The organism is Streptomyces sp. NPDC020845 (assembly GCF_044334165.1).
Classification (GTDB): Bacteria; Actinomycetota; Actinomycetes; order Streptomycetales; family Streptomycetaceae; genus Streptomyces.
The window spans coordinates 288,358-401,972 of sequence record NZ_JBIRSJ010000008.1; the positions used below are offsets into that span (position 1 = coordinate 288,358).

At 70.1% G+C, this 113,615-nt stretch carries 100 protein-coding genes and 12 pseudogenes (1 of these 112 running past the window's edge); 39 read left to right on the top strand and 73 right to left on the bottom strand.

The window, feature by feature from the left end; translation table 11 throughout:
* A protein-coding gene (locus tag ACH4U7_RS22310) for a BTAD domain-containing putative transcriptional regulator (RefSeq protein WP_398529601.1) crosses the window boundary here: on the top strand, nt 1-87 show its 3' portion. Its footprint begins 726 nt before the window's first position; 87 of the gene's 813 nt are visible here — the last part of the coding sequence; its start codon lies off the left edge, out of view; its stop codon occupies nt 85-87.
* A 45-nt stretch (nt 88-132) separates the two neighbouring features.
* Here ACH4U7_RS22310 and ACH4U7_RS22315 read toward each other — a convergent pair whose 3' ends face one another.
* The 19 genes from ACH4U7_RS22315 to ACH4U7_RS22405 form a co-directional block, all read right to left on the bottom strand.
* Complete coding sequence (locus ACH4U7_RS22315; RefSeq protein WP_398529602.1) at nt 133-1,428, bottom strand: UDP-glucose dehydrogenase family protein; 1,296 nt, start codon at nt 1,426-1,428, stop codon at nt 133-135.
* A 73-nt stretch (nt 1,429-1,501) separates the two neighbouring features.
* Nucleotides 1,502-2,746: an ATP-grasp domain-containing protein gene (locus ACH4U7_RS22320; RefSeq protein WP_398529603.1), complete on the bottom strand. Its 1,245-nt coding sequence runs from the start codon at nt 2,744-2,746 to the stop codon at nt 1,502-1,504.
* Between the two features lie 11 nt (nt 2,747-2,757).
* Nucleotides 2,758-4,005: an MFS transporter gene (locus tag ACH4U7_RS22325; RefSeq protein WP_398529604.1), complete on the bottom strand. Its 1,248-nt coding sequence runs from the start codon at nt 4,003-4,005 to the stop codon at nt 2,758-2,760.
* Entirely contained in the window at nt 4,002-4,604 is a 603-nt protein-coding gene (locus ACH4U7_RS22330; RefSeq protein ID WP_385612681.1) for a TIGR00730 family Rossman fold protein, read from the bottom strand. The genes ACH4U7_RS22325 and ACH4U7_RS22330 overlap by 4 nt, the downstream gene beginning before the upstream one ends.
* Nucleotides 4,591-5,325, bottom strand: coding sequence for an SDR family NAD(P)-dependent oxidoreductase (locus ACH4U7_RS22335; RefSeq protein ID WP_398529605.1), 735 nt, complete (start codon nt 5,323-5,325; stop codon nt 4,591-4,593). The genes ACH4U7_RS22330 and ACH4U7_RS22335 overlap by 14 nt, the downstream gene beginning before the upstream one ends.
* A complete protein-coding gene (locus ACH4U7_RS22340; RefSeq protein WP_398529606.1) occupies nt 5,325-5,948 on the bottom strand; it encodes a class I SAM-dependent methyltransferase in 624 nt (207 codons plus the stop codon). The genes ACH4U7_RS22335 and ACH4U7_RS22340 overlap by 1 nt, the downstream gene beginning before the upstream one ends.
* Nucleotides 5,945-7,027 carry an HAD-IIIC family phosphatase gene (locus tag ACH4U7_RS22345; RefSeq protein ID WP_398529607.1) on the bottom strand — a complete coding sequence of 361 codons (1,083 nt, stop codon included), beginning with the start codon at nt 7,025-7,027 and terminating at the stop codon, nt 5,945-5,947. The genes ACH4U7_RS22340 and ACH4U7_RS22345 overlap by 4 nt, the downstream gene beginning before the upstream one ends.
* A complete protein-coding gene (locus tag ACH4U7_RS22350) occupies nt 7,024-8,163 on the bottom strand; it encodes an acyl-CoA dehydrogenase family protein (RefSeq protein WP_398529608.1) in 1,140 nt (379 codons plus the stop codon). The genes ACH4U7_RS22345 and ACH4U7_RS22350 overlap by 4 nt, the downstream gene beginning before the upstream one ends.
* A complete protein-coding gene (locus tag ACH4U7_RS22355) occupies nt 8,160-8,423 on the bottom strand; it encodes an acyl carrier protein (RefSeq protein ID WP_398529609.1) in 264 nt (87 codons plus the stop codon). Before ACH4U7_RS22355 ends, ACH4U7_RS22350 begins: the two co-directional genes overlap by 4 nt.
* 3 nt (nt 8,424-8,426) lie before the next feature.
* Nucleotides 8,427-9,269, bottom strand: coding sequence for a 3-hydroxyacyl-CoA dehydrogenase family protein (locus tag ACH4U7_RS22360; protein ID WP_398529610.1), 843 nt, complete (start codon nt 9,267-9,269; stop codon nt 8,427-8,429).
* On the bottom strand, nt 9,266-12,262 hold the full coding sequence (locus tag ACH4U7_RS22365) for a type I polyketide synthase (protein WP_398529611.1): 2,997 nt from the start codon (nt 12,260-12,262) through the stop codon (nt 9,266-9,268). The genes ACH4U7_RS22360 and ACH4U7_RS22365 overlap by 4 nt, the downstream gene beginning before the upstream one ends.
* The gene (locus ACH4U7_RS22370) at nt 12,259-14,661 is read right to left on the bottom strand and encodes an amino acid adenylation domain-containing protein (RefSeq protein ID WP_398529612.1); all 2,403 of its coding nucleotides are present in this window, start codon (nt 14,659-14,661) and stop codon (nt 12,259-12,261) included. Before ACH4U7_RS22370 ends, ACH4U7_RS22365 begins: the two co-directional genes overlap by 4 nt.
* Nucleotides 14,661-16,145: an FAD-binding protein gene (locus ACH4U7_RS22375; RefSeq protein ID WP_398529613.1), complete on the bottom strand. Its 1,485-nt coding sequence runs from the start codon at nt 16,143-16,145 to the stop codon at nt 14,661-14,663. The genes ACH4U7_RS22370 and ACH4U7_RS22375 overlap by 1 nt, the downstream gene beginning before the upstream one ends.
* A complete protein-coding gene (locus ACH4U7_RS22380; protein ID WP_398529614.1) occupies nt 16,138-17,127 on the bottom strand; it encodes a phosphotransferase in 990 nt (329 codons plus the stop codon). The genes ACH4U7_RS22375 and ACH4U7_RS22380 overlap by 8 nt, the downstream gene beginning before the upstream one ends.
* Nucleotides 17,124-18,380, bottom strand: coding sequence for a hypothetical protein (locus ACH4U7_RS22385; RefSeq protein ID WP_398529615.1), 1,257 nt, complete (start codon nt 18,378-18,380; stop codon nt 17,124-17,126). The genes ACH4U7_RS22380 and ACH4U7_RS22385 overlap by 4 nt, the downstream gene beginning before the upstream one ends.
* Before the next feature lie 2 nt (nt 18,381-18,382).
* A complete protein-coding gene (locus ACH4U7_RS22390) occupies nt 18,383-19,360 on the bottom strand; it encodes a transketolase family protein (protein ID WP_398529616.1) in 978 nt (325 codons plus the stop codon).
* Nucleotides 19,361-19,370: 10 nt separating this feature from the next.
* On the bottom strand, nt 19,371-20,150 hold the full coding sequence (locus ACH4U7_RS22395; protein WP_398529617.1) for a transketolase: 780 nt from the start codon (nt 20,148-20,150) through the stop codon (nt 19,371-19,373).
* Nucleotides 20,151-20,218: 68 nt separating this feature from the next.
* Nucleotides 20,219-20,962 carry an ArpA protein gene (locus tag ACH4U7_RS22400; RefSeq protein ID WP_398529618.1) on the bottom strand — a complete coding sequence of 248 codons (744 nt, stop codon included), beginning with the start codon at nt 20,960-20,962 and terminating at the stop codon, nt 20,219-20,221.
* Between the two features lie 108 nt (nt 20,963-21,070).
* A complete protein-coding gene (locus tag ACH4U7_RS22405; RefSeq protein WP_398529619.1) occupies nt 21,071-21,565 on the bottom strand; it encodes an aconitase family protein in 495 nt (164 codons plus the stop codon).
* A gap of 480 nt (nt 21,566-22,045) precedes the next feature.
* Here ACH4U7_RS22405 and ACH4U7_RS22410 point away from each other — a divergent pair, with 480 nt between their 5' ends.
* The 5 genes from ACH4U7_RS22410 to ACH4U7_RS22430 all read left to right on the top strand — a co-directional run bounded on the left by ACH4U7_RS22410 (nt 22,046) and on the right by ACH4U7_RS22430 (nt 26,870).
* Complete coding sequence (locus ACH4U7_RS22410; RefSeq protein ID WP_398529620.1) at nt 22,046-23,050, top strand: aminotransferase class IV; 1,005 nt, start codon at nt 22,046-22,048, stop codon at nt 23,048-23,050.
* Nucleotides 23,047-24,108, top strand: coding sequence for a Gfo/Idh/MocA family protein (locus ACH4U7_RS22415; RefSeq protein WP_398529621.1), 1,062 nt, complete (start codon nt 23,047-23,049; stop codon nt 24,106-24,108). The genes ACH4U7_RS22410 and ACH4U7_RS22415 overlap by 4 nt, the downstream gene beginning before the upstream one ends.
* A gap of 605 nt (nt 24,109-24,713) precedes the next feature.
* Nucleotides 24,714-25,679: a DUF3500 domain-containing protein gene (locus ACH4U7_RS22420; RefSeq protein ID WP_398529622.1), complete on the top strand. Its 966-nt coding sequence runs from the start codon at nt 24,714-24,716 to the stop codon at nt 25,677-25,679.
* Complete coding sequence (locus ACH4U7_RS22425; RefSeq protein ID WP_398529623.1) at nt 25,657-25,830, top strand: hypothetical protein; 174 nt, start codon at nt 25,657-25,659, stop codon at nt 25,828-25,830. Before ACH4U7_RS22420 ends, ACH4U7_RS22425 begins: the two co-directional genes overlap by 23 nt.
* On the top strand, nt 25,827-26,870 hold the full coding sequence (locus tag ACH4U7_RS22430) for an endonuclease V (RefSeq protein WP_398529624.1): 1,044 nt from the start codon (nt 25,827-25,829) through the stop codon (nt 26,868-26,870). Before ACH4U7_RS22425 ends, ACH4U7_RS22430 begins: the two co-directional genes overlap by 4 nt.
* A 25-nt stretch (nt 26,871-26,895) precedes the next feature.
* On the opposite strand, the gene ACH4U7_RS22435 is transcribed toward ACH4U7_RS22430, so the two are convergent.
* The 3 genes from ACH4U7_RS22435 to ACH4U7_RS22445 form a co-directional block, all read right to left on the bottom strand.
* Nucleotides 26,896-27,291 carry a hypothetical protein gene (locus ACH4U7_RS22435; RefSeq protein WP_398529625.1) on the bottom strand — a complete coding sequence of 132 codons (396 nt, stop codon included), beginning with the start codon at nt 27,289-27,291 and terminating at the stop codon, nt 26,896-26,898.
* Between the two features lie 163 nt (nt 27,292-27,454).
* Complete coding sequence (locus tag ACH4U7_RS22440; protein WP_398529626.1) at nt 27,455-27,703, bottom strand: hypothetical protein; 249 nt, start codon at nt 27,701-27,703, stop codon at nt 27,455-27,457.
* Between the two features lie 165 nt (nt 27,704-27,868).
* Entirely contained in the window at nt 27,869-29,026 is a 1,158-nt protein-coding gene (locus ACH4U7_RS22445; protein WP_398529627.1) for a hypothetical protein, read from the bottom strand.
* 553 nt (nt 29,027-29,579) lie between these two features.
* Between ACH4U7_RS22445 and ACH4U7_RS22450 the strand changes: the two genes are divergently transcribed.
* The gene (locus ACH4U7_RS22450) at nt 29,580-29,717 is read left to right on the top strand and encodes a hypothetical protein (RefSeq protein WP_398529628.1); all 138 of its coding nucleotides are present in this window, start codon (nt 29,580-29,582) and stop codon (nt 29,715-29,717) included.
* Between the two features lie 79 nt (nt 29,718-29,796).
* Here the strand turns inward: ACH4U7_RS22450 and ACH4U7_RS22455 are convergent, their stop codons facing one another.
* The 6 genes and pseudogenes from ACH4U7_RS22455 to ACH4U7_RS22480 form a co-directional block, all read right to left on the bottom strand.
* Nucleotides 29,797-31,185, bottom strand: coding sequence for a helix-turn-helix domain-containing protein (locus ACH4U7_RS22455; RefSeq protein WP_398529629.1), 1,389 nt, complete (start codon nt 31,183-31,185; stop codon nt 29,797-29,799).
* Between the two features lie 46 nt (nt 31,186-31,231).
* A pseudogene (locus tag ACH4U7_RS22460) lies at nt 31,232-31,606 on the bottom strand (beta-ketoacyl synthase N-terminal-like domain-containing protein); the annotation flags it as partial.
* An 81-nt stretch (nt 31,607-31,687) separates the two neighbouring features.
* A pseudogene (locus ACH4U7_RS22465) lies at nt 31,688-32,095 on the bottom strand (DUF1275 family protein); the annotation flags it as partial.
* Nucleotides 32,087-32,385 (bottom strand): annotated as a pseudogene (locus ACH4U7_RS22470) (transposase); the annotation flags it as partial. The pseudogenes ACH4U7_RS22465 and ACH4U7_RS22470, both read right to left, overlap by 9 nt.
* A gap of 90 nt (nt 32,386-32,475) precedes the next feature.
* The gene (locus ACH4U7_RS22475) at nt 32,476-33,168 is read right to left on the bottom strand and encodes an SDR family NAD(P)-dependent oxidoreductase (RefSeq protein WP_398529630.1); all 693 of its coding nucleotides are present in this window, start codon (nt 33,166-33,168) and stop codon (nt 32,476-32,478) included.
* 152 nt (nt 33,169-33,320) lie between these two features.
* The gene (locus tag ACH4U7_RS22480) at nt 33,321-34,154 is read right to left on the bottom strand and encodes a helix-turn-helix domain-containing protein (RefSeq protein ID WP_398529631.1); all 834 of its coding nucleotides are present in this window, start codon (nt 34,152-34,154) and stop codon (nt 33,321-33,323) included.
* A gap of 147 nt (nt 34,155-34,301) precedes the next feature.
* On the opposite strand from ACH4U7_RS22480, the gene ACH4U7_RS22485 reads away from it, so the two are divergent.
* On the top strand, nt 34,302-34,625 hold the full coding sequence (locus ACH4U7_RS22485; protein WP_398529632.1) for a putative quinol monooxygenase: 324 nt from the start codon (nt 34,302-34,304) through the stop codon (nt 34,623-34,625).
* 696 nt (nt 34,626-35,321) lie between these two features.
* Here the strand turns inward: ACH4U7_RS22485 and ACH4U7_RS22490 are convergent.
* The 6 genes and pseudogenes from ACH4U7_RS22490 to ACH4U7_RS22515 all read right to left on the bottom strand — a co-directional run.
* A complete protein-coding gene (locus ACH4U7_RS22490) occupies nt 35,322-36,623 on the bottom strand; it encodes an ArsB/NhaD family transporter (protein WP_398529633.1) in 1,302 nt (433 codons plus the stop codon).
* Complete coding sequence (locus ACH4U7_RS22495) at nt 36,620-36,748, bottom strand: hypothetical protein (protein ID WP_398529634.1); 129 nt, start codon at nt 36,746-36,748, stop codon at nt 36,620-36,622. Before ACH4U7_RS22495 ends, ACH4U7_RS22490 begins: the two co-directional genes overlap by 4 nt.
* Before the next feature lie 201 nt (nt 36,749-36,949).
* Nucleotides 36,950-37,714, bottom strand: a complete 765-nt coding sequence (gene madM / locus ACH4U7_RS22500; protein ID WP_398529635.1) for a malonate transporter subunit MadM — start codon at nt 37,712-37,714, stop codon at nt 36,950-36,952.
* 1 nt (nt 37,715) lies between these two features.
* Complete coding sequence (gene madL, locus ACH4U7_RS22505) at nt 37,716-38,135, bottom strand: malonate transporter subunit MadL (protein ID WP_398529636.1); 420 nt, start codon at nt 38,133-38,135, stop codon at nt 37,716-37,718.
* A 110-nt stretch (nt 38,136-38,245) separates the two neighbouring features.
* Nucleotides 38,246-39,823 (bottom strand): AMP-binding protein, encoded by a 1,578-nt coding sequence (locus ACH4U7_RS22510; protein ID WP_398529812.1) that lies wholly within the window; start codon nt 39,821-39,823, stop codon nt 38,246-38,248.
* Nucleotides 39,824-39,988: 165 nt separating this feature from the next.
* Nucleotides 39,989-41,263: pseudogene (locus tag ACH4U7_RS22515) on the bottom strand (malonyl-CoA decarboxylase domain-containing protein); the annotation flags it as partial.
* A 90-nt stretch (nt 41,264-41,353) separates the two neighbouring features.
* Between ACH4U7_RS22515 and ACH4U7_RS22520 the strand changes: the two are divergent.
* Complete coding sequence (locus ACH4U7_RS22520) at nt 41,354-42,031, top strand: GntR family transcriptional regulator (protein WP_398529637.1); 678 nt, start codon at nt 41,354-41,356, stop codon at nt 42,029-42,031.
* Nucleotides 42,032-42,067: 36 nt separating this feature from the next.
* Here ACH4U7_RS22520 and ACH4U7_RS22525 read toward each other — a convergent pair whose 3' ends face one another.
* The gene (locus ACH4U7_RS22525; protein WP_398529638.1) at nt 42,068-42,313 is read right to left on the bottom strand and encodes a hypothetical protein; all 246 of its coding nucleotides are present in this window, start codon (nt 42,311-42,313) and stop codon (nt 42,068-42,070) included.
* 617 nt (nt 42,314-42,930) lie between these two features.
* Here ACH4U7_RS22525 and ACH4U7_RS22530 point away from each other — a divergent pair.
* Nucleotides 42,931-43,083, top strand: a complete 153-nt coding sequence (locus ACH4U7_RS22530; RefSeq protein ID WP_398529639.1) for a hypothetical protein — start codon at nt 42,931-42,933, stop codon at nt 43,081-43,083.
* Between the two features lie 61 nt (nt 43,084-43,144).
* On the opposite strand, the gene ACH4U7_RS22535 is transcribed toward ACH4U7_RS22530, so the two are convergent.
* Together ACH4U7_RS22535 and ACH4U7_RS22540 are read right to left on the bottom strand one after the other, a co-directional pair.
* The gene (locus ACH4U7_RS22535) at nt 43,145-43,780 is read right to left on the bottom strand and encodes a response regulator (RefSeq protein ID WP_398529640.1); all 636 of its coding nucleotides are present in this window, start codon (nt 43,778-43,780) and stop codon (nt 43,145-43,147) included.
* On the bottom strand, nt 43,777-44,997 hold the full coding sequence (locus ACH4U7_RS22540) for a sensor histidine kinase (RefSeq protein ID WP_398529641.1): 1,221 nt from the start codon (nt 44,995-44,997) through the stop codon (nt 43,777-43,779). The genes ACH4U7_RS22535 and ACH4U7_RS22540 overlap by 4 nt, the downstream gene beginning before the upstream one ends.
* A gap of 171 nt (nt 44,998-45,168) precedes the next feature.
* On the opposite strand from ACH4U7_RS22540, the gene ACH4U7_RS22545 reads away from it, so the two are divergent.
* Nucleotides 45,169-46,257 carry an ABC transporter permease gene (locus tag ACH4U7_RS22545; RefSeq protein WP_398529813.1) on the top strand — a complete coding sequence of 363 codons (1,089 nt, stop codon included), beginning with the start codon at nt 45,169-45,171 and terminating at the stop codon, nt 46,255-46,257.
* A complete protein-coding gene (locus ACH4U7_RS22550) occupies nt 46,254-46,937 on the top strand; it encodes an ABC transporter ATP-binding protein (protein ID WP_398529642.1) in 684 nt (227 codons plus the stop codon). The genes ACH4U7_RS22545 and ACH4U7_RS22550 overlap by 4 nt, the downstream gene beginning before the upstream one ends.
* Before the next feature lie 97 nt (nt 46,938-47,034).
* Here ACH4U7_RS22550 and ACH4U7_RS22555 read toward each other — a convergent pair whose 3' ends face one another.
* On the bottom strand, nt 47,035-47,598 hold the full coding sequence (locus tag ACH4U7_RS22555; protein WP_398529643.1) for a cyclase family protein: 564 nt from the start codon (nt 47,596-47,598) through the stop codon (nt 47,035-47,037).
* A 210-nt stretch (nt 47,599-47,808) separates the two neighbouring features.
* Here ACH4U7_RS22555 and ACH4U7_RS22560 point away from each other — a divergent pair.
* Nucleotides 47,809-48,215, top strand: a pseudogene (locus ACH4U7_RS22560) (hypothetical protein); the annotation flags it as partial.
* Between the two features lie 100 nt (nt 48,216-48,315).
* Here the strand turns inward: ACH4U7_RS22560 and ACH4U7_RS22565 are convergent.
* Nucleotides 48,316-48,603 (bottom strand): hypothetical protein, encoded by a 288-nt coding sequence (locus ACH4U7_RS22565; RefSeq protein WP_398529644.1) that lies wholly within the window; start codon nt 48,601-48,603, stop codon nt 48,316-48,318.
* A 404-nt stretch (nt 48,604-49,007) separates the two neighbouring features.
* Here ACH4U7_RS22565 and ACH4U7_RS22570 point away from each other — a divergent pair, with 404 nt between their 5' ends.
* A complete protein-coding gene (locus ACH4U7_RS22570) occupies nt 49,008-49,415 on the top strand; it encodes a hypothetical protein (RefSeq protein WP_398529645.1) in 408 nt (135 codons plus the stop codon).
* Nucleotides 49,416-49,670: 255 nt separating this feature from the next.
* Here ACH4U7_RS22570 and ACH4U7_RS22575 read toward each other — a convergent pair whose 3' ends face one another.
* A complete protein-coding gene (locus ACH4U7_RS22575) occupies nt 49,671-51,116 on the bottom strand; it encodes a tannase/feruloyl esterase family alpha/beta hydrolase (RefSeq protein ID WP_398529646.1) in 1,446 nt (481 codons plus the stop codon).
* Between the two features lie 321 nt (nt 51,117-51,437).
* On the opposite strand from ACH4U7_RS22575, the pseudogene ACH4U7_RS22580 reads away from it, so the two are divergent.
* Nucleotides 51,438-52,493: pseudogene (locus tag ACH4U7_RS22580) on the top strand (alpha/beta hydrolase family esterase); the annotation flags it as partial.
* A gap of 66 nt (nt 52,494-52,559) precedes the next feature.
* Here the strand turns inward: ACH4U7_RS22580 and ACH4U7_RS22585 are convergent.
* Together ACH4U7_RS22585 and ACH4U7_RS22590 are read right to left on the bottom strand one after the other, a co-directional pair.
* On the bottom strand, nt 52,560-52,982 hold the full coding sequence (locus ACH4U7_RS22585) for a glycosyltransferase (RefSeq protein WP_398529647.1): 423 nt from the start codon (nt 52,980-52,982) through the stop codon (nt 52,560-52,562).
* Between the two features lie 26 nt (nt 52,983-53,008).
* Nucleotides 53,009-53,575 carry a hypothetical protein gene (locus ACH4U7_RS22590; protein ID WP_398529648.1) on the bottom strand — a complete coding sequence of 189 codons (567 nt, stop codon included), beginning with the start codon at nt 53,573-53,575 and terminating at the stop codon, nt 53,009-53,011.
* A 117-nt stretch (nt 53,576-53,692) separates the two neighbouring features.
* On the opposite strand from ACH4U7_RS22590, the gene ACH4U7_RS22595 reads away from it, so the two are divergent.
* Nucleotides 53,693-57,118, top strand: a complete 3,426-nt coding sequence (locus ACH4U7_RS22595; protein WP_398529649.1) for a protein kinase — start codon at nt 53,693-53,695, stop codon at nt 57,116-57,118.
* Nucleotides 57,119-57,213: 95 nt separating this feature from the next.
* Nucleotides 57,214-58,581, top strand: coding sequence for a protein kinase (locus ACH4U7_RS22600; RefSeq protein ID WP_398529650.1), 1,368 nt, complete (start codon nt 57,214-57,216; stop codon nt 58,579-58,581).
* Between the two features lie 16 nt (nt 58,582-58,597).
* On the opposite strand, the gene ACH4U7_RS22605 is transcribed toward ACH4U7_RS22600, so the two are convergent.
* From ACH4U7_RS22605 to ACH4U7_RS22630, 6 genes and pseudogenes are all read right to left on the bottom strand, one after another.
* Nucleotides 58,598-58,912 carry an integrase core domain-containing protein gene (locus tag ACH4U7_RS22605; RefSeq protein WP_398529814.1) on the bottom strand — a complete coding sequence of 105 codons (315 nt, stop codon included), beginning with the start codon at nt 58,910-58,912 and terminating at the stop codon, nt 58,598-58,600.
* Between the two features lie 231 nt (nt 58,913-59,143).
* A pseudogene (locus tag ACH4U7_RS22610) lies at nt 59,144-59,494 on the bottom strand (Fe-S oxidoreductase); the annotation flags it as partial.
* 16 nt (nt 59,495-59,510) lie between these two features.
* Nucleotides 59,511-60,473 (bottom strand): electron transfer flavoprotein subunit alpha/FixB family protein, encoded by a 963-nt coding sequence (locus tag ACH4U7_RS22615; RefSeq protein WP_398529651.1) that lies wholly within the window; start codon nt 60,471-60,473, stop codon nt 59,511-59,513.
* Nucleotides 60,474-60,522: 49 nt separating this feature from the next.
* Nucleotides 60,523-61,314, bottom strand: coding sequence for an electron transfer flavoprotein subunit beta/FixA family protein (locus ACH4U7_RS22620; protein ID WP_398529652.1), 792 nt, complete (start codon nt 61,312-61,314; stop codon nt 60,523-60,525).
* Nucleotides 61,311-62,477: an acyl-CoA dehydrogenase family protein gene (locus ACH4U7_RS22625; protein ID WP_398529653.1), complete on the bottom strand. Its 1,167-nt coding sequence runs from the start codon at nt 62,475-62,477 to the stop codon at nt 61,311-61,313. Before ACH4U7_RS22625 ends, ACH4U7_RS22620 begins: the two co-directional genes overlap by 4 nt.
* A 50-nt stretch (nt 62,478-62,527) precedes the next feature.
* Entirely contained in the window at nt 62,528-63,727 is a 1,200-nt protein-coding gene (locus tag ACH4U7_RS22630) for a CaiB/BaiF CoA transferase family protein (RefSeq protein WP_398529654.1), read from the bottom strand.
* 121 nt (nt 63,728-63,848) lie between these two features.
* Here ACH4U7_RS22630 and ACH4U7_RS22635 point away from each other — a divergent pair, with 121 nt between their 5' ends.
* The 9 genes from ACH4U7_RS22635 (at nt 63,849) to ACH4U7_RS22675 (ending at nt 71,791) form a co-directional block, all read left to right on the top strand.
* Nucleotides 63,849-64,796 (top strand): LysR family transcriptional regulator, encoded by a 948-nt coding sequence (locus tag ACH4U7_RS22635; protein ID WP_398529655.1) that lies wholly within the window; start codon nt 63,849-63,851, stop codon nt 64,794-64,796.
* A gap of 452 nt (nt 64,797-65,248) precedes the next feature.
* Nucleotides 65,249-65,413, top strand: a complete 165-nt coding sequence (locus ACH4U7_RS22640; protein ID WP_398529656.1) for a hypothetical protein — start codon at nt 65,249-65,251, stop codon at nt 65,411-65,413.
* 75 nt (nt 65,414-65,488) lie between these two features.
* Complete coding sequence (locus tag ACH4U7_RS22645; RefSeq protein WP_398529657.1) at nt 65,489-66,031, top strand: phosphonopyruvate decarboxylase; 543 nt, start codon at nt 65,489-65,491, stop codon at nt 66,029-66,031.
* Complete coding sequence (locus ACH4U7_RS22650; RefSeq protein WP_398529658.1) at nt 66,031-66,630, top strand: thiamine pyrophosphate-dependent enzyme; 600 nt, start codon at nt 66,031-66,033, stop codon at nt 66,628-66,630. The genes ACH4U7_RS22645 and ACH4U7_RS22650 overlap by 1 nt, the downstream gene beginning before the upstream one ends.
* Before the next feature lie 16 nt (nt 66,631-66,646).
* Nucleotides 66,647-68,113 (top strand): aldehyde dehydrogenase, encoded by a 1,467-nt coding sequence (locus tag ACH4U7_RS22655; RefSeq protein WP_398529659.1) that lies wholly within the window; start codon nt 66,647-66,649, stop codon nt 68,111-68,113.
* Nucleotides 68,114-68,164: 51 nt separating this feature from the next.
* Nucleotides 68,165-69,523: an MFS transporter gene (locus ACH4U7_RS22660; RefSeq protein WP_398529660.1), complete on the top strand. Its 1,359-nt coding sequence runs from the start codon at nt 68,165-68,167 to the stop codon at nt 69,521-69,523.
* A gap of 30 nt (nt 69,524-69,553) precedes the next feature.
* The gene (locus ACH4U7_RS22665; RefSeq protein WP_398529661.1) at nt 69,554-70,417 is read left to right on the top strand and encodes a hypothetical protein; all 864 of its coding nucleotides are present in this window, start codon (nt 69,554-69,556) and stop codon (nt 70,415-70,417) included.
* Nucleotides 70,414-71,244, top strand: a complete 831-nt coding sequence (locus tag ACH4U7_RS22670; protein WP_398529662.1) for an HpcH/HpaI aldolase/citrate lyase family protein — start codon at nt 70,414-70,416, stop codon at nt 71,242-71,244. Before ACH4U7_RS22665 ends, ACH4U7_RS22670 begins: the two co-directional genes overlap by 4 nt.
* Nucleotides 71,245-71,407: 163 nt before the next feature.
* Nucleotides 71,408-71,791: a VOC family protein gene (locus tag ACH4U7_RS22675; RefSeq protein WP_398529663.1), complete on the top strand. Its 384-nt coding sequence runs from the start codon at nt 71,408-71,410 to the stop codon at nt 71,789-71,791.
* 223 nt (nt 71,792-72,014) lie between these two features.
* On the opposite strand, the gene ilvA is transcribed toward ACH4U7_RS22675, so the two are convergent.
* Complete coding sequence (gene ilvA / locus ACH4U7_RS22680) at nt 72,015-73,280, bottom strand: threonine ammonia-lyase IlvA (RefSeq protein ID WP_398529664.1); 1,266 nt, start codon at nt 73,278-73,280, stop codon at nt 72,015-72,017.
* Nucleotides 73,281-73,308: 28 nt separating this feature from the next.
* Between ilvA and ACH4U7_RS22685 the strand changes: the two genes are divergently transcribed.
* A complete protein-coding gene (locus tag ACH4U7_RS22685; RefSeq protein ID WP_398529665.1) occupies nt 73,309-74,109 on the top strand; it encodes an IclR family transcriptional regulator in 801 nt (266 codons plus the stop codon).
* On the opposite strand, the gene ACH4U7_RS22690 is transcribed toward ACH4U7_RS22685, so the two are convergent.
* From ACH4U7_RS22690 to ACH4U7_RS22715, 6 genes are all read right to left on the bottom strand, one after another.
* Nucleotides 74,075-74,362 carry a glycerate kinase gene (locus tag ACH4U7_RS22690; RefSeq protein WP_398529666.1) on the bottom strand — a complete coding sequence of 96 codons (288 nt, stop codon included), beginning with the start codon at nt 74,360-74,362 and terminating at the stop codon, nt 74,075-74,077. The two genes, ACH4U7_RS22685 and ACH4U7_RS22690, sit on opposite strands and share 35 nt — an antisense overlap.
* The gene (locus ACH4U7_RS22695; protein WP_398529667.1) at nt 74,359-75,333 is read right to left on the bottom strand and encodes a 2-hydroxyacid dehydrogenase; all 975 of its coding nucleotides are present in this window, start codon (nt 75,331-75,333) and stop codon (nt 74,359-74,361) included. Before ACH4U7_RS22695 ends, ACH4U7_RS22690 begins: the two co-directional genes overlap by 4 nt.
* On the bottom strand, nt 75,330-76,271 hold the full coding sequence (locus tag ACH4U7_RS22700) for a hypothetical protein (RefSeq protein WP_398529668.1): 942 nt from the start codon (nt 76,269-76,271) through the stop codon (nt 75,330-75,332). Before ACH4U7_RS22700 ends, ACH4U7_RS22695 begins: the two co-directional genes overlap by 4 nt.
* Nucleotides 76,271-77,506, bottom strand: coding sequence for a CaiB/BaiF CoA transferase family protein (locus ACH4U7_RS22705; protein ID WP_398529669.1), 1,236 nt, complete (start codon nt 77,504-77,506; stop codon nt 76,271-76,273). The genes ACH4U7_RS22700 and ACH4U7_RS22705 overlap by 1 nt, the downstream gene beginning before the upstream one ends.
* A 36-nt stretch (nt 77,507-77,542) precedes the next feature.
* Nucleotides 77,543-78,958, bottom strand: coding sequence for a GntP family permease (locus ACH4U7_RS22710; RefSeq protein ID WP_398529670.1), 1,416 nt, complete (start codon nt 78,956-78,958; stop codon nt 77,543-77,545).
* A 179-nt stretch (nt 78,959-79,137) separates the two neighbouring features.
* The gene (locus ACH4U7_RS22715) at nt 79,138-79,551 is read right to left on the bottom strand and encodes a hypothetical protein (RefSeq protein ID WP_398529671.1); all 414 of its coding nucleotides are present in this window, start codon (nt 79,549-79,551) and stop codon (nt 79,138-79,140) included.
* Between the two features lie 551 nt (nt 79,552-80,102).
* Between ACH4U7_RS22715 and ACH4U7_RS22720 the strand changes: the two genes are divergently transcribed.
* Both ACH4U7_RS22720 and ACH4U7_RS22725 read left to right on the top strand, forming a co-directional pair.
* Complete coding sequence (locus ACH4U7_RS22720) at nt 80,103-80,567, top strand: RidA family protein (protein WP_398529672.1); 465 nt, start codon at nt 80,103-80,105, stop codon at nt 80,565-80,567.
* Complete coding sequence (locus ACH4U7_RS22725; protein WP_398529673.1) at nt 80,564-81,553, top strand: threonine/serine dehydratase; 990 nt, start codon at nt 80,564-80,566, stop codon at nt 81,551-81,553. The genes ACH4U7_RS22720 and ACH4U7_RS22725 overlap by 4 nt, the downstream gene beginning before the upstream one ends.
* A 184-nt stretch (nt 81,554-81,737) precedes the next feature.
* Here the strand turns inward: ACH4U7_RS22725 and ACH4U7_RS22730 are convergent, their stop codons facing one another.
* Both ACH4U7_RS22730 and ACH4U7_RS22735 read right to left on the bottom strand, forming a co-directional pair.
* Entirely contained in the window at nt 81,738-81,890 is a 153-nt protein-coding gene (locus tag ACH4U7_RS22730) for a hypothetical protein (RefSeq protein WP_398529674.1), read from the bottom strand.
* Between the two features lie 43 nt (nt 81,891-81,933).
* The gene (locus ACH4U7_RS22735) at nt 81,934-82,416 is read right to left on the bottom strand and encodes an RraA family protein (protein ID WP_398529675.1); all 483 of its coding nucleotides are present in this window, start codon (nt 82,414-82,416) and stop codon (nt 81,934-81,936) included.
* Between the two features lie 23 nt (nt 82,417-82,439).
* On the opposite strand from ACH4U7_RS22735, the gene ACH4U7_RS22740 reads away from it, so the two are divergent.
* Complete coding sequence (locus ACH4U7_RS22740) at nt 82,440-83,339, top strand: LysR family transcriptional regulator (protein ID WP_398529676.1); 900 nt, start codon at nt 82,440-82,442, stop codon at nt 83,337-83,339.
* A 106-nt stretch (nt 83,340-83,445) separates the two neighbouring features.
* On the opposite strand, the gene ACH4U7_RS22745 is transcribed toward ACH4U7_RS22740, so the two are convergent.
* Entirely contained in the window at nt 83,446-83,601 is a 156-nt protein-coding gene (locus ACH4U7_RS22745) for a DUF6131 family protein (RefSeq protein ID WP_398529815.1), read from the bottom strand.
* 198 nt (nt 83,602-83,799) lie between these two features.
* Between ACH4U7_RS22745 and ACH4U7_RS22750 the strand changes: the two genes are divergently transcribed.
* Nucleotides 83,800-83,973: a CsbD family protein gene (locus ACH4U7_RS22750; RefSeq protein WP_398529677.1), complete on the top strand. Its 174-nt coding sequence runs from the start codon at nt 83,800-83,802 to the stop codon at nt 83,971-83,973.
* Between the two features lie 167 nt (nt 83,974-84,140).
* Here the strand turns inward: ACH4U7_RS22750 and ACH4U7_RS22755 are convergent, their stop codons facing one another.
* Together ACH4U7_RS22755 and ACH4U7_RS22760 are read right to left on the bottom strand one after the other, a co-directional pair.
* Complete coding sequence (locus tag ACH4U7_RS22755; protein ID WP_398529678.1) at nt 84,141-84,536, bottom strand: hypothetical protein; 396 nt, start codon at nt 84,534-84,536, stop codon at nt 84,141-84,143.
* Between the two features lie 171 nt (nt 84,537-84,707).
* Nucleotides 84,708-84,960: pseudogene (locus tag ACH4U7_RS22760) on the bottom strand (maturase); the annotation flags it as partial.
* 797 nt (nt 84,961-85,757) lie between these two features.
* On the opposite strand from ACH4U7_RS22760, the gene ACH4U7_RS22765 reads away from it, so the two are divergent.
* From ACH4U7_RS22765 to ACH4U7_RS22785, 5 genes and pseudogenes are all read left to right on the top strand, one after another.
* Entirely contained in the window at nt 85,758-90,785 is a 5,028-nt protein-coding gene (locus ACH4U7_RS22765) for an amino acid adenylation domain-containing protein (protein WP_398529679.1), read from the top strand.
* Nucleotides 90,782-92,077, top strand: coding sequence for a condensation domain-containing protein (locus ACH4U7_RS22770; protein ID WP_398529680.1), 1,296 nt, complete (start codon nt 90,782-90,784; stop codon nt 92,075-92,077). Before ACH4U7_RS22765 ends, ACH4U7_RS22770 begins: the two co-directional genes overlap by 4 nt.
* A complete protein-coding gene (locus tag ACH4U7_RS22775) occupies nt 92,070-93,323 on the top strand; it encodes a cytochrome P450 (protein WP_398529681.1) in 1,254 nt (417 codons plus the stop codon). The genes ACH4U7_RS22770 and ACH4U7_RS22775 overlap by 8 nt, the downstream gene beginning before the upstream one ends.
* A 473-nt stretch (nt 93,324-93,796) precedes the next feature.
* A complete protein-coding gene (locus ACH4U7_RS22780; RefSeq protein WP_398529682.1) occupies nt 93,797-94,414 on the top strand; it encodes a DUF6891 domain-containing protein in 618 nt (205 codons plus the stop codon).
* A gap of 142 nt (nt 94,415-94,556) precedes the next feature.
* Nucleotides 94,557-95,178 (top strand): annotated as a pseudogene (locus tag ACH4U7_RS22785) (IS701 family transposase); the annotation flags it as partial.
* A gap of 411 nt (nt 95,179-95,589) precedes the next feature.
* Here ACH4U7_RS22785 and ACH4U7_RS22790 read toward each other — a convergent pair.
* Both ACH4U7_RS22790 and ligA read right to left on the bottom strand, forming a co-directional pair.
* Nucleotides 95,590-97,101 (bottom strand): carotenoid oxygenase family protein, encoded by a 1,512-nt coding sequence (locus tag ACH4U7_RS22790; protein ID WP_398529816.1) that lies wholly within the window; start codon nt 97,099-97,101, stop codon nt 95,590-95,592.
* Nucleotides 97,102-97,586: 485 nt separating this feature from the next.
* Nucleotides 97,587-99,665, bottom strand: a complete 2,079-nt coding sequence (ligA, locus tag ACH4U7_RS22795) for an NAD-dependent DNA ligase LigA (protein ID WP_398529683.1) — start codon at nt 99,663-99,665, stop codon at nt 97,587-97,589.
* On the opposite strand from ligA, the gene ACH4U7_RS22800 reads away from it, so the two are divergent.
* A complete protein-coding gene (locus tag ACH4U7_RS22800; RefSeq protein ID WP_398529684.1) occupies nt 99,655-99,792 on the top strand; it encodes a hypothetical protein in 138 nt (45 codons plus the stop codon). The two genes, ligA and ACH4U7_RS22800, sit on opposite strands and share 11 nt — an antisense overlap.
* Before the next feature lie 80 nt (nt 99,793-99,872).
* Here ACH4U7_RS22800 and ACH4U7_RS22805 read toward each other — a convergent pair whose 3' ends face one another.
* Nucleotides 99,873-100,415: an SDR family oxidoreductase gene (locus tag ACH4U7_RS22805; RefSeq protein WP_398529685.1), complete on the bottom strand. Its 543-nt coding sequence runs from the start codon at nt 100,413-100,415 to the stop codon at nt 99,873-99,875.
* 23 nt (nt 100,416-100,438) lie between these two features.
* On the opposite strand from ACH4U7_RS22805, the pseudogene ACH4U7_RS22810 reads away from it, so the two are divergent.
* Nucleotides 100,439-100,576, top strand: a pseudogene (locus tag ACH4U7_RS22810) (TetR family transcriptional regulator); the annotation flags it as partial.
* Between the two features lie 547 nt (nt 100,577-101,123).
* Here the strand turns inward: ACH4U7_RS22810 and ACH4U7_RS22815 are convergent.
* From ACH4U7_RS22815 to ACH4U7_RS22845, 7 genes and pseudogenes are all read right to left on the bottom strand, one after another.
* On the bottom strand, nt 101,124-101,645 hold the full coding sequence (locus ACH4U7_RS22815; protein ID WP_398529830.1) for a hypothetical protein: 522 nt from the start codon (nt 101,643-101,645) through the stop codon (nt 101,124-101,126).
* Between the two features lie 196 nt (nt 101,646-101,841).
* Nucleotides 101,842-103,029 carry an XdhC family protein gene (locus tag ACH4U7_RS22820; protein WP_398529686.1) on the bottom strand — a complete coding sequence of 396 codons (1,188 nt, stop codon included), beginning with the start codon at nt 103,027-103,029 and terminating at the stop codon, nt 101,842-101,844.
* Nucleotides 103,030-103,085: 56 nt separating this feature from the next.
* Complete coding sequence (locus ACH4U7_RS22825; protein WP_398529687.1) at nt 103,086-104,075, bottom strand: amidohydrolase family protein; 990 nt, start codon at nt 104,073-104,075, stop codon at nt 103,086-103,088.
* A 55-nt stretch (nt 104,076-104,130) separates the two neighbouring features.
* Nucleotides 104,131-104,613, bottom strand: a complete 483-nt coding sequence (locus ACH4U7_RS22830) for a (2Fe-2S)-binding protein (RefSeq protein ID WP_398529688.1) — start codon at nt 104,611-104,613, stop codon at nt 104,131-104,133.
* Nucleotides 104,610-105,542, bottom strand: a complete 933-nt coding sequence (locus ACH4U7_RS22835; RefSeq protein WP_398529689.1) for an FAD binding domain-containing protein — start codon at nt 105,540-105,542, stop codon at nt 104,610-104,612. Before ACH4U7_RS22835 ends, ACH4U7_RS22830 begins: the two co-directional genes overlap by 4 nt.
* The gene (locus tag ACH4U7_RS22840; RefSeq protein ID WP_398529690.1) at nt 105,539-107,815 is read right to left on the bottom strand and encodes a xanthine dehydrogenase family protein molybdopterin-binding subunit; all 2,277 of its coding nucleotides are present in this window, start codon (nt 107,813-107,815) and stop codon (nt 105,539-105,541) included. The genes ACH4U7_RS22835 and ACH4U7_RS22840 overlap by 4 nt, the downstream gene beginning before the upstream one ends.
* Nucleotides 107,816-108,342: 527 nt before the next feature.
* A pseudogene (locus ACH4U7_RS22845) lies at nt 108,343-109,210 on the bottom strand (integrase core domain-containing protein).
* Nucleotides 109,211-109,388: 178 nt separating this feature from the next.
* On the opposite strand from ACH4U7_RS22845, the gene ACH4U7_RS22850 reads away from it, so the two are divergent.
* Nucleotides 109,389-110,102, top strand: coding sequence for a hypothetical protein (locus ACH4U7_RS22850; RefSeq protein WP_398529691.1), 714 nt, complete (start codon nt 109,389-109,391; stop codon nt 110,100-110,102).
* A gap of 24 nt (nt 110,103-110,126) precedes the next feature.
* Here the strand turns inward: ACH4U7_RS22850 and ACH4U7_RS22855 are convergent.
* The 3 genes and pseudogenes from ACH4U7_RS22855 to ACH4U7_RS22865 form a co-directional block, all read right to left on the bottom strand.
* Nucleotides 110,127-110,666: pseudogene (locus ACH4U7_RS22855) on the bottom strand (thioredoxin family protein).
* A gap of 161 nt (nt 110,667-110,827) precedes the next feature.
* On the bottom strand, nt 110,828-112,420 hold the full coding sequence (locus tag ACH4U7_RS22860) for an MFS transporter (RefSeq protein WP_398529692.1): 1,593 nt from the start codon (nt 112,418-112,420) through the stop codon (nt 110,828-110,830).
* 132 nt (nt 112,421-112,552) lie between these two features.
* Complete coding sequence (locus ACH4U7_RS22865; RefSeq protein WP_398529693.1) at nt 112,553-113,566, bottom strand: NAD(P)/FAD-dependent oxidoreductase; 1,014 nt, start codon at nt 113,564-113,566, stop codon at nt 112,553-112,555.
* Between the last annotated feature and the right edge of the window lie 49 nt (nt 113,567-113,615).

Consider the following 113,615-nt stretch of genomic DNA (forward strand, 5'->3'; position numbering starts at 1 on the left):
TCCGACGACGTCGGCCGGGCCAAGCGGGCCATCTCGAGCGCCGTCGCCTCGCGACTGAGCTCGCACCGGTCGCCGGTGGAGTCCTGACACCGGACGTGCGGGGAGCACAGATGGGCTCCCCGCACCGCCTGGCTAATCCGGTCGGACGGTGAGGCGGCCGACGCTCATATACGTAAACCCGTGCCGCACCTGTTCCGCCGGATCGAGCAGGTTGCGCCCGTCGAACAGAAGCGGATCGCCCATCACCTCGGCGGCCTTGCCCCAGTCCACGTCCTTGAGCTCCGGCCACTCCGTGACGAGCACAGCGGCGTCGCAGTCGGCGACCGCCGCCAGGACGCTGTCCTTGCGTTCCACGAGGTTCCAGGGGCTGTCGGTCAGCTGGGGAGCCATCGGATCCCATCCGGTGACCGTGGCTCCCTCGGACAACAGCCGGGCCGCGATGACCGCGCTGGGCGCCTGCCGCATGTCATCGGTGCCCGGCTTGAACGTCAGCCCGAGCAGCGCGACCCGACGTCCACGCAGACCGCCGAGCTGGGACTTCAGCCGCGCGACGGCCCGCCGGGCCTGGAGGTCGTTGATCTCGATGACGGCGCCGAGCAGCGGTAGCGGCAGCCCGTAGTTGGAGGCGGTCGCTCGCAGCGCTCGAGCGTCCTTGGGGAAACAGGATCCGCCGTAGCCGACGCCGGCCCGCAGGAAGTGCGGGCCCAGCCGGTGGTCCAGGCCGACGACCACCGCCACTTCCTCCACGTCGGCACCTGTCGCCTCGCATACAGCGGCGATCTCGTTGATGAACGTGATCTTGGTGGCGAGCAGGGCGTTCGACGCCATCTTGGCCATTTCCGCGGAAGCCACCGACACTGTCTGCACCGGACCGTCGATGCCCCGGTGCAGTTCGGCGACCAGATCGGACACCGCCGGGTCGGCCGCACCGACGACAATGCGGTCCGGTTTCAGGAAGTCCCGGACAGCCGTGCCCTCGGCTGTGAACTCGGGATTGGACGCGTACCCGACGTGTGCCATGCCTGCGGCGTCCAGAGCGCTTCGCACCTGGTCGCCGGTCCCCACCGGCACGGTCGACTTCATGACCAAGGTGGTGAGGCGCGGTGCTCCTCGCAAGTCCTCGACGACGGACCAGATCCGGGACAGGTCGGCGTCGCCGGACGACGTGGGCGGCGTGTCCACGCAGATGAAGGCCACCTCGGCCGCCCGCAGCGCCTCATGGGCATCGAGGGTGAACCAGAGCCGCTCCCGGTTCTCGGCGATCAACTCCCCCAGGCCCGGCTCATAGATCGGCACCTCGCCGCGGCGCAGGGCGTCGACGCGCCGCGGCTGGATGTCCCGCACGGTGACCCGGTGTCCCAGCTGCGCCAGGCAGGCCCCGGTGACCAGGCCGATATAGCCGGCCCCGAATACCGCGATGTTGTGCATGCGTCCCTCTCCTTCCTTCCAGTGCGTCCCCAGGCGCGGGCGCCCACCAGCCGTGGCGAGGAGCACCGCGGGCTCAGACGTACGGTCCCTCGACGGTGAGCCGGCGGCCCGCCTCGGCCAGCCGCTCGCGGGCTTCGTCGGCGTGCTCTCCGACGACAATCACCCAGCCGGCCCGGCCCCAGAAGTCGATCGGCGGGGGCGCGATCACCGTGCCCTTGGGCCGTAGCTCCCCGACCTGGTGGACCCACGGCTGGGCACGGAGCTCAGGAGCCTCGGCCAGCCCCTCGAACAATTGAGGGCGCTCGGGGTAGATGAACTTCAAACCGGCGGCCCGATTGGGCACGATCTCCGCCTTCAGCGGCTCGCCGAGGGCAGCGGACACCAGCAGCGAACCCATGCTCAGGCCGAAGGCCAGGTGGACCATCTTGGACAGCATGTCTCCACCAGGGCGGCCGTTGAGCTCGATGATGCGAGGTCCCTTGGGCGTCATCTTGACCTCGACGTGGGCCAGCGTCCGATCGATCCCGGCGGCCAGCACGGCGGCGCAGGCCAGGGCGAAGCCCTCGGCGAGCGGCTCGATGTCGAGCGCGCCCTCGCCGCACACGTAGCCCACCTCGATCGGGTGCGGGTCGTAATCGAACGTCTTGGGGCACCAGTAGAGGACCTCAGCCCGCCCGCCGCTGCTCCACACGTCGACGTCGAACTCCAAACCGCTCAGGTATTCCTCGACGAGCAGTCCATCGCTGGCCATGCCCTTCTTGTCGATGTCGGCTGCAACCTGGAAGTACTGGGCGAAGTCTTCGGCGTTGTCGATCCGGCAGACGCCCGCGCTGCCGGACAGCCCGCGTGGCTTGACGATCACCGGGTAGCCGATCTGTGCGGCGACCCGCAGCCCCTCCTCGACCTCGTGCACGAGCACGGACGTGGTCGGCGAGAGGTCGGCGAGCAGCTCGCGCTGGCGCTTCTTGTCCCGGCTGATCTCCGCCGCCTCGACCGGGAGGCCTGGAAGCCCCAGGGCCTCGGCGAGTTGGGCAGCCAGCAGGACGTCCGGTTCGTTGTAGGTGATGACGGCCCGCACGTCGTGGCGCTCGGCCAGGCGCCGCGCCTGCTCCAGCGGGAACGGGTTCTCGTCCCGGTCGTAGGTCTCGAAGTCCTTCAGCCACGGCTTCTGCCAGGTCGGCTCCGCGGCGTCCAGCAGGATCACATCGGCCGCGGTGCCCAGATGGGACAGCAGGTGTTCGTGGCCGATCCGGTAGCCGGAGCCGACCAGCAGCAGGGTGGAAGGTGAGGCCGGGCGCGCCGGCAGCGGCAGATCCATATGCATACTCCTCAGAGGGAAGCAGGGGTGGGTTCCCGGCGGCGCGCCGTGCGGCGCCGGAAGGAGAGCAGGGCGTACAGGGCCAGGCCGAAACCGCCGAGTTGGAGCACGAAGTACGCCCCGGTGCCGGCTATCTCGAGGACCGGCAGGAGGACCAGCGGGGCCAGGAACGCGCCGAGGCCGTGCGCCAGGGACGTGGCCGCGGCGTAGGACTCCAGCGAGTCCGGCGGTGCCGTTCTGGTGACGAGCGGCTGGACGCTGGGGGCGATCAGGCACTCGCCCGCGGCGAACAGGACGCCGAACACGGCTCCCAGCACCACTTTCGGCAGCGTGCCGGACGTCAGCAGGGCGCAGCCGAGCACGGCCAGCGCGGCCGTCCACGACGCGATCGCGGCGACCAGCGCTCCGACGTAGCCGATCCGCTCGACCACGCGCAGGGCCCGTCCCTGCAGAACGATGACGCCGCCGGTGTTGCAGGCCATGACGACGCTGATCGCCGTCACCGACAGCTGGGCGTTGCCGAGGATCGCCGGCACGACCGAGTCGAACTGGCCGAGGCCGAAGATCACGAGGGAGAACTGGAACACGAGCAGGCACAGGAACACCGGATCGCGCAGGGCCCTGCCGCGCACCCGCCGTGGCGCGCCGGCGCCTTGCGGCCGGATCGCGGGCGCCCCTCCGTACTTGGGCACCAGGCTGACCAGGATCGCGCCGTGGACCAGGTAGCTCAGGGCGTTGGCGGTCAGGCAGGCGGTGTAGCCGTCGGCGCCGAAGCGGTGGACGGCCTGGCCGCCCAGCAGGGTGCCCACGGTCATCGTCAGCGCCGTGGTCCGGTTCTGTCCGGAAAGGACTCTGCTGAGCGCGCCGTCGCCGAAGACGCGGGTGAGCAACGGGGTCTGCACCGCGTAGTACATGCCCGTTCCCGCGCCGGACAGCGCGGCGGCCACCACGACGAGCGGCATCGAGTCCGCCATGGTGAACAGGCCCCAGCCCGAGGCCTGGAGGACCGCGGCCGCCGCCACCGAGGTACCCGGCCCGTGCGCCCGGCCGATCCGGATGGCCAGCGGGTTCACCACCAGGCCCGACAACGCGTACAGGGCGAAGTAGAGCGAGACGCCCGACAGCGGCAACCGCAGGACCTCCCGCAGGTAGGTCACCGTGATCGGGAGCATCAGGCCGCTGCCGAACGTGGTGGCTCCCCAGCCGGTCAGGAAAGCCCCGTAACCGGGCAGGGGTGCTCGGGGCGCCGCGAAGGTCACGGAGCCGCCTGCCCGCCCAGCGGAGCTCCCGCCCCCGCGAGGGCACCGGCCGGTGCGACCATGTCGAGAGCCTGCTCCGGGGTCGCGGCCACGCGCAGGATGCCCGCGTCGCGCACGAAACCCCGTCGCTCCAACCCGTCCACGTAATCGAGCAGGGACCGCCAGTCGTCGTCCACGTCGAGGAGCACGATGGGACCGACGTCCTGCCCGAGCGCGGCCATGGACACCACCTCCAGCACCTCGTCGAGCGTGCCGTAGCCGCCGGGCAGCGCGATGAAGGCGTCCGAGCGGTCGATCATGACGCGCTTGCGTTCCAGGAGGTCGCCCGTGAGCACGATCTCCTGGGGTGGCAGGTCGTCGCCCATCTCCTTGGCCCGCAGGAACTCCGGGATGACGCCGAGGATCGGCGCACCTCCTCCGGAGGCGCCGCGTGCCACCGCGCCCATCAGCCCGACGCCGCCCGCACCGTAGACCAGCCGGTGACCGCGGGCGGCCAGGCCGGCGCCGAGCGCGGTGGCGACCTCGGCGTAGCGGGCCGACGGTCCCGGTGAGAAGCCGCAGAAGACCCCGAGCGACAGGGAGCTTTCAGAGGTATCCATAGCTGAGCCAGCCTCCGTCGACGACCAGGGTCTGGCCGTTGATGTAGTCGGCCTCCGGGGAGGCCAGGAACAGGACAGGTCCGACGATGTCGGCCGGTCGGCCGCGCCGGCGGGAGGGGATGCGCCCGACGATGGCGTCCTCGTCGAGCGCGGCCGGGTGCGGGGTCTCGATGCGGATCATGCCGGGGGCGACCGCGTTGACGTTGACGTTGTGCGGCGCCCACTCCACCCCGAGGCTGCGGGTCAGCTGGAGCACGCCGCCCTTGCTCGCCGCGTAAAGCGCCCGTTCCGGAAAAGCGGTGTAGGACAACAGCGAGCAGAAGTTGACGACCTTGCCGTGACCCTGCTCGAGCAGGTGCCGGCCGAAGATCTTGCAGGCCAGGAAGGTGCCCACAACGTTGGTGTCCAACAGGGTCCGGGCGGAGTCGACCGGGAAACCGATCGTGGGGCCGAGGTCGAAGACGCCGGCGGCGTTGACGAGGACGTCCAAGCCGCCGAACCGGTCGACCACTTGCTCGGCCGCCTCGCCCATCGCCGCCTCGTCCGCCACGTCGACGGCCACGGCCACGCTCTCGGTCCCGAGCTCCTCGATCTCGCCGGCCACCGACTTCACCTGGGACTCGGTGCGGGCCAGCACCGCGACCCGCGCGCCGCGGGCGGCGAAGCCGAGAGCGACGGCTCGCCCGATCCCCCGGCCTCCCCCGGTGACGACGACCCGCATCAGCGGGCCCGGAACTCGCCGAACCAGTGCAGCTGGTCCGGCTTGGCGCGGGTGGGAACGTTGCGGTAGACGTACAGCGCCACGCACTCGAAGCGGTCGGCGGTGAACGTGGTGAGGATGTCGTCGCTCGTGATGCGGCGCGGGCCGGTGCCGGGAACCATCTTGTCCGAGAACGAGTTCAGCAGGAACAGGCCGCCGGGCTTGAGCAGGCGGTGCACCTCGTCGGCGTAGCGCGCCCTGGCCTCGTCGCGCATGTTGTGGAACACGAAGGAATCGGTGACGACGTCGGCCGACGAGTCCGGCAGCGGGACGTCGAGCACGTCGCCCTGGATGAACTCGGCGTCAGCACCGGCCAGTTCGGCCCAGCGGCTCGCCCTCGCGACGGCGTCCGGCGACAGGTCGACGCCGGTGACGTCCAGGCCCTGCACGGAGAGGAACACGGCGTCGACGCCGGGGCCGCTGCCGAGATCGATCAGCCGCTGGCCCGGCTTGAGCGTGCCGTCGATCACTCGCTTGATCAGTTCGAGGCCGGGGGACGCGTTGAACCAGGAGAGCTTGGCCAGCGACTCCTTCGCGTAGACGGTGGAAAAGGTGTCGGTCCAGCTCTGCGTGAACGCCGTCATCGGGTGATCTCCTGAGTCGTGCCGCTGACCGCGGCGGTGGTGTTATCGGTGAGAAGGCGGACATAGCCGGGAACAGCCGGGATCCGGTCGTCCGGCAGCGTGAGGACGACGTGGTCCTCGGAGCGGGATTCGACGACGAACCCCGCGAAGCGGTAGGTGACGAGCATCTGCCGGTTCCGGTCCGTGGGCCGGAAGTGGGCGACGGTGCGGGCACCGTGCGCGGCGGCCGTGCGGGCCAGCGCCGCGATGAGCGCGGTGCCGACGTTGCGGCCCATGACCCGGCAGGACATGAGCAGCAGCCGGATCGTCCACTCAGGACCGGTGGACAGCACGGCCAGCCCGATGGTGCCGTAGGTGCCGAAGCAGTCGTCGAGCTCGGCGACGAGCACCCGGTGGCCGGGATCCCGCACGAGGGCGGCGAGCTCCTCCTGGTCGAAGGTGATGCCGGTGGTGTTGAGCTGGTGGGTGCGCTGGGTCAGCTCCGCCGCGCGGTCGAGGTCGGCCGTGGTCGCGTGGCGCACCCGCAGCGTCATGTCCAGCGAGGCCAGGAACTCCTCGTTCGGCCCCTGGAACGTCTCCTGGTGCGAGCGACGGCGGTCCTCGGCCTGGTACATCTCCCGGCGCCGGGCGGCGTCGGCGGTCACGTGCCGCGGCAGGACCCGGCCGGCCGCGACCAGTTCGTGCAGCTCCTGCCGGGTCATGCACCTGACCTCGGGCAGTTCCCTGGCCACCTCGGCGCGTTCGAAGTCCGAGTCGTCGACGAACAGCACGCTGTCGGCACCGATGTTGAGCACCTGGATCAGGGTCCGCAGCGACGCGGACTTGGCCGACCAGCCGACCTGCGGGTGCAGGAAGTACTCGTCGAGCCCGAAGGCGCGGAGCCGGTCGTCGACGGGGCCGGGCTCGTTGCGGCTGGCGACGGACTGGAGGATGCCGTGCTCGTCGAGGACGCGCACGAGCTCGCGGTTGGCGTCGGGGACGTGGAGTTCGTCGCCCTCCAGGAGCGTGCCGTCCCAGAGGGTGTCGTCCAGGTCCCAGACCACGCACTTGACTGTCTTCTCGGCGGTGGCCGGGGTCATCGCTGCCGTCCTTTCCACGCGGCGCCCGGATCGCGCAGCAGCGCGGTGGCCACGACGTCCTGGAGCACCTCGGTGGGGCCCTCGATCACCTCGTGCACACGGGCCGCGGCGACCAGCCGGGCAAGGGCGTGGTCCTCGGTCTGTCCCTCGGCGCCCAGCAGGCGCGAGGCGGTGGCGGTCACGCCGCCGGCCGCGCGGGAGGCCAGCAGCTTGGCGCGAGCGGCGGTCACCGCCGCCGTCGGCGCGCGGTCCTCGACCTCCCGCGCCGCCGCCCGCACGTAATGGGTCGCGGACTCGGTGGCGAGAGCGGCATCGGCGAGCAGTCCGCGCACGAGCTGGTGGTCCCCGAGCAGCCGGTCACCCGTGGAGCGGGTGGCGGCGTGGCCGACGGCCAGGTCCAGCGCGGCCTGTGCGATGCCCGCCGCCCCCGCGGCGACGAAGAGCCGCCCCAGGGTGAGGCAGGACGTCGCGACGAACGGGATGCCGGTTCCCGGTCGCCCCACCGCTCGGACGGCGGGGGCGGTCGCCCCGTCGAAGGTGACGCGGGCCAGCCGCGCGGCGCGCAGCCCCGCGGTGCGGGGTTCGGGCTCGACCCGCACACCGCTGCCCGCGTCCACGAGCGCGCAGCTGTCCAGGCCGTCCGTGAGACCGAAGACGAGGTAGGCGTCGGCGATCTGGCCGAACGACAGCCAGCGCTTCACACCGGTGACGCGCAGGGTGTCGCCGTCGCGGTCGATCCTGGTGGCCAGTGCCCCGGCATCGGCGCCGCCCTCGGTCTCGGTGAGGGCGAAGGCGGCGATGACCCGGCCGGTGGCCAGCTCGGGCAGGACGGCGTCGCGGACCTCCGGGGCGGCCCAGCGGCGCAGGGCGTGGCAGACCATGGCGTGGACCACGAGCAGGCTGTGCAGGCTGGGCGAGGCGGCGGCCACGAGCCTGTGCACGTCGACGACGTCCACCAGCGGGAGATCGCTGCCGTTGTGCGCGGTGTCGACGGTGATGCCGAGCAGTCCGAGGCCGGCCAGGTGGTCGACGTCCTCCCGGGGGACGGCACCCGCGCGCTCCCACACCGTGGCGCGGTCGGCGAACTGCTCGCCCCGCAGCACGTCGAGGACCGGTTCCGGCGCTGTGGTGCTCACGCCGCCACCCTGCGGGCGACCAGGGCGGCCAGTCCCCGCACGGAGTCGAAGTTGACCAGTTCCAGGTCCTCGTCGGTCACCTCGACGTGGAAGGTGCGCTCGACGAAGTCGACCATCTGGACAGCGGCGATCGAGTCCAGCACGCCGCCGGAGATGAGCGGCCGGTCGTCCTCGATGCCGGGACGGCCGCTGAGCCGGGTGATGAACCCCCGCACCACGGCGGTGACCTCGTCGGTCGTGGGCGTGCTCTGAGCAGTCATCGTTCAGTTCCCGTCGTAGGAGTAGAAGCCGCGGCCGCTCTTGGCCCCGGTCCGGCCCTCGTCGACCATCCGGCGCAGGTGCGGGTGGGTGACGAACTCGTCGGTCCCGTAGTGCTCGTGCAGGACCTCGAGAGTGCGCACGACCGTGTCGATGCCGATCAGGTCGGCGGTGCGCAGCGGCCCGGAGGTGTGGCCGAGGCAGCCCCTGAACAGCTCGTCGACCTGGCTGGGTGTGGCGACACCGTCCGCGACGACGGCGGCGGCGAGGTTGACCACCGGCATCAGGACGCGGTTGATCACGAAGCCGGGGGCGTCGTTGACGACGACGGACCTCTTGCCCATGCGGCCCAGCAGTTCGTCCACCGCGGCCAGTGCGGTGTCCGAAGTGGACGGAGCCCGCACGACCTCCACCATGTCGATGCGGTCGACCGGGTTCATGAAGTGCACGCCGACGACGCGTCCTGGGTCGGTCAGGCACTCCGCCAGCCGCGCGATGGGGACGGCGGAGGTGTTGGCGGCGATGGTGACGCCGGGCGCCAGCACCTTGTCCAGCAACGGGTACAGCTCGCGCTTGCCCTGCTCCGACTCGGTGGTGTTCTCCACCACGAACCCGGCGTCGGCCACGTCGGCCAGGTCGGTGGTGGGACGGATGTCCAGGTGCCGCGGTCCTCGGCCGCCGAGCAGCGCGGCCAGCCTCTCGTGCCGCCGGACGGCCGCGCGGGCCGTGTCCAGGGCTGCGGGGTCGGTGTCGACGAGGGTGACGGCGTAGCCCGCCGCGGCGGCGGCGTGCGCGACGCTGGAGCCGATGACGCCGGCTCCGATCACTCCGAGCGTGGATGTGCTCATGACGCTGGGCTCCCGTGGTCGATGGGCTCCGGTTCGTACTCGGTGGCGGTGAGCCAGGCCTCCACCTCGCGCGTCATGCCGCCGAGGGTCGCGGAGGCGAAGACGACGGAGGAGGGCACTGCCCGTCCGGTGAGCTCCTTGAGGCCCGCGATCAGGTGCACACCCATCAGGGAGTCGCCACCGAGGTGGAAGAAGTGGTCGTCGGGGTGCACTTCGCGCAGGCCGAGCAGGATGCGGAAGCGGTGGGCCAGGAACTGCCCGACCGCGGAGCCGGGTGCCTCGCCCGGCTGCGGCGGTGCGGGCGTCTCGGGCACCGTCTCGGTGTGCCGCGCCGCGACCGGCGCCGACCAGGGGTCGGCAGGCGGCTCGGTGTCGGGCAGGTACCGGCGGCGCAGCAGGGCGCGCGGGGGCAGGGTGGTCCGGCGCCGCGGGCCCTGATGCAGGCGCGGCCAGTCGGCCTCGACGCCGTGGGTCCACAGTTCGCCCAACGCCTCCAACAGGATCTGCCGGTCACCGGCGTTCTCGTAGGACTGCCGCACGGTGCGCACGCATACGGCGTCCGGGTCGACCTGGGCGATCCAGGGACGGGCGGTGCCGGGACCCACCTCGACCAGGACGCGGTGGCGGGCCAGGACGAGCTCGGTCGCCGTGCGGAAGCGCACCCGGCTGACCATGTGGTCGCGCCAGTAGTCCGGCTCGGGCGTCGTCCCGTCCAGCCACCCGCCGAGCACGCTCGAGGCGATGGGGATCCGGGCAGGCTTCAGGTCCACGTGGCGCAGGTCCTCGCCGAGCTTCGCGGCGGCACCGGCGAGCTGCGGGGTGTGGAACGGGTGCGCGGCGTCCACGGGCAGCGTGCTGAACCCCTCGGCGCGCAGCCGGTCCGCCAGCGCCGACACCGCCTCCGGGCGGCCGGAGAACACGCAGTGGCCCGGCCCGTTCTCGGCCGCGATCCAGGTGTCCTCGACGGCGTGCTTCTCCACCTCCTCGGCGGCGGCGAGCACGCTGAGCATGGCTCCGGGCCCGGCCGTCTTGACCAGGTCGGCCCGACGGGCGATGGCGGCCATGGCGTCTTCGGGTCCGATGACGCCGGCCAGCACGGCCGCCACCCACTCCCCCAGGCTGTGGCCCAGCAACGCGGCCGGGCGCACACCGAGGTCCATCAGCGTGCGGGCCATGGCGTGTTCCATGCAGAACAGCGACAGGTGCACCTCACGCAGTTCACGGGGGACCGGGGGTGCGTCTTTGCGGCGCAGCAGGGCGCGCAGGTCCACGCGGTCGCCCCCACGCTCCGGGCGGGTCGGCTCGGTGGCGAACGACCGGCCGACGGCACCGTCGGTCAGCGTGTCCGCCACAGCCACGACGGCCCGGAGGTTGCGGGCGAACAGAGGGTCCGTGCGGGCCAGTTCGGAGCCCATTCCCGGGTAGTGGCTGCCGATGCCCGGCAGCACGAACACGACCTCGGGGGCGTCGGTCGTGGTGTGGCCGCGCTGGATCCGCAGCCGGTCGGCCGCGAAGGCGTCGGCCACCTCTGCCTGCGAACGGACCACCGCGTAGGCGCGGTGCGGGTGCCGGTGGCGGGCGGTCTGGGTCGTCCAGGCCGCGTCCGCGACACGCGAAGGGCTCTCGGCCAGGTGGTCGCGCAGGGCGGCCAGGTCGGCGTTCAGGGCGTCCGGGTGGTGGCTCGACAGCAGCAGCAACTCGGCGTCGTCGGACGACGGCGTCGCCGATGCGACGGGCGCCTCCTCCAGGACGACGTGACAGTTCGTGCCGCCCAGGCCGAAGGCGCTCACCCCGGCCCGCCGGAGCCGACCGGGCACGGCGGGCCAGTCCAGGGCCTCGCCCAGCGGCCGCAGCGGGCCGGACCGGGCGGCCAGGTCGGACGGCAGCCGCTCGAAGTGCGGCGTGGCGACGAGACGCCGGTGGCGCAGGGACAGCACCGCCTTGGCGAAGCCGGCCAGGCCGGCCGCTTCCCTCAGGTGCCCGAGGCCGCCCTTGGCCGCCCCGACGTGGACGGGGTGGCCGACGCCGGCGAACACCTCGGCCAGCGCCGACCACTCGGTGGAGTCGCCGATGCGGGTTCCGCTGCCGTGCGCCTCCACGTAGTCGATGTCCTCCGGGTCGAGCCCGGCCACGTCCAGCGCGGCCCGGACCACCTCGACCTGGGCGGCGGCGTCGACGCCCGCGAAACCCGACTTGCCGGAGCCGTCGTTGTTCATGGCGGTGCCGCGCACCACCGCCCAGATCTCGTCGCCGTCGCGCAGCGCGTCGGCCAGCCGCTTGAAGACGACCGCTCCGGCACCGTCACCGGGGACGGACCCGCCGGCCGCCGCGTCGAACGGGCGGCACACGCCGTCCGGGGAGCCGATGCCTCCGAGCGGGGCGTCGTAGCCGCCGGGGGCGGGGACGCGGACCGACGACACGGCGGCCACGGCCAGGTCGCTGCCGTGACCGAGCAGGTCCTGCACGGCCAGGTGGACGGCGGTCAGCGCGGTGGAGCAGGCGGACTGCACGGTGACGGCGGCGCCCTGGAGGCCGAGCCGGTAGGCGATCCGGGTGGCGGCGTAGTCGCCGCGGTTGGTCACCTCCAGGGACTGGGCGTCGACGCCGGGGCGGCCGGCCAGCGCGCTGCCGACCCACCGCTCGTAGTCGCTGTGACCGACCCCGGCGTAGACGCTGACGGCCATCGTGCGGGCCCGGTCGACGTTGGCCGTGGTCAGCGCCTCGTCCGCCGCCTCCAGCAGGAGTCGTTGCTGCGGGTCGGTCAGCAGGGCCTCGGACGGGGCGATCCCGAAGCGGCCGGGGTCGAAGTGACCGGGGCTCGGCACGGATCCGTAGGCCGGCACGAACGTGGCACCCGCGGCGGCCTCCCGCCGGGTGATGCTGTCCTCGCCGGCGTCGAGGATCGACCAGTACCGTTCCACGCTGTCGCAGCCGGGCAGCCGCACGGACAGGCCGACGACGGCGACGGCGTCGTCGTGGTTGAGCTCGTTCACCTCGGGTCACCTCCTTCGACGTGGGTGGCGGTCCGCGAGCGGACGCGCCGGCGGCGGTCGGACGGCCGCCGGGCGGGCGTGCGGGTGGGCTCCTCGATGTCCAGCAGGCGGGCGCAGCCGCGCGGGGTGCCGGCGGCGAACACCTCGGACAGCGCCAACTGCCTGCCGGCCGCGGCCTCCAGCGCGCCCCGCAGCAACATCAGGCGCAGCGAGTCGCCGCCGAGAGCGAAGAAGTCGTCGTCGACGCCGACCTCGTCCAGTCCCAGGACGCGGGCCACGAGCTCGGTGGCCCTGCGCTGCCCGGGAGTGGCCGGTTCGACGTACGGAACGTCGATCTCAGGGCGGCCGCGGGACACGACCCGCAGCGCCTTGCGGTCGACCTTGCCGCTGCCCAGCAGCGGCAGAGCGGGCACCGAGGCGAGCCGCGCCGGCACCATGAAGTCCGGCAACCGCTCGGCCAGGTACTCGCGCAGCCGCTGGACGGGCACCTCCTCTCCCTCGGGCACGACGTAGGCGACGAGAACCGCGCCCTGGTCGGGATCCGGTGCGCTGACCACGGCGGCGTTGGCCACACCCGGATGGCCCCGCAGCACGGTCTCGACCTCCGCCGGCTCCACGCGCTGCCCACGCACCTTGACCTGGTCGTCGGCCCGGCCGAGGTACTCCATCTCGCCACCGGGCAGGTACCGGGCGATGTCCCCGGTCCGGAACACGACTGGCGGGTGGCCGGGGTCGTGCCGGTTGGGCAGGAACCGCTCGGCGGTCAGGTCGGGCCGCCCGAGGTAGCCGTCGGACAGCCCTGGCCCGCCGGTGTGGATCTCGCCGGGGATGCCGGGCGGCACCAGGCGGCCCGCCGGGTCGCACAGGTACACGCGCATGTCGAGCGGGACGCCGACGTTGGTGCCGGGGCCGCCGGTCCTGGGCGAGGCCGGGGCCGCGGTGCGGTGGCAGACGTAGTCCGCCTCGCTCAGGGTGTAGGTGTTGTGGACCTCGAAGCCCAGCGAGCGCAGTTCGTCCTCCAGGTCCTGGCTCAGCGCCTCGCCCCCGACGAACACGTGCCGCAACGCGGGCGCCGTGCGGAACGCGGGCTGGGTCAGCAGCAGCCGCAGCATCGACGGCACGAAGCTGACGGTGGTGACGCGCTCGTCGTGGATGAGCTGGGCGAGGTAGCGGTCATCCCGGTCACGGCCGGGCTCGGCCAGCACCGCGGTGCCGCCACCGGCCAGCGGCCAGACGAACTCCCGGAAGCTGATGGGCGACTTGAGCAGGTGCCGGTCCGCCGGCCCGAGGGCGTAGATGCCCTGTTCCAGCCGGATGCGGGAGGTGTGCATGCGGTGCGGGCGCACCACTCCCTTGGGCGCGCCGCTGCTGCCAGAGGTGAACAGGACGTAGGCCGTGGTGTCGGGCCGTGCCACGTCCGGCGGCGGTCCGGTCGGCTGGTCGAGGGCGAGCAGGGCGTCGACCTTCAGCGCCCGGTCGCCGACGGCGGTGTGCCCGCTCGACGTGGTGAGCACGGCCACCGGGTCGGCGAGACCGAGGACGTCCGCGGCCCGCGGCCCTGGCAGGGCCGGGTCGAGGTAGACGAAGCCACCGCCCGCCTTCCAGATGCCCAGGATCGCGGTGAACAGGTCGATGTCCCGCTCGCCGGTCAGCACCACGAGGTCACCGGGGACACCGATGTGCGGGAGCAGGGCGTGGGCGAACCGGTCGGAGGCGGCGTCCAGCTGTCCGTACGTGATGTCGGTGTCGCCGTGCCGCAGGGCCACCGCCTCGGGGGTGCGGGCGCTCTGCTCGCGGAAGAGCTGGTGCAGGGTGACGTCGGCGTGCGGTGTGTGCGGGGCGTTCCAGGCCTTCAGCAGGAGCGTGCGCTCCTCCGGCAGCAGCAGTTCGACGTCACCGGCGGCCTTGTCCGGGTGCTCGGCGATCTCGTGGGCGAGCAGCGCCAGGTGTTCCGCGACCCGGTCCGCGCTGCCGGCGTCGAGCACGGTGGTGTCGTGCAGCAGGTCCAGTGCGTCGCCGTCGACGGAGAGCGTCCACGCGGGCCGGCCGAGCACGGCCGACGGCTCCTCGACGCGGGCAGAGAGCACGGCGGCGTAGGGCTCTCCGTCGGCCGGCAGCGCGGCGGACCGCGGCCGGACGGCACCGGCGAGCGCGCCCAGCGGGGTGGTCTCCTGGTCGGCATCGCTGTCGTGGTGCACGAGGGCGTGGCCGTCGTCGGAGACTCCGACGACGGTCCAGCCCGCGTCGTAGCGGTGCAGCAGCAGCCGGCTCAGGGCGGCCAGTCGCACCGAGGCGTCGGGCCCCCTCAGCCGGGCGGCCGCCGGCGCGGTCAACGGTGCGGTGGCGTGCCGGAGCCTCGGCTCGCCGCGATCGGGGATGCGCTGCGGGAGGTTGATCATCACCGGCCCCCGCCCGCCACGGTCGCCAGGCCGGCCCGGCGGCGCAGCACGGACCGGGCCGCCGCCATGCCGGTCGCGGCGCCGTAGGTGATGCCGATGATCTTCGAGGAGCTGTCGCCGACGAAGTACAGGCCCGGGATCGACGACTCCAGGTCGTCGGAGAGGTCGAGGTCGGGGAAGAGCCGCTCGACGACGGGGGCGGCGACGGTGGCCGTGCCGGGCACGAGTCCGGGGTGCAGGGCGTTGAGCCGGTCGGCCATCGCCAGCACGTCGCGGACCAGCGACGCGGGAAGGCACTCGCGCAGGTCGCCGTGGTGGTAGTTGATCAGGCTGGTGGTCAGCGGGCCCTCCGGGGCGGGCCGCCCCGCCAGTTCGTCCACAGTGGACACGACCGGGAGCCCTCCGCCGTAGGCCGCGACCCTGGCCGCGAACGCGGCGGCGTGCTCGGTGCCGTCGATCCCCTCCGGCAGGTCGACCGTGGTGAGCACACCCAGGTTGGACTTGCTGGTGGGCTGGTTGAGGCAGTGCTGCCCATCCAGGGCGACGGCGTCCAGGAAGCCGTACTGCATGACCCGGCCACCCCCGCAGACGCAGAACGTCCGCACGGAGTGGCCCTCCTCGTTGAGGAAGGACAGCTTCGGGTTGTGGCAGCCGTCCAGCAGCCGGTCGAGGTCCTCCCGCCGCGCCTCCAAACGCACGCCGAGATCGACACGCCTGCTGGGCCGGTGGCGCACGCCGATCCTGCCGATGAGCTCGCGCACCCACGGCAGGCCGAGCTTGCCCACGCCCACCACGACGTCGTCGGCGTGGAACACGGCCGGCCCGTCGGGAGTCGCCGCGCGCACCTCGAACCCGCCGCCGGTGAGCGGCTCGACGTCCTCGGCCCGGTGGTACAGCAGCACGCGGCCGCCGTTCTCCTCCAGCTCGGCCTTGAGACGGGCGATGACGACCAGGGAGTCGTCCACGGTGACGCTCTGCGAGAACGCGGTGTCGACGTGCTGGAACATCGAGCCGAAGGCGTCGTCGTGATCGGCTTCGGCGGGCTCGGCGGGCGGCAGCCCCAGTTCGTAGAAGATCCGGTACGCCTCGGAGATCAGCTCCTGGGCGCGGCCGAACGAACCGAGGGCGCGCTCCAGCCCGCTGTAGGAGCGGACGGTGCCGTCCGGCGCCGACTCGATCTTGGAGCGGGTGAGCGAGGAGATGTAGCCGAGGTTGGTGTCGAAGTGGAAGGCGGCACCGCCGAGCCCCGTCAGGCAGGTGCAGCGGGGGCACTGCAGCCGGAACTTCTCCGCGTCCCGCACGGAACGCCCGTCCATGCGGGCCACCAGGCGGGAGCACAGGCTCTCCCGCATGTCGCCGCCGGCCTCCAGCAGGGCGACGCGGCGGCCGGCCCGCACCAGGGTCAGGGCCGCGAACAGTCCCGCGGGCCCACCGCCGATGACCACGGCGTCGGTCCGGACTGGCGTGGCGTTGGTGTCAGACATGGTTGCTCCCGTGGGCCGTTGGGCGCCGTTCGAGGTAGCGCTCGAGGAAGGGGCGGTAGAAGAGCCGGCTGGTGTCGCGGCCTTCGGCCTCGATGCGCTCGATCAGCCACTGGCAGGTGAACGGCAGCAGGTCGAGCACGCGGTCAGGCCGCTGACCGGTGTGGGTGCCGTAGTGGTCGAGGCCGCGGGCCAGCACGGAACCGAACCAGTGCTCGCCGGCGAAGACCTGGTCGTAGAGCCAGTCGAAGCCGCGCTCCTGGTAGTCGGGGAAGACCGCGAGCGCCGTCGTGACGAGCAGGTTGACGACGTCCATGGCGGCGATGCCGGTGGCGCGGTAGTCCTCGAAGTCCAGCACCCTGGCGGTGCCGTCACGCGGGTCGCAGCGGACGTTCCACGGGCCGAGGTCGCCGTGGGTCGGCGCCAGCAGTGCCGTGCGCAGCGCCTCGTCGGCGTGCTGGACGCCGAACTCCGGCGTACGGACGTAGTGGGCGGCCGTCTCCAGCGCGAGCTCGGGCGTGCTGGTGACGACGGGACCCGAGCGGTGCAGTTCGACGACGCGGTCCACGGCCGGGCGCAGCACCTGCCACAGGCCGTCGGGTGTGTCCGCGCCCGTGACGGCGGTGGGCAGGTCGACGCCGGGCAGGTAGCTCATGGTGAACCCGCCGCCCAGCGAGTCGAGCGGAGCAGGGCAGCCCAGTGGCGACGGAGGGCGGAACGAGCGGAGGACCTCGAACTCCTTCGCGAGCTTCGGATCGCTCTGGGACAGCGGGATCTTGGCCACCGCCACGGGCTCGTCGTCGACGTCGAGGCGGACGAAGGTGCGACGGCGGACCTTGCGGGCACTGGCCGGCGTCCAGGTGCTGGTGCTCACGCGCTCCGGGGACACCTCGCCCTGCCCGGTGCGTGCGCGGTGAGCGGCCAGCATGAGCTGGGCGATCTCGTCGGTGTCGACGGTGCGCTCCGCGAGGTCGGCGGCGGTCACGAGGTCCTCCCGGCGAGGGTGAGGCGGCCACCGACGTCGGCCAGCAGGTCGGCCAGGGCGGGGCCGCCGAGCAGGCCTGTGAGCTCGTCGACGGCGGCGTCGCGCTCCTGGGCCGTCAGCTGCCGGTAGTCGGCCAGCCGTTTGTTCAGGTAGTCGGCGAAGGAGCGGTACTCGGCCTCGTCCGAGAGGAGTTCGCGGGTGAGCCGGTCCAGCGCCCGCGTGCCCTCCAGGTCGTCCTCCGGTACCTCGAACCGGGTGCCGAGGTCGATGAGGCTGGCCGCGTTGTCACCGATCGCGGTACCGCGCAGGGCCCGCAGGTTGGTGACGTGCCCGTAGTGCTGTTCGGGCAGCAGCAGCGGGAGCTTGCGCAGGATGACCGCCTCGTGCAGCGAGGTGAGGCTGGGCGGCACCGCGTACAACGGGGCGTGGGCCAGGTGCCGCAGGAAGTCCTTGTGCGGCAACATCGTGTACTCGATCTCGACGCCGCCGTGGGTCTCGGTCACCGGCTCGCGGAACGCGCCGCCGCACACCAGGACGCGGCGCAGCTCCGGCTGCGCGGCCGCGAGTTCGGCGACCCACCGGCGCAGCAGGTCGAGATAGGCGTTGTGGGACTCGTAGTCCAGGAAGAAGTTCTGGAAACCACCCAGGTTGATCAGGAGGTCGGGGTTGCGTTCCGGCGCGGGGGCCGAGAGAGCGGCCTCCAGCGCGCCGCGGTCCACGATGGGGCCGCACAGTTCGATGTGGCTCGCACCCGCCTTGGTCAGCGACTCGATGCGCTCCGCGACGCCGGGGAAGTTCTGCGCGTACGAGCGGGTGGCCAGCAGGTGGGCCAGCAGGATGCGCTCGTGCGGCGTCAGCGTGTCGAAGACGAACCGCGCGGTCTCGTCGTCGGACCAGCGCACGAGCTGAGCGCGGGCGGCCAGTTCCTCGATGCTGCGCTCGGTGAGCCAGAAGCTCAGCAGGCTGTCGAAGAACAGCACCGGCACGTCGGCGCGGACCGCCCAGAACACGAGTTCCGCGTCCATCACGCTCACCACGAAGTCGGCCTCGGCCAGGCCGGCCGCGACGTCCTCGTACCGCTGGGTGTCGCCCTCGTTGATGTTGGTGAAGCGGTGCACGTGGCGCCGCGCGAAGTCCAGCGCGACGTCGCGACCCGTGAAGTCGATCGTGGCGCCCTGGAACAGCGGCGATATGGCGGTCAGTTTGGAGATGGGTCCGAAGCCGCAGGCCTGGGCGCTGGAGAAGATCCTCATCGTCACGCTTCCCTCGTCTTCCGGTTGCGGTAGCTCAGTACGGCGGACCGGATGCTCTGGCCGTCGACGCCGTAGAAACGGAGAAGTTCCTGGTGGGCGGCGACCGGCGGGTACCGGTGGTCGGTGTGCAGGCTGATCACCGCCGGACCGCGGCGCCCGAGTGCCTCCGCGGTGGACTGGCCGAGACCGCCGGGCGCCAGGGATTCCGCCGCGGTCACGACGAGCGGCCGGCGGCCGGCGAGCTCTCGGATCGCGGTGGCGGGAAAGGGGTGCAGGGTGGTCACTGAGGCGACGGCCGCCGCCACCCCGTCCGCGGCCAGCCCGTCCGCGGCGTCGAGCGCCTCGGCCACACATCGCCCTGTGGCCAGGACCAGGACGTCGTCGCCATCGCGCAGCAGCCGGGGAGCGCTGGGATCACCGGCGGAAGCGGCAGGCGGCAGCACGGGATCAGGGCGCGCGGACAGCCGCACATAGGCCGGTCCCGCGGTGTCGGCCAGCACGGCCCGCACCACGGAGACGGCGTCGGCGGCGTCGGCCGGGCAGTACACCCTCATGCCGGGCATGGCCGACATCAGGGTGATGTCGTCCGTGGCGTGATGGGTGGGGCCGAGCGGGCCGTAGCCGAGGCCACCACCCACGCCGAGCAGCACGACCGGAAGGCCGGGCACGCACACGTCCAGCCGGATCTGTTCGTACGCCCGGCGGACCAGGAACGGCGCCATGGCGGCGGCCACCGGGCGCAGGCCGCTGCGCGCCAGTCCCGCGGCGACGCCGACCAGGTTGGCCTCGGCGATGCCCGCGTCCACGTAGCGACGCGGATCCCGCTCGAGGACCTGCTGGAACAAGGCCCGTCCGTCCGCGCCCAGGGCGATCAGCCCGGGATCGGCGTCGACGGCGTCGGCCAGCACGGGGGCGAGTGCGGCCCGCATGCTCTGCGGCGCAACGGATGGGCGGTGCGGTGTGATGGATGTGGTGGTCAAGGTGTTCTCCTCACGCCGTCGCGGTGAGCGCCGCGACGGCGATCCGGCGTTGGACGGCGTCCAGCTCTCCCATGTGCCAGGCGGGATCGCCCTCGGCGAAGGGGACTCCCTTGCCCTTGGTGGTGTGGGCGATCAGCACCGCCGGGCCGTCACCGGCTTTCAGGGCGATGAGGGCGTCACCGATGGCCGTGATGTCGTGGCCGTCGGTCTCGCCGACCCGCCAGCCGAAGGCGCGCCACTTGTCCGCCAGGGGTTCCAGCGCGCAGACGTCCTCCGTGTCACCCTCCTGCTGGAGGCGGTTGCGGTCGACGACGGCCACGAGGTTGCCGAGCCGGTGGTGGGCGGCGAACTGCGCCGCCTCCCAGTTGCTCCCTTCGTCGAGCTCGCCGTCGCCCGTGAGCACGTAGACCCGGCGGTCCTCGCCGGCGAGCCGTGCGCCCAGCGCCAGGCCACTTGCGAGGGACAGTCCGTGGCCCAGCGCACCGGTGGCCGCCTCGATCCCGGGAATGCCGTCCGACGGGTGCCCTGGCAGCTCGTTCAGGTCCGTGGTCAGCACGCCCAACTCGGCGAGCACGGCGTACAGGCCGTAGACGCCGTGGCCCTTGCTGAGGACGAGCAGATCGCGGTCCGGCCAGTCGGGGCGGGCTGGGTCGCGACGCAGGATCCTGGTGTAGAGCGCGGCCAGCACGTCGATCAGCGAAAGCGCGGGGCCCAAGTGGATGGCCTTGCGCGCCGCTAGTTCGACGACGCGGAGTCGGGCCCGCCTGGCCAGTTCGTCCGCGTTCGACATAAGGAACACTCCTCGCGAGAACGGGGTTGGAATGAGCCGGATAAGCGCGGGGTAAAGCCGTCTGGCTTTTAGATGCGGAAAAGGTCTTCCATGGTTTCGTGCGAAATTTCCTTGCTCAGATCCCGTTCGGCCGCGTAAGCCATGTTGATGATCGTGCGCGTGGCGCCTTCCTCAACGGGGTGTACGCGGTGCAACGTGGTGTCGGTACGCAGCAGGTAGATATCACCGGGCTGCAGCTCGTACGAATAGATGGGGTGGTTCACGAGCTGCTTGAACACCTGCGGGTTCTTTTTGTCCCATGTCGTGTTCGGCACCGTCTGGACGAATCCTCCGAACTCGACGTCCGGGCAGTCGACCACGAAGATCACGCCGAAGCTGTAGTCGTCCCAGTGCCAGCCATGCGTGTCACCAGGCCGTTCGAGGTGCGTGATGATGTAGTGCTCGGGCTCGTACGGGCACTCCAACACCTGTTCACCCGCGATGCTGCTCAACGCCCTGATGAAGGCAGGGCTGTTGTACAGAGCGACGGCCGCGCCCGCGTGAGCGCGGATGTCGGCAGCGGTGATGTTGCGCATGTACCGCGGGCTGTTGCTGGTCTCCGCGAGGTGCAGATCGCGCCGGACGGACTGTCCAGCCAGCAGCTCGTTCACCTCTGCCGAGACCACGGCTTTCACGTCGTCCGGCAGAAGGTACGACACGAGCGCGAAGCCCGTTTCGTAGAACGACTTGCGCGAAACCCACAGCTGCTCGTTGCCCACCTCACGGTGAACGTGCTCCTCGATGGACGAATCCAGTGAAGTTGCAATGGACAATTCCGTCTCCCTAGTCGGTCTTTTGCAGCGAAAGAATCCCCCACTGAATTCGGCTCCGAATCTGACGCCCCGACAGCTGCAGGTTTGTTCAGTCGGTGTCACCGACAGTTAGCCGGGGTCGCTCGCCTTGGCCAACATGTTGGGCGCGAGCGTGCCCTGGATGTTCATCCCGATGGTTTCCAGCACGCGCAGCCAGTGGTCGCCGGCACAGATGATGCCGACCATGTCGATCACGCGGACGCCGGAGCCGAAGACAGTGAACGCGCCGCAGATCTCCGAATGCGAGTTCACGTTCGGCACGACCGTGCCCGGGCGGACCAGACCCTCCTCGCACATGAACACGTCGCAGATACGGTAGCTCTGACCGTATGGGCAATGATGCTCAACGCCCTGCCCGGACGCGACCAGGGCAATGCCGGCGACCAGCCGTCTGGATTCGGTGCCCTTGGTCAGCACCAGGTGGTCGTCGAATAGCGCGATTCGATCCGGGTCCCAGACCTCGACATCCGCACCGAAGGAGTTGCTGTCGTCCTCGATCACGACGTGGTCGAGGCCACCGGAGTCCGGATTCCGCCTGAACAACTTCTCGCCAGTCTCAGACATCTCTCCACCTCCTGATCGCGACCGGGCAGATGCCCACCTGTGGTCGAGAACGGTCGTCTCTGCCGCTCCCGGTGGACCCGAAAGGAACGTGCCGCATTTTTGTATCAGCCTGGTTCGCCCGGTTGCCAGTGATGTAAATGCCACCTAAACGCCCGTCTATACCTCGTCTAAATGAAGTATTGTCGGCGCCTTGAAAACTTGGACAGCTGCTGGCTGCCGTGTTGTGATTGGAGCCACGGCGCCCGTGATCACCACAGGTCGGCTGCGAATCGAGCTGCACGTACCAGCAATTCACTTCGAGGGAGCACCATGATTTCTGGCACGGCACGAACGACAGGGTGCGGATGTCAATCGGCGTGCAGCTCAGGCACATCGACGCCTCGTTCGACCGGCCCCGACAGCTGACCCTGCCAGCCAATACGGCTTTGCGCGCATAGACATCCCCGTTCTCTGTCCCATCCTTTCCGGAAAGGAACATTCATGTCTGCTGGCTACGGGCGGCTGATCTGGCGCAACGGCGTCCTCATGCCGTGGGAGGAGGCCACCGTCCACATCAGCTCAGTGGGCCACGCCTCGGTCTCAGCCGCGTTCGAAGGCGTGCACTCGTACTGGAGCAGCACGCGGGAGACGCTCCACGGCTTTCGGTTGCGCGACCACATGCAACGCCTGCTCGAATCGCTGCGGATGAGCTGGATGGAGCCCGAGTTCGACGCGGACGCGCTCGTCACCGCGACGGTCGAACTCCTCACGTCCTGGCAGACCACGGGCAAGGACCTGCACATCCGCCCGTGGGGCTTCGCCGCCGGAACGCATCGCCAACAGATGGTGCCGCGCGGCACCCCGGCCGAGATCGCCATCGAGACCTGGGAGTTCGAGAGCAAGCTGGGCCAGGGCCGCACCTGCACGCTCGCGGTCAGCTCGTGGCCGCGGTTCAACCACGGTGCCTCACCGGCGTCGATGAAGGTGTTCTCCAACTACCACAACGGCCGACTGGGCAACATCGACGCCAGAGCACGCGGGGCCGACTGGCCGATCTTCCTCAACACCAACGGCCACGTCACCGAGTCGTCGGGGTCGTGCATCGCCCTGGTCAAACGCGGCCGGCTGGTCACCCCGACCCTGTCCGACGGTGTGCTGGACAGCATCACCCGACGCACGCTCATCCAGCTGGCCCAGGAGGAGCTCGGCCTCGACGTGGAGACCAGGCCGGTGGAGCGCACCGAGCTGTACCTCGCCGACGAGATCTTCCTCATGGGCACCTCGGCCGAGGTGCTGCCCGCCGTCGAGGTGGACGGCTTCCCGATCGGCGACGGCAAGACCGCGGGCGAGATCACGCAGGCGATCGAGGCCTGCTACCACGACACCGTGCGAGCCGTGACCGGCAAGCACGACGAATGGCTGACCCCGGTGCACCTCGACCGAGCTCCTGGCGCGCCGTCGTTCCTCTCCCCCACTGGTTCGAGCGAAGCCGGGAGTTCGAAGTGAAGCGTCTCGTCCATGCCGTCGTGGGCTGCGGCCGTGTCGCCCCCAACCACGTCGACGGCTTCTCCGTCCTGCCCGACGTGGAGGTGCGCTGGGCCTGCGACCGCGATCTCACGACCGCGGAGTCGCTGGCTCGTGCGCACGGCCTGCCGCGCGTCACGACGGACGTGCACGAGGTGCTGGCCGACCCGGAGGTGGACAGCGTCTCCGTCGCGACCGGGCACGCCACGCACCACGGGCTGGTCGCGGCGGCGCTCGAAGCGGGCAAGCACGTGCTCGTGGAGAAGCCGCTCGCCCTCGGCGTCGAGGACGGCGCGGCCCTGACGTCCCTCGCCGAGCGCGCCGGACGGGTGCTGTCGGTCGTCTCCCAGCACCGCTACGACCGCGTCGTCACCGCCGTTCGGGACTGGATCGGGGCCGGCCTGCTGGGCAGCCTCGTCTCGGGCGTGGTCAGCCTGCAGTGCGGCCGCGACGACGCGTACTACGCGGGCAGTGACTGGCGCGGCACCTACGCGGGTGAGGGCGGCTCGGCCCTGGTCAACCAGGGCTACCACGCGCTCGACGTGACCCGCTGGCTGACCGGCGGGCTCGCGGTGGTCGGCGCGGCCGCCGGGCACACCGCGCCGCGGGGCGGCATGGAGACCGAGGACACCCTCGCGGCTCTGCTGCGCGGCCCGCAGGGCGCGCTCGTGACCTACCAGGTCACCGTGGCCAGCAGCATCGCCTGGCGCACCCGCGTCGAGATCATCGGCAGCGGAGGGTCGGTCCTGTTCGACCTCGACCACCCCGGGACCCTGCACGTGGCGGAAGGCAACGAGGAACTGCGCGCGGCGGCGGCAGAGCTCGCCTCAGCGGAGGTGGAGCAGGCTCCGCCGGGGATCGGCTACTACGGCATCTCCCACCGCCGGCAGATCGCGGATTTCGCGGCGGCCGTGCGGGACGGGCACAAGATGATCGCCGACGACCGGGCCGGGCTGGACACCCTGATCCTGCTCCAGGACATCTATCGTGTGGCCCGGCACGAGGTGGCGGCACCCGTCCTGTCAACGCTGGGGAGCTGAGTCACCGGTGGCGGAGATCGTGGCTGCAGTCGGCGTCCCGCACACCTCGGTGTCGCCCCTGCGAGCGGCAGCTTCTCACTGGAGGTCGGCGGCCCGCGCACACTGCCCGGCGAGTCATACGGCATTCCGCGGCCGGACTGGGCCGGTGCGGTCGCCGGCCGGCTGCGCCGCGGGGAGCTGAACAGCCCGGTCGGCGCGGCCACCGCGAGCCGGATCGAGGAGGCCCGGACCGGCGACGGCGGAGGCCCTGCGCACGGATCCACGACCGAAACTCGCCGCCAGCTGTCCGCGGAAGCCGCCCGCTGTCCGCGGATGAGGTGGACGAACTACTGCGGGGCGACGTGGCCGCCCTGCACCGGCGCGGGGCGCATCCGGTGCTGCTCGTACGCCTGGCCCAAGCCCGACTCTTCGGCCTCGATCCCCACCTCTACGCGGCCCGCATCAAGACCGCCGAGCCCCCAGGAGCGCAGTCCCGCGCCTACTGCTGTGCTGTTCCTGTTTCGGTCGCGGGGCAGGTATCGAGTTCGGAATGGCCTGGGAATGGACTGGGCCAGAATTCAATTCGTCAAGCAGTTTCTGGAAGCGAGTGAATGGGAGTTCGAAACATGCTGCACGACGTCACCGACGCCACGCGCCGGTTTATTGGTTTGCTGGACGCTGACCAACGCGAACACGCGATTCGCGCGGTCACCGACGACGATCTCAGGCACCGCTGGGGGTATGCACCCGGCACACGACCTGGCCTGGTGCTCGGCGATCTCCGGCGAGACCAGCGGAAGGCGGTGCACGGCATGCTCGCGACAGTGCTCAGCCCTCACGCCTACACGCAGGCCGCGGCGGTCATGGCGCTGGAAGACGTCCTCGACCACCGAGAGGGCGGGCACCGCGACCGTCACAGCGGCGACTACTGGACAATCCTCTTCGGCACCCCGGACGGCGACGAACCGTGGGGATGGCGAATCGAAGGCCACCACCTGTCGGTGAACGTCGTCGTCGCCGACGGCCGCGTCTCGGCGACACCGTTCTTCCTCGGCGCGAACCCGGCCCGCGTCACCTACCGCGGCCGCGTCGTCGGCCAACCGTTGCAGCTCGAAGAAGAACTCGCCCGCGAACTCCTCGACCGCATGGGCCCGACCGCCCGCCGCCTCGCCGTCGTGTCGGACCTCACGCCACACGACATCCGCAGCAGCAACTCCCCGCGCATCAACCCATCAGAACCGGTCGGCGTGACACCGGCGCAACTCGACAAGCCCGCCGGCGAGCTGCTGGTCGACATCATCCGCTTCTACCTCGACCGGCTCAGGCACGAACTCGCTGACAAGGAGTTCGCGCAGATCGACCAGGAACGCCTGCACTTCTCGTGGGAGGGCTCGCTGCGTCGCGGCGAAGGCCACTACTACCGCGTCCAGGGCCCGGAACTGCTCATCGAGTACGACAACACATTCAACGAGGCCAACCACATCCACACCGTCTGGCGTCGCCATTCGGGTGACTTCGGCGACGACCTCCTTGCCGCCCACTGCGACGCGTCACGGCACACTGTCGCCCTTGGAGTGGCCCAGAACGGTTGACGACGCCGTCGCCCTGCAAGAACGCCTGCGCACCCAGGTGATCACCACCAGCGCTCCTGACCTGCGCAGACACACTGTCGCGGGCCTGGACGTCGGCTACCGCACCAAGGACACAGTTGCGGGCGTCTGCGTGGTGCTCTCGATCGAGTGACCGTCGTGCCGGACCTGTTGGTTGCGGACGGTCAAGGCCTCGCGCACCCAGGCCGGTTCGGCCTGGCGTGCCATCGCGGCGTGCACACCGGCATCCCGAGCATCGGCGTCGCCAAGAACGCCATGGGCACGTTCGAGCAACCCGGCGAGGAACGCGGGCCGACGAGCGACCTCGTCATGGACGACGAGGTCGTCGGCAGACGGCGTTTCCCTGCCTCTCCCACACTGACCACGCCACCACGGCACGAGAGGAAACCGATGGAAGTCCGTCTGGACGGCCGCAGCGCCATCATCACAGGTGCCAGCAAGGGTCTTGGGCTCGCGATGGCCAAGGAATTTGCTGCCTCCGGCGCCAACGTGGCGATCCTGGCCCGCAATCCCGATACGCTGGCCGAAGCCAAGGCTGTTGCATCGGCCGGCGCCCAGGGACGGGTCGAAACCTTCAGCTGCGACGTTTCCAAGGCGGCTGACATCCAGAAAGCCTATGATGCGGTCGTCGGCGCGTTCGGGCAGGTCGATATCCTGATCAACAATGCCGGCCAGACCCGGTCCATGCCGTCGGACCAGATTACCGATGACATCTGGCAGGAAGACCTGGATCTGAAGCTTTTCGCGGCGATCCGCCTTACCCGGCTTGTCTGGCCGGGCATGAAGCAACGCACATGGGGCCGGATCATCAACGTGCTCAACACCGGGGCCAAGACACCGCAGGCCAATGGTGCCCCCACGGTGGTGTCGCGTGCGGCCGGCATGGCGCTGATGAAGGTCCTCGCCGGTGAGGGCGCCCCGCATGGCATCCTGGTCAACGGCATGCTTGTCGGCCGGATCGTGTCGGATCAGATCGCGCGTCGTTACAGGGCCGAGGGAACGAACGTTTCATTCGAGGACTATGTTGCCAAGGCCGGCGCCAATATCCCGGTCGGCCGCATGGGCAAGGCCGAGGAGTTCGCCGCCATGGCCTGCTTCCTCTGCTCGGATCATGCGGGCTTCACTACCGGGACGGCGATCAATATGGACGGCGGCGCCTCGCCCGTGGTTTGACGCCGCCGGGTCGCGGTCCGGGCCTTTACTCGTTGCCGTCGGTGGGCGGGCAGGAGGTCGCCCAGGGCAGCGTGGCCGATCGTGCCGACCAGTCGATGGGGGTGCGAGGGGAGATTCCTTGGCCGGCGGTGACGGTGTCGGCTGCGGCGGCCGGGAACCGGACGGGGCCCAGCAGATTGGTGATCAGCCTCCACTGCTCAGTGCGGACGGTGCTATCGGCCAGGGTGACAGTGCGGGTCGCCTCGATCACGCGCTTCGGCAGCGTCACGCGCAGGACGCCGTAGCCCATGCGGGCGGTGTAGGAGCCGTCATCGCGGAGGCCGGGACCGTCACGGGCGAGCTCCTGCCGTGGATCGCTGCCGCCGAGATGGCCGCGGACCTGCCCCTGTCCCTGATGGACCACCGCGACGGCGAGGGGCACGCGTTCACCGCCTGGGGACCCGGCTGAGACAGCAGGACGGCACACGGACGAACAGCGGCCCCGGAACGCGGCAAACGGCGTTCCGGGGCCTGGGGAGAGCACGGGAAACGATGGAACGACGGAGGGACGGGACGATGAGCGTCCATGCGATCGACCGGCTGTGTTACTTGCCGGGAGCCTCCCACGACGCGGGCAGCCCCACGGTCGCCGCCACGAACTCGTCCGCGTCGAACCGCGGCTCCAGCCAGCTCAACCGGAGCGAGTCCAGCAGGCGTTGCATATGCTCGTGGGACCGGAAGCCGTGGAGCGTGTCACGTGTGGCGCTCTCGTACGAGTGCACCCCCTCGAAGGCGGCGGACACCGAGGCGTGACCGACCGAACTGACATGGACCGTGACCTCCTCCCATCGCATGAGTGTTCCATCGCGCCACACCAAACGCCCGTATTCGGCAGATATGTTCATTCCTCTCTGCCCACTTCAAGCCACCGCTCGTTCCGACGCACCGCTAGCACATGAGAAATTGACGAGTCTTCACGTGCAGCCGAGTTGTCAAGTCAGTCATAATCACAGTCAAGTTCATCCGTCTTTGCGCGTCCGCAGATCCTCGAACGCCACGGACGCCAGCGGCGGCTCCACGCCCGCCTCACGGCACCAGCGCAGGGAGAGCCCCAGCGGCACCCCCAGCTCCGCACGGATTCGGACCAGGTTCCGCGCCAGCTCGTTCGGCCCCCCGGACAGCAGACCCGAACTCATGACGTACTCGCGGCCCCGGTTCACGACCCGTTCGAACGCCGCGCATTCGTCCCTGACGTGTCCCCGCGACCGCACGGACAGCGGGGAGAACCCGGCCGGTATCCGGTACGTGGCGTCGGCAGCGTCGATGACCTGGGACAGCAGGGGTACCGGGATGCCGTGGACGGCCAACTCGCCGCCGATCGTCCGGATGAGCCTGCGAAGGACGTGGTGGCGGCCCCGGGGACCGGGGGCGATCCCCTCTCCGAGCAGCAGGACGGCGGCACTCGACACATCGGCGAGAAAGACGGAGCTGGGGCCGGGTTCCGTCGGCGCGCCGGCCGTCACCGCCGAGATGTCGGCCGCCAGCCGTGCCAGTAGCGAGGACACGCCGCCCCCTGGCGCCGACGGGCCGATGCCGTCGGGGCGCGTGAGCCCGTGCTCGGAGGCCACCATCTCGAAGAGAGGCTGTCGCGCGGCGGTCAGCCGCCCGGCCTTGGCCCGGCGCTCGACGAACTGGATGTGAGCGACGGAGGCGTGGCAGCCGCAGACGCAACCGGGGCCACAGTGGGCGAATGAAGGTGCCCCCGAAGGCCGCCGCAGCGTCAGGCACGGCCCCAGCGCCGGGTCCATTCTCGACGGGACCCCGGGAAGACGGTCACTGTGCACGACCCTGTCCCGGGCGACTTCGAGGGCCAGCAGGCCCCGCCGTACCCGCGTCGCGTCCTCGGGCTCCGCGGAGAGCAGGAAGGTGAGTTCCTCAATCTCCGTACCGGACCGGCCCAGTGCCTCCATGACGTCCCGCAGGGCCGCCGCGTACGGGCGCGCCCCGACCCAGACGGCCCCGACCGTGCGTCCGGCGCTGGGCGGGGAGGCCGGCGGGAGAGCCGCCAGCCGACTGGTGTTGAGGATCCACTGCAACACCACGGCACCCCCCGCGTCCGGCTTCGAGGAGCTCGCCAGGGATCTTCGCCACTCCGCGTCCGCGACAGAGGTGAACAACGTGGATCCCCCCTCGCCCGCGAGCAGAGGTCGCGGCGGCCGTCTGCGATAACCGGCCCGCACCAGACTCTCCGCGCATGTCAGCGCCGCATCGGCCCCGGGTCCATCCGCCCGGGACTCCGCGATGCCACTACCCACTCGGGCCCCTCCCCCTCGCGCCTCGCATCACCTGTCAAAGCAAACTTTACCGTTGTCATAAATTCGATCATGGGGAGTCACTATAAGAGTCACTAAATTTTGGGGCAGGGTGCCAGTCATGCGATATATGGACAAACAATGCGTTGTCACCCTAAAGGGTCCGACGCCAAAAGGTGCATTCACCTCTTTTCAGGGCGAACCTCTGACCGTGGTCGCGTGTTGACTGGCCAAGTCAAGGCGTGTCAACATTCCTGACCGTGCGGTAAGGCGGCCACAAAGCACATAACGGCTTGTTTTATCCGCGCTCCTCCACCCCCCGTTGAAGTGCCCAGGAGAGGACGGAAAAATGACGCACTCGCGTCCGAAGCGGATTTCGTTAGTCGCCGCACTGCTGATATGCGGACTGAGCCTGCAGATGACGGCGACACAGACGAAGGCCGGGGTGATCCCTCGGGTGGACACGGCGGCCGCCCAGGCGACCTTCGGCATCCCCACCGTTGCCCGAGAGGTCCTCTCGATGCTCAACGACCCCGACATCCCTGTCTGCTGCTGACAGGCTCACCGGACGGCTGTGGGGGGCCGACTGGAGAAAGCCGGCCCCCCACAGCATGTGACGCCCTCCGGTGTCCGCGTCAGGTGCTCGACGCCACCGACTGTCCCGTGAAGGTCTCCCGGTGCCCCATGCATCGCAGGCTCTGCCGGTACGCCCACACGGCGCGCTCGTCATCGCCGCACAGCTGGAGAATCTCGGCCAGTTCGGCCCAGGCGAAGGAGGCCTGTCGGCTGGCCTCCGACGCCTCGAGCATCAGGGCGCCCCGTTCATATGACTCCTGGGCGGCCGCTCGCTCGCCCTGTACCAGCCGGGCGGCTGCCAGGACCAGGTGGTTTCGCGCGCTCTGCAGACGATGGTCGGGTCCCAGAAGGGACAGTGCCCGTTCCGCGTGCTGGATGGCGCCGGGCGCGTTCCCCAGGCGGAGCTCGGCATGGGCCAGCGCGGAGAGGCAGTACGCGACATCCACACTGCTGCCGACGTCGCGCAGGGTCGCCAGGCTCTGTTCGAGCACCTGGCGCGCGGTCTCCGGCTGCGGTGTCTCCGACTGCAGCAGCACCATGGCATAGGCGTTGCGCAGCCGGGCGAACGCCCGCTCGTCCTCGCCCTCGGCGTAAATGGCCAGGGCCTTTTCGATCAGCACCAGCGCATCGGCGGTCTGGCCATTGCGGTGCATGACCACGCTGGCGTTCCAGTACGCGGCGCCCAGAGCCCGGGAGTCCATGATCGTATCGGCCTGGTCGATCGCCTTGGTGGCCAGGTAGCGGGCGCGGTTCAGATCGCCACGCTCCATGTAGACCCCGACGAGCGTGGACAGCAGCTCGACGCCGATCACGGTCGGGGCGAGCTGGAGCTCCTCTAGTTCCCGCAGCGTGGACTCGGCCAGTTCGATGGCGTGCGAGAGATCTCCCAGCTCCCGGTAGCACCGGCACAGAGCGATCACCAGGCTGAGCCGCGACACCAGATCCGGCCGCCGCACGGAGTGCGAGCGCAGCGCCTCCAGCCGGGTCACGGCCTCTTCGAGTCGCCCCGCGTGCTCGAGCGCACGGGCTATGCCGTGCTCCGCCTTGTACCAGATCTCGGGCTGGGAGTCGGCCGTCACGGAGCCCTGAACGGATTGGTACGCCTCCAGCGCCGCCTGGGGGTCACCGTTGTTCAGGGCCATCTCGGCATAGTTGAGCTCGACCTGCAGTTCATTGACGGAGGCCTCCACCGTGGCACCAGTCAATTCGGACGCGTCACAGCCGAGTCGTTTCGCCAGCGCGACCAGAACCTCCACCGACGGCGTGCGCTTTCCCGCCTCAAGCAAAGAGATGTAGCTCGGCGACAAACCATCCCCAGCCAGATCGGCCTGGGACAAGCCAGCAGCCCGGCGTAGTCGTCGTATGCGTGCACCCACGTCATGCGAGACGCTCATATTTACTCCACGACCGTATTGACAGGGCTTGACTAGAGAGTCAAGTTTACCCATGCGGTCAACTATAGATGCGAAAACCTCGCTCCATGGTCTGTGACCTGCGGGTCCTTGCGACGATCCACCCGAGGCTCGTTCGTAATGGCTTGTCCGATTTGGGCAGCACGTACGGCGCCCGGGTCATCGACTCCACACCACCGGCTATGGCGACGTGGGCGTCCGCGGCGGCGATGGCGCGGGCCGCCTGGATGACCGCCTCAAGGCCGGAGGCGCACAGCCGGTTGACCCCGACGCCGGGCACGGAGGTTGGCAGGCCGGCCAGCAGCGCGGCCATCCGACCGACAACGTGGTTCTCCTCGCCCGTGCCGTTGGCGTTGGCGTTGGCGTTGGCGTTGGCGTTGGCGAAGTAGACATCCTGGATCCGTTCCGGATCCAACTCCGAAGAGCGGGGTGTGGTGAGGGCGAGTTCGAGCGCGGCCCCGTGAAGGGTTCGCCGCCAGGCGGCCGGCACGGGGGTGTGGGAGGGCGCGACGGCGCCAACGGGATCGACGGCCGCCTTGCTGTCGGAGGCCATGCCGGTGATGGTCAGGGTCAGTACGGTAGTGGTCAGATCCGGGACGGCCAGGGCGCGGGCGGCGGCGTTCTGGACGCCCATGGCGAGGCCGAGCAGCGCGATCAGCAAGTAGCGTTCGGGGTCCCCGTACGGCGTGGCGGTGCTCTCGGCGACGGCGTAGGCCGCCAGCACGAGGACCGTCTCCAGTACGAGCGCCACGTGCAGCACCCGGCCGCGATGGGCACGGGCTCCGAGGGCCACTCTGCCGCCCAGCAGGGCGCCCGCGGCGAACGCGGCTCCCGGCGCATGAACGTCCCCGCCCCTCCGTCGACTACTCGTCCGGCCCAACGAAGAGGCCGGGCGCGAAGCCCTGCCGTTTCTCTCGGTGCAGCGCCGAAGCTTGCCGCCGATCATCCGGTCGTAGGTGTCCGGGGCGAGAGCGTGCAGCGCTTTGTAAATCCCGTGCCGGGACCACTCTTTGAGGCGTCGGCGGATGGTGCGGTCCGAGCATCCGGGCGTGGAGATCCGCTCGTAGCCGGAACCATGGACCAGCGCGAGCACGACCTGCTCGAAGACGGTTCGGTCGGGGATCCGGCGGCGGTGACAGCCCAGCGGGTGGCCGACGACGAACTCCTCCCGGACGGGGAGGAGCGCGGCGAACTGGTCCCACAGGGTTCGAGCAGGCAAGCTGGCAGCGCGGGCACGGCCGTCCTTCGTGATCACTGAGCGGAGAGATGACGAGCATGAGGTACGCGCAGGGCGGCGGGTCGACCGACCCTGAGCTCAGGGCAGGTTCACCACGGGAGGTTCCCGGATCGGTCGATGAACTGTCCCGTCGGCCCGTCCGGGCCGATCGTCGCGAGGGTCACGATGGACTCTGCGCCGTCGGCGACGCCGTGTCCGAGGCCCCCGGTGAAGTCGGTCGCGGTCTGCCCGGGGTCTGCGGCGTTGACCTTCACGTCCTTCAGTTCCTTGGCGTACTGCGTCGTGAGCATCGTGACCGCGGCCTTCGAGGCGCAGTAGAGGGGCAGGGCATACTGCGACTCGATCCGCGCCGGGTCCTGGGTCATGCTGAAGGAGCCCATCCCGCTGGACACGTTGACGATGACGGGGTTCGGGGACTTGCGCAGCAGCGGGAGGAAGGCGTGCGTGACGCGCACGATCCCGACGACGTTCACGTCGAGCACGGCGCTCACGTCGGCCGCGGTGTACTCCTCGACGGGGCCGACCTTGCCGAGGACGCCGGCGTTGTTGACCAGGACGTCGATCGTTCCCTCATGCGCGGCGACATCCGCGGCCGCGGCCTGGACCGAGGCGTCGTCGGTCACGTCGATCCGAACGAACCGGGCGCCGAGCGATTCGGCCGCGGCCCGACCGCGCTCACGGTGGCGGGCACCGAGGAGGACGGTGTGCCCCGCCTCGACGAGGCGACGAGCGGTTTCAAAACCGAGGGACTTGTTGGCCCCGGTGATGAATGTGGTGGTCATGCTGGCTCCTCCTGGTCCGAACAGCACGGCCGTGCGCTGTTCACGCACTCCATGCTGGGTCCCCGGGAGGGTTGGCGGGAGCTACGGGACTTCCTGGTACCGCGCGTACCACCCAGCAGCCTGGTCCACCGGACGAGGCGGAACGCGGGCCTTCATCCCGGAGGAGACATCCTCTGGACCCCAATGGCCGCAAGGAATTCGAGTTTGCTGCGGGCTTCGGTGCCTGGCTGCGGCGTGTACACCACGAGGCGGAGATTCGTGTCCTGGGTGTTGAAGATGTCGGAGTTCACGGCGATGTCTCCGACATCCGGGTGCTTGACGAGTTTGTGCGCACTCTGGTGACCGCCCACCGCTCGGCGGCTCCACAACTCGCAGAACCGTGGGCTCAGGTTCAGCCTCGATACCAACGCCACGAGGTCGGGATCGTCGGGGTACCGGCTCGTCGTCGCGCGCAGGTCGGCGACGAGGGACTCCTCGAACGCCGCCCGCTCGGCCGCCGTCTGCCGGACCCGGGGCAGCTCACCCAGGAACTGCCAGACCAGGACGTTGCGGTCTCCCACACCGCGGACCGTGGGATCGCCGAACGTGGCCGCGAACAGCGGATTCCAGTGCAGCAACTGCCAGGTGGCGTCGTAGATCGCCAGCGGGTTGCCGGCGAGCTGGTCCACGATCCGGTACAGGCTCCCTGGGATCATTCGTGGAACCCGGCTCGGATCCGCTGCGTGACCTGCCATGCGCAGAAGGTGAGCGTGCTCGTCGTCGGACAGGTGCAGGGCGCGAGCCAGGGCCGAGCAGACCTGTGCCGAGGGTGTCGCCACCCGTCCCTGCTCCAGCCGGACCACGTACTCGACCGAGATGCCGGCCAGCGTCGCCAGTTCCGCGCGTCGCAGACCGGGGACCCGACGGGGTGAGCCGTGTGCGAAGCCCACCGTCGCGGGGTCCAGCCGGTCCCGCCACGCCCGCAGCGCGCCACCGAGTTGATCCATGCACACCATCCTCCCGCACACCCCGCCCCGCTGGGTGGTACCCGCTGTACCACGAAGTCCCGTAGCTCCCGCCGACGCTCCCCGGGGGCTCAGTGTCGAGTCGTGAACGGCGCACAACGATGCTGTTCGGAATCAGGAGGAGCAAGCATGACCACCACGTCGAACCACTACGTCACCGTGCTGTGGGAAGCCCGGGCCAAACCCGGGAAGGAAGCCGCGATGAAGGCGTTCATGACAGCCGCCCTCACCGCATCGCGCTACGACGCGGGCAACATCGACTACGAGGCTCACCATGTCGAGGGACAACCGGGCACGTTCGTCATCTTCGAGCGCTGGGAGAGCCGCGAGGCCCTCGAAGGCCACCTGCAGGCACCCCGCATGCAGGACCTGGTGCCCCAACTGCTGGAACTGATGGACGGCAGTGTCGAGGACGGGATCCGCTTCCTGCAGCCGTTCCGCCCGGCACGGTAGGCCGACCCGGAGCACGGCGGTCGTGATCGTCGTCCTCCGACGCTGAGCGGTTTCGAGCAGCAAGACGGCAGCGCGGGCACGGCCGTCCTTCGTGATCACTGAGCGTAGAGACTCCATGATCACGTGGACCCGTGCCTGCTCTGCGTCCTCCCCCACACCCGATGCCTATTGCCGGTCGTGCTAAGTGATGGAGGACGGCGCAACCTGGTCGGTATGCTGCACTTCCATGCCTCACCGACGTGGGGGGGTCCGCGACGTAGGGAACCCGTGGCAATCGCGGCTCTGAGCTCCTCACCAATGTGGGGGTGCGACTCGGAATCGGGCCCGATGCCGATGTGTCTCAACACCGCCCCAGGCCGCTCTCCATGGTTCTGGCCGCCCGCCTAATGCGCTGCCAGTTGGCTGACCCGGCCCGACACAAGCCCTCCGACCGCTTCTGATTCGCCAGCCAGTCCGGACTAAATACCTCGGCATCGCTGCCGAGGTCTTCCCTGCCACTCCCGACGCCCTGGGCCGTTCCGAAGCTCGCCGCTACTGAGGTCCGCAGGGTGCCGCCGAGGCAGCCGGGGCCCGCCGGTCGGCTGTGCAGGCGCAGATCAGGCCAGGTCGTCGGAGGTGAGGCGAGAACGAGGGTGCGGTTGGGTGAGGAGGACCGACGCGTGTCAGGGGCCCGTGGCCCGTTGGGTGGATTCGCTGTCAGTTCAGGGCGAAGTACCGCAGCCACAGGTATCCGGCGGCGACGGTGACCGTCACGGCGGTCACGACCAGGCCGTACTTGGTGAACTGCCAGAAGGAGATGGGCTGGCGGTTGCGTTCGGCGATCCCCAGGACCACGACGTTGGCGGAGGCACCGATGGCGGTGGCATTGCCACCGAGGTCCGCCCCCAGCGCCAGCGCCCACCACAGCACATGGACACCGTCACCCCCGCCGAAGCCGTGCGCCAGGTCGGCCGTGATGGGAGCCATGGTGGCGACGTACGGAATGTTGTCGACGACACCGGACAGCACGGCGGAACCGAACACCAGCAGCATCGCCGCGCCGAGCTCGCTGCCACCGGTCGCGTCCGCCAGGGCTTGGGAGATCTGCCCGATGACACCGGTCTCGATCAGCGAACCCACCATGATGAACAGCCCGGCGAAGAAGGCGAGAGTCGGCCACTCGACCTCCTTCAGCGCCTCACCCGTCTCCACCTTCGAGACGGCGATCAGCAACCCCGCGCCGAGCAGGGCGACCACGCTCGGCGCGTAGTGCAGCACCGGGTGTGCCACAAATCCGACGACGACCAGCGCGAGTACGCCCAGGCCCTGGTACAGCAGCCGGTGGTCGCGGATCGCCTCGCGCTCCTCCAGCGCCATCACTTCGGCGGCGCGCTTCTCGTCGTACACGAACACCTTGCGGAACATCACCCGGCACATCACCACCAGAACGACGGTGAGGATCGCGGCGATCGGCGCCAGATGGACCAGGAAGTCGTTGAAGGTCAGCCCGCCCCGGCTGGCGATGATGATGTTCGGCGGGTCACCGACGAGGGTGGCGGTGCCACCGATGTTGGAGGCCATCACCTCGGCGATCAGAAAGGGTGCGGCGGGCAGGGCGAGGCGTTCGCACACCAGCAGGGTCACCGGCGCGATCAGCAGCACCGTGGTGACGTTGTCCAGCAACGCGGAGGCGGCCGCGGTGATCACTATCAGCATCGCCATCACCCGGAAGGGCCTGCCGCGGACGCGTTTGACCGACCAGATCGCCAGATACTCGAACACGCCCGTCTGCCGCAGGACGCCGACGATCGCCATCATCCCCAGCAGCAGGAAGATGACGTTCCAGTCGATCCCGGAGTGCTCGTCGAAGAACGCGGCCCCCTCGTCGATGGCGCCGATCGCGAGCATGGCCCCCGCCCCGGCCAGAGCGGCGGCCGTACGGTGCACATGCTCGCTGATGATCGCCGCGTACGCGATGACGAAAACCGCGATCGCCGCCCAGCTGTGCCAGTCGCTCATGTCACCCCGAGGAGTCGTTCCAGCAGATGTGCGGCGGTGATCACGCCGAGCAGCCGGGAGCCACCGCGCTCCCGGCCCGGTTCCCGCTCCACCACCGCGATCAGCGGACTGCGTTCACGCGCCATGAGCGCGGCGACCTCCAGCGCCGTGTCATCCGGGGACCAGCAGCTTGACCAGCACGGACGCCGGTAGAGAACGCGATGCGCAGAAGGCCGCCGCCGGCTTCTCCGCCCGGCCGAAGCGAGTGCCGATCAGCGAGATCGCGCAGTTTGTGGAGTCAGGAGGGCACCGCCGACGGTGCCCCCTCACTCCATCGGCAATTGCCCTCACCCACCGACGATCGCCCGCACCCCCATGTACAGCAGCGACGGGCCGAGCAGGCAGCCGACGCCCGTGTAGAAAGTGGCCGTCATGGCCCCGTAGGGGACCAGGCGCTTGTCGGTGGCCGCGAGGCCGCCGGCCACGCCGGAGGTCGTGCCCAGCAGGCCGCCGAAGGCCATGGCGGACTTCGGGTTGTTCAGACCGATCAGCGGGGCTATGAGCGGTGTCCCCACCATCACCACCACGGATTTGACCAGACCGGCCGCCACCGACAGCGCGATCACGTCCGAGCTCGCGCCCACCGCCGTGCCGGTCACCGGCCCGACGATGTATGTGGCCGCACCGGCGCCGATGGTCGTCAGCGATTTGGCGTCCGTGTAGCCGAAGAAGGCGGCGATGACAGCCCCGACCACGAACGAGATGAGTACGCCCAGCAGGATCGACAGCCCGCCGGACAGCCCGGCACGCTTGATCACCTTCAGGTCGACGCCATAGGCGGTAGAGACGATCGCGAAGTCCCGAAGCATCGCGCCGCCCATCAGGCTCAGCCCGGAGAGCGCTGTGAAGTCGGCGAGCCCGTGCTCTCCGTCGGTCACCGTGCCGCCCCAGTAGGCCAGGACCAGGCCGAGGAGGATGGCGATGGCGGAGCCCTGCAGCCGACCGCGGGTCAGCGTCTTGGACAACCACCCGCCGACCAGCATCAGCGCGCCGACCAGCGCAAAGGCCACGAGCAGGCCATTGTCTTCGAAGACGGATGTGAACCTGTCCATCTCAGACCTCCTGCTTCTCGTCCGCGCCCAACGTCTGCAGCGTCTCCAGTGGTTCCAGCGGTTCGCCCGGTTCGCCGATCCGTGCCAGCGCGGGTACCAGGGCGAACCCCCCGGCGACGGCTCCCAGGCCCGCCAGGATCGCCATCGGACCGCCGGTGACCGCCTTGACCACGTTCTGCGCGGAGGCCATGGCGATGACGATCGGTATGTACATCGCGCTCCAAAAGAGCACGCCCTGCTCGGATGCCTCGGGGAACTTGCCCTTCCGGCGGAGCTGGTGGGTGACCAGCACCAGCATGATCATGGCGAAGCCGACTCCGCCGACATTGGCATCGACGCCGACCACGACGCCGATCAGTTCACCGGTGAATGTGCCCGCGAGCATGCACACCGCCAGTGCGGCAACTCCATAGATAACCATCGTCTTCTCCACGCTGAGAGACACCGGGGGGACATGGGGGAAACAGGGGACCTGCGGGGTGGGACAGAGGTGGGGCCAGCCGGCCCCGTGGACCACAGCCGGCCGGTGGATCAGGCGTCCGCGCCCGCGAACAGGTCGGCGTAGCGCTTGCGCAGTTCGGCCTTCTGGACCTTCCCCATCACGTTGCGGGGCAGGGCGTCGACGACGCGCACGGCGCGCGGGTGCTTGAACCGGGCGAGGTCCTTGGCGACGAAGTCCAGCAGTTCCGCCTCTTGGGGTTGCTGGTCCGGGGCCGGTACGACGACGGCCACCACCGTCTCGCCGAAGTCCGGGTGGGGAACGCCGATCACGGCGGACTCCTGCACCGTGGGGTGGGCGTCGAGCAGTTCCTCGATCTCCTTGGGGTAGATGTTGTAGCCCCCGGAGATCACGAGGTCCTTACCCCGGCCGACGATGCGCAGATAGCCGTCCTCGTCGATGCGGCCCAGGTCACCGGTGATGAAGAAGCCGTCCTCGCGGAACTCCGCGGCGGTCTTCTCGGGCAACTGCCAGTAGCCGGTGAAGACGTTCGGACCGCGAACTTCGATGCTGCCGACCTCGCCGTCGGGCAGCGGCCGTCCGGTCGCGCCGTCCACCACCCGGATCTCGGTGCCGGGGAGCGGGATGCCGACAGTGCCGGGCTTGCGTGGTCCGCCGGTGTAGGGGTTGGTGGTGTTCATGCCGGTCTCGGTCATCCCGTAGCGCTCCAGGATGGCGTGGCCGGTGCGGGCCTCGAAGGCCTGGTGATCGCTCGCGAGCAGCGGAGCCGATCCGGAGACGAACAGCCGCATCGAGGCGCAGGCCTCGGGGGTGAGCCGGTCGCTCTTCAACAGCCGGGTGTAGAAGGTGGGGACGCCCATGAGCACCGTGGCCCCGGGTAGCAGGTCGACGATCGTCCCGGCGTCGAACTTCGGCAGGTAGTACATGGAGGCGCCCGCCGTCAGGGTCATGTTCGCGGCGACGAAGAGCCCGTGGATGTGGAAGATCGGCAGGGCGTGGATCAGCCGGTCCTCGGCGGTGTACTGCCATGCTTCCAGCAGCGCCCGGCAGTTGGAGGCGAGGTTGCCGTGAGAGAGCACCGCGCCCTTGGAGCGCCCGGTGGTGCCGGACGTGTAGAGGATCGCCGCCGGGTCGTCGGCCGATGCGTCGAAGACCTTCTCATGCCGACCGTTGCCGTCGCGGTCGCGGTCGCCGTCGCCGTCGCCGTCGCCGTCGCCGTCGCCGTCGCCGTCGAGGAGGGTGCCGTCGCCGGTGGTGCCGAGGGTTTCGACGACGAGCCCCTGCTCCGCGCGGTGCGCTTGGTCGGCCAGCCGGTCCGGGGAGCAGACGAGGACACGGGGCCGGGCGTCGCCGATGAAGTACTCCATCTCCGCACCGGTGTAGGCGGTGTTGAGCGGCAGGAAGACGCCGCCGATCCGCAGGGTCGCCAGGTACAGTGCGATGGCCTCCGGGGATTTCTCCACCTGCACGGCGACCCGGTCACCGGGGGTGACGCCGTCGGCGACGAGACGGGCCGCGATCCGCCGCACGGTCTCCGCAGTCTCGCGATAGGTGATCCTCTGCCCGTCGGGCAGCTCGAAGAGCGCCTTGTCCGGCCGGCGCTCCGCCTGCTCGACGAAGGACCGGTAGATGGTCGTGAAGGGCGCCATCGGGGGTGTTCCTCTCTCGTCGTCCGAGGTGGTGGACGCGTCTGGGGTGGGGGAAGCCGTCGGGGCATCCGGGAGGACGTCGCGCAGCGGTCCGCCGAGCGCCACGGTGCGGTTGCGGACGAAGTCCTCGTGCCGGCGCTCCAGCTTCTCCGGCTCATAGCGGTAGTTGATCATCGCGCCATAGGACTGCCGCCAGGCCTCCGGTGAGCTGTTCGCCGGCCAGTTCAGCCGCCAGGCGATGGCCCCGTTGCCCAGGTGGAAGCGGGCGACCGGGTCGAGGGGGCGCCCGTCGTCGCGCCGCTCGACCGCGATGTACCGCGCCAGGACGGGAAGGAGCCGGCGACGGATCTGCTCGGCGTCCTCCGCGCCGAGGTTCGCCGGTTCCTCCACAGTGTCCAGCTCCCGGACGAGCAGCCGCAGGTCGGCGTCCTGCTCGGCCCGCTCGCCGAGCCAGCGCCGGAATCCGGGGATGGGCGAGAGCGTGACGAACTGCGCCAGGTGCGGCAGTTGCTCCCCCACTTGCTCGATGACCTGTTTGATGAGGAAGCTGCCGAAGGAGACTCCGGCCAGGCCGTCCAGGGCGTTGTTGATCGAGTAGAGCGCTGCCGTGTCTGCTTGCGAGGGGCTCAGTGCCGGGCCGTTCTCCAGGAGCGGGGCGATGCGCTCCGGCATGCCGCGCATCAGGGCGATCTCCACGAAGATCAGTGGTACGTCCCCGGTGGCCGGGTGGAAGAAGGCGTACACACGGCGGTCCTCGGGCTGCAGACGACGGCGGAGCTCGGCCCTGCCCGCCATCGGGTGGACCTTCTCGTAATGCAGCAGGTGGTCGTGCAGCTCCCTCGGTGAGTCCCAGGTGATCTCCTCCATGCGGAGGAAGCCGCGGTTGAACCAGGAGGTCAGCAGGTGGTGGAAGTCGTGGTCGAGGGACCGCAGCTCCGGATGACGGCGCGTCAGCCGACGCAGGTCCGCGCGCATCCGGACCAGGGCGAGCGTGGCACCGGGTGCGTGGTTCATCCGGCGCAGCAGCTGCTGGCGGGCCGGCTCGACCACGTCGAACAGCCGGACCAGTTCCTCGCCGCCGTCGGATCCGGAGTTCCTGGCGTCCTCCCACCGGCGGAAGGCGGCACGGACCTGCTCGGCGTCGACATCGTAGGTCTTGGTGACGTGGGTGAAGAAGACGAGCCTGCCGACGTCGTCGAGCGTGTCGTAGGCGGACAGGGCTCGAGCCGCGACTGCCCGCATCGAGGCTTCACCCACGTCACTCATCAGGACTTCACAGGCGGCGAGCAGCTGGTCCAGCGGGGAGCCGTGCGGCTCTCCGGCCGCCGGGTCGCCGCCACGCCGTCGCCCGAGCGCCTGGAACAGCTCGGTGAGCAGCCAGCCGTCACGACGTCCCATCTCCGCTCCTTCGCCCTGCCTCCGGTTCCAGACGCATTTCATATGCGTAAACGCGTCTGATGTATATAACAGCGCGAGAGTGGGATGCACCACCCCCTGTCCAGGTCGGATAATCTAGGCTCGGAGGTGTCCATGGCTCGAGTCCCGGAATCACAGCGCGTGCGGGACGCGCTCGAGAACGCCGTCATCGACGGCCGCTACCGACCCGGTGAACGCCTGGATCCGGCACAGCTCGAGCGGGAGTACGGATGCTCGCGCACGCCGATCCGAGAAGCCCTCCAGGCCCTGGAGCGCTCCGGACTGGTGCAGATCCGCCCCAAACGCGGCACATTCGTCACCGAGTTGAGCATCTCCGAGCTGGCCGAACGCTTCGAAGTCATGGCCGAGCTCGAGGGAATGGCGGCACGGCTCTCCGCCCGCCGCATCGAGCGGGAGTCGCTGGACGAGCTCGAACGCGCCCTGCAGGAGTGCGTGAAACACGCCACGGCCGGCGACGCCGACCGCTACTACTACGCCAACGCCTGGTTCCACGACATCGTCTACGACTCCTGCGGCAACGAATACCTGCGGCAGCAGGCCCAGGCGCTCAAACGGGCCCTCCAGCCGTACCGGCGGCTCCAGTTGCGCGTCCCGGATCGCATGCGGCGCTCGCTGGCCGAGCACCGCGAGATCGCCGACGCCATCGCCGACGGCGACGCCGACACCGCGGAGAACGCCGCCCGCGACCACGTGCTCGTCCAGGTCAAGGAGTTCAGCCAGCTGATGCGGACGTGGCGGCAGGTGACGGAGCCGGCACACAGCGCCAGGTGAACCGCGCTCCCGGTACCGCGGAGGCGGCCGCGAGCATCATCCATCCGCGGCGAGGGCCTCCGCGGCGATCGTGTGGTCGATCGCCGCGTCCCAGTCGACGCTCTTGGTCAGGACGCCGGACGCCTTGAGTTCCCTCTCCTGGCGTTTCAGATCGGCGAGGAAGCGCTCGTTGGGCGCCGAGAGCAGGTACTCACGGCGGCGGAAGGTGAGTGCGGCGACCTCGGCGTCCAGCTTGTTGGCGGAGGCAAAGAGCCGGAGCGCGTCGTTCGTACCGGCAAGCACGCTCGGTCGCACCGTCGCTGACCCGCCCCGCCGCGGCGTCCCTCGCCAGCGGAGCGCCCCCGGCGTAACCGGAATTCCGGGCAACCGCCTCTGGGCCGCCGGACACCTCATCAATACCGGCCGCCCCGACCACCTGGGGCTGCTCCGCTCCCTACGGGGTGATCGGCTGATCCCCATGCCGACTCTCGGGGAACACCTCGCCGACCACGGGCGCAAGCTCGTCGCCGTCGGAACAGGTTCGAACGGCTGCGCACTACCGCTCATTCCGGGAGCGGCGGACGGGCACGGGGCCGCGATGGGCGCGCATCCGTATGGTCATGATGCCTTCTACGCCCAGCCCGAGAGTGTCCGGCGCCGTCTCGCGGGAAGCCTTCCCCAGGCCACGGACGGCCCGTTCCCCGAATTGGACTGGGCAGCCGGCCTGCTCGTCGACTACGTCATTGCCACGTACTGCTGTCGGACTGCCCACCGGACCTCCTGCGTCAGTTGGCGTCGGCGGCCGGACAGGGCCCCGGCTTCGAGTCGCGGATCGTCGACCGTGCACGCCGGGCCGCGGACCAGGGCCGGTCCGTCAGTCACGGAGAACACGAGGACGGCGTGTCCGCCGTGGCCGCCCCGTGACCGACGAGGCCGGCCGGATTGTCGCCGCCGTGTCTCTCGGCGGCCCCAGCAACCGCTTCACCCCTGAGCGCGTCGAGGCTTTCCTGCCGGTGCTGACGACGGTCGCGGAGCGGTTGTCGGAGCTGCGGTTCATCGGCACCGACACCTGACCGGACGGCTCCACGGCGGCCTCACGTGCAGGGGATCGAAGGGTGCTGAGCCGCGTGCCGGTCAGCGGCGGATGAGGCCGAGATCGGTGGCGGTGGCGACGGCGGCGGTGCGTGAGTCGACGCCGAGTTTGGCGTAGATACGGGCCAGGTGGGATTTGACGGTGCCCTCGGTCAGGTGGAGGTGGTGGCCGATGGCTTGGTTGGAAAGGCCCTCGGCGACCAGGGTGAGGACTTCGGTCTCGCGCCGGGTCAGGGTGGTGCCGGGTACGCGCAGGCGGTTCATGAGCCTTTCGGCCACAGCCGGGGCCAGGGTGGTGCGTCCGGCGGCGGCGGTGCGTACGGCGGTGGCCAGGTCCTCGGGAGGGGCGTCCTTGAGCAGGTAGCCGGTCGCGCCGGCTTCGATGGCGGGCAGGGTGTCGGCATCGGAGTCGTACGTGGTGACGACCAGAATGCGGGGGGCGTCCGACCGGGCGGTGATCCGGGCGGTGGCCTCGGCACCGGTCATGCCCTTGCCGAACTGCAGGTCCATGAGCACGACGTCGATGTCACCCTCGGCCGCGCGGTCGACGGCGTCTTCGGCGGTGGCGGCCTCGGCCACGATGACGATGCCGGGTTCGGTCTCCAGCACGGCGCGCAGCCCGGCGCGGACCACGGGGTGGTCGTCGGCCAGGAGGAGGCGGACGGGGGTGTCGGTCACGGGCGGGCCTCGGGCTCGGTCTCGGCGGGCGGTATCAGGGTCAGTTGGGCGGCCAGGGCAGTGCCGTGGCCGGGGGCGGACGCGATGGTCAGGGTGCCGCCGAGCGTGTGCATGCGGGTGCGCATGGCAGCGAGGCCGAAGCCGCCGCTTTCGGGGTCGGGGTCGGGCAGCCGGCCGGGGTCGAAGCCGGTGCCGTCGTCGACGATGTCGAGGGCGACGTGGCCGCCGAGGTAGCTCAGGGTGATCTCGGTGGTGGTGGCGTGGGCATGGCGGACGGTGTTCGCGAGGGCGGACTGGGCGATGCGCAGCAGGGCGACCTCGTGGGCGGTCGGCAGCGCCATCGGGTCGCCGACGCGGTGGAAGCGTGCGGTGAGCCGGTGGCGGGCGCTGGTGGTGGCGCACAGGCGTTCCAGCGCATCGGCCAGGGTGGTGCCGTCCAGAGCGGGCGGGGTGAGGGCGGCGACGAAGCGGCGGGCCTCGGCGAGGTTGTCCACGGCGGCCTGGCGGGCCGCCTCCACGTGGCGGGCGGCGGCATCGGGCTGCTCGGGGAGGGCGCGTTCGGCGGCGCGCAGCAGCAACTGGATGCTGGAGAGGCCCTGGGCAAGGGTGTCGTGTATCTCGCGGGCCAGACGTTCACGTTCGGCCAACACGCCGGCGGTGTGCTGGGCCCCGGCCAGGTCGGCGCGGGTGGCGGTGAGCTCCTCGATCAGGCGCCTGCGATGTTCGCTCTCCCGGTACAGGGCCTGGTATCCCCACACCACCGCGACCGCGACGGCGGCCCCCAGCACGGGGCCGATCGCCATGGCCGGGCTGAAGGAGCCCTGGTGGGCGGCGAAGCCGCCGATGGCCGCCGCCGCGGTGGCCGCCACGGCGGGCAGTGCGGCGCGGCGGGGCAGCAGGTGGAGCTGGAGGAAGTACAGCGGGAAGGCGACCCAGACGGCGTCGGCGGACAGGGCCAGCAGCACCAGCCAGACGGCGCTCACGGCGGCCAGCCAGCAGGCGGCGGCCCGCCGGGAGCGGCGGATGCGGGGCAGGAGCGGCCCGGCCGCATACACCAGCCCGCACACCGCCGCCACGGCAACGATCAGCTCGTCGTGCGGTCGGCTCCCGGTCACGGCCCGGCCGCCGGCCAGAACGAGCAGCCCCATGGTCAGCAGGTGCAGGCACCAGGCCAGGGGCCGGGTGGTCGGGGTCGGGGCGGGGGCGGTGGTCTTCACAGTCCTTCCATGCTAAGGAAGCAGACCCCCAGACATCCTCCATCAAAAGTTAGAACTCGCGTGCCGCCTTCTGATCCGCGAACTGCTCTCCTCCGCCAGATGCCCGCGCAGGGTGCCGGTGGCGATGGTGGAGGCATCCGCCTCCACCATCGGAAAGGACGGGCCGAGGCCGTGTTCGTCGCCTGGAGAGATCTGAAGTTCGCCAAAGGGCGCTTCGCCCTGATGGGAACCGTCATCGTGCTGATCACCCTGCTGGTCGGACTGCTGTCCGGGCTGACCGCCGGGCTGAGTCGGCAGAACATCTCCGCGATCACCGGCCTGCCCGCCGACAAGATCGCCTTCAACGCGCCCAGCGGCGGGCAGGACCTGTCGTACGCCACCTCCTCGGTCACCGCACGGCAGTGGCGGACGTGGGCCACGACGCCCGGCGTCACCAGCGCCGAACCGCTGGGCATCACCACCGCCAGGGCCACCGCCGGTGACAACAGCGCCGGCGTCTCCGCCTTCGGCGTGCGGCCCGGCTCCCGGCTCGCTCCGGACAGCGGCAAGATCAACGATCACACGGTGGTGCTGTCCACCACGGCCGCCGACGACCTCGGTCTGAAGCCCGGCGACGGCTTCACCCTGGCCGGGCGGCAGCTGACGGTGGCCGCCGTGCGGGGCGATGCCTCCTTCAGCCACACTCCGGTCATCTGGACCAGTCTCGGCAGCTGGCAGAAGACAGCACCCCCCACCGGCGACAGCGACAGCCCGACCGCGACCGTGATCGCCCTGAACACCACCTCCGGTGCCAACGTGTCGGCCGCCGACCGGGCCGCCGGGACCAGGACGGTCTCCAGGGACGACTCGCTGTCCGCGATCGGCTCCTACACTTCCGAAAACGGCTCCCTGCAACTCATGCGCGGCTTCCTCTTCGCCATCTCCGCCCTGGTCGTCGGCGCCTTCTTCACCGTCTGGACCATCCAGCGCAGCAGTGACATCGCCGTCCTCAAGGCCCTCGGCGCCTCCACCGCCCACGTCCTGAAGGACGCCCTCGGCCAGGCCGTCGTCCTGCTCGCCGGCGGCACCCTGACCGGCACCGGCATCGCAGTCGGCATCGGCGCCGCCGTCGCCGACTCGGCGGTGCCCTTCGTCCTGACCCCCGCCACCGTCCTGGTCCCGGCCGCCGTGATGATCCTTCTCGGCGCGCTCGGGGCCGCCCTGTCCATCCGCCGCATCACCTCCGTCGACCCGCTGACCGCCCTGGGGAGCGCCCGATGAGCCTGAATCTGGCCGACATCACCCTCACCTACCCCGACGGCGAGGACCGCCTGACCGCCCTCGACGACGTCACCCTGGACGTCCCCAAGGGCAGCCTGACCGCCGTGGTCGGCCCTTCCGGATCGGGCAAATCCAGCCTGCTGGCCGTCGCCGCGACCCTCATCACCCCCGACGCCGGCACCGTCACCATCGACGGAACCACCACCGCCGGCATGACCCGTGGCGAACTCGCCGAACTGCGCCGCCACAAGATCGGGATCGTCTTCCAGCAGCCCAACCTGCTGCCCTCGCTCACCGCCGCCGAACAACTACAGGTCATGGCCCGGATCGACGGCCGCTCCCCCGCCAAGGCCCGCGGTCGGGCCATGGAACTGCTCGACGCCGTCGGCCTCGCCGACCACGCGCACCGCCGCCCCCACCAGCTCTCCGGCGGCCAGCGTCAGCGCGTCAACATCGCCCGCGCCCTGATGAACGACCCCACCGTTCTCCTGGTCGACGAGCCCACCAGCGCCCTCGATCACGAACGCGGCGCCGCCATCATCGACCTGATCACCCGCCTCACCCACCATCAGGCCACCGCCACCGTCCTGGTCACCCACGACCGCACCCACCTCACCGCCGTGGACCGGTTCGCCGAGGTCCACGACGGACGCCTGAACCTCCCGACGCCGGCCCGCTGAACCCAGCGCGCAGCCGCGGGTCGATCGTCTCGACTCCGGGGAGCCCGTCGCTTGCCGGACAGCCTGCTGGATCTTGCTTGTGATGCCACTCGACCGTTCACCGGATGGCGGTGGCGTTGGCAGGTGAACCGACACCGCCACGGAGATTCAGTGGCTTGGCGACGACCATGCATATGCGGCGGAGGTCGGCCTCGCCGGCTGTGGCCAGCGGGGTCAGCCGCCACAGTTCACCGATGGCGAGGCCGAGCATGGCGCTGAGCTGCTGATGCATCATGCCGTGGTCGGTTTCGCGGCCGAAGGGCGAGTCCGGTCGGGCGGGGAGCGCCTCGAGGGCGTAGGTGTCCGAGACGACCGCCGCGAAGTGACGGTCCCACAGCCGGGCAACGACCTCGCGGTCCTGGTCGAGGCCCGTGAAGCGCCGCTCGGCCCTGATGACATCCCGCCGACCGGGGGTCGCATCGAGGTACCAGGCGGCCCACCCGGTGTGCAGGAGAAGGATGTCGCCTGAGCGAGGCTGCCCGCCCTGCCGCTCCAGGGCCGCCTCCAGGTCACCGACGCACAGATGCTCGCCCCGGTGGTGGTCGCTGGGACGGCCCGCGTCGCGCCGGGCGGCCGCGACGTCGAGGAGCAGTCCCCGGGCAGCGGTGCCGCGTTCGGCCATGTGGGGGCCGGGAATTATGTCACCCGGACTGACCTGCTGGTTCGGATCTGTCAAAGCTCAACAGACCGCAAGCCGTTCCGAGGCAGCATGCCGGTCGTGGTGATACCGCTGATCTTGCGGGTGCCGAGGCATCCGCGCAGGCCGGGAGCCTGTTCACGGATCTTCGGCTCTCCTCGGGATAACGCCCTGGCGTTCCTAAGGCCTCTGCCGATGAGCGACGAAGAGAAGAACATCGAGGTTCTCGTGCTCCTGTCTTGCGCCGGCATCATGAACTACTCAGGCGACGCCATACCGCGACCCGCGTACCCAAGCGACGTGCCACGCCCACGCACCCTCCATTCGATCCGCGCGCTGCCCCTCCACCTGGCCAGGGAGAACGCCTCGTGGGAGTACCGCCGGATCCACGGCGAACTCACAGCACTGGGGATCAAGGTCGCCGCCTCCACAGTCTGGGAGATCCTCCGCGAGCACGGCATCCCATCCGCACCCGAACGGCACAGCACCACCTGCGCATCCACATCCCCCGCGCCACCGCACACCCCACCGCGAACTGGACCGTGCAACTCGGACGCAGTCTCCTCATGGACCTCGAAGGCGCAGGCAGCAAGGCGAAGTTCCGCAACAAGCCCAGCTCGCCCGCCTGGAAGTCCGCAGACGAGAACGACTCGGCGGCACTCGCCACGAGTACCGAGTGACACGGGAGGCTGGCTGCCCGTCTTATGACTTGCCTGCGGCGTTAGCCGCATCCGCCAAGGCAGTTTCGCTCGCCGCAATGCCAACGAAACGACGTATGGCTTCAACGGGCATGTCGAGCCCCTCAGAGGCGGAACGCTCGTCGCCGAACACCTGCACTGCCTCGGCGACAGCAACGGCCAGTTCGGCTTCTGCCTTGCGGACCTTCCCCTCAGCCTTGTCAACGGTGTCGACCACCGCCAGCTGGCGACGCTGCTTCTCTTGGAGTCGCTGCTTACGGGACGGCGTCTTGTCAGAGTTCTGCACGGTCACGACAAGATCATAAACAGGCCTGGGCACACATGCGAAATCGGTACCTCCGTCTCTTTTGTTCCCTATTCATGGTCCAGACGCCCTGGTGACTCGGTCAACGCGGCGACATGGACATGGACGGCGAACACTCCTAGGGTCGCCAGACTTCCCACCCCGAAACCGAGGCAGTCGACCCGCTGGGATGCTTCCGCGTGCTGGGCGTTCGTTCGCCGTGAACAACGGTGCGCACCTGCGTCGACGGCCTTCGCGCTCGGCAGAGGCAACTGGTCGAATTCTTCGCCGGTGGGGGATGGTGTCTTGTGAGTCCTGGTAGGCGCGGCCGATGCTGGTGGCCCCAGCAGGCTGCCGGAGCCACCAGCGTCAGCCGCGGGTGTTCAGTCCCGCGCCGTGGTCAAGATCTCGAGATGAGTGTCGTGCGGCCGTCGCGGTCGAGTTCCCCGGAGTCCTCTCGCTCGGCGCGGGTGCGAGGAGAGCGGGCCAAGGCGAGGCCCAGCAGGTTCGGCCTGGACTGCGGCGAGGATCTCACCCTGGCCACCTATCCGGCCGAGTGGCTGCGTCTCAAGGAGAGGGCGCTCAAGCCCACCACGTTCGCCCGCTACCGCGACCACGTGCACGCCGACCTCATCCCGTCCTTCGGCCGGCTGCCCCTGACCGATCTTCGGACCCGGCACATCACCGCCTGGACTGAAGCCGAACTCGCCCGCGGACGCGGGCGCACCGCCGTCTACCGGATCGGCGCCACCTTCTCCAGCGCGCCCAGCCATGCTGTGCGCACGCGTATGATCGCGGCCAACCCACCTTCGATGCCCTGATGACCGATGCCGGACTCGAGGTCGTCACCACCGGCATTCGGATGCCGCGGATGAACTCGCTCACTCACACTCGCCCTCGGCTCCTCCCTGGCAGGCCTTCTCGGCCAGTCGTTCACCGCGATCGACAACGCCTCCTACCTCGCCCTCACCTCCGTGTGCGGCATCGGTGTCGGCCTGGCACTGTTCGCCGCGCGCCGGCCGGTGCAACGTCTCCTGGAGACCGGATTGGGGTCCGGCGGCAGCTCGGATCGAGTGTCATCCCGGTAGACGAGTGCTGTCCCGCCCCTCCAGGGAGCAGTGGTTCAGGAGGGTCGCGGCGTCCACCCCGGCGGGCAGGGCGACAGTCCGGGAAGGGGGCGGTCGATGGCCCGCGGCGAGCCAGCTCTCGAGCGCGGTGAACGCCGTACGGTGGCACGGCGTGAGGGGACGGAGCCGGTCCGGGAACATGTCGACCAGGGAGTCGGTGTGGGTGCCGCCCTCGATGCGGTAGTAGCGGTACAGCCGGCCGCGACCGGCCTCGCGCACCATGCGGGCGTAGACGTCGGAGTCCTGGCTGATCGGCAGCAGAACGTCCAGCGTGCCCTGCAGGGTGATCAGCGGTCTGCCGATCCGCCCGGTGAGCGCGATCCTCTCCACGGCCTGCCTGACCTCGTCCGGACGCACCGCGTAGTCGTAGTCGGTGTCGCAGGCCGGCGTCCCCGTCGGGCAGTACGGGGTGCCCGCCTCGGCCGCCCCGTCGAAGCCGGGGTCGAGTTCCTCGCGGTAGATGCGCTGGGTCAGATCCCAGTAGACCTGGTAGTGGTACGGCCAGAGGAACTCCGACCCGGCCGGAAACCCGGCGGCGTACAGGGCTTCTCGCGCCTGCCGGGCGCCCCCGCCCCCGGCGGCGTACACGGGATAGTGGCGCAGTGCCTGGGGCAGGAAGCCCAGCAGGGTGGGTCCGTCGGAGCGCCACAAGGTGCCCTCCCAGTCGACTCCCCCGTCGTAGAGTTCGGGGTGGTTCTCCAACTGCCAGCGCACCAGATACCCGCCGTTGGACATGCCCGTCACCAGGGTGCGGGAGGGCGGGCGGCGGTAGCGCTGGGTGACCGTGGTACGGGCGGCACGGGTGAGTTGGGTGAGGCGGTCGTTCCATTCGGCGATGGCGTCACCCGGAGCCTTCCCGTCCCGGTAGAAGGCGGGGCCGGTATTCCCCTTGTCGGTGGCGGCGTAGGCGTAGCCGCGGGAGAGCACCCAGTCGGCGATGGCCCGGTCGTTGGCGTACTGCTCACGGTTGCCGGGGGTGCCCGCGACCACCAGACCGCCGTTCCAGCTGTCGGGCAAGCGGATGACGAACTGGGCGTCGTGTCTCCAGCCGTGGTTGGTGTTGGTGGTGGAGGTGTCGGGGAAGTAGCCGTCGATCTGGATGCCGGGGACCCCGCTCGGGACGGCCAGACCCTCCGGCGTCAGCCCGGCCCAGTCGGCCGGGTCGGTGTGTCCCGAGGCAACCGTGCCCGCCGTGGTCAGTTCGTCCAGGCAAGCTGACTGCTGACGCTCGGCACCCGGTACGCGTACCCGCGCCAGATGCGCGCAGTGACCGCCCGGGTTTCCTGGTGCGGCCGTGGCCGCCGCGGGGGTGAGCAGGAGAGCGACCAGGGCGAGGGCGCCCGGAACACTACTCCGTTGCCGGATACGTGATGTGGAGCTTGGAGAGAGACGCATCAGTGTGCCTCCGGGGGTGGGCAAGGATGCGCGGGAGGCTATGACGCTGACTTGCCTCGGTACATGGGTCTGCCGACCACCATCCGTCTCCTGGCGATGGTTCGGAACTCCACCCGGCCCGGGTGATGGGTCTCGCGGTAGGCGGGCGCTTGGTTCGCGAGCGCGGCCATGGTCGGCCGTCACACAGGACCTCCGCCAAATCTGGTTGTCGCGCCCATGCCATGCCGGAGGCGCGCGCCCTGATGATGCACCTCCGCGCCGACGACCCGGCCCACCCGGCCTCGGTCCACGGCGAATTCACCGCTTGAGGAGGCAGTCGACATGCGACAGCCCTACCCACCGTTACGCTCCACCAAGAGCCGCCACCTGATCGGAGGCCTCCGCCGCTGGCTCACCGCCGCCGCGGGGGCTCTGGCCCTGACGGGCGGCCTGATCACCGCGAGCCCGCAGGCATCCGCCGCCGACCTGACCCAGGTCGCCGATTTCGGCACGAACCCCGGCAACCTGTCCATGTACGCCTACGCGCCCGACGGCCTGCCGTCCGGCGCCCCGCTCGTGATCGCCCTGCACGGCTGCACACAGAACGCGAGCGACTACTACGCCCACTCCGGCTGGCAGAAGTTCGCCGACCTCTACCGCTTCGCCCTGGTCTTCCCTCAGACGAGCAGCGCCAACAACATCAACTCCTGCTTCAACTGGTTCCAGCCGGGGGACAGCGCGCGCGGTCAGGGCGAGGCGCTGTCGATCAAGCAGATGGTCGACAAGGCCGTTTCACAGTACGGCAGCGACACCCGGCGGGTCTACATCACCGGCCTGTCCGCCGGCGGTGGCATGACCTCGAACATGCTCGCCGCGTACCCCGACGTCTTCGCGGGCGGGGCCATCGACTCCGGTCTGCCCGCCCGCTGCGCGGACACCGTGGCCGCGGCGTACACCTGCATGTACAGTCCGCCGGACAAGACTCCCGCCCAGTGGGGTGACCTGGTGCGCTCCGCCGCCCCCGCCGGCACCACCTCCTGGCCTCGCGTCGCGATCTGGCAGGGCACCGCCGACACCACCGTCCGGCCCGCCAACGCCACCGAACTGCGCGACCAGTGGACCGACACGTGGGGCATCAGCCAGACACCCTCCCGCACCGAGAATCTCAGCGGCGGCACCACGCTGAGCGTCTACGACGACGCCTCCGGCCGACCCGCGGTCGAGGTCTACTCCGTCTCCGGTATGACACACGGGCTCGCGGTCGACCCGGGCAGCGGCACGGAACAGTGCGGCAGCGCCGGTACCTACTACCTCGACACCATCTGCTCCAGCTACCACACCACCCGTTTCTGGGGTCTCGACGGCGGCGACCAGGGCACCGGGGCCATGTCCGCGCTCACTGACTGACGGTCATCGGGACCACCGGCCCCTGACCGCAACGCCCGGGAGCGGGCGTGGAGTGCCTCAGGAGCAGCGTGTCAGGAGTGCTTCGAGGCGGTCGGCCGCGGCCCCGCTTCCGCCTGCCGCGCGGAACGAACGAACGACCGACCGCGCCGCCGCGCGGTGGCCCGACGCCTCGTCCAGGACCGTGTCGACGGCATCGGCGATCCGCCGCGCGTCGGCGCGGCCGAAGCGCAGCCTGACGCCCGCGCCCGCGTCGGTGACCTGGCCCGCGACGATGGGCTGGTCGTCCCTGATGGGTGCGACCACCAGCGGGACGCCGTGCCACAGCGCCTCACAGGCGGTGTTGTGCCCGGCATGACAGACGACGGCGTCGACGCGGGCGAGCAGCGGCAGTTGGGGAACGTGCGGCCGCAGCAGGATGTTCTCGCCCGCTCCGGTCACGCTGCCGGCGGGGTTGACGACGACGGCGCGTACCCCGGCCATGCCGGACAACGCCTGGACCGCGGCGTTCAGGAACGGCCCGCTCGCGTCCGCGTTCGCGGTGCCGAGGTGTCGATGCCGCAGGGGCCCGTCCGGGCGATCGCGACCGCGACCTCTGCCCGGTGCGCGCAGGAGACGTGCAGGTCGAGGAGGGTGCGACCGTACGCGCCCGTGACGTAGGGGCGTCCGGCGGGGTCGCCTGAGACCCGCACTTCGGCGGGGACGATCCCGCCGCTCCCGGCGGCCCAGAGCCGCCGTCGGACCGCGTCCTTGACCGCGATCCGGCCGAGCAGCCGCTGGCGCCGGCCCCGGGAAGCGTGTGCCTCGTAGGCAGTGCGTTCCTCGCCGGCCAGCATGTTCCGCATGATCAGTTCGCCGCCTGGCCAAGTCGGGCCACCGCTCGTGGACCAGGCGGGCGTGAACGTCGAACTGGTCAAGACCGAGGGCGGTCCGGCGGCGTCCCAGGCGGTGACGGCCGGGACGGCGCAGATGGCGGCGAGCTTGTCCTCGGCGGCGGCGAGGCTGACGCTGAGGTGGGCATCTCGGCGAAGGACTGAACGGCGCGCTCCCGCACCCCCACGGTGAGCCTGAAACATCGACACCAGGATCGACGACGTCACATACTGACCCTCGTCGAAATCTGACAGCGGGGCCTTCTGCGTCCGGGCCTTCCAGGACGGCGACTTCTGCCGCAATCACGATGAGGAATCGCAGTGAACGCACCTACGTCGCCGACCGTTTGGGTGACCGGCGAGACCGTCGACGGCCGGTACCGGGTGATCGGCGAGCTCGGCCGGGGCGGGATGGGCGTCGTGCACCGGGTACGGCATCTCGCCTGGGGCATCGACATGGCGGTGAAGAGTTCGCGGCCCGAGCTGTTCCGGAGCCCCGGCGATCAGGAGCTGTTCGTCAGGGAGGCCGAGGCGTGGGTGTCCCTGGGGCTCCATCCGAACGTCTGCGCCTGCCATTACGTGCGGGTGATCGACGGTGTCCCCCGCGTGTTCGCCGAGTACGTCGACGGCGGCAGCCTGGCCGAGTGGATCGGCGACGGGCGCCTCTACGCCGGGGATGCGCGGCAGGCCCTCGCCCGTGTTCTCGACACGGCAGTCCAAGCGGCCCGTGGGCTCGAGCACGCCCATCGCAGAGACCTGGTGCACCAGGACGTGAAGCCGGCCAACATTCTGCTCGACGGCACGGGCGCCGCGAAGATCACCGACTTCGGTCTCGCCCGGTCCAAGGCCGCTACGGCCCCGGCTGACGTCCAAATGGCGTCGGGTGTCAGCGTGTTGGTGCCGTCCGGCGGCATGACGGTCGGCTACGCGTCCCCGGAGCAGCTCGCGGGCGAGCCCGTCGGGCGGCGCAGCGATGTCTACAGTTTCGCGGTCTCGGTCCTGGAGATGTTCACCGGCGGTGTGCATTGGGCGGCTGGTTCGGTCGCGGGTCTCGCGCTGGAGGAATACCTGGCCGACCCCTCGAATCCGGTCGCGGCGCCGCCGGAAGTCGCCCACCTGCTCCGGCGCTGCCTGCGGCAGCACCCGGCCCGCCGGCCGGCCTCGATGGCGGACATCGCGGATGTACTGACCGGGATCTACGAGCAGGCGACCGGCTCGGCGTATCCGCGTCCCACGTCGCAGGCCGCCGATCTGCGCGCCGACGAGCTCAACAACCGTGGCCTGTCGCTCCTCGACCTGGACCGGGCCGCCGACGCCGAGCAGGCCTTCGGCCAGGCGCTCGCGGTCGACCCGCACCACGTCGGGGCCGTGTACAACGGTGGCCTGTTCCGGTGGCGTACGGGGGCGATCACCGATGGGGAACTCGTCGCCCAGTTGGAGGCGATCCCACGTGGGTCCGGCGCGTCCTCCTGGCAGGTGCAGCTGTTTCTGGCCCGGGTCCACCTCGAACGCGGCGACCTCGCGGCGGCACACGACCTGCTCGACGCCCTCGCGCGCGAACGGCCCGACGACACCGACGTACGGGCGGCGCTGCGGGTGGCGGCCTCCGGAACCGTGGCCGATGCCCGCCACACCAGCACCCGCGTGTTTCGCGAGCCGTTCGCGCTGCCGTTCGCGCCGGTGAAACTGCTCGCCCGGCACGAGGTGATGGGCTACCTGCCGATCCGGTTCTCTCCCGACGGACACCTCGCGCTGAGCGGCCACTGGGATGGCGTGCTCCGGCTGTGGGACACGGCGACCTGCGCACAGCGGTTGGCGGTCAAGGGCCACCGCACGCAGGTGCTCGGCGTCGACCTCACCCCTGACGGCTCGTACGCACTGTCCACGAGCCGCGACGGCACGGTGCAGTTCTGGGATCTCAGGGCGGGCAGGTGTACCCGCGTCATCCGCTCCGCCGCACGCGTCACGGGGTGCCCGGTCAGGTTGAGTGCCGACGGACGCATCGGTGTGTGGCAGGGCGTGGACGGGCGCGTCCAGGTCTGGGAACCGCGGACCGGGACCTGCCAATGGGTGCTCGGGGAAGCATTCAAGGGCAACTACCTGGACGGCTCGCAGTACGAGGTGAGCGCCGACGGGCGCCATGTGCTCACCGCCGAGGAGGACGGGGCGCGGCTGTGGAGCGTGGCCGATGGCCGGTGCCGGGTGCTGGCCGCCGGCTCGGCGACGCATGCGCTGTGCTTCAGTCCCGACGGGCGGATGGTCGCGGTGGCCGGCGAGGACCGGGTGATCCGGTTGTGGAATGTGGGGAACGGCCAGCGGGTCCGTACGTTGCGTACGTTGACGGGGCTGACCGCCGCGGCCAGTCACCTGGCCTTCGGCGACAGTGGGCGGCTGCTGCTGTCCGGAACGACCGGCGACCACAACGTTCAGATCTGGGAGCTGAGCAGCGGCCGGTGTCTGCGAACGTTCACCGCCCACGCGTACGGGATGCACCACGTCGGATTCCCCGACAGCGACGACCGGTTCGGCTGCTCCGTCGGCGGGCATCCCGAACTTCCCATGCATCGCTGGCGGTTGCCCGATACCGAATACGCCGCCGAGCCGCACCTGATCAAGCCGCGCGAGTACGCGGAGGTCAACCGGCTCGGCGAACTGGCCGAGGAACTGCTCGCCGAAGCACGACAGGCGATGTCGAACCGCCGACACCGGTCAGCCTTCGCCCTGCTGACCCGCGCACGGGAGATACCCGGATACGAGCGCGCCCCCCAGGTCCTGGCCGCCTGGCACGAACTGGGCCGCTCGGCGCGCCACGTACGACTGCGCTCCGCCTGGTCGCGGCCACTGGACGCCGGCCACCTCTCCTACGGCGCCATCACGGCGATCGGTGTCGCCGCGGATGTCCGGCTCGCCGTCAGCGGGCAGAGCGACGGCACCGTACGGATCTGGGATCTGGACAGCGGCGCGTGCAGGCACGTCCTCGACGATCACCCGGGCAGGGTGGGCGGGGTGGCGTTGAGCGACGACGGCCGGCACGTCCTGTGCGAGGGCACCAAGCCACTCGCGATCATTCGGCGGCGACTGGCAGACGGCGAGTGCCGTCGGCTGACTCCGGACTGGGACATGAGGAGGACCATCAGGTTCAGCGGCGACGGAAGGTACGCCTGGCTCGGCGGCGGCGACGGTGTCCTGCGCCGATGGGACCTGGACGACGACCGCTGCGTCACGACGATCACCCGGAACGGCCCGGTCAACGTGATCTCCATGTCCGCGGACGGACGGCTCGCGGCGGTCGGCGACTCCAACGGCGTGGTCCGGCTGCGAGATCTCGACACCGGAGCCTGCCTGCGGACCTGGGCCGGCCCCCGGGAACCGATCCTGTCGGCGTGCCTGAGCGCCGACGGCCGCCTGGCCATGTCCACACACCAGGTCATGTCCTCAAGCGCCAAGGACGAACCGATCCGGCTGTGGGACGCCGGTTCCGGGCGGTCCGTACGCGAGTTCGCGGGGCACGAGGGCTGGGTCTCCGCCGTGCGGTTCACACCCGACGCCCGGTTCGCCTTCTCGGCCGGCCACGACAGATCCGTACGGATGTGGGAGGTCGCCACCGGCCGATGCCTGCACGTGCTCGAAGGGCACCAACAACGCATCCGGCACCTCGAACTCACCCCCGACCTGCGCAACTTGGTCTCGGCGGGAGACGACGGCATCCGGCTCTGGGACCTCGACTGGGAGCTGGAGTTCGACTGAGCGGAGCGGGATGCGTACGGTCCGACGCCGCAGACGGCACGTTCACCGTCTCGTCCCCCGAAGCCCTCCCCTCACACACAAGGAGACGATCCTCTGTGACGCCCTCGGCCACCATCACGCTCACCCTCGTCGAGGGCCGGGTGAAGCCCGGCGCCTACGTCTTCGAGGAGCGCACCACCTGCGTCCTCGGCCGCTCCACCGACTGTTCGCCTCAACTACCCGACGACTCCGACCACAAGACCGTCTCCCGCCACCACTGCCTGCTCGACATCAACCCGCCGGACATCCGCATCCGCGACTTCGGCAGCCTCAACGGCACGTACGTCAACGGCGAGAAGATCGGCCAGCGGCGCCGCGGCCTCACCCCCGAGGAGGCCGCCGCGGATTCCTACCCCGAGCACGACCTCAAGGACGGCGACCGGATCCGCCTCGGTGACACTGTGTTCCGCGTCGACATCACGCGGCCGCAGGTCGCCACGCTGAGGCTCGCGCGCTGCGCCAAGTGCGAGCGCGAGCTGGGCGACGAGGCGGGCGGCCGCCCCGGCGAGTTGTTGTGCGCCGCCTGTCAGGCCCGGCCCGACGCCGTGCTCAAGCTACTGCTCGAGCTGGCGAACGGCGGCCGCGCCGACCTCATGGCCATCCGCGGCTACTCGGTGATCCGGGAGCTCGGTCGTGGCGGCATGGGCGCGGTGTACCTGGCCCGGCACGAGGCCACCGGCGTCGAGGTGGCGCTGAAGGTGATGCTGCCGAAGGTGGCGGCGAGCGAGACGGCGCGCGCCCGGTTCCTGCGGGAGGTGGCGCTCACCCGGGCGATGAGGCATCCGCACGTCGTCGCGCTGCACGACGCGGGCTTCGCGAACGGAACCTTCTATCTGACAACCGAGTTCTGCACCGGCGGCAGCCTGGACCGGCTCGTCGCCGAACGCGGCGGGCGACTCCCGGTCGAGGAAGCGGTGCCCATCGCGGTGCAGGCGCTCAAGGGCCTGGAACACGCGCACGGGCAGGGCGTGGTCCACCGCGACCTGAGCCCCTCCAACATCCTGCTGCACCGGGAGACCGACGGCTCGACGACGGCGAAGATCGCGGACTTCGGCATCGGAAAGGCCTTTGACCAGGCGGGCCTGAGCGGGCTGACACACACCGGCACCACGGCCGGCAAACCGATGTTCATGCCGCGCCAACAGGTCATCGACTTCCGCAAGGCCACCCCCGCCGTGGACGTCTGGGCATTTGCCGCCTGCCTCTACCACACGCTGACCGGAAGGACCCCGCGCGAGTTCCCGCGCGCCAAGGACCCCTGGCAGGTGGTCCTGCAGGAGCCGGCGATCCCGATCCGCCGCCGCGACCCGGCCATCCCGCGACGCCTCGCGGAGGTCATCGACATGGCGCTGCGGGAGCACCCCGAGATCGGCTGCGCGAGCGCGGCGGAGCTGCGCAGGGCGCTGGAGCGGGCGGGGCGGTGAGCCCTGACTGCGGCAGTTACGCGGGAGAAACCGTGAAGGGTGTCAATATCCCGATCAGGCTGCTGAGCTGGGTGTTTCTTGTGGATGGAGAAGTCGTTGGGGGTGGCGTGGTGTGGTACTCGTTGAGCAGGCCGCCGAGTAGCTGCCGCCGTCGGACTACGGCAGCGGGCAGGGGGATGACGCTCGGGTGGTCGTCCGGGGCTCGTAGATCGAGGCTGCGGTGGGCCCGTCCGGTGTTGTAGTGCTCGGCGTACGTGGTGAGGACGGCACGGAGGTGTCGTTCGCCGGTGATGAGGATTCGGTCGGTGCATTCTGCGCGGGCTGTGCGTATTCATCGTTCGGCGAACGCGTTTGACCGGGGGCTTTTCGGCGGCGTCGGGATGACGGCTGTGCCGTCGCCGGCGAACACGGCGTCGAACTTGCCGTCCCGGTCTCGGATGAGGAACCGGAAGCACCCAGCTCTGCCCTCGATGCCCATGAGCAGGTTGCGGCCGAGCTGGGTGACCCATGCGCCCGTAGGGCGGGCGGTGACGCCCGGGACATGGACGCGCCGGGTCTTGATCTCCATGACGACCTCGTACGGGACCCAGTCGCCGATGACCGGCAGCACCCAGTCCTCCCGGAAGAGCTGGCCGAAGGTGTTGCCGAGCGCGAGGGCGAGGGCGAGGGTGAAGAAGCCCACCGCCACGAACCACTGGGCAACACCGACCACGCCCCAACGCTTCATCCGGGTGTGGCCGAGGAACTCCCGGACCACGGTGAGGGTGCGCTGCCGGGGATCGTCCGTCCGGCTGCCGACAGGCAGGGGCCGGCCGAGCCGCACCAACCAGGAGAGCTGTGCGATGGCCCGTCCGAACAGGGCCATGCCGACCACTGCGAGGACCAGCGACACGGTGATCGCGCCGAGTCGCATCAGGAAAGTACCTCTCTCAGGCCTTGCCGTCCTTGACCTCTCCGGTCAACTGCGGGACGACCTCGAAGAGGTCGCCGACCACGCCGTAGTCGGCCAGGTCGAAGATCGGGGCCTCGGCGTCCTTGTTGATCGCCACGATGGTCTTCGAGGTTTGCATGCCGGCCCGGTGCTGGACCGCACCGGAGATGCCGGCCGCGATGTACAGCTGTGGGGAGACCGTCTTGCCAGTCTGGCCCACTTGGTGGGTGTGCGAGTACCAGCCCGCGTCCACCGCCGCACGTGAGGCGCCGACAGCCGCGCCCAGCTCGTCGGCGAGCGTCTCGATGATCGCGAAGTGCTCCGCGCCCCCCACACCACGGCCGCCGGCGACAACGATCGCAGCCTCGGTCAGCTCCGGACGTCCCGTCGACCCGCGCGGTGTACGGCCCGTGACCTTGGTGCCGGTGGCCTCGTCCGAGAAGTTCACCTTGAGGACCTCGACCGTGCCGGCGGTCGGGGCCGGCTCGACGGCGGCGCTGTTGGGCTTGACCGTGATGACCGGGGTGCCCTTGATGACGCGGGACTTGGTGGTGAAGGACGCGGCGAACACCGACTGCGTGGCCACCGGGCCCTCGTCACCGGCCTCCAGGTCGACGGCGTCGGTGATGATGCCGGAGCCGATGCGCAGCGCCAGACGGGCGGCGATTTCCTTGCCTTCGGCGGAGGACGGGACCAGCACGGCGGCCGGGGAGACGGCCTCGTAGGCAGCCTCCAGGGCGTCCAGCTTCGGCACGACCAGGTACTCGGCGTACTCGGACGCATCGTGGGTGAGGACCTTCACCGCGCCGTGGTCGGCGAGCGTGGCGGCGGCGTCGGCTGCGCCGCCTCCGAGGACGACGGCGACGGGTTCGCCGATACGGCGGGCCAGGGTCAGCAGCTCCAGGGTGGGCTTGCGGACGGCACCGTCCACGTGGTCGACGTAGACGAGGACTTCAGCCATGGCTCTTTGAAACCTCTCTCAGATGAACTTCTGGCGCGCGAGGCTGCCCTTAAATGAATGTGCGCTCCGCGAGAAAGGCAGCGAGCTGCTTGCCGGCCTCGCCCTCGTCCTTGACGATCATGCCTGCGGTGCGCGCGGGCCGCTCGGCCGCGGCGTCGACGACGGTATAAGCGCCCTGGAGACCGACCTCCTCGGCCTCGATGCCCAAGTCGGCCAGGGCCCAGGACTCCACCGGCTTCTTCTTGGCCGCCATGATGCCCTTGAAGGACGGGTAGCGGGCCTCGCCCGACTGGTCGGTGACGGAGGCGATCGCCGGGAGCCGCGCCTCAAGCTGCTCGGAGGCAGCGTCGCCGTCGCGGCGGCCCTTCACGACGCCGTCCTCGACGGAGACCTCGGAGACCAGGGTGACCTGCGGGATCCCCAGACGCTCGGCGACCAGCGCCGGCACGACACCCATGGTGCCGTCGGTGGAGGCCATGCCGGAGATCACCAGGTCGTACCCGGCCTTCTCGATGGCCTTGGCCAGCACCAGGGAGGTGCCGATGGCGTCCGTGCCGTGCAGGTCGTCGTCCTCCACGTGGATGGCCTTGTCCGCGCCCATGGACAGCGCCTTGCGCAGCGCGTCCTTGGCGCCTTCCGGGCCCACGGTCAACGCCGTTGTCTCGGCGTCAGCACCTTCCCGCCGGCGCTCCTCCGCGATCCGCAGCGCCTGCTCGACCGCGTACTCGTCCAGCTCGGAGAGCAGACCGTCCACGTCGTCGCGGTCGACGGTCAGGTCATCGGCGAAGTGCCGGTCCCCCGTGGTGTCGGGCACGTACTTCACACACACCAGGATGTTCACGCGTCCAGTCCTCCTCGCTTGACCAGCTGGCTCGCGATCACGTTGCGCTGGATCTCGTTGGTTCCCTCGCCGACGATCATCAGCGGGGCGTCGCGGAAGTAGCGTTCGACGTCGAACTCGGTCGAGTAGCCGTAACCGCCGTGAATACGGACCGCGCTGAGGGCGATCTGCATCGCGGTCTCGGAGGCGAACAGCTTCGCCATCCCCGCTTCCATGTCCACCCGGCGGCCCGCCTCGGCCTCCCGGGCGGCGTACAGGGTGAGCTGACGGGCCGCGGTCAGGGACGTTGCCATGTCGGCCAGGTAGTTGCCGATCGACTGGTGCTGCCAGATCGGCTTGCCGAACGACTCGCGCTCCTGCGCGTAGGCGAGGGCGTCCTCCAGCGCGGCGCGGCCGACCCCGAGGGCCCGGGCGGCCACCTGCAAACGCCCCGTCTCCAGGCCCTTCATCATCTGCGCGAAGCCCCTGCCCTCGACACCGCCGAGCACCGCGTCCGTCGGAGCCTGGTAGTCCTCGAAGGACAACTCGCAGCTCTCGACGCCCTTGTAGCCGAGCTTGGGCAGATCGCGGGAGACCGCCAGACCCGGCCCGTGTTCGACGAGGAGGATGGAGATGCCCCGGTGGGCGGGGGCGGCGTCCGGGTCGGTCTTGCACAGCAGGGCGATCAGCTGGGAACGCCGGGAGTTGGTGATCCATGTCTTGGCGCCGTTGATGACATAGCCCTCGGTGTCCTTGCGGGCGACGGTGCGCATGGCCTGGAGGTCGGAGCCGCCGCCCGGCTCGGTCAGGGCCATGGTCGCCCGGATCTCGCCGGTGGCCATCCTCGGCAGATACCGCTGCTTCTGCTCCTCGGTGCCGAAGTGCAGCAGCAGCTTGGCGACGACCGTGTGGCCGCCCATCGCACCGGCCAGGCTCATCCAGCCGCGCGCCAGTTCCTCGGTGATCAGGACGTAGCAGGGCGTGGAGACGGGTGTCCCGCCGTATTCCTCGGAGACGGCGAGGCCGAAGATGCCGAGCTGCTTCATCTGCTCGATCAGGGCCTCGGGATAGGTGTCGGTGTGCTCCAGCTCCTGGACGACCGGCTTGACCTCCCTGTCCACGAAGTCGTGCACCGTGCGGACGATGAACTGCTCGTCCTCGGACAGCGCGTCGAGAGTGCTCATGCTGCGTTGCTCCCACTCATGATGTGTGTGCCCGCGGAAGTCGGACCAGGTCACAGGACTCGGTCGGCTCGCAGGGCCTGGATCTCGGCCGGGCCGTAGCCCAGTTCGGTGAGGATGGGTTCGGTGTGTTCGCCCGCGGCCGGGACGGCGCCCATGCGGGGTGTCACGCCTGCCAGGTCCGCCGGCGGGACGAGGGCCGGGACCTCGGCGCCTCCGGGAATCGCCACGTCACGCCAGCGGCCGCGGGCCGCGAGCACGGGGTGGGCCAGGAAGTCCTCGACATCGTTGACCTCGGCGTTGGCGATACCCGCCTCGTCCAGCACCTTCATCACCTCGGTGCTGTCCGACTCGGCGAACCGCTCGGCCACGATCGCGTTCAGTTCCTCGCGGTGGGCCACGCGGTCGGAACCGGTGGCGAAGCGGGGGTCGGAGACGAGGCCGGGGGCGTCGAGGAACCGCTCGCACAGGGCAGCCCATTCGCGTTCGTTCTGGATGGAGAACAGGACGACCTTGCCGTCGGCGCAGGGGTAGGCACCGTACGGGGCGATGGTGGCGTGCTGGTTGCCGACGCGCGGGGGCTGGGTGCCGCCGAAGCGGGTGTAGTAGGCGGGCTGGTTCATCCACTCGGCGAGCGCCTCGAACAGCGACACCTCCACCGCGCGGGCGACGCCCGTGGTGGCCCGGGTGAACAGGGCGGTGAGGATGCCCGAGTAGGCGTACATGCCGGCGGCGATGTCGGCGATCGAGACGCCCACACGGGCGGGCCCGTCGGGGCTTCCGGTCAGGGACACCAGGCCGGTCTGGCACTGCACCAGCAGGTCGTACGCCTTGCGGTCGGCCCAGGGGCCGCTGGTGCCGTAGCCGGAGATCGAGCAGGGGATCAGCGAGGGGAAGCGCTCGCGCAAAGCATCCGCTCCCAGCCCCATCCGCGCGGCGGCCCCGGGCGCCAGGTTCTGCACGAACACGTCGGCGTCCGCGAGTAGTCGCTCAAGGACCTGCCGACCGCGCTCGGACTTCAGGTCGAGGGTGACGGACTCCTTGGACCGGTTGAGCCAGACGAAGTAGCTGGACTCCCCGCGCACGGTCGTGTCGTACCGGCGGGCGAAATCACCGCCTCCCGGGCGCTCTACCTTGATCACCCGTGCGCCGAGGTCGGCGAGCTGCCGGGTGGCGAAGGGGGCCGCCACCGCCTGCTCGACGCCGACGACGGTGATGCCGGACAAGGGCGGGACTTCGGGGTGCTGCGGCATGCGCTGGCCTCCGGGGAATGGGCTCGACCCACTGGAGTAACATCATGAGCACTCATGGATGGATGAGTGAAATAGCAATTCTTGATGGAATCATGCCCGGTGCGGATGGTGGTGGAGAGCCGTGGACATCAAACAGCTCAAGGCGCTCGTCACGGTCGCCGAGGTGGGCAGTGTCACCCGGGCCGCGGAGCTGCTGCACCTCGTGCAGCCCGCCGTGACCCGGCAGATCCGCACCCTGGAGCAGGAGCTCGGCGTCCCGCTCTTCGAGCGGACCCGGCAGGGCATGCGGCCCACCGAAGCCGGGGGGATCATGGTGGACCGGGCGCGGCGGGCCCTGAACGAACTGGAGCGGGCCCGCGCCGAGGTCCTGCCCGCCCCCGGCGCGGTGACCGGGATCGTCACCGCCGGCCTGCTGGAGAGTACGAGCGATCTGCTGGCCGAGCCTCTCGTCTCGGCCCTGGCACGGGATCACCCCGGCATCGAACTGCGCCTGATGACGGCTTACTCCGGGCACCTCCAGCAGTGGCTCGACGACGGGGACCTGGACCTGACCCTGCTGTACAACCTGGACAGCACCCCGTCGCTCAACGCCCGTCCGCTGGTGCGGGAGCGCCTGTGGGTGGCCGCTCCTGCGACGGCCGGGCTGCGGGCCGACCGTCCCGTGCCCTTCGCCGAGGCGGCGGCCCATCGACTCGTCATGCCCGCGTCCGGCCACGCCCTGCGCGCCCTGATCGACGCCGCCGCGGCGCGGGCCCGGGTGTCCATGGACGTCGTCGTGCAGACCAACTCCATGCGCGTCCAGAAACAGCTGGTCCTGGCCGGACACGGGTGGACCGTCCTGCCGGGGGTGGGCATCGCCGAGGACGTCGCGAACGGCACGCTGAGCGCCGCGCCGCTGTGCGAGCCCGATGTGTGGCGGTCGATCGTGCTGGCCACTCCGCGGTCCGGACGGACGCCGCCCGCGGTGGAGGCCGTCGCGCGCGAACTCGTACGGCAGATCGACATGGCCGTGGACCAGGGCAGATGGCCTTCCGCGCAGCAGACGCAGTCCCCGTCACCGGGCGAGTGACATCGCCCCCCATCACAGAGCCCCCATGACCCCCACCACCCGATGTCAACACGCCGTCGCCCACGCCGGGGACGGCACCGCACTGGCCTGCCAGCGGCAGGGCGACGGGCCGCCGCTCGTGCTCCTCGCCGGACAGGCGAACAACCGGCTCGTCCTCGGGTGCACCTCCCCCGGTGGCGAGCACGCCGTCGAACGGGACGCCTCGGTACGGCGAGCGCTGGCCCAGCCCGACCCGGAGGCGGTACGGCAGGCCCTGATCGACCTCATGTACTCCCCCGACTGGCTCGCCGGCCACCCTGGCCCGTACACCACCCTCGGTGACCCCTATATGCCCCCGCACGCCCGACGCGGCCATCTGCTGGCCAGCAACCAGCACGACGCCTGGGACGTACTTCCCGCCATCAGCGCCCCCACACTGATCCTCCACGGCGACCGGGACCGCCTCAACTCCGGTGGACAACCTCCCCCTGCTCGCCGCCCGCATCCCCGACGCACGGGCGCACGTCTTCCCGGGCGCTCCTCACGCCTACTTCGAAGAGTGCCGTGCGCCGGCGGGCGCGATCGTCGGCGCGTTCCTCGACGGCGGTGTCCGACCGGGGGTGCAGTCGGAGGTGTAGCCATACGGGCCGGGCATACCAGGATCACGCCTTTCTATTGTTCAATGCCGGCCATCAGCAATCACGATGTGCGGCATGAACGAGACACCACCCGCTCCCGTGCCACCCTCCTGGCAAGTGGACGTCTTCGCCACCCTGAAGAAGCGCGGCATCCAGCAGATCGCCTACGTACCGGACGCCGGCCACTCCCACACCATCCGTGAGGCGCAGCGGGATCCCGCCATCCACGACGTGGTGCTGACCACCGAGGAAGAGGGCGTCGGCGTGGTCACCGGGGCGTGGCTCGGCGGGCAGCGCGCCGTGCTGCTGATGCAGAGCAGCGGGGTCGGCAACTGCGTCAACATGTTCTCCCTGTTGGAGATGTGCCGGTTCCCCTTCTTGACGCTGGTGACCATGCGTGGCGAGTACGCCGAGTTCAACCCGTGGCAGGGCCCCATGGGCCGTACCACCCAGCAGGCCCTGGAACTCATGGGCATCACCGTCCTGCGCGCCGACACCCCCGAAGAGGTCGAGGAGACCGTCGAGGCGGCGCTGGACTCGGTGTTCGAGGCGGGCGAGCGCGTCGCCGTCCTGCTCGGACAGAAGCTGATCGGCCGCAAGAAGTGGGAGCGCGACTGATGACCGCCGCCGACACCCTGCCCCGCCTCGACCGGCGCCGTTTCGTCGCCGGCCTGATCGCCCGCCTCCCCGAGGACGCCCTGGTGGTGACCGGCCTCGGCTCCCCCAGCTACGACGTGTTCGCCGCCGGCGACCGCCCCACCAACTTCTACCTGTGGGGCGCCATGGGCGCCGCCGCACCCCTCGCCCTCGGTCTGGCCCTCGCCCAGCCCGACCGGCCGGTCGTCGCCCTCACCGGTGACGGCGAGCACCTCATGGGCATCGGCGCACTGGCCACCATCGGGGCCAAACTCCCGCCCAACCTCACCCTCGTCGTCCTGGACAACGCCCACTTCGGCGAGACCGGCATGCAGCCGAGCCACACCGGCCTCGGCACCGACCTCGTCGCCGTCGCCCGGGGCTTCGGCATCCGCGACGCCGTACGCGTCACCGGCCCCGCCCAGGCGGACGACCTGGCCGCACGCATCAAGGCGCGCACGGCGACGACGTACGCGCAAGTCCTCATCGCCACCGACGAACCGCCTCGCGCCCTGCCGCCCCGCGACGGCGTCGCCAACAAGAACAACTTCCGCGCAGCCCTCGGCCTGAGCACCTTCTGAATCGGCGGGATTCCCCATGAAACGCTACGAGTTGTTCATCGATGGCGAGAGCCGCAAGGCCGACGGCGGCGAGTGGTTCCCCACCGACAACCCCTACCTGGGCACGCCATGGGCCGAGATCGCCAAGGGCACCGCGCAGGACGTCGACGACGCTGTCCGGGCCGCCCACCGCGCCCTGCACACCGGCCCCTGGGCCGAGCTGACCGCCAGCGCGCGCGGCGCCCTGCTGCGCCGGCTCGGCGACACCATCACCGCCCACAGCCGCCACCTCGCCCAGGTCGAAGTGCGCGACAACGGCAAGCTGTTCACCGAGATGTACGGCCAAATCGCCTACGTTCCCGAGTGGTTCCACTACTACGGCGGGCTCGCCGACAAGATCGAGGGCACCGTTCCGCCGCTGGACAAGAAGGGCTACTTCGCCTACACGAAGAAGGAGCCCGTCGGGGTCGTCGCGGTCATCACGCCATGGAACTCCCCGTTGTTGCTGCTGGCCTGGAAGATCGCTCCGGCCCTGGCAGCGGGCTGCACGGTGGTGGTCAAGCCGTCGGAGTTCACCTCCGCCTCCACCCTGGAACTGGCCCGGCTCTTCCGCGAGGCGGGGCTGCCGCCCGGCGTGGTCAACGTCGTCACCGGCTCCGGCCAGGACGTCGGGGCCGCGCTCGTCGAGCACCCCCTGGTCCGCAAGGTGAGCTTCACCGGTTCGGACGCCACCGGCCGACACATCAACCAGACCGCCGCCCGGGACTTCAAGCACGTCAGCCTCGAACTGGGCGGCAAATCCCATAACATCGTCTTCGCCGACGCCGACCTGGAGGCCGCCGCGGGCGGTGCCGTCTCCGGCATCTTCGCCGCCACCGGCCAGACCTGCATCGCCGGCTCCCGCCTCCTGGTGCAGCAGAACGCGCATGACGAGGTCGTGGACCGCCTGCTGGGCCTCGCGGGCACGGCCCGGATGGGCGATCCGATGGACGAGAACACCCAGGTGGGGCCGATCACCACACCCGCCCAGTACGCCAAAGTCCTCGACTACATCGACATCGCGCAGCAGGAGGGCGCCCGGCTCGCCCTGGGCGGCAAGGCCGCCGACCGCGGCGGGTGGTTCGTCGAGCCGACCGTCTTCACCGGCGTACGCAACAGCATGCGCATCGCCCAGGAAGAGGTCTTCGGACCCGTCCTCTCCGTCATCCCCTTCAAGGACGAGGACGAGGCGGTCGAGATCGCCAACGACAGCCGCTACGGCCTCGGCGCCGGCGTGTGGACCGGCGACATCGGCCGCGCCTTCCGCATGGCCGACCGCATCCGCTCCGGCACCGTCTGGATCAACACCTACCGCGCGGTCAGCTATCTCGCGCCCTTCGGCGGCTTCAAGGACTCCGGCCTCGGCCGCGAGAACGGCATCGCCGCCATCACCTCCTACCTGGAGGACAAGACCGTCTGGATCAACACCGGCGCGCCCACCGGCAACCCCTTCGTCCTGCGCTGAGAGGACCCGCACGCCCCGTTCCCCATCGCGACAAGAGCAACGGAGCTTTTCATGTCGCAGAGCCGCACCCCCTCCGCCCCCGCACGCTCCCATGTCACGGCCAACGTCATACGCGGCTGCCTTGGCAACCTGATCGAGTGGTACGACTGGTTCGCGTACGCCACGTTCAGCATCTACTTCGCCGCCGTGTTCTTCCCCGAGGGCGATGCCACGGCCCAACTCCTCTCCTCCGCCGTCGTGTTCGCGGTCGGCTTCCTGATGCGCCCCCTCGGCGGCTGGCTGCTCGGCGCCTATGCCGACCGGTACGGCCGCCGCCGCGCCCTGACCCTGTCGGTCACCCTGATGAGTGCCGGCTCGCTCACCATCGCCCTCGCCCCCGGCCACGCCGTCATCGGCCTGTGGGCTCCCGTCCTCCTGGTCCTGGCGCGCCTGCTCCAAGGGCTTTCCGTGGGCGGCGAGTTCGGCTCCAGCGCCTCCTACCTCGCCGAAGTCGCCCCCGCGGGCCGGCGCGGTTTCTACTCCAGCTTCCAGTACGTGTCCATCGTGCTCGGCCAGCTCGCCGCCCTGCTGGTGGCGATCGTCCTGCAGAACACGCTCACCGAAGGGCAGTTGGAGAGCTGGGGCTGGCGAATCCCCTTCGTGATCGGCGCTCTGGCCGGACTGGTCGTGATGTACCTGCGCCGCTCCATGGAGGAGTCGGAACACTTCCGGCAGGAGAAGGCAAAGGTCGCCGCACCACACGAACGCAAGGGCCTGCACTCCCTCTGCACCGAGTACCCGCGTCAGCTGCTGGCCGTCTTCGGGCTCGCCATCGGCGGCACCGTCGCCTTCTACACGTACACCACGTATCTCCAGAAGTACCTGGTGAACACCGCGGGCATCCCGAAGTCGACGGTCTCCCTCATCGGCTTCGCCGCCCTGTTCGTCTACATGCTGCTCCAGCCGGTCGCGGGCGCCCTGTCCGACCGGGTGGGCCGACGCCCGGTCATGTTCGTCTTCTCCGTCGGCGGCATGCTCCTGACGGTCCCCGTCATGACCGCCCTCGGGCACATCCGCAATCCATGGCTCGCCTTCCTGCTGATGACTCTCGCCCTGGCCTTCGTGAGCGGGTACTCGGCGCTGGCCGCCATCATCAAGGCCGAGATGTTCCCCACCAAGGTCCGGGCCCTCGGCGTCGGCCTGCCGCACGCCCTGGTCACCGCCACCTTCGGCGGGCTGACGGAACCCATCGCGCTGGCCCTGAAGAAGGACGGGCACGAGACCGTGTTCTTCTGGTACGTCACCGCGTGCATCGCCCTGACCTTCCTGGCCACCCTTGCCGTGCGCGAGCCGTCCCGCACCTCCCTGCTGGAGGAGGCGGGGACGGCCCCCGCAACGCCCGCCTCACCGACGACCGCTCCACTGACCTGACCACTCGCCGACAAGGAAACGACGACGCCCATGCCCGCTTCCCTCGCCTCCTACGTGGAGTCATGGCATCCCGAACCGGTGTCCGACGAGGACGCCCTGCCGCCGGGTCCGGCAGCGGCCCTGTCGGCACTGCTGGACCTCCCCGGCACCGCCGCCAAGTCCGGTGACCCCCTTCCGCCACTGTGGCAGTGGCTGTACTTCCTGCACTGGGCGCCCCAGCAGGCCCTCGGCCAGGACGGGCATCTGCGCGACGCCCGCTTCCTGCCGCCCATCCCCGACCGGCGCCGCATGTTCGCCGGCGGACGGTGCGAGATCATCCAGCCCCTGCGCCTCGGTGAGCCCGCCGGGCGCACGAGCAGCCTGGCCGCCATCACTCCCAAGCAGGGCCGCAGCGGGGAGCTGCTGTTCGTCACCGAACGCCAGGAGTTCCGGCAGGACGGCCGGGTCTGCCTGGTGGAGGAGCAGGACATCGTCTACCGGTCGGGCGACGGCTCCCCGCCCCGGCACCCGGGCACGCTCGACAACTCGGCCGCAGCGGAGCCCGAGGGCCCGTGGCAGCTGCGTCTTCAGCCGGCCGAGACCCTGCTGTTCCGGTTCAGCGCGCTCACCGCCAACGCCCACCGCATCCACTACGACACCCCGTACGTCCGCGATGTGGAGGGCTACCCCGGCCTCGTCGTCCACGGCCCGCTGCTGGCCCTGCTCATGCTGGAGCTGGTCCGCAGGAACGCCCCCGAACGGCAGGTGCGGTCGCTGTCCTACCGGCTGCACCGGCCCGCGTTCGCCGGCGAGCACCTCCTCGCCGACGGCTCCGCCGACGACGGACACGCCCGGCTGCGCATCGCCACGCACCGCGAGGTCCGGCACGCCACCGCCGAGGTGGCCTTCGCATGAGCCACCCGGACAGCGATCGCGTCGCCGCCGCACGCACCCTGCTCTTCGTCCCCGGCGACCGGCCCGACCGCTTCGCCAAGGCAGCCTCCTCGGGCGCCGATCTGGTCATCATCGACCTGGAGGACGCCGTCGCCCCCGGCGACAAGGAAGCGGCCCGCGACAACGCCGCCGCCTGGCTCGCCCTCGGCCACCGCGCCGTCGTACGGGTCAATCCGCCCGGCACCCCCTGGTTCGAGGCGGACCTGGCACGGGCGGCCGACCACGGCTGCACCCTCATGGTGCCCAAGGCCGAGGAGCCGGCCGTCCTCACGGAGATCGCCACGCGCACGGCCGGGCGCTGCCCGCTGATCCCGCTGGTCGAAACGGCCCTCGGCATCGAGCGGGCCCCCCAGGTGTGCGCCGTTCCCGGTGTGGTGCGCGCCGCCTTCGGCAACGTCGACCTGGCCGCTCAGCTCGGCGTCGCCCCCGACGACCACACGGCCCTGACGTACGCCCGCTCCCGGCTGGTCCTCGCCTCCGCCGCGGCGGGCGGCCACCCGCCCGTCGACGGCGTCACCACCGCCGTACGGGATCCCGAGCCCCTCCGCGCGGACACCGCGCACGCCCGGAGCCTGGGGTTCACCGGGAAGCTCTGCATCCATCCCGCTCAAGTACGGCCCGTCGCCGACGGGTTCGCCCCCACCCACGGCGAACTGCGCTGGGCACGCCGTGTCCTCGACGCCGGTGACTCGGTGACCGCGATCGACGGGCAGATGGTCGACCGGCCGGTCCTCGAGCGCGCACGGGCTGTTCTGGCCCGGGCCGGAGAGCCCCGCACCGCACCGTGATCCCGCCCCGGCGGGCCCGCCGGGATCGGTCATCGTCATCGACAACGACAGGCGTACTGACGTCACCCGTCTGGGCGGCACTTTCCTGATCGGGGCGGCGCGGCGGCTCCGGGATGCGTTGACATCCAGCAGGAGAAACGGACAAGTGGAGAGGTGGCGAACGATGCGGATACAGCGTCTCGACCATTTGGTGCTCACAGTGGCCGACATCGATACAACGGTCGACTTCTACACGCGTGTCCTGGGCATGGCGCCGGTCACCTTCAAAGGCGGCCGCCGCGCGCTGTCCTTCGGGCGCAGCAAGATCAATCTGCATCAGGCCGGAAAGGAGTTCGAGCCCAAGGCCCGGCACCCCACCCCGGGGAGTGCTGATCTGTGCCTCGTCGTCGACGAACCCATCGACCGCGTGCTGAGGGAACTGGCCGACCTGGGGGTGACGGTGGAGGAAGGACCAGTCGAACGAACGGGAGCCACCGGGCCGATCATCAGTGTGTATCTGCGCGACCCGGACCAGAATCTGATCGAACTCAGTAACTACCTCAGCTGAGGCGCGCACTCCGGGAGGGCTCCAGCCTCCCGGAGGATCATCAGCTCGCCGAAGAGGACAGGACATCGGTGGCTGGTCTGCCGGAGCAGCCACCGATGTGCTGTCCGGTCGGGGCCGAGGGTTCACTGGGCAACGCGGACGGTGATCAGGGCGACGCCGGCCTCCGCTCCCTGGAGGCCCATGCTGTCCGTGGCGGCGGGCTCGTCCCACCGGGCGCGGAATGTCAGGTCAGGAACGTGAAGAGCGGGCTGTCCGGAGGGACGCGCTCGATCCGGTGCGGGGCCTTTGCCATGCGTTCCAGCAGCGGTTCGAGGCCGTCAGGCGCACCGAGTTCGATGCCCACCAGTGCGGGGCCGGTCTCGCGGTTGTTTCGCTTCATGTACTCGAAGAGGGTGATGTCGTCGTCCGGCCCCAGCACGACGTCGAGGAACCATCGCAGTGCACCCGGTTCCTGCGGGAACTCGACGAGGAAGTAGTGCTTGCGTCCCTCGAAGAGCAGTGCGCGCTCTACGATCTCGGCGTACCTGCTCACGTCGTTGTTGCCGCCCGAGACGACACACACGACCGTCGCGCCGGGCTCCAGGCCGAGATCGCGGTCGAGCGCGGCGGAGGCCAGGGCGCCCGCCGGCTCGCTGATGATGCCGTCGGACTGGTAGAGGTCGAGCATCTCCACGCAGACCCGGCCTTCCGGCACCGTGAGCAGACGAGGCGGCTGCCGGGCGACGACCGCGTAGGTGTGTCTGCCGACCGTGCGTACGGCTGCGCCGTCGACGAAGGGATCGAGCTCCGACAACGTGACGGGACCTCCGGCGGCCAGCGCCGCTGCCATACCCGCCGCACCCTGCGGTTCGGCCCCGATCACCTGGACGGTCGGGTGTGTCTCACGGAGCCAGGCGATGGCGCCCGCGAGCAGGCCGCCACCGCCGACGGGGAGGATCACCGCATCCGGAGCACGGCCGAGCTGCTCGACGGCTTCGCTCACCACGGTGCCTTGTCCTGCGATGGTGCGCGGGTCGTCGAAGGCGGGGACGAGCGTCGCTCCGGAAGCACGGGTGTATTCGATCGCCGCAGCGGCGGCATCGTCGTAGGTGTCGCCCTCGACGATCATGTGGACGTGCTCGCCGCCGAGTGTCCTCACCCGATCCCGTTTCTGCCGGGGTGTCGTCCTCGGCAGATACACCCGGGCTGGCACGCCCAGGGATGCGCAGGCCAGTGCGACGCCCTGGCCGTGATTCCCGGCGCTCGCGCAGACCACACCGCGCCGACGCTCCTCCGCGGACAGCTGTGCGATGAGGTTGTAGGCGCCGCGTGCCTTGTACGACCGTACGGCCTGCTGATCCTCGCGCTTGAGCCACACGTCGAATCCGTACCGCGCGGACAGCCGCTCGCTGCGGTGCAAAGGGCTCGGCCGGATCACCTCCGCGCACCGCCGGGCGGCCGCGACCACATCCGATGCGCCCACGATGCCTGTCCCACTGTGCTCAGCCACCCGTTTCTCCTGTCGTATCGTTATGCGCATGGCAGTCCGAGGTAAGTCCGCCACGGTGGCGAACGAAGGGTCGAAGCAGGCGCCGCTGCTCGTCCTGGGAAAGATCGCCGAGATCCTCAACGCTTTCACACTGACCCAGCCCGCGATGAACTTGCGCGAGATCCAGCAGCAGACCGGACTGCCTGCCTCGACCGTGCAACGCCTGGTGACGAACCTGGTCGCGCACGGGTTTCTCGACCGCTCCGAGGATACGTTCCGGATCGGGGTGAAGATGGCCTACTGGGCGGCTGCCGCGGCAAAGGACCTCGACATCCTCCACGTGGTCAACCCCGCCCTGAAGGACCTCCGCGACCAGACCGGGGAAACCGCGTGCTTCTTCCGCTCCGAAGGCACCCAGCGGGTGTGCATCGCGGTCGCCGAAACCCGGCATGCCCTTCGCCGGGAGATGTCGGTGGGGAAGATCGCCCCCATCACCGTGGGGTCGTCGGGGCGTGTGCTGCTGGCCTGGGATCCGGATCTCACCGAGCGCGTGCTGCGGGAAGAGCTTCCGCAGCTGACCGAGAGCACCGTGACCGACAAGGACGAGCTGCGCAGGCTGATCAAGCAGACGCGTTCCGAGGGGTATGCCATCACGGTCGGTGAACGCATCGACGGTGCGTCGGGCCTCGCGGCCCCGGTGTTCGACTCGGCCGGGGACCTGGTCGGGGCGCTCATGGTCCACGGGCCGACGCTGCGCATGCCCTATGAGCGGTGCGTCGAATGGGTCGATCTGGTGGTGGAGCATGCCGAACAGATCACCCGGGCGCTCGGCGGCCGGTACCCGGCCTGACCCGGAGCCGCTGTCCGATGGCCCGGCCTGCCGCTTCCATGGCTGCCTCGTCGCTCGCCACGATGACGTCCGTGAACTCCTCGCGCAGAGGCCCGAGATCCGCGCCGACGGAGCCCGCCACGGCGAAGCACGCGATACCGGCTGAGAGCACGGGGACGGCCGGGGTCTGGGCCAGTCCCCGGCCGATCGCCGTGGCCACCTGTGGTGCGGTGTACGTGCCCTTGAAGCTGTCGGGCGCCACGACGACCTTCATCGCCACGCCTCCGGGTTCACCGCATGGGCCGGCATCTCTCCCCGCGCCATGGCGACCGCGTTGTTCGCGCAGACCTCGGCCATGGTGGCGCGGACCGAGCGGGTGGCGCTGCCGACGTGGGGCAGGAGGGTGGTGTTCGGCAGGTCGGCGAGGCCATCGGCGAGCGCGGGTTCGTCCTCGTACACATCGAGCCCCGCTCCGGCGATCTCACCTGAGCGCAGCGCCTCGACGAGTGCCTTCTCGTCCACCACGGGCCCGCGCGAGGTGTTGACGAGGCAGGCCGTCGGCTTCATGGCGCGAAGGGTCTTCTCATCCACCAGATGGTGTGTGGCGTCGGTCAACGGGACGTGCAGCGAGATGAAGTCGCTGGTGCGCACCAGGTCGTCCCACTCGGCGAACTGCACCCTACCGGCGAGGTGTCCAAGCCGCTCGGCGGGTACGGGTCCGCTGCGTGCGGTGTAGCGCACGGTCATGCCGAACCCGAGAGCGCGTTCCGCCGTCGCCCGGGCGATCCGTCCGAAGCCGACGAGTCCGAGCGTGGCACCGCTGACGTCGCTTCCGAGAAGCAGCTCGGGCTGCCAGCCCTGGTATTTCCCCGCGCGGACGAAGCGGTCCGCCTCCACGCAACGCCGTGCCGTGGCCAGCAGGAGAAGCATCGCGATATCGGCGGTGGCGTCGGTGAGGACACCGGGCGTGTTGCCCACGAGGATTCCGCGCCGGGTGGCGGTGGCCACGTCGACGTTGTCGTATCCGACCGCGTAGTTGGATATGCCCTTGATCGTCGCGTCTTCCAGTACGGCCCGGTCGAACACATCTGTCAGCTGGGCGACGACGACGTCGACGTCCCCCGAGGAACATTCCCGGCGCAGTTCGCCCGCGGACAACTGCCGGTCGGGTACGTGCACCTCACCGGCAGCCTCCAGAATGTGCATTCCGGGAGCCGGGATGGCGGTGGTCACCAGGAACTTCATCGGCACGCCTGCGCATCCGGTGCCGCCACGGCCCACTCGAACGCGGTGGTGCTGGAGTGCGCCGCCTGACCTGCCCGGGAACGGTTCGGCTCGTCCAGTTCCGCCAACAGCCCATCGGCCAGCTCGACAATGGTGCCGAAGGTGTCCGGAGTCAGCCAGTCGGGACGCAGTGCGAAGAGCAGGTCCTCCGTCGCGGCGTTCCCGCTGGCACCGGGTGCGAACGGGCAGCCGCCGAGGCCGCCGAGTGCCCCGTCCAGTTCGCTTGCTCCGGCGGCCACCGCGGCCAGGGAGTTGGCGACGCCCATCCCCCACGTGTCGTGCCCGTGGTAGACGATCCGTCGCGCGGGCGATCGCGTTGCCACTGCGGAGACCAGGCTGGTCACCTGGGCCGGCACGGCCTGCCCCAGGGTGTCGCACACCACGATGTCCTCGGCGCCCTCCGTACGGGGGTCGTTGGCTATCCGGAGCACCGTCTCCTCCGGAACGAGGCCGTCGAACGGACAGGTGAACGCCGTGGCGATGCAGAGCTGGATGCGCCCGCCGGCCGAGCGCGCGTGCTCGATCGCGGCCGGCATGGCCGCGAGGCTGTCCTCGGTCGACCGGCCGATGTTGGCCTGGTTGTGGCGGTCGGACGCCGACAGGCAGTACTGAAAGTTCACCGCGCCCGCCCTGGCCGCCTTCTCGACATGCCGTGGGGTGGCCACCCAGACCCAGGACCGGGCGAGCTCGTCCGGCTCCAGGCGCTCGATCACCTCCAGCGTGTTGGCCATGGGCGGGACGAGCGTCGGATTGGCGAGCGAGCCGATCTCCACACTGGGGATGCCGAGCGAAAGGAGTTCACGGACGACGGCCACCTTCCGGTCGGTGGACAAGGGCTTGCCGGTGAGCTGGAGGCCGTCGCGCAGCGTCACATCACGCAGGGTCACAGGGGTAGTCATCACTTCTTCTCCATCTCCATGATGATCGCGTCGGTCTCCTCGTCACTCCTGCCGAGCAGTTCGGTGAGCACCTGTCGGGTGTGCTCGCCGAGGTCGGGACCCAGGGACCGGACAGGCAGAGACCTCTCGCCGAGGACCGGGACGATGCCGGGGAATCCCACCTCCTCGGGCTCGTCGGCCGCTATGGGGACCGGCAGCCGCTGGATCATGTCGCGGGCGGCGAACTGCTGGTCCGCGCAGATGTCCGCCGCGGTGTAGATCGGGCCCGCCGGGACGCCTGCGGCGTCGAGGGCTTTGAGTACGTCGTCCCGAGGAAGCGACTTGGTCCATGTGCTGATCGCGCCGTCGAGTTCGTCACGACGTGCCCATCGCTCCGCGTTGGTCTGCAGTCCGGGATCGTCTGCGAGATCGGGACGCTCGATGGCGCGCATATAGCGCCGGAAGATCGCGTCTCCGTTACCGGCGATCACCACGCTGTGCCCATCGCCGCACTCGTAGGCGTTGGTGGGGGCGATGCCCTCCATCCTGCCGCCGACCCGCTGCCTTTCGAGGCCGTAGGCGAGGTAGTCGGGAACGAGTGATTCCATCATCGAGAACACGGCCTCGTGCAAGGCGACGTCCACCGTTCGCTCGGACAACGGCGACTTCGCGGGGACTCGCTCGCGCTGCAGAAGCGAGATCACTGCGCCGAACGCCGCGTACAGGCCCGCGATCGAATCGCCTATGGACACTCCGACCCGGGAGGGCGGGCGGTCTGCTTCCCCGACCAGGTGGCGCAGGCCTCCCATGGCCTCGGCAACCGCGGCGAACCCCGGGCGGTCCGACAGGGGCCCGGACTGGCCGAACGCGGAGATGCGGGCCAGCACGATATCGGGGTTGGCCTCCTCGAGGGCGGCGGGGCCCAGTCCCCAGCGCTCCAGCGTGCCGGGGCGGAAGTTCTCGATCACGACATCACATCGCCGCACCAGTTCCAGCACGGTCGCCCGGCCGCGGTCCGTCTTGAGGTCGAGCACCACCGACTTCTTGTTGCGGTTGATGGTGCGGAAGAGCATCGAGACGTCACCGGCGTAGAGCCGCCAGTTCCGCAACTCGTCTCCGGTGCCCGGGCGTTCGATTTTGATGACCTCGGCACCGAAGTCCGCGAGCAGTCGCCCGGCGGTGGGGCCCGCGATGTAGTTGCCGAGTTCGAGCACACGCACTCCGTGCAGCGGCAACTGGGTGCTGTGGTTCGTCATGGGTCCTCACGTGATAGTCGGGGAGGGAAGGTCAGATCAGAGGACGGCGCTCAGCGCCAGGATCGGGCCCATCGCGACGACGGAGGCGACGGAGACCCCGACCGAGCAGGTCTTGAGCGTGCCGCGAGTGGTCTGGCCCATCAGGGACTGGAGCAGCCAGAAGGTGTTGCTGGTCAGGTGCACGAAGAACAGTGATCCGGCTCCTGCGGACAGCGCGATCAGTACGGGGTCGAGGCCCAGGGTGGGGGCCACCGGCGCGAGCAGACCGGCGGCGGTGATCGCGGAGATCGTCACCGAGCCGACGGCGACGTGCAGCACGGCGGCCACCAGCCACACCATCAACAGCGGGGCCCAGGTGTTGGCCTTGAAGTATTCGCCGAGGATGTTCCCCAGCCCACTGGCGGCGATCACCGCTGCGAGACAGCCTCCGACGCCGTTGAGGAGGAGGATCTGCCCGCTGTCGCGCATGCCCTTGCTCAGCGCGGCGTCCACCCGGGGCTGTCCGAGGTAACGCCGGGCGACGAGGCAGGTGGCGACCAGGCCGAACATGAGGGCCACGACCGGGCTGGAGAGCAATGCCACGACGGAGTTGTGCCACCCCGCCACCTGGGAGAGGGCTCCGGCGGCGATGAGGAGGAGGGAGACGAGGAGGGGCGAGAAGAGGAGGAGAAGCCGGGGCTGCGGCTGGGTACGGGCCTTCACCTCCACTGCCGTCATGGTCCCGCCGCCAGGGGTGTTCTGCCCGTCGGAGTCCGTGTCGCCGACACTGCCGCTGTCCGCGGCTGTGCTCGGCGCGGGCCCGGAAACGTCCTCTTCGTCGAGCGCCGGGTTCCACCAGCCGCGCGTCAGCGCGAAGTTCATGATGGAGATGGCGATGGCCACGGTCGGGACGACGACGATGAGTCCGTACAGCAGGTACGTGCCGAGCGGCACATTGAGGAGCGCGGCGAGCGCCAGCGCTGCGGCACCGGGGACCGTGAAGACGATGCCGCACTCCAGCCCGATCGCCAGGGCGGTGGCCATGCGGGCGGTGCCGTACCGGCCGAGCTTGGAGGCTATGCCCTTGGCCAGCGGCCCGGTGATCACCAACAGCACGTCCAGATAGACGGACTGCAGAAACGTCGTGATCGTCAATGCCATCGCGTGGGGGATCCGCTTCGGGCCCGCGACACGCAACAGGGTTTCGACGAGGCGCTCGATGGCTCCGAGCTCACGCAGGAGGGCTCCGATGAGCACCCCGAACGCGATCAGGAGTCCGATGTCGGCCATGACGTCGCCGAACCCCTTGGTGATGGTCTTCACGGTCTTGTCGACCCCGAGGCCAGTCGCGAGACCCAGGTAGCAGGCCCCCAGAACCAGCGCGACCACGGGGTTCATCCGCAGCCGCACAATCAGGAACACGATGGCGATCACGGCGATGGCCGTGTTGAGCAAGATTGTGGTGTCCGACATACCTACCGTCCGTTTCGTGCGAGATGGGGCGTATACGAAGCCGGCGGCCCGATCCGATGACCCGCATTATGAGCACGGACCCACAATGCGGGTCAACAGTCGGGTTGTATCGAAAGTGCGCAGGTGGGAACGGCAGCCGGGGGCGGGGTCGCTCATGCGATCGACGCACCAGGACCCGACTACCGCGACCTCAGCGCCTGCCCGGCGGCGCGCGACCACACCGCATGGACCGGCGCCGGAAAGTGGATCAGCGATCCCTCGCGGGCAGAGGCCGCCAACGCCGCCCCACCCGGTGGGCGCCGCGCATCATTTCGCTCCTGACCTGCCGTTCCAGATCTGCCATCACCCAAGTGGACGCGCCGGGTCGCGATCTCCATGACGATGACGCAAGTCCAGGGACCCAGCGATCGCAGCTGCGCCACCACGGGGGCGGATGCCACCATTTCGGCGATCTCGTCCTGGACCGAGCTGTTCTCCGGGCCGAGGGACCGCAGTGCAGGCAGCCGCTCACCACTGAGGATCGCCGAAAGGTCCGTTTCATCGGCGACGTCCGGCTCGTCAAGGCCGCCGGGGACACCAAGCCACAGGTCCAAGTGCTCAAGCCTGGGCAGTGCGCCGGCCGCCACCGCCTGCACGACGTCACTCAGCAGGGCGGTGGCCGCTGCGGGACCCTCCCAGCCCGTAAGAGTTCAACACCAGGGTGGTTACCTTGGTGGTGTCGACGGTACGCACCGGCCATGGAACTTCGGCAGGTGAGACTTTCTTCCACGCCTTGTTCTCTTTGATCAACAGGCGGATCCGACGTTATCGCGCGGAATGTCAGCAGGCCTTCCCCAACTCCGTCGTGATTCAAAGATCGCCGACGACATCCGCGAGGCATGGGAGGCCCAACCGCTTGATGCCTCCTGAGAAACCGGGCTGACCTGCGGAGATGCAGGACCGACGTCCAGCAAGACGCTGCCAATATCGATGAAAGTCTGAATCAGACTTTGCCTCTATGGCGGGCGTCTGGTGCAGTGAGCGAGGCGATGGCGTCCGCGAGGCGCCACACGCGATCACGATGGAGAAGAGGGCGCGGAGTCACTGCCGGCTGTCTTCCCACAGGCGAAGGCCTCAGCCCAGATCACCCGAAAGGACACGCGGCTTGTCCGACATCCACACCCGTCTCAAGGAACGGGGACTCCGTCTCCCGGAGCCCCCGAAGCCCAACGGCAACTACATCCCCTTCGCCCGATCGGGCCGCCAGATACTCGTGGCCGGACAGACCTGTCTGACCGACGGAGTGCTCCAGTACGAAGGGGTCGTCGGCGTCGACCTCACCGTCCCCGAGGCCCAGCAGGCCGCCGCACTGTGCGCGCTCAATGCTCTGGCCATCGCCGGCCTCGCCTGCGACGGCGACTTCGACCGCCTCCGGGCACTGAAGGTGACCGGGTTCGTGCGGTGCGGCACCGACTTCGCCGACACCCCGCTCGTCATGGACGGTGCCTCCGACGTGCTCGTGCTGGCCCTGAGCGAACGGGGCCGGCACGTCCGCGCCGCGGTCGGGGCAGCGGCCCTGCCACGCCGGGCGCCGGTCGAGATCGATACCCTCTTCGAGGTGGAGCAGTGACCGACGAGACCGTGCCCGGCTTCGGCATTGACGCTATCCGCGAGGCCGCGAAGCGCCTGGCCGGCCGCGTGGTGCGGACACCGCTGCTGAACTCCCCGATGCTGGACGACCTCGTCGGCGGCCGCATCCTGGTCAAGGCCGAATGCCTGCAGTTGACGGGCTCGTTCAAAATACGGGGAGCACTCAACGCCCTGCTCAGCCTCGACGAGGACGCGCGCCGCGCGGGGATCGTGACCTACTCCGCCGGCAACCACGGCCAGGCCGTGGCCGCCGCGGCACAGCGCGCCGACTGCCCCGCGGTCATCGTCATGCCGCGCGACGCCCCCCGCATCAAGGTCGACAACTGCCGCTGGTGGGGCGCCGAGACCGTCTTCTACGACCCAGGGACTGAGGACCGGAAAGAGGTCGCGGGGAAGATCCTTCAGGCGCGCGGCATGACGCTGATCCCGCCCTTCGAAGACCCCAGGGTCATGGCGGGGCAGGGCACCGTCGGCCTGGAGATCGCCGAGCAGGCACGGGAGTTGGGCCTGAGCCCGGACACGGTCCTGGTGAACTGCAGCGGCGGCGGACTGGCCGCCGGCGTGATCACCGCCCTCAACCACGAGTTCGAGGGCCTGGCCAACCACATCGTCGAGCCGGCCGGCTTCGACAAGATGGCCCGGTCGCTCGCGACCGGCCGCGTGTGCGCCAACCCGCGCCCGCCCGGCGGCGTGATGGACGCGATCTCCGGCCCGGTGGCCGGCGCACGCCCGCTGGCCGTCCTCAGCCGCCACGACGTGAACGGTCTGACGGTCACCGACGAGGAAGCCCTGGCCGCGGTGGCCGTGGCCCACCGCCTCCTCAAGATCGTGGTCGAGCCGGGTGCCGCGGCGTCCCTGGCGGCGCTGCTGGCCGGGGAGGCCGACGTTCGGGGCAGGACTGTGGCGCTCGTGGCGTCGGGCGGCAACGTCGATCCGGCTGTCCACCGCCGGGCACTGTCGGACTGAGGCGGCACCCCGCTTTCGCCGGGCGCCCGTTCCTCCCCATGGCGCGCCGGGGCGTGGGGACACGACGCCGCGGGTCTGTCGCGGATCTCGAGGCCGTGCAGCGCCCCCTCGACTCCGATCCGGTCGAGGGCGTCGGAGATCGCCGCGGTGGGCAGAGCGCGCAGCCGCTCGACGAGATCACTCATCACTCCGACTCCGTTCCGGCCAGGCGGGCGTCCCGCATCGCTTCCGGCAGCGGCACCCCGGCCCGTACCTCGGCCTCGATGGCCGCCTCCCGGTCGGCGAGCCGCTGGGCGGCCTCCAGTACCTCGGTGGCGCGCTCGCGGGGTACGACCACGACACCCCCTCGTCCGCGAGCAGCACATCGCCCTGGCGCACGGTCACCTCTCCGATCCGGACGGGCTCACCGGACGACTTCTGCCGCAGCCGCGCGCGGTCACCGGCATCTGGGCACGGGCGAACACCGGAAAGCCGAGCCCGCGCGCCTGTCCGACGTCCCGGCAGGCGCCGTCCGTGACGACACCACGGACACCGCGCACGGAGGCGCCCACGCTGACGATTCCGCCCCACGACGACACGTCCGCGCGGCCGCCGCCAGCGACCACACTGACGTCCTCGGGACCGGCCTCGGCAATCGCGCCGGTCAGAAGTTCGAGCTCGACGGTCCGCGCGAGCCCGGCCATTTCGGGCGTGCCCCACATCGGGCGCAGACCGCCCTGTCCCGGCGGCAGGCCACGAGCGTCCAGGGGCTCGGACACGGTCGCGCTGTACAGCGCCGCGAACTGTGCCAAGAGAGAAGTTGCAGCTGTCATGCCCCTCAGTGAAACAACACGACTCCATATACTGAAGGTCTGATTTCTCATCTCACCAATATGTGGAGCGACTGATGATCGAGGTCCGCCAGGCCCGCTACTTCCTCGCCGTCGCGGAAACGCTCCACTTCGGCCGGGCCGCGGAACAGCTCGGCATGTCACAGCCGCCCCTCAGCCAGGCGATCCTCCAGCTGGAGCGCCAACTGGGCGTGCGACTGTTCGACCGCAGCGAACGGAGAGTACGGCTGACCGAGACCGGCCGCGCGTTCGCCGAGGAGTGCCGCAAGCTGGTGGCAACCGCCCGGCACGCCCACGAGGTGGCCGCCCAGGCCGAGGCCGGACTGGTGGGCACACTGCGGCTCGGCGTGGTGACCTCGGCCCTCAGCGAACCCCTGCTGGGCACACTGTCCGACTTCCGGGACGCCCGACCCCACGTCGACCTGCACCTCACGGAAGTCGACACGGGAGAGGGTCAGGAGGCCGTGGCCCGGCACGAGATCGACATCGCCGTCATCCGGCCCAGCGCGCCGGTCCGCGGGCTGCGCATGCAGCCCTGGCGCCACGACCAATTCGTGATCGCCATCCCGGCCGGGCATCCGCTGGCCGGGGACACCACGGACCCGGTCGACCTTGCCCGGTTCGCCGACGAACCCTGGGCATGGCTGCGGCGCGAAGCGTCCCCCGACTACCACGACCAGCTCATGGCCACCTGCCGCAGAGCCGGGTTCACCCCCGAGGCGCGCCACATCGCCAACTCGATCCTGACCCAGCTCGCGATGGTGGCCTGCGGCCTCGGCGTCACCCTCGTACCGAACGTGGCCGTCCGCTCGATCCAGGGGCCCATCGTCTACCGGCCCCTCACCGACGCCGCCGACATCGTCGAACTGTCCCTCGTCTCCCGCGCCGACACGCACGAGCCACTGGTGCAGGAGTTCTTGCGGCACGCCTCCGCTCACCGGCAGGAGATGGTCTAGGCATGTCCGGGGGCGGGCGACGCCCTCAGTCGCCGCTCTTCCCGCCCCGCCGGGGTCCCCGTCGGGTGCCCCGGCGGTCGTGCCGGGCACCTGGCCACATTTTCGGCTACCAGTAGTGCCGTCGCCCTCCGACCGCATGCCCCACAGAGCCCAGGACCCACAAGATCGCTCCAATCACGACCAAGACGATTCCAATGGTCCACAAAATGGAGATCCCGGCCAGGAACCCAATGACGAGAAGAATGACCCCTAGGACGATCATGGCGTCCTCCGATCTCGCAAGAATGCCCTCCTTCCCACTCTGGTCCTCGGCTGTCCCCACGGCAACCGCTCCCGGATCAGCTGACCTCCTGGCGCCGCTACTCGGTCCTCACACGGTTCGACCGCTACCCAGGAGGGAACATATACGGACAAAGAACCCTAGATACGGTGCCCGCGGGAGCCACTGAGAGGACTGGTCATGAGGCTGGGCAAGAAGACCGCGCATTCCGCGGAAAAGGAAAAGGGAAAGGTGAAGAAAAAGACCGGAAAGGCCACCGGCGACCGTTCCCTGGAGGCCAAGGGGAAGGGCGAGCAGGCCAAGGGCGGTCTCAAGCAGGCCGCGCAGAACATCAAGGGCGCCTTCAAGCGCTGACAGAGCACTCCGGATCCCCGGTCGGCCAGAGTCTGCCGGAGGGGATGCCGGACGGCCTCTGGCCCGGCGGGCCTGCTCGTGGTCGCCGCCCGCGCTGGAAGTCTGCGCGGGCGGCGGCCGGAGTGTGCCCGGGGCGGCGACTTCGGAGTGCGCGGCCGGGCCGGCGGTCAGGTGCTGAGCAGGCGGTCGAAGAAAGACCGATATTGCTGGAGGGCTTTGCGCAGGTCCTCGGTGGCGATGTCCTCGCCGCGGCGCCATCGGCCTTCGAGCCCGCGTTTGTGGTCGGCGAATGTGTGGTGGCGAGCAGCTGCATGACCTCGGCGACCATCCCGTCCGCCGCGCGTACCGAGTTCTGTGTGCGCGGTGGTGGACCATGGCGCTCCGCAGTTCCTCGGTTGAGGTGTTCCTGTCTCCGGCGCGACGGTTGATCTCGTGGCAATGCGGTAGTGCTGCCGCGTTCCGGGGTGTTCGACCGAGAGATCGCGCTTCTGTTGCCCGTATCCCTCGGCCGGGTAGCCGCGCTCGCCCATCAGCGTGGTCACGAGCTGGTCGGCCTCGCCCACGGCCCGGTCAGGACCATTCACGTTCGGCCCGCTCGGCCGGTGAGAGGACCGAGGCGGGCGTGGGTCTTGGGGACGGTGCGGGCCTCGGCCTCGGGCTGAGGTGACGGTAATGGGTGGCGCGTGAGCGTCCGGTCAGCCGGCAGGCCGCCGTAGTGCCCAACTGCCCCTGGGCACCCTCCTGGCCGGGGACCACCGATAGGACTCCGCACGCAGAGCCGTGATCATCCTGTCAATCTTGGCCAGGGACATACCGTCCACGGTCTCCTGGGTGACCCCGGGCGTCATCGCGCCCTTTGGTGTAGATGCGACCGTAGGCCGGCAGGAATAACTCCCTGTTGAACAGCTGCCGATACAGCCTTTCCAGTGGCAGGCCACGCCTGCCGCGCTCCCGGATGACGCCCAGGACGGTTTCAGCACTCTGCATTTTCGCATTCCTCCCCGTCTGAACATCGCGACTACCTGTGCCCCTTCGCCCTCATTCCGGCGTTCCCGGACTTCGTGGCCGGTCGTTACTCCGGCGACCACTATGGGCACTCCGTCGCCATAGGGCTCGCGCCCCGTAGGCGATCCCGTGGTACGTCTTCGCTGTACGTATCGAGCACGACGTAGGCCGCTCACTCATCCGCTTGACCGCCCTCGTTGGGCGGCGCCCTGCGCCATGGAGGCTGCCCGGTCTCACGGTTCATGCCCAGGCATGGCGCAAGCGTCGATTACAGGCGTTGTTTCGACGGAGCGTCACTTTCACTCTGGGAATTGAGCTTCAAGCAATCCAGCTTTGACCGTATCGTGCGGGCCTTGCGGCACGACGTCCTGAACGCCTCCGGCGCGTCCACCGCTTTCCCGGCATGCTATGGTCCCCTCTCGCTTTCGCGTTCAGGTGAGCCGGGCGACCCAAGAACCTCCCTCCAAGTTCGTCCCCACTGCGTCGGGGATACGACAAAGCGCCTCACGGCGCACTCCGTGCGTAACAATCTCTCGTTACAGGGCTCTTGCCATCCTGGTCACCAGACCCTCCGCGCCGAGACGGACCATTCCCAGTGCACGAACATGCGGGGGCAGCGATCCTGTGGGACTCTGTCGCCCGATTCGGTCGACCTGGTGAAACCGGTGGGCCGCTCACGATGAACACGCAGCTGAGGCTGATCGAACCAGGTCTCACCACGAATCGGGCGACAGAGACCCACCCGCCGCCCCGGCGCCCTCGTGCCTACACTCGGTCGTGTGCCCGAACCTGAGCTGCCCCGGCTGTCCACCGGGACCGAGTATGACTGCCTCCTCGCCGGCTTACGCGGGCTCTCGCCGTGGGCCACCACCCGTCCGCTCGCCGCACCGGACCGGCAGCCCGATGCGATCCCCGCCACCCGGGAGACGTGGTGTTCGGCGGGCGCGATGATCGCGGAGAGGTGTTCCGCCGATCCGTCCCGGACAGCACTGTCCGACGGTGTGGCCGAGGTCGGTTATGGCGAGCTCGACGCGCGGGTGAACGCCCTCGCGGCCACGCTCGTGAGGCGCGGCATCACCAGGGGCGAGATCGTCGCGCTCGTGTTCGACCGGGGTATGGCGTTCGTGGTGGCGTTGCTCGCCGTGTGGCGGGCCGGAGCCGCGTATCTGCCGCTGTCGCCGTCGCACCCCGAGGCGTGGCTCACCGGCGTCGCCCGACAGGCCGGGGTCGCGCTGGTGGTCGGTGCCCCGATTCCCGGTTTTCCGTACCTGGACGAGGTGCCCGAGGCCGCCGAACCGGTCGAGGACCGGAACGCTCCCGAGGACCTGGCGTATGTGATCGCCACCTCCGGGTCGACGGGCACGCCGAAGCTGGTCATGATCGAGCATGGCGGCCTGGTGAACTTGGTGCACGCGCAGCGTGAGTACCTCGGCGGAGTGCCGGCGCGCTCACGGGTGCTGCAGTTCCCGCACCCGGCCTTCGACGCCGCCCTGTTCGACGTCCTGATGGCGTTGCCGAACGGTGCCCGGCTGGAGGTCCTGGGCGGCCCGCACTTATCCGGCGATCCGCTCGCGGGTGTGCTGACCGGCAGGCACATCACGCATGCGGTGCTGCCGGCGGCGGTGGTGCGCACCCTGCGGCCGGGCCGGTTCCCGGAGCTGGACGTGCTGATGAGCATCGGTGATGTGTGCCTGCCGGAGACCGCCCGCCAGTGGGGTGCGCACCACCGGTTCGTGAACGGCTACGGCCCCACCGAGACCACGATCTGCGCCACTCTGCACGCCTCGGTCGGCGCGGAGCAGACCCGTGTGCCGATCGGACGCCCGATCGCGGGCTGCCACGTCGTCATCCTGGACGAGGAACGCAACCCGGTTCCACCGGGCGCGGTCGGGGAGATCTGCATCGGCGGACTCGGCGTGGGCCGTGGCTACTTGGGGCAGCCGGAGCTGACCGCCGAACGGTTCATCCCGGACCCGGCAGGCGGCAGGCTCTACCGCAGCGGCGATCTGGGGCGCACGCTCGCCGACGGGTCGATCGAATTCCTCGGACGCGTGGACGACCAGGTGAAGGTGCGTGGCGCGCGAGTCGAGCTCGGCCAGGTGGAAGGCGCGCTCGCGGCGTTGCCCGGTGTGCGCGACGCGCTGGCGGTGCTCGACCGGCGGGGTGAGCCGCGGCTGCTCGGATACGTGATCGCCGACACCGACGCCGACACCGACGCCGAGGAGCTGAGAGCGTCGTTGGCGTCGACGCTGCCCGCGTACGTGGTGCCCGACGAGGTCGTCCTGGTCGACCGCTGGCCGCTCACCATCAGTGGCAAGGTGGACCGGGCTGCCCTGCCCCGGCCGGGACGGGCGACGCGCGAGACGGACGCGCCGCGGGACGAGACCGAGGCCGAAGTGGTCCGGATCGCCGCCGAGCTGCTCGGCGCGGAACGGGTCGGCGTGCACGACGACCTGTTCGACCTCGGAGGCGACTCGCTCTTCGCCACGCAGCTCGTGGCCCGGCTGCGGTCGCGGCTGGGTGTCGAGGTCGCGCTGCGGACGGTGTTGGAGTGTGGCACGGCGGCCGGGATCGCGGCCGGAATCGGTGTCAAGGCCACCGACCGCGGACCCCGGCCCGGTGCGGAGCCGAAGCCGTCGTGCGGGCAGCGGCGCGTGTGGCTGATGCACGGTCTGAGCCCGGACGCCCGTGCCTACCACGCGCAGTCGGTGTTCCGGCTCGCCGGGGAGCTGTCCCTGGAGTCGCTGGAGGCGAGCCTCACCGAGCTCGTGCGGGTGCACGACGTGCTGCGCAGCCGGTTCATCGAGGTCGACGGCGAGCTCGACTGCGTGGTCGACGAGCCCCGGCCGGTCGCGCTGGAGGTCCGTGACCTGAGCGGTTCCCAGGACCAGGCCGCAGCCGTCGGCGCGGTGGTGCGCGAGCTGCTGGGCGCTCCGTTCGACCTGGCGCACGAGCCGCCGTACCGCTGGACATTGCTGCGGCTCGGCGCCGAGGAGCACGTGTTCGTGTGTGTGGAACACCACCTGGTGCACGATGGCTGGTCGTTCCATGTGTTCGTGCGCGACCTGCTGGACGGCTACTCCGAGCACCTCGCGCACGGCAGGATCAGCCGTCCGGCGCCACCGGTCGGATACTACGACTACGTGCGCTGGCAACGGCAGTGGCTGGAGTCCGAGGAGGCCGACCGACAACGCGCCTTCTGGCGCGCGGAGCTCGACGGCGCCGAGACCGTGCTGCGGCTGCCGCACCGCGCCGGGGCCCGCGCCACCGGCTTCCGCGGCCGCGCGCCGCGGCTCGAGATCGACGGCGAGCTGGCCCGTCGCCTCGCGGATCTCGCCGAACGTTCGGATGTCACCTTGTTCACGACCCTGCTGACCGCGTTCTTCGTGTTGCTGCACCACACCACCGGATCCCGTGATCTGCTGGTCGGGTCCGGGGTGGCGAACCGGCGATGGCAGCAGACCGAGGACGTGCTCGGCATGTTCGTCAACACCGTTGTGTTCCGGGGAAGGTTCGACAGCGATCCGACGTTCGCCGAGTTCCTGCGGCAGATCCACGAGCGGTCGCTCGCCGTGTACGAACACCAGGAGCTGCCCTACGACCTGATCTTCGCCGAGTCGCCGGCCGGACACGGAGACGGGGCGCGGCCGCTGGTACAGGCGATGTTCAACTTCCATGACTCGCCTCTGGGGCCGCTGCGGCCGACGCCGCTCGATGTGACGGTCGTCGAGGGCGTGGGCAATGGATCGGCCAAGTTCGACATGTCGGTCATCGCGGTGCCGCGCTACGCCGAAGCCGGTCGCATCTCGCGGCTCGCGGGCGACCTGATCGCGATCCCGCGGTCGGCCGGGCCGGTGCTGCCCAGCTCGCGCTCCGCGTTGCAGGGCATCACGCTGGCGTGGGAGTTCGACACCGACCTGTTCGACGAATCCTTCTGCGCGCATCTGCTGACGGCGTTCGAGACGCTGCTGCGGACTCTTGTGGACGGGCCTGACGGGCCTGACGGGCCTGACACGCCGGTGTCGCGGCTTTCACCGGTGAGCGAGCGCACCCGTGCGCAGCTGCTCGAGTGGGGGCGGGGCAGGCACGCCGAGCCGCCGTCGTGGTGGATGCCGGACCTGGTCGCCCGCTGGGTGCGCGACACCCCGGACGCGATCGCCGTCGCGGGCCCGGATCCGCTGACCTATGCCGAGCTGGGGGCGCGATCCGATGAGGTGGCTCGGTATCTGCGAGGGTCTGGGCTCGGCGGTGGCGACGTGGTGGCGGTGCGCGTGGCGCACTCGCCGGAGGCCGTCGTGGCGCAACTCGCCGTGATGAAGTCCGGCGCCGCGTATCTTCCGTTCGATCCGGAGCACCCGCCGGCCCGGATGGGCTCCCTGATGGCCGACTGCGGAGCGAGCGTGGTCGTGACGACCGCCGCGCTCGCCGCCGACCTGCCCGCGGGCGCGATCGCCGTGGTGCTGGAGGACGTTCCCGAGACCGGTGGCGACCTGCCCGCCGGCGCCGGCACCGACGCCTGCTATGTCATGTATACCTCCGGCAGCACCGGCCGGCCCAAGGGCATTCTGGTCGAGCATCGCTCGGTCGCGGCCCGCCTCCACGACGGCGGTGTCACCGATCTCGCCCCCGGCGACACCCTCCTCGCGGTCGCCACCATGGCGTTCGACGTGTGCGTACTGGAGATCTGGGGCCCGCTGGTGAGCGGTGCGACCGTGCGGTTCCTGCCCCCTCCCTGGCATGTGGCCGACTTGGCACGCGAACTGACGGAGCCCACGGTGAGCCACGCCGCACTGTCCACGGCGGTGTTCCACGAACTGGTCGCCGAGGCGCCCGAGGCGGTCCGCGGGCTGCGCAGCCTGCTCGTCGCCGGTGACGTGATATCGCCGGAGTCGCTCCAGGACTTGAGCGCCAGGGGGATCACCTCCGTCGTCAACGCGTACGGACCGACGGAGACCACGGTGATCGTCACCGGCATGCCGATGGACGAGTGGCGCCCGGCCGACCAGCCGCGCGTGCCGATCGGGCGTCCGCTGCCGAACACCTCGGTGTACGTGCTCGACGAGCACCTGCGGTTGGTGCCACCCGGCGTGATGGGGGAGATCTGCGTCGGCGGCCCGGTGGTTGCGCGTGGCTATGTGCGACCGGCGCCGGGGTTCGTCCCGAACCCGTTCGGGGAGGGAATGCTCTACCGCACCGGCGACCGGGGGCGCTGGCTCGACGGCGGCCTGCTCGACTTCGCCGGGCGGGCCGACGACCAGGTCAAGATCCGTGGGGTCCGGGTGGAGCCCGCCGAGGTCCGCGCGGCGCTCCTGGCGCTGCCCGTGGTGCGGGACGCGGTCGTCGTGGCGGACCGCGCCGCGGACAGGCTGGTGGCGCATGTGGTGAGCGCGGAGTCCGGCGCCGCCGTCCGACGCGCCCTCGCCGCCGAGGTCCCCGGCCACTTGGTGCCGAGCGTGGTCGTGCCGCACGAGCGGTTGCCGGTCAACGCCGTAGGGAAGGTCGACGTGCGGGCGCTCGGACTGCCGCCGCGGCCGGTGGAACCGGCCGCGCCGCGGACCGCCCTGGAGACTCTGATCGTGGACTTGGCCACCGATGTGCTGGGCGTCCGGCCGGGCGTGCACGACAACGTGTTCGAGCTCGGCATGCACTCGTTACAGGCGATGCGGCTCGCGTCCCGCGTCGCCGCCGCGACCGGCCGCGCCGTCGGGCTCGGCCTGGTACTCACCCAGCCCACCGTCGCCCGACTCGCCTCCGCACTGGAGTCGGCACCCACCCAGGCCGAAAAGATCACCAGGATCCCGCGTTGAGCGCCTCGTTCCCGCTGTCGGCCGCACAACGGGCGGTCTGGCTGCGGCACACCCGGGACCCCAGCGGACACCGGCAGAGCACCCTGCGCACATTCGCGGTGACCGGAACCCTGGACGTGGTGGCGCTGCGCACCGCGGTCGAGGCGCTCGTACGGCGGCACGAACCGCTGCGGACCGTCTACCTCGACGGGCCCGTACAGCAGATCCGTCCCGATGCGCCGGTGGCGGTGCGGATCGTCTCCGAGCCGCCCCTGCCGCGCGCCTTCGACCTGGCTCGCGGACCACTGTTGCGCGTGGACGTCCGCCCGACCGGCCCGAACCGGCACGAGGTCACGTTCTCATCGCATCTGCTGGCGGCCGACGGCTGGTCGCTGGGCGTGTTCTTCACCGAGCTCGCGGCCTGCTACCGCGCCGCGCTGCGCGGCGAATCCGCCGCCCTGCCCGAACTTCCCGTCCAGTACGTCGACTGGGCGGCATGGCAGGCCGAGCGGCTGACCCCGGAGCGGACCGGTGAACTCGTCCGCTGGTGGCGCGGCGCGCTCGAGAGATACCCGCGGCCACTCGACGCGAAGGCCGGCCCCACCGGTGAGCCCGGCCGGGGCAGACGCCGGGCCGTGGCGCTGAACACCGCCCTGGTGAGCGCCATCCGCGACCTGGGCGCCGCCCACGGCCATACCGCGTTCACGGTGCTCGCGGCGGCGTGCGCGATCGCGCTGACCCGGCGCACCGGTCAGGACCGAGTGCTGCTGGGCCTCGCGGTCGCGGGCCGCGACCGCCCTGAAGTGGCCGGTGTCCTCGGATTCTTCGCCACCCTCTCGGTACTGCCGGTGGACCTGGCCCAAGACCCCCCTTTCGACGTGCTGCTGGGCCGCGTGGCCGAGGCGACGGCCGCCACCTACCAAAACCACGACCTGCCGCTCGACGAGATGGTGGCCGCGCTCGGCGGCCCGGACGACCCGGACGACCCGGACCGCACGCCCTGGGTACAGGCGATCTTCGCGCATCACCCATCGGGCAGCCTCGGCGAACTCCGTCTCGACGGCGGCGAGACGGCCGAGCTCCCGGTCCTCGACACGGCCAAGTTCGAACTGACCGTCCGTGTCGAGGACACCCCCGACGGCGCCGGTACGGTCTGGGCGGAGTACGACACCGCCCGCTACCGCGATCCCGAGATCGATGCGCTGCTCAAGGCCTACCAGGCCGTCCTGCACGCGGTCGTGGCCCGGCCGAAAACACCGGTGTCCGCGCTGCGCGCGCTCGTCCCACCACTCGGAGGACATATCCGTGGCTGAGTTACCCACCTACCCGCTTGCCAGGGATCCGGAGCACCCGCTCGACCCGCCGCCCGAATACCGCGAGCTCCGTGCCTCCGCGTCGCTCACGCGGGTACGGGCGTGGGACGGCAGCACGCCATGGCTGATCACCCGCTACGAGGACGCCCGGCACGCACTGACGGACCGGCGGCTCACCATGGACGTCACATCCCCCGGCTTCCCGCACACCTCGCCGTCGTCGCGGTTGCGCGGCCAGGGCGCTGTCTTCTTCCCGTCCCGCCCCGAGGAACGGTACGCGGCCGGGCGAGCGATGATGATCAGGGAGTTCACCCCGCTCCGGATGGCAGAGCTGCGGCCCTTCGTCCAGCGTGTGGCGGACGGGGAGATCGACGCCATGCTCGCCGGACCGCGTCCGGCCGACCTGGTCGAGGCGTTCGCGTTGCCCTTCGCCATCAAGGTGATCTGTGAGTTCCTCGGTGTCCCGGTCGCCGACCGCGGCCGCTTGCACGAGCTCAGCCGCGTCCTGGGTTCCCGCACGGCGCCCGCCGAGCGGGTCGCCTCGGCGCGGTCCGAGATGGACGCGTACTTCCGCGCACTGGTCGCCGACCCGGGCGACGGGCTCATGGGCCGGATCGTGCGCGCCCGCGTGGAGACCGGTGAACTGTCGGAAGCGGACGCCGCGGCCGACTTCCAGGGTCTGTTCTTCACCGGCCACGGCCCGACCGCGTACATGATCGCGACGGGTGTGGTCGCACTGCTGCGCCACCCCGAGCAGATCGAGGTGCTGACCGGCACCGACGACGAGACCGTGCACGCGACGGCGGTCCAGGAACTCCTGCGCTATGTCACCGTGTCGCACAACGCGAGGCAGCGCGCCGCCACCGACGACATCGAGATCGGGGAGACGCTCATCCGCCGAGGAGAGGGTGTGCTCATCCAGATCGACTCGGCGAACCGTGACGAGACCGTCTTCCCCGACCCCGATCGCCTCGACCTGCGCCGCACCCCGTCGCGGCGGCATGTCGCGCTCGGGCTGGGCGTGCACCACTGCACCGGCCATGCGCTGGCCGACATCGAACTGGACGTCGCCTACACCACGCTGTTCCGCCGCCTGCCCGATCTGCGGCTCGCCGTCGACTTCGCGAATGTGCCGTTCAAATTCGACGAAAACCTCGTCGGCGTGCACGCGTTACCGGTCACCTGGGGCTCGGGAGCGAAACACCGGGATCAGACAAGCAGCGTGCCCAGGGTGACCAGCCGATGACGACGCAAGGCGCACGGCAGCTGCCGTGCGAGAGCGGAGAGCACGGCACGATCGGCCCACGAGAGCCGCGGGCGCTCGACCTGCCGACGCAGCACAGCGGCTTCATGGCGGAGAGCGAGGATCTCGACGTTGTTCGCGGCGGTCGATCAGCCCAGCAAGAGGAGGCAGCCCAGTAGTCGGCAGAAGATCAGGTAGACCAGTCGCAGACCCACGATCAACGATCGTGCCCATACTTGGGCGATCGCAAAACCCCAGCTCAACCACCCTATGGCAATAAATATTGCAGCTGTAGATCGTGATCTCGCTGGTGGAGCTTGTCAGCAGACGGATGCGGCCACCGTTGATCAGCGCGACTTGTGCGGGGGACGGTGGCCGCAGGTCACGGGGGTCGCCGGTCAAGAAGTACCAGGTGGCTGTCCTGGCCAACTCGCCCAGTCGCAGGCGATGTCGGTGCTTGTTCCTATGATCACCGAATGCTTGACGCAGACGATCTCCAGTTTATTCGCGAGAAGATTGCAGTGGAGGTATGGGGCGGATTCAAAGATGAGGACGAGGTACGGAAGTGGGTGGCGGCAGAACCGGGAGTGGACGACGAGTCACTCGTGGACGAGCTGACCGCCTACGTCACCCAACAGTTCCGCCAGCACCGTCGTCGTGAGGCCCGCTGGCGCAAATCAACCATGAACGATTCCATTGACCGGGCGTTTGATGAGATGAACCTGCACGGCATCGTTGCCCTCCAGAACGCGGGATACACCCTGTCCGACGGCTGGAGCGAGGCACATCAAGCGGCCGATGTATTGGCAGCTGCGGCGCGCGGCGCGGTGTTCTATCACAGTCAGGACTTGGAGGCAGGCGTAGCCGGTGAGGGCCTGATGCTGGCGTTCGGTGCGTTCGAGAGCGATCCCTTGAAGCGCGACTCGGGTAGTGCGGCGATCGGCCGGGAAGTTTGCGATGTTCTTGCCGCGAACGGCGTTCGCGCGAAATGGGATGGTGCAGTCGAAAGCCGAATCGAGATCCCTCCGTTCATCTGGCGCAAGCGCCGCTGGACCGTGGCGCCTGACCGCCAGCTCCCCAAAATCCCGCTGTAGATCGTGATCTCGCTGGTCGGGCCCGTCAGCAGACGGGGGCGGCCACCATTGATCATCGTGACTTGTGTGGAGCAACGTTGAGACGGTGGCCGCGGGGCACGGCATAGATCCCGCTCGCTGGGGGGAGGCGTTCGAGGTGGCCATGGGCCGGATCGCGGGGCGGTTGGCCCGGGTCGAGCCACGGCTGCGGGCCGGGCGGCTGGTGCTCGGCCTGCTGTCGGACCTGCCGCGCAAGAACTGCTTGACCATCGCGGAGTGGGCGGGCGAGGCCAATCCGTACGGCAATGCAGCATGTGCTGTCCCGGGCCGTCCGGGACGCCGACGCTGTCCGTGATGACGTGCGCGCATACGTCGTCGAGCACCTCCACGACGAGGCGGCAGTACTGGTCGTCGACGAGACAGGTGACGTGAAGAAGGGAACCCACACCGTCGGGGTCCAGCGCCAGTACAACGGGACGGCCGGGAGGATTGAGAATGCCCAGGTCGCGGTCTACCTCGTCTACGCGGGTGAGCGGGGACACGCGGCGGTGGACCGGGAGCTGTACATCCCGCGCTCCTGGACGAGCGACCCGGACCGCTGCCGGGCGGCCGGACTCGACGAGAACACCGCCTTCGCGACCAAGCCGGAACTGGCCCTCACGATGATCGAACGGTTCTGGGACGCAGGACACCACGTGGGATGGGTCACCGGCGACGAGGTCTACGGCGGCAACCCGAAACTACGATCCGCACCGGAGGAACGCGGCCTCGGCTATGTTCCTGCGCCGCTCGGGCACAAAGGCTTTCTCAAGGCCCGGGCCAGCGGCCTGCTCGCCACCGATCTCTTCCGTCTCCACACCATCAGCCTCCAGCGCCTCTACGCGCTATTCGTCATGGAGGTACGCACCCACACCGTCCACATCCTCGGCGTCACCGCCCACCCAACCGCCGCCTGGGCCGTCCAGCAGGCCCGGCAGTTTCTGTGGCAACTCGGAGATCGAGCCTCGGAATTCACTCACCTCATCCGCGACCGGGACGCGAAATTCACCGCCGCTTGCGATGCCGTGTTCGCCAGCGAGGGCATCGGCGTGGCCTAGCCCCCTCCACGCGGCCCCAACTGCACCCCACACGCAAACTGGCACCCGGAAGAGCTGCACCTTGCTTCGGGTTTTCAAGATCCCCGACCGCGTGACCGCCTAGGCGTCCGCGATCCAGTTGCCGTGGAATCCCAGCGGTACCCGGCCGGGCAGGTGAATACGGGCCAACGGGTGGCCGCCGAAGTCCTGGGCCGAGAGGATCACCAGGTCAGTCGCGCCGCGGTCGGGGTCGTTCACATACGACAGGACGTAGCCGTCGTCCTCGTCCCGCGCGCCGCGCCGTGGGACGAACACCGGCTCGCTGACCGCCGCGCCCTCCGGGAAGCGGTGGAGCTGCCTGCGGCTCCGCGGCATGTCGTGCTTCACCAGGTAGTTGGTGAACTTCTCGTCCGGCGGCACCCCGTCAACGGTCTCGTACGCGCGCCACATCTCGGCCGCGCTCGCGGTGTAGGCGTAGCGGTGCCGACGCGAGACCAGAGACTCGTTGATGCGGGGGAACTCCTGCGGGCGGTCGTCCAGCCGGCTGCTGCGGACCCGGCCCGAGCGCAGGTCGATCGTCCAGCGGTCGAGGGTTGGGGCACCGGTCGCGGAAGGTCCGCCCATGCCGCGACCGGCGGCGTAGAACGGCGCGGGGAACCCTGTGTACTCCACTACGACCGTGTCACCCTGGTCGTAGGCGTTGAGGGTGTGCGAATAGTACACCGGGTCGATCTCGAACCAGCGCGTGGTGCGGCCGGTGCGCGGCAACAGCCCGATGCGCATGGGATGCCTGTCGTTCCACACGTACGGCACGATCGCGCCCTCCTCCGCGGCGGCACCGTCGAAGGTGATCGGCACGTCCACGATCACCACGTACTCCTCGGTGAGCGCGAAGTCGTGCATCATCGGCGCGTCCGCGACGGGGATCCGTGTGGTCCGTACTACCTGGCCGGTCCGGTCGATCATGATGTGCCGCACATGGTCCCATGTGGGGTAGTACGCGATCGCGTGCAGCTCGTCGGCCGCCGAGTCGTACTTGGTGTGCGCGGTGAACGCGCCGCCCAGCGTGGAGCGGAAGTCGTACGGGCGCACGGTGTTGAGTTCGCCGTCCAGTTCGTACGGCAGCGGTCCGCCTTCTTGCATCGCAAGGATGCGGCCCTTGTACGGGATCACGTGCGTGTTGGACGCGAAGTCGTCCGGCGGTGCCTGGCCCGGATAGGTCTCCCCCAGCTTGGCCGTCACCTGCGAGGACCGCACCCAGCGGTTGCGGTACCACTCCGCACGCCCGCCGCGCAGCCGGACCCCGTGCACCATTCCGTCGCCGAGCATCCAGTGGTGGGCGCGGACATCCTCAAGGCCCAGCGCGTTAGGGCCGTTGCGCAGGTAGCGGCCGTCCAGGTCACGCGGGATGCGGCCGGTCACCTTGAGGTCAAAGGCCGTCAACTCCTCGGTGACCGGCTCGAAGGCCCCTTCCAGGAACGGGGTCGCCCCGGTCGCGCCGCTCTTCCCGGCCATGGGGCTCGCCTGCGCCGCGGCTGTGAATAAGGCGGGCCCGACGCCGCTGCCGACCACGCTGCCCGCTGCCGCGACCGCGGCCCCCTTGAGAAGTCTCCGCCGCGTGTGACTGGCCATCATGCTTCCCTGCTTCCTTGTCGATATCCGGCTCCGTCGGCCGGGCTCCTGGTGACGGGATCAACTCTCCTCCGCGGTGGCCCGCGAAACAGTTGGCCCAGGCCCCGATTCAGAGGTGATGCTGGCACCACCCCCGAAGCTGCGATGTCGTGGCAAGCCGCTGGAGGTAGCTCTTCCAGCCCGGTTGGTCCGTGGTCTGAGGATGTTCTTCGCGGTTCTGCAAGAGGGCGCCCATCGAGTCCGAGCTCGCCAATCATCATCAGGTCGGCGATGGCCCGTGGATCGATGCGCTCGGCGGCGCCGAGTATGGCCACTCATCCCGATCCCCTGCCGAACTCGGAGACCGTGAGCAGCGGATCCCTGGTGGATCGCAAGGGTTGCAGCGAGCGCTTCCTGGGACCGACCGTACCGCTGCCCTTGCCCGCCGGCCCAGGCACCGAGACGGTGATCCTCCCTGATCACTTCCCTGGGTTCTCGGTGCCAGGTCAGGGCAGGAGGTCGGCAATGAGCTCGGCGAACTCGCCGGGCGAGACGATGCGGATGCCGAGGTCTTCGGCCTTGGCGCGTTTGGCCCCGGCGCCCTCTCCGGCGACCAGGAGGGAGGTGCGCTTGGAGACGCTGGAGGAAGACCTGCCGCCGGCCTGTTCGATGAGTTCGTTCATCTGGTTGCGGCCGAGCTGTTCCAGTGGACCGGTCATGGCGCCGGTGACGACCACCGTCATGCCATGGAGGGAGCCTGCCGCCTCGGCCGTATGGGCCGCGCCGTTGCCGGCAGGTGGAGTGGCGCCGGGTTCGGTCGTGTTCACTCCGACGGCGATGAGTTTGTCGATGACGGGTGCGAGCTGGGCCAGCTCGGCGACAATCACGGGTGCCTTCTCGATACCGATGCCATCGACCTGCTGCATCGCATCCGCGTCAGCGGCCCGGACCGCCCCCATGGTGGCGAAGTGGCGCGCGATGCGGCGGGACATCGAGCGGCCCGTGCCGCGCACACCCAGCGCGCACAGCACCCGCGACAGCGGCCGGGTCTTGGCCTGCTCGATCGCGGCCAGGAGGTTGTCGGCGCTGGTGGGGCCCATCCGCTCCAGCGTCAGGAGCGCATCGCGGGTGAGGGTGAACAGGTCGGCGAAGTCGCTGATGAGGCCCGCGTCAGTGAGCTGGACGACTCGGGTCAGGCCGAGGCCCTCGATGTCGAGCTGGTCTCGGCCGACCGCGTAGGAGACGGAGGCGACCAGGTGGCAGTCGCGTCCGCGTTCGCACCGCCAGCGCTGCTCGGAGGCATCGATGCCGGATCCGCACTGCGGGCAGGTCTCGGGGAACGCGATGGGCTGCTCGGCCCCGGTGCGCAGGTGGGCGACGGGGGCTTCGATGCGCGGGATGATGTCGCCGGCCTTGTAGACCATGACCTGGTCGCCGATGCGCAGATCGCGGCGGGTGATGTCGGAGGGGTTGTGGAGGGTGGCGTAGGTGATGACGGAGCCGTCGATCTCGACCGGTTCCAAAACGGCGCGGGGAGCGATGATGCCGGTGCGGCCCACGTTCCATTCCACGTCCAGCAGTCTGGTGATCTTCTCCACCGCGGGGAGTTTCCAGGCGATGGCCCAGCGAGGCGCCCGAGTTCCGGATCCGGCGGCCTGCCGGTCGGCGGCCAGGTCGGCCTTGATGACAATGCCGTCGATACCGAACGGCAGGTCGGCCCGCAGGCCCGCGAGCTCCTCGACGCGGTCCTGGACGGCCATCACGGAGGTGACGGTGCGGCCGGGCACGTCAGTGGCTGCCGCCGTTTGCACACCCCAGCCGACTATGCAGGTCATCACCTCGCTGTGAGAGGAGCCGGTCAGACGCTCCGCGAGCTCAGCGTCCGTGGTGGGCAGGGGCAGGCAGCCGTAGCCGAAGAACGTCATCTCCAGCCGGTACGCACGGTCTCTCGCCCGCAGCGTGCCCGCCGCGGCGTTGCGCGGGTTCGCGAACGGCTCCCCACCATGCTGGGCACGCACCGCGAGCGCCGTCTCGAACTGGACCGCGGTCATCAGCACCTCGCCGCGCACCTCCACCGTGACCGGCTCGGCCAGCTGACCGGGCAGGCCCTTGAGAGTGCCGATCGCGTGCGAGACATCTTCCCCGGCTGTCCCGTTGCCGCGAGTGATCAGCTGCACCAGCCGGCCGTCGCGATAGCGCGCGGCTATCGCAAGGCCATCCAGCTTCGGCTCCACGCTCCATGCCTGAACCGGTCGGCCGATTCTCCGTTCCAGCGAGGCGGCCCAGGTGGTGAACTGCTCAAGGGAGAAGACGTTGTCCAGACTCAGCATGGGCTGGGTGTGCGGCACATCCCCCTGCCCAACGCCTCCGGCGACCTTCCCCGTCGGCGCCCCGGGCACAATCTGCTCAGGGTGGTCCGTCTCCCAGGCAGTGATCGCCCGTATCAGCCGGTCGTACGCGTCGTCGTCCAGCGCACTGTCCCCGCCCCCGTAGTAGGCGGCCGCGGCCTTCATCGCGGTCTCGACCGCTTGCGCGTACCCAGCGTTGTCGGCGATCACAGCATCAGTGATGGTCATGACCGCCATCGTGACTGCTACCACTGACAACGCCGCCAAAGCCGCAGCCGCAATGGCCGCCACCAGCGACAACCAGCCGCAGCGCCCGCAGCTCACCGGAATGGATCGCAAGCCGAGGTTCGTCGCAGGCCGGTGACAGGCGCGAACGAAGCCTTGCCCCCAGCCCCCCCGGCTCCATCTCGGGCAGCCGAACCCGGCGTCGGCCATGGATCGCGCTCACCCGCCCAACCGAGGGCATCTCCTCCAACCGCTTCTGCAGACACCGCGGAAGACGCGCTCGGCCTCGTCGCGGTGGGTGGCGTGCAGTGCCCAGTACACGGGGGAGATCTCCTCGGGCTGGGCGGTCGGCAGGCGAGGCAGGATGGAGGTGCCGATCGACACATCGATGCCGACGTGGGCGGCCTGGATGCCAGTGCCGGCCAGCTCGTTGTGCAGGTTGATGGCCCAGTTGCGCAGGGCCGCGGCGGCGTTGACGTTGGCCACCCGCGGGTCCGGGGTGATGGAGCCGGCGCCTGTGGTGTGGAGCAGGGCGCCGGCGCCGACCTCGCGCATGGCCGGCAGCACCGCCTGCGCGGCGGCCATGGCCCCGTAGAGCTGGAAGTTCATCTCGAACTCGACTTGGGACGGCTCGGTCTCGGTCGGCGCGGTCAGCGCGGTGGAGCCGAACGTCCCGACCGGGGAGTACTCCAGGACGTCGATCCCGCCGAACGCCGCGGCGGCGTCCTTGAACGCCTGGGCGAGTGCGTCGCGGTCGAGCACGTCCGCAGGGAAGGCGGGCGGTGATGTTCTCGGCGGCGAGTGAGCGCAACCGGGAGCGGATCGTGGCCGCCGATCGCGCGGTGTTCCGGCGTGACGGCTTGGACGCCTCCATGGCCTCCGTCGCGCGGGAGGCGGGGGTGGGGATCGCGACGATCTTCCGGCCCCACGGCCAAGGCGCCTGGCGGCGCGTCGTCGCCCTGTTCGTCCGGTCCTTCGAGGCGCCTGCCCCTGGCCCCCTGCCGGACCCGCCCGAGCACGAAGCCCTGTAGGCCACGGCCCGCGTCGCCGGCACGGCTTCTGAGCGAAGGGAACGCGGTCAGCCGAGCGGGACGCCTGTGCGGTGCTCCAGGGCTTGGATGAGGCGGGCCTGGAAGTCTTCGTCCCGCGTTGACTGTCGCGTCATTCGCGGACATCACACGCCTGCGCCCGTGGATTGTCTCGGTCACCCGTTCCTGAGGGCCCACAGCCGTGACCCGGGACACTCGCAACCTGACTGATCAGACACCACGTTCGCCACATTCTCCCGAGTGTCGGGGAATATCAGCCGGGTCGAGAAGGCGGCCGCTCCCAAGCACCCCAGCACCAGACCGTGACGCAGCCACCCGATGCCGCCCTCCCCATCACTGGGCGGGCCGAAGGCCGGCCAGAGCGCGACGGCGATGGCGACCAGCAGGGTCGCCACGCCGACCGTGCGCCTTAATGCAGCACTCACGCACCCAGTGTCTCCTTGATCCTCAGCGTCACGATCGAAATACCCGAGGCGCGCGGGCGGTCAGCTGTAGGCGGTCGCCCGAACCAGATGCCCGTGGCGGCGCAGGCGACGGCCGCCATCAGAAAGGCCCAGAACGCCCCGGTCGCCCCACTCATCCCGGAGGCCCTGGTCGTCCCGCCCGCCATGAGGGGCGCGCCCATCGTGGCGACGCCGAGGCTCGCCCCCGCCTGGCGGGCGGCGTTGAGGAGGCCGCCGGCCGCCCACGGCGGTGACCAGGGCGGGAGCGCGAAGGAGACGCCGAGGCCGGTCAGCAGCAGGCCCGCGGCCAGCCACGCGTAGGGCGCATCGGCGCGGGCCGCGAGGGCGAGGGCGGCGGTGCCGGAGGCGAGGAGTGCCAGTCCGGCGAGTACGGGGAGCCGCGGGCCGGACCTCGCGACGATTCTCCCGGTCAGCGGCGGGTTCACGGCGAACGGCACGGTCAGGGGGAGGAAGGCCAGCCCGGTGGCCAGGGGTCCCATGCCGCGCGCCGAGCGGGACGTCCCGCGCGGAGAGGCTGATCTCCGCCGACGTGGTCTTCACGTACAAGACGATCCTCGACGCGAAGACCAACAACACCTCCCGGAGCGAACTGGATGCCATCAAGCAGGTATTCCGGCATTTCGGCAGGACCCTCCGGGTGAGGGCACAGCGGGCCTGCCACGCGCCTCGGTCACGTCAGCGAGCCGGGAGAACCGCACTTGCTCGTCCGGGCACAAGATCGGCTCCGGCAGTGAACTGGTCCATGACCGCGCTGTGGCCGGCGCGATACGCACCCGCCGTCGGGTGAATGGGCCCGTCCAGCAGGGAGAGCGAACGGCCGCTGCGGCCGCTGCGCACCGCGATGAGTTCCGCCGCGAAGGACACGGCGGTCTCCTGCGGTGTCGACGCGCCCAGGTCAAGGCCCACCGGAGCGCGCAGCCTCGCCATGGCGTCGGGCGACACGCCCGCCTCGGCGAGGTCGCGGATCCTTCGGTCCTGGGTGCGCCGGGAACCGAGTGCACCCACGTAGGCCAGGGGTCGGGCCAGCGCCTCGGCGAGCACGGGAACGTCGAACTTCGGGTCGTGCGTCATCACGCACACCACGGTGGTGCGATCGGTCTCCTGGGCCGCCAGATACCTGTGGGGCCAATCGACCACCACGTCGTGTGCGTGCGGGAAGCGCTCGGATGTGGTGAAGGTGGAGCGGGCGTCGCACACCGTGACGTGGTACCCGAGAAAGGCGCCGATCTGGCTGACGGCCGCGGCGTGGGCGTTCGCCCCGAAGACCAGCAGCCGTGGCGACGGGGCCCATGCCTCGAGCAGAACCCGGGTCTCGCTCGATGTGCCGGTGTCGTACGTCCTGACGGTGCTGTCGTCCTGGCCGAGCCTCGAGCGGGCGTCGGTCAGGACCAGGAGGTCGAGCCCGGCCCGGCCGGTGCTGCCCAGGTGCCCGTCCTTCCACACGGCGACGGCTGCGCCGGCCTGTCCGTCGGGTCCGGACATCACCCGGGCCACGACGACCGGACGCCTTGTCTCAACCGCCAGGTGGGCGGCGGCGAGAGCCCTCGCCGTGTCGTCGTCCACGGCCTGGACGAAGACATCGATCTCGCCTCCGCACGTCAGCCCGATCGCGAACGCGTCGTCGGAGTATCCGAAGGAGACGAACCGCGGCTGCCCCGAGTCCAGTACCTCACGGGCCAGGTCGTAGACGGCGCCCTCGACACAGCCTCCCGACACACTGCCGAGGGCCGTGCCGTCGGCACGGACGCACAGGGCCGCTCCCGGTTGCAGCGGTGCGCTGCCACGGACGGCGACGACGCTGGCGATGGCATAGGGGGCTCCTGCGGCCTGCCACTCCAGCAGGCGGGGCACCAGGTCGCGCACGGAGGTCTCCGATCTGCTCGTGGCTTCGGCCGCCAGAGGCGGGGCTGCGGGTGTCATCACGACGCGTTGACGGGCTTCAGCCCGAGGAACCTACGGCCGTTCGCTTCGAGTGTCGCGGCGTCGATCCCATGGTCGAGCAGGAATCCGACCGGGTCGGGCTGCGCCATGTCGAAGGGGTAGTCGCTGCCGCAGACGATCCGGTCGGGCGACGCGTGGGCACGCAGCAGCCTCAGGAGCTCGGGGTCGTGGGTGATCGTGTCGAAGTAGAGGAGGGTGAAGGACTCCGCCGGGGGACGGCTGCTTCCTTGGCGCACGTCGTCGCGGGAGCGCCAGCCGTGTCCCCACCGGCCCAGCAGGGAGGGTGCGCAGCCACCGCCGTGGACGAAGCAGATCCGCAGGTCCGGGTGTTCCTCCAGGACGCCGCCCAGCAGGACCGCGGCCACGGCGGTCGTGCTCTCCACCGGATTGCCGATGAGGTTGACGAGATAGTGGTGGTCCCACTCGGCGCGCGGCAGCTGCATCGGGTGGACCAGGACGGACAGCCCCAGTGCGGCGGCGATGCCGAGGACCTCTCGTGGCACGCCCCGGTCGTAGGAACGGCCGTCGACCACGGGTGGGACGGCGACCCCCGCGATGCCTTCCGTGGCGGCCAGCCGCGTCAGCTCCCTCCGGGCGGCGTCCACGTCGTCCAGCCGGACCAGTCCGAGTCCGACGAGTGTTCCGTCCGTGCGGGACACGGCGTCGGCGAGCTGTTCGTTGTAGGCGGCGATGTAGTCGTCCGCCTCGGCGGGGGCGTGGACGGGGAAGGCGAAGGGCGGCGCGGAGATGACGCGGGCGCCCAGTCCGGCCTTCCGGGTGTCGGCGACGATGGTGTCGATGTCGGTCATCGCCGCCGTCGGGAAGGACAGCGGGCTTTCTCCCAGGAAGAGTTCGCCGTCGCGGTCGTTCATGCCGCCGAGCGGGTTCCCGGGTGGGAGGGCGAGCAGGCTGCGTGGCAGCCAGTGTGCGTGGACGTCGATGACTCCGGCGCGGATGTCACCGTTCATGGTGTCTCTCCTCGATCGGCCCCGGGGAGCGGCGCTCCCGCGGGGGGCGCGCATGTCAGGCGGTAGTGTCCCGCTGCTCCCTGGCCGCGCGCGTGATGGCGCGCCGGATGGGTTCGTAGCCGGTGCACCGGCAGATGTTGGAGCCGACCACGCCCGCGACGGCATCGGGTTTGTCGGCGAGATCGGGATCGGCTTCAAGTGCTCCGGCGGCCACCATGAGGAAGCCGGGTGTGCAGAATCCGCACTGGAGCGCGTGCTCGGCCGAGAACGCCCGTTGCAGCGGGTGCGGTTCACCGTCGGGCCCCGCCAGGCCCTCCACCGTGCGAATGGCGCTGCCGTCACACTGCACGGCCAGCACCAGGCACGCGCGGACCGCCTTGCCGTCCATGAGGACGGTGCAGGCCCCGCAGATGCCGTGTTCGCACCCCAGGTGCGTACCCGTGAGGCCCAGGTCGTCGCGCAGGACATCGGCGAGCAGGCGCCGGGGCTCCGCGTCGAGGACTTGTTCCGTGCCGTTCACGTTGAGCGTGATCTTCATCGGTGGTCTCCTTCTCGTGCGGCAAGGCGGGCGCGTTGGTCCGCCGCCGCCTCGAGGAGTGTTCTGCCGACCAGGACGGCGATGGCCTGCCGCTTGTACTCGACGTCGGCGTACGGTTCGGCGACCGGTTCGGCGTCCTCCTGGGCGGCGACGCGGCCGGCGCGGGCGAAGGGATGGTCGTCGGGGAGCCGGGGCCCTGTCGGGGGCGGGCCGATCTCGGTACCGAGCAGCGACCGTTCGGCGGCGCGGGCCCGTATCGGCCGGTCGGCGGAGTTCACCAGTCCGATCCGTGCGTCGCTGATCACGCCGTCGCTCACCGTAAGGGCCGCCGCCACGGCGACCTGGGCGAAGCAGAAGTGCGTACGACGGTGCTCGATGAAGCCGACGCCGGTGTTCTCGCCGAGCAGCGGGAGGCGTACGGCGGTGATGAGCTCCTGGGGGCGGCGTGCGGTGCGGTACGGACCGAGGAAGTAGTCGCCGGCCGCGATGGCGCGGGCGCCGTCGGGGCCGGTCACCTCCACGGTGGCGTCCAGCGCGACGCCGATGGCGCACCACTCCGAGGCGGGGTGGGCCCAGCCGAAGCTGCCGGCCATGGTCCCGCGGGACCGGATCGGCGGATGGGCGATGTTGACCACGGCCCGGGACAGCAGGGTGCCGAGTGGGCCCGGCACGGCATCGGCTTCTTCGAAGGCCGCGTGGCGGACCAGAGCGCCGACGCGCAGCTCGTCGCCCTCGACACGCATGCCGTCGAGTTCCGGGATGCGGTTGATGTCGACGACGAGCTCCGGCCGGATGCGTTGCAGGTGCATCTCCAGGATCAGGCTCTGTCCTCCGGCGAGCACCTGGGCCTTGCGGCCGGTGTCGCCGAGTGCTTTCACGGCCTCGGCGACCGTGCGGGGTACCACGTAGTCGAAGGTTGCGGGTTTCACCGGGCGCCTTCCTCGTGTTTCGGGGCGCGCGCCGCACGCCAGACGCTGTCCGGAGTGAGCGGCATCTGCAGCAGGTCGGGATCGGCGATCCGCAGGGCGTCCGCCACGGCGTTGACGATGGCGGCCGGGGTGCCGATGCAGCCCGACTCCCCCGCTCCCTTGGCACCGAGCGGTGTGCTGGGGCTGGGTGTGCAGGTGTCCTTGATCTCGATGGGCGGGATCTCCGTGAACGTCGGGAGCAGGTAGTCCAGGAATCCGCTCGCCAGGTGCGGTACGCCGTCGTCGTCGAACGTCATGCCTTCGTAGAGGGCCTGGCCGATGCCCTGCACGGCCGATCCGAACGCCTGCCCGTGCACCACCGTGGGGTTGAGGACCACTCCGCAGTCGTCGACCGCCACAAGCCGCAGGACGTTGACGGTGCCCAGGTCCGGATCCACCTCGGCCACCGCCACATGCGCGCCGAAGGGGAACGCCATGCCTGCTTCGAACCGGTCCTCGACCCGCAACGGTCCGGTGGCATGCACCAGCTCGGAAAGGCTCATGACGGCCGAACCGTCCCGAGTGGATTGCACGGTGCCGTCCGCCCACCCGACCTCTTCGAGCGGCAGATCCCACAGCCCCGCCGCCCGGTCGCGGGCCTCCTCGATCAGAAGGGTCGCGGCGTGCTGGAGCATGGCACCGGCGACCTGTGCCGACCGGCTGGCGAAGGAGCCCAGCCCTTCGGGCTGTTCGTCGGTGTCCCCTTCGACGAGGCGGACCTGTGCCTCCGGGATGCCGAGCACCTTGGCGACCAGCGCGGGGAAGACCGTCTCGTGCCCCTGACCGCTGGGCGCCGCACCGCAGCGAGCGGTGACGGTGCCGTCTTCATGCGCCTCCAGGCTGCCGAACTCGTGCAGGCCGCCCTGCTCGCCGCCCGAGCGCTCCACATAGCAGGAGACTCCGATACCGAGCGGCAGGGCGCCCGGGTCCGCGCGGCGGCGGGCCCGCTCCGCACGCCACTCCTCGTAGCCGAGCGTCTCCAGGGCCAGGTCGAGGGCGGCGGCGTAGTTCCCGCTGTCGTAACGGCGTCCGGTCGGTGTCTCGTACGGGAAGGCATCGGGCGGGATGAAGTTGCGCCGTCGCAGCTCGATCGGGTCGATCCCGAGCCGCCGGGCGAGCAGGTCCATCGTCCGCTCGATGGCGATCGCCGCCTCGGGACGTCCGGCGCCCCGGTACGGATAGGTCACCATGGTGTTGGTGAGCACCGACCGCAGCGTCGCGTGAACGTGTGGGGTGGTGTACGCGCCGGTCGCCATCCACGCCGTCTGCATGGGCAGTCCCACGCCGAGGTGCGGATAGGCGCCGACGTCGGCGTCGATCGTCAACTCGTAGGCGAGGAGCCGCCCTTCGGCATCGGCGGCGAGCCGGACGGTCTGGTCCTGTCCCCGGCCCCGGGTGGCGACGAGCATCGACTCCAAGCGGTCCTCGATCCAGCGCACCGGCCGCCCGAGCTTCACGGCCAGGTGGGCGACGACCACGAACTCGGGGAACGCGGCGCTTTTGGACCCGAAGGCGCCTCCCGTATCGGGGACGACCACCCGGATCCGGTCGGTGGACCAACCGAGCGATGCGGCGAGCTCACGCCGCAACCGGTGCGGCATCTGATGCCCCGACCACACGGTCAGCCGGTCCCCCTCGGGTACGGCGAGGATCGTGCGGCACTCCATGGGGCTGGGCATCAGCAGTTGCTGGCGGTACGTCGCTTCGACCACGGCGGCCGCGCCCTGCCAAACGGTAGGGTCGATCGGCTCTCCCGCCTCGCCCCGCAGGGCGATATTGCTCAATCCGTCGAACAGGCGGACAGAATCGTTCAGCGCCGCGGAGGGTGTCACCACGGCGGGCAGGGGGTCGATCGTGGCGGTGACCTCGGCAACCCCGTCCTCGGCCCGGTACCGGTCCTCCCCCAGGACGACCGCCAGTGCCTCGCCCGGGTAGCGCACGCGATCCTTCACGAGGGCCGGCCACTCCCGGCCCGCAACGGCGTCCTCCGTGGAAAGCCTGGCCAGCAGGGTGTACGGAACCGGAGGAAGGTCCGGCAGATCCGCGGCCGACCAGGCTCCCACGACACCCGGCACATCCCGGGCCGCCGTACAGTCCACGGCCCGTAGCAGGCCGTGGGCTGCCTGGCTTCTCACAAATGCGGCATCCAGACATCCCGGCACGTCGATATCGGCGACATATCGGCCCTTCCCGGTGAGCAGCCGCTCATCCTCGCGCCTCGTCCACTGCACCACGACAACACCTCGATCGTGTCTTTGCGGGAATCGGCAGGGCGAGAGCCGCACTCCTGCACCGAACTCCGTGCGGGATTTGTGACCCCTCGCCGCGTGGCCGCCCCGACGGAATACCGATCCGCATGAATTTCAGCCGCGTCCACGTTAACCACGCTCGAAGCGACAGGACGAGGCACGAACCGGCGTTGTGCGCTGTGAGTACAGAAGGAGTGCGCTGCCCGTAAAGCCGACTGCCGAGTCCGACTGCCGAGTCCGACTGCCCGTGCTCCCGGGCTTTGGCGAAACCCTCGTGGCTCGGGCCGGTGAAATTCACCTTGATCACCGCCGTACCGCACCGCGACGCCCATCAACAGCCGTCGGTTCTTCGACCGACAACACCGCGTGCGCTCGTCGGCAATCCGCCTCCCGGAACCGCCGTACGGTCATCAGACCTGGGGCGTCAGTGCCCGGGCCCACGAACGAAACCGAACCCTCGCAGGCAGAGGGCGATATGAGCCTGCGCTTCCCGGAAATCTCATCCGGGCAGGTCATGCGGCATGTCGGTATGCGTGGAGGATACCGCCGAGGCGATCGCGTCTTCGTATGCCGAGGCTGGCGATCTGGTCCGGATCGGTGATCGGCACGGGTAACGGGTGCAGCGGCCGGGCGTTCGCGAGGCCCTGATGTGGCCGATGAGCGTTGTAAAACCGCTCCAACTTGCGCAGCGCATAGAGCAGGTGCCGGTGGTTCCAGATCAAGGTCCGGTCCAGCAGTTCGCACCGGCAGATCTGCACCCACCGCTCCATGACCGAGTTCATTCTCGGCATACAGCCGGGCCCCGGACAAGGTGACTGTTTCCAGGAAGTCGCAGGCTGGCAGGGCATCGGCCTGGGAACGCAGGAAGTCGGCCCAGGTGCTGCAGGCCCGCTCGGGTGCCGGGTCGATTCCGGCCTCTCTCAAGATCTGCCAGACGGTGGACGCGGCGACCTTCACCCCCAGGACGAGAAGTTCACCGTGCACCCTCCGGTAGCCCCAACCGGGGTTTTCTCTTGCCAAGCGCAGCACCAGGACCCGGATGGAGCGCACTGTGCGCGGCCTTCCCGGGTGCTTGGGCCGGGAGGCGGCCGCGTGGCGATGTGCGACCAGGCTGCGGTGCCAGCGCAATACCGTGTCGGGTCGGATCACCAGTCGTATCGTGCGCAGCACGTCCCGTGGCAGCCGGTGCAGCAGCGCCGCCAGGAACGCCCGGTCGTCAGGAGCGAAACGCACCCTCTCCTTGCCGAGTTGCCGCTCCAGCACCATCAGCTGGTGGCGCAGCGCCAGGATCTCCGCGTCCTCGTCGCGGTCGCCCATCGGCAACGGGCCAAGCATGGCGAACACGTGGGCCACAGCCAGGCAGCCCAGTCGCAACAGCACGGCCGACCACCATCCCGCGACGATCGACAGCCGCGCGAGAGCACGGGGGCGAGCGCCTTCCAACGAGACTCCCTACACCCTCGCACACCACCTCCCACCAGGGTGGACGGGTTTTTCGGCAAGCGCAGGGTCGGACCGCTCGCAGGCTGGGCAGGAAAGAGCACGGGACGTTTGGGCAGTGGGGGAGGTGTCGGTGAGCGGGAGACTGCGGCTTGGGGGGACCGGTGCGCTGGTGGGGGTCACCGCTTCGGTGCTGACATGCGGGCTGGCCGTGGTCGCGGTAGTGCTCGTTCCCGCGTGGTGGCCTCACCCGGCAGTGGCCGTCGCTGCGGGGCTGTTACTCCTCGGCGTGGGGTTCGCACTGATCGCCGTGTGTTTCATCCGTCTTGGTCCTTGGCACTTCGGGGTGGCCGCAATCGTGGAGTGTCTGCTGGCCGTGGGGTTGCTGACGTTTCTCGACCAGGCCGTGCTCGACGTGTGGGGCAAGCCGCTGGAGACCGTCGTCACGGAGGCCGTTCGGCATGAGAGGAACGCGCCGACGGGGAAGGTCACCGGGTCCTGGTGGGAGTGTTCGCTGGAGCGGCTCGACGGTACGGAACTCGAACGGAAGCTCAGGGAGTCCGACTTCGTCCCGCTGGGGGAGGCGTGCCCCGCCGACACGGAGGCAGGAGACCGGCTCGTGGTGTACGCGGTGCCCGGAGGGTTCGCAGCGCCGCAGACGAACGCCCCTGTCGGGGGTGTCTGGCTGGTCGTCGCGTTCACTGCTGCCGCCACAGCAGCAGCGGCGACGTTCACGGCTGTCGGAATGACTCGCGCGGGTGCGCCCAAAGCGGGGCGGACCCCGCGTCTCATACGGGGCCGGGCAGACGAATCGCCGCCGGCCCGCACCTGAGACAGGCAGCGTGCCGGAGCCGCATCACAGGACAGGGTGTCCGACGCCGACCGCGGCTCGTGCGTGGCCCACGAAGCCCGCCACGCCGTCCGACGCGACTGCCGGCTCGCGCGCTCGCAGGGCTTCCCGACGGCACGGCCGGTCAGTCCCCGTCGTCGACCCACCGCTGGCCGCATCGTCGGCACCTGCCGCCCCACCATGAGGTATCCCAGGCGTGCTCGGTGACGACGTCGCTGTCCGTCTCGCCGCATCGCCGGCAGATCTGTGCGTAGTCGCAGGGCGTGGCCCTTCGGTTCGGGGTGACATAGTCTGCCCGCTGCGCTCCTCGCGCACGATCATGAGGGTGGGAATCGATGTGATCTCGAACCCCTGGGCCAGTTCTTGCTGGACCTCGGCGTCGACTTTGGCGAAGACGATCTCATCGTGCTTTTCCGAGACCCGCTCGAAGACCGGCCCGAACTTGCGACAGGGGCGGCACCATTCGGCTCAGAAATCGATCACGACGCAGTCGTTGCCGGCGATCACCTCGTCGAAGTTCTTGGCGGTCAACTCGATAGTGCTCATCGGCGGTTCTCCTGGTTATGGACTGGGGAATCGGTACTGCTTGGCAATGGTGCGAGTGACAGAGCCGGCCTGGGCGGGTGTCCGGCACCGCGCGATCGCGGTGCCAGACACCCTGCTAAGGCACGAGCGGTCTGCTTGCTGTGCGCCCAGCTCTTGTGTGGTCAGCGGGCGGCGACGGTCTCGGTGGCTTCTGTCTCGTCCACGACGGCGGGGGCCGTGTTCTTCGGGCCGCGGAGGGCGATGTAGAGGAAGAGAGCCCCCATGACGGCGACGCCTGCCCACATGGCCTGCTGCCAGCCGTCGACGAAGGACCGCTGGGCGGCCTGAACCAGGTCCTGCGCGTGCGGGCCGGTACTGCCCGCCACCTCAACGGCGTTGGCGATGCCCTCCCGGGCGGTGTCCGCGGCCCCCTGGGGGATGCCGTGGAGCCTGTCGTCGATGGCGCTGCGGTAGCCGGCGGACAGGAGCGCGCCGAGCAGGGCGACGCCGAGTGCGGTGCCGAATTCGCGGGTGACGTCGTTGAGCGCGGAGGCAACGCCCTGCTTCTCGCGCGGCAGGGAGCCGGTGATGGCCTCGGTGGACGGGGTCATCGACAAACCCATGCCGATGCCCATGGCGAGCATGCCTGGCAGGATGGTCAGGTAGCCGCCCTCGACGGAGACGAACAGGGCCATGAGCGCCAGGCCGACGCCGGCCAGCGCGATTCCCACGGCCATGGTCGGGCGGGAACCGTTACGTGCGGCGAGCTTGGGGGCCAGGCCGGATGCCATCATCATCATGACGGCCATGGGCATCATCGCCATCGTGGACAGCAGGCCCGACCAGCCGAGCACGGCCTGGAAGAACGGGAAGAGGACCACCGCGATGCCCGCCTGGACACCGAAGACGACCAGCAGCGTGACCGAGCCGCCGGCCAGGCCGCGCTCACGGAACAGCCGCACGTCCAGCAGTGAGGCGTCGTGGCGGTACAGCTCCCAGGCCACGAAGCCCATGGTGGCGATGAGACCGACGGCGAGGCTGATCAGAGTGGCGGGGGCGGTCCAGCCGCGTTCGGGGCCTTCCTGCAGGACGAAGATGAGGCCGACCACGGCGACGGTGGAGACCAGCGCGCCGACGGTGTCGAAGCGATGGGCCGAGCTCTCGCGGGAGTTGGGAACCGACTTCACCGTCATGGCCAGGGCCACGAGGACCAGGACCACCGGCAGGACGAACAGCCAGCGCCAGTCCGCGACATCGACGAGGAGGGCGGAGAGGAACATGCCCAGGATGCCGCCGCCTCCGGCGACGCCGGTCCACACGCCGATCGCCTTGCCGCGCTGCTCCTCAGGGAAGGTGGAGGTGATGACGGCGAGGGTGATGGGCATGATCATCGCGGCGCCGATACCGCTGGCCACGCGCGCGGCGAGCATGACTTCGGCCGACTGGGCCAGGCCCGCGACAACGCTCGCGGCGCCGAAGACACCCAGCCCGGCGATGAGCATGGGCTTGCGGCCCAGGCGGTCGCCGACGGCGCCGAGCGGCAGCAGCAGCGCCGCCAGGGCAAGGGTGTAGATGTTGATGATCCACAGGACCGTGCTCTGCGAGGCGCCGAACTCCACGGCCATGTGGGTCTGCACGACGTTCAGCCCGGACACCGAGGCGATGACGGCCATCAGCGCGATGGAGACGGCGGTCAGGATCGTGCGCAACTGACGCGCATCAGGTACACCCCCACCACTGGCTCTCGCGGCCTGTACGGGCTGGTTCGTACTCATGGGTTCCTCTCAAAATGGGCAGGCTGAGTCAGCGCCGGAGCAGGCCGGTCGCCGAGTGAAGGGGGGCGGGGCCTGGCCGCCGCGCGCATCGCCGGATGCGGTCGAGCGGTGGGCCGGTGCCGCGCCGGGACGTCAGGGGGTGGGTGCCTCGCCCTGGGCTGCGGCGAGGGCCGCGTCGGTGTCCGCGGTGGCCAGCAGGGCGTTGATGTGAGAGCCGGCCAGGGCACCGGCCGCTGCGGAGGCGCCAACCTGGGCGGTGAGGTCGGTGGCGTTGCCAGCCACCCACACGCCCGGCACCTCGGTGGTGCCGGCCATGCCGGAGGCGAAGCGGCGGCCCATGTTGTCGTGCAGGTCCTCCATCGGCAGCTTCAGACCGTCCAGGCCCTCGGTGCGGGCCTGCATCTGCGCGGCGACCGCAAGGACGCGACGGGCCACGACCTGGCCGTCAGTCAGGCGCACCCCGGCGAGGGTGCCGTCCTCGCTGTTGATGACTTCCCGCACCGGGGTGTCGATGATGTGGATGCCGCGGGCGGCGAAGCGCGCGCGGGTGTCCTCATCCAGGTGAGTGCCGTGGGTGAAGTAGATCAGGTCCTCGGTCAGCTGGCGGAAGAGGAGTGCGTGGTGGATGGAGGCCGGGCCGGTGGCGAGGATGCCGATGGGCTCATCGCGCACCTCCCAGCCGTGGCAGTACGGGCAGTGCACCACACCGTGTCCCCAGTGCTCGGCGAGCCCGGGAACCTCGGGCAGCACGTCCCGCAGGCCGGTGGCCACCAGGACACGGCGCGCGGTTACGCTCCGGCCGTCGGCCAGGGTGATGGTGAAACGCAGATCCCCGTCAGCCGACGGGGCGGCGGGCTCGGTCGAGGCCACCTCTCCGAAGACGATGCGGCCGCCGTACTGGCGCACCTGCTCCCGGCCCCGCCGAAGGATCTCGGGGGGCGGGGTGCCGTCCAGGACGATGAAGCCGTGCATGGTCTCGGCCGGCGCGTTGCGCGGGGTGCCGCTGTCGATCACGACGACCGAGCGGCGGGAGCGGGCGAGCATCAGCGCACCGTTCAGCCCCGCGGCGCCGCCGCCGATCACCACCGTGTCAACGGTCCCGCCGGGCAGTGCGTCGCTCGCGTACGGAGAAGTCGTCACAGCCATGTCCTCCTACCCTTGCCTTGTGCGTGGTCCCAGACGTTGCGGACCATCA

Excerpts from the sequence above, each read along its gene's own strand:
- ACH4U7_RS22315 (WP_398529602.1), bottom strand. The coding sequence starts at position 1,428 with ATGCACAACATCGCGGTATTCGGGGCCGGCTATATCGGCCTGGTCACC.
- ACH4U7_RS22320 (WP_398529603.1), bottom strand. The coding sequence starts at position 2,746 with ATGGATCTGCCGCTGCCGGCGCGCCCGGCCTCACCTTCCACCCTGCTG.
- ACH4U7_RS22330 (WP_385612681.1), bottom strand. The coding sequence starts at position 4,604 with ATGGATACCTCTGAAAGCTCCCTGTCGCTCGGGGTCTTCTGCGGCTTC.
- ACH4U7_RS22335 (WP_398529605.1), bottom strand. The coding sequence starts at position 5,325 with ATGCGGGTCGTCGTCACCGGGGGAGGCCGGGGGATCGGGCGAGCCGTC.
- ACH4U7_RS22340 (WP_398529606.1), bottom strand. The coding sequence starts at position 5,948 with ATGACGGCGTTCACGCAGAGCTGGACCGACACCTTTTCCACCGTCTAC.
- ACH4U7_RS22345 (WP_398529607.1), bottom strand. The coding sequence starts at position 7,027 with ATGACCCCGGCCACCGCCGAGAAGACAGTCAAGTGCGTGGTCTGGGAC.
- ACH4U7_RS22355 (WP_398529609.1), bottom strand. The coding sequence starts at position 8,423 with ATGACTGCTCAGAGCACGCCCACGACCGACGAGGTCACCGCCGTGGTG.
- ACH4U7_RS22360 (WP_398529610.1), bottom strand. The coding sequence starts at position 9,269 with ATGAGCACATCCACGCTCGGAGTGATCGGAGCCGGCGTCATCGGCTCC.
- ACH4U7_RS22370 (WP_398529612.1), bottom strand. The coding sequence starts at position 14,661 with ATGATCAACCTCCCGCAGCGCATCCCCGATCGCGGCGAGCCGAGGCTC.
- ACH4U7_RS22375 (WP_398529613.1), bottom strand. The coding sequence starts at position 16,145 with ATGTCTGACACCAACGCCACGCCAGTCCGGACCGACGCCGTGGTCATC.
- ACH4U7_RS22385 (WP_398529615.1), bottom strand. The coding sequence starts at position 18,380 with ATGAGGATCTTCTCCAGCGCCCAGGCCTGCGGCTTCGGACCCATCTCC.
- ACH4U7_RS22395 (WP_398529617.1), bottom strand. The coding sequence starts at position 20,150 with ATGTCGAACGCGGACGAACTGGCCAGGCGGGCCCGACTCCGCGTCGTC.
- ACH4U7_RS22405 (WP_398529619.1), bottom strand. The coding sequence starts at position 21,565 with ATGTCTGAGACTGGCGAGAAGTTGTTCAGGCGGAATCCGGACTCCGGT.
- ACH4U7_RS22410 (WP_398529620.1), top strand. The coding sequence starts at position 22,046 with ATGTCTGCTGGCTACGGGCGGCTGATCTGGCGCAACGGCGTCCTCATG.
- ACH4U7_RS22420 (WP_398529622.1), top strand. The coding sequence starts at position 24,714 with ATGCTGCACGACGTCACCGACGCCACGCGCCGGTTTATTGGTTTGCTG.
- ACH4U7_RS22440 (WP_398529626.1), bottom strand. The coding sequence starts at position 27,703 with ATGCGATGGGAGGAGGTCACGGTCCATGTCAGTTCGGTCGGTCACGCC.
- ACH4U7_RS22450 (WP_398529628.1), top strand. The coding sequence starts at position 29,580 with ATGACGGCGACACAGACGAAGGCCGGGGTGATCCCTCGGGTGGACACG.
- ACH4U7_RS22455 (WP_398529629.1), bottom strand. The coding sequence starts at position 31,185 with ATGGGTAAACTTGACTCTCTAGTCAAGCCCTGTCAATACGGTCGTGGA.
- ACH4U7_RS22475 (WP_398529630.1), bottom strand. The coding sequence starts at position 33,168 with ATGACCACCACATTCATCACCGGGGCCAACAAGTCCCTCGGTTTTGAA.
- ACH4U7_RS22480 (WP_398529631.1), bottom strand. The coding sequence starts at position 34,154 with ATGGATCAACTCGGTGGCGCGCTGCGGGCGTGGCGGGACCGGCTGGAC.
- ACH4U7_RS22485 (WP_398529632.1), top strand. The coding sequence starts at position 34,302 with ATGACCACCACGTCGAACCACTACGTCACCGTGCTGTGGGAAGCCCGG.
- ACH4U7_RS22490 (WP_398529633.1), bottom strand. The coding sequence starts at position 36,623 with ATGAGCGACTGGCACAGCTGGGCGGCGATCGCGGTTTTCGTCATCGCG.
- ACH4U7_RS22495 (WP_398529634.1), bottom strand. The coding sequence starts at position 36,748 with ATGGCGCGTGAACGCAGTCCGCTGATCGCGGTGGTGGAGCGGGAACCG.
- madM (WP_398529635.1), bottom strand. The coding sequence starts at position 37,714 with ATGGACAGGTTCACATCCGTCTTCGAAGACAATGGCCTGCTCGTGGCC.
- madL (WP_398529636.1), bottom strand. The coding sequence starts at position 38,135 with ATGGTTATCTATGGAGTTGCCGCACTGGCGGTGTGCATGCTCGCGGGC.
- ACH4U7_RS22510 (WP_398529812.1), bottom strand. The coding sequence starts at position 39,823 with ATGGCGCCCTTCACGACCATCTACCGGTCCTTCGTCGAGCAGGCGGAG.
- ACH4U7_RS22520 (WP_398529637.1), top strand. The coding sequence starts at position 41,354 with ATGGCTCGAGTCCCGGAATCACAGCGCGTGCGGGACGCGCTCGAGAAC.
- ACH4U7_RS22550 (WP_398529642.1), top strand. The coding sequence starts at position 46,254 with ATGAGCCTGAATCTGGCCGACATCACCCTCACCTACCCCGACGGCGAG.
- ACH4U7_RS22555 (WP_398529643.1), bottom strand. The coding sequence starts at position 47,598 with ATGGCCGAACGCGGCACCGCTGCCCGGGGACTGCTCCTCGACGTCGCG.
- ACH4U7_RS22570 (WP_398529645.1), top strand. The coding sequence starts at position 49,008 with ATGAGTGTCGTGCGGCCGTCGCGGTCGAGTTCCCCGGAGTCCTCTCGC.
- ACH4U7_RS22575 (WP_398529646.1), bottom strand. The coding sequence starts at position 51,116 with ATGCGTCTCTCTCCAAGCTCCACATCACGTATCCGGCAACGGAGTAGT.
- ACH4U7_RS22585 (WP_398529647.1), bottom strand. The coding sequence starts at position 52,982 with ATGGCCGGGGTACGCGCCGTCGTCGTCAACCCCGCCGGCAGCGTGACC.
- ACH4U7_RS22590 (WP_398529648.1), bottom strand. The coding sequence starts at position 53,575 with ATGTTTCAGGCTCACCGTGGGGGTGCGGGAGCGCGCCGTTCAGTCCTT.
- ACH4U7_RS22615 (WP_398529651.1), bottom strand. The coding sequence starts at position 60,473 with ATGGCTGAAGTCCTCGTCTACGTCGACCACGTGGACGGTGCCGTCCGC.
- ACH4U7_RS22625 (WP_398529653.1), bottom strand. The coding sequence starts at position 62,477 with ATGAGCACTCTCGACGCGCTGTCCGAGGACGAGCAGTTCATCGTCCGC.
- ACH4U7_RS22630 (WP_398529654.1), bottom strand. The coding sequence starts at position 63,727 with ATGCCGCAGCACCCCGAAGTCCCGCCCTTGTCCGGCATCACCGTCGTC.
- ACH4U7_RS22645 (WP_398529657.1), top strand. The coding sequence starts at position 65,489 with ATGAACGAGACACCACCCGCTCCCGTGCCACCCTCCTGGCAAGTGGAC.
- ACH4U7_RS22650 (WP_398529658.1), top strand. The coding sequence starts at position 66,031 with ATGACCGCCGCCGACACCCTGCCCCGCCTCGACCGGCGCCGTTTCGTC.
- ACH4U7_RS22655 (WP_398529659.1), top strand. The coding sequence starts at position 66,647 with ATGAAACGCTACGAGTTGTTCATCGATGGCGAGAGCCGCAAGGCCGAC.
- ACH4U7_RS22660 (WP_398529660.1), top strand. The coding sequence starts at position 68,165 with ATGTCGCAGAGCCGCACCCCCTCCGCCCCCGCACGCTCCCATGTCACG.
- ACH4U7_RS22665 (WP_398529661.1), top strand. The coding sequence starts at position 69,554 with ATGCCCGCTTCCCTCGCCTCCTACGTGGAGTCATGGCATCCCGAACCG.
- ACH4U7_RS22670 (WP_398529662.1), top strand. The coding sequence starts at position 70,414 with ATGAGCCACCCGGACAGCGATCGCGTCGCCGCCGCACGCACCCTGCTC.
- ACH4U7_RS22675 (WP_398529663.1), top strand. The coding sequence starts at position 71,408 with ATGCGGATACAGCGTCTCGACCATTTGGTGCTCACAGTGGCCGACATC.
- ACH4U7_RS22685 (WP_398529665.1), top strand. The coding sequence starts at position 73,309 with ATGGCAGTCCGAGGTAAGTCCGCCACGGTGGCGAACGAAGGGTCGAAG.
- ACH4U7_RS22690 (WP_398529666.1), bottom strand. The coding sequence starts at position 74,362 with ATGAAGGTCGTCGTGGCGCCCGACAGCTTCAAGGGCACGTACACCGCA.
- ACH4U7_RS22695 (WP_398529667.1), bottom strand. The coding sequence starts at position 75,333 with ATGAAGTTCCTGGTGACCACCGCCATCCCGGCTCCCGGAATGCACATT.
- ACH4U7_RS22700 (WP_398529668.1), bottom strand. The coding sequence starts at position 76,271 with ATGACTACCCCTGTGACCCTGCGTGATGTGACGCTGCGCGACGGCCTC.
- ACH4U7_RS22705 (WP_398529669.1), bottom strand. The coding sequence starts at position 77,506 with ATGACGAACCACAGCACCCAGTTGCCGCTGCACGGAGTGCGTGTGCTC.
- ACH4U7_RS22710 (WP_398529670.1), bottom strand. The coding sequence starts at position 78,958 with ATGTCGGACACCACAATCTTGCTCAACACGGCCATCGCCGTGATCGCC.
- ACH4U7_RS22735 (WP_398529675.1), bottom strand. The coding sequence starts at position 82,416 with ATGAGAAATCAGACCTTCAGTATATGGAGTCGTGTTGTTTCACTGAGG.
- ACH4U7_RS22740 (WP_398529676.1), top strand. The coding sequence starts at position 82,440 with ATGATCGAGGTCCGCCAGGCCCGCTACTTCCTCGCCGTCGCGGAAACG.
- ACH4U7_RS22745 (WP_398529815.1), bottom strand. The coding sequence starts at position 83,601 with ATGATCGTCCTAGGGGTCATTCTTCTCGTCATTGGGTTCCTGGCCGGG.
- ACH4U7_RS22750 (WP_398529677.1), top strand. The coding sequence starts at position 83,800 with ATGAGGCTGGGCAAGAAGACCGCGCATTCCGCGGAAAAGGAAAAGGGA.
- ACH4U7_RS22780 (WP_398529682.1), top strand. The coding sequence starts at position 93,797 with ATGCTTGACGCAGACGATCTCCAGTTTATTCGCGAGAAGATTGCAGTG.
- ACH4U7_RS22790 (WP_398529816.1), bottom strand. The coding sequence starts at position 97,101 with ATGGCCAGTCACACGCGGCGGAGACTTCTCAAGGGGGCCGCGGTCGCG.
- ACH4U7_RS22800 (WP_398529684.1), top strand. The coding sequence starts at position 99,655 with ATGACCGCCATCGTGACTGCTACCACTGACAACGCCGCCAAAGCCGCA.
- ligA (WP_398529683.1), bottom strand. The coding sequence starts at position 99,665 with ATGGCGGTCATGACCATCACTGATGCTGTGATCGCCGACAACGCTGGG.
- ACH4U7_RS22815 (WP_398529830.1), bottom strand. The coding sequence starts at position 101,645 with ATGGGACCCCTGGCCACCGGGCTGGCCTTCCTCCCCCTGACCGTGCCG.
- ACH4U7_RS22825 (WP_398529687.1), bottom strand. The coding sequence starts at position 104,075 with ATGAACGGTGACATCCGCGCCGGAGTCATCGACGTCCACGCACACTGG.
- ACH4U7_RS22830 (WP_398529688.1), bottom strand. The coding sequence starts at position 104,613 with ATGAAGATCACGCTCAACGTGAACGGCACGGAACAAGTCCTCGACGCG.
- ACH4U7_RS22860 (WP_398529692.1), bottom strand. The coding sequence starts at position 112,420 with ATGAGTACGAACCAGCCCGTACAGGCCGCGAGAGCCAGTGGTGGGGGT.
- ACH4U7_RS22865 (WP_398529693.1), bottom strand. The coding sequence starts at position 113,566 with ATGGCTGTGACGACTTCTCCGTACGCGAGCGACGCACTGCCCGGCGGG.